The sequence below is a fragment of the Thioclava sp. ES.031 genome (genome assembly GCF_002563775.1).
Classification (GTDB): Bacteria; Pseudomonadota; Alphaproteobacteria; order Rhodobacterales; family Rhodobacteraceae; genus Thioclava.
This window is the reverse complement of sequence record NZ_PDJO01000001.1, coordinates 1,839,611-1,952,808: the sequence shown is the minus strand read 5'-3', so window position 1 is coordinate 1,952,808 and position 113,198 is coordinate 1,839,611. Positions and strand designations below refer to the sequence as shown.

Here is a 113,198-nt window from a genome sequence, read left to right as displayed (position 1 = left end):
TGTTCGGTCAGGAAATTCTCGGCCTTGCGCTTGCGCCGCGGCTTCGAGACGAGCCGCTCGCCCAGCACGTCCTGCTCGGAAATCACGGTCATCTCGCCACCGTCACGCGGCGCTTCGAACCCCTCGTCGAGCGGCCAGACCGTGAGGTTCACCCCCGGCCCGATCTCGCGCGCAGAGCCGATCAGCTTGGCGCCGATCAGCCCTTCGTCTTCCATCAATCCGCGCAGACGTTCGCGCGCGCCCTCGGACCAGCTCGCGATCACCACGGGCCCATCGGCCAGACGCGCTTGAACATGATCCTTCAAGGCGCTGAACAGGCTGACGTTTTCGACCTTACGCTCGGGCGCGAAATTGCGCCCCACGCGCCCGCCCGCATTGAGGATGCCGGGTCCGGGCGGTGCCGGGATCACCTGCAGGCGCAGCACACGAAGCGGCTTCAAGACCGCCTCCCAACCCTCTGGGTTCAAATACAAAAGCTGCGGCGGCGCGGGTTTATAGACAGAGTCCAGCCGGTCGCGCCGGGTCATCGCCTCGCGCCGCGTGTCGTATCGATCCGCGATCCCTTCCCAGCGGCTTTCCTGCTGCGCGGCGATCTGGTCGTCGAGCATTACCGACGCGCCGGGCAGATAGTCGAAGATGGTCTCGAGCTTTTCATGGAAGAAGCCCAACCAATGCTCCATCCCCGCCTGTTTGCGCCCTGCCGAAACCGCCTCGTAAAGCGGGTCTTCCGCGCCGCCCGAGCCGAACTCGATCCGGTAATTCTGCCGGAAGCGCGTAATCGCGGCCTCGTCGAGAATGACCTCGGAGACCGGCGCCAGCTCCACGCCTTTCAGCTTCTCGGTCGTGCGCTGGCTCACCGGATCGAAGCGGCGCGCGTCGTCCAGCACATCGCCGAACAGATCGAGCCGCACCGGACCGCCCTCGCCGGGCGGAAAGATGTCGATGATGCCGCCGCGGATCGCGTAATCGCCGGGCTCGGAGACGGTCGAGGCCTGCGAGAAGCCCATCCGCACGAGGAATTCGCGCAACGCCTGCTCGTTGATCCGCTTGCCGACCTGCGCGGTGAAGCTCGCACCCGCCAGCACCTCGCGCGCGGGCACGCGTTGCATGGCAGCCGAGAGCGTCGTCAGCAGAACGAACGGCCCGGGCATGCCCGAAGCCAATGCGGCCAGCGTCGCCATCCGCGTGGCCGAGATATCTGCATTGGGCGAGACCCGGTCATAGGGCAGACAATCCCAGGCTGGGAAGTCGAGCACCGTCGCCTCGGGCGCGAAGAACGCAAGCGCCCCGCGCATGGCCGCCAGACGGCGATCGTCGCGCGCGACATGGATGACCGATTTGCCCTTGGCAAGTTCTTTGGCCAGCAAGGCGGCGTCGAACCCTTCCGGGGCGCCCGAGAGAAGAAAATGCTCCATAGCCAAGCGAGGTATCCGGCCTGTCTCCGGTGTCAAGTTGCTTCGCGCGTCAAACCAGCATCGAAGCGAGAAGGTTCTGATACATTCCCCAAAGCGCGCTCACGATGATCGCGACCACGCCGATCGCCTGAACGTTCACCCGGTGACGCGAGAGCGCCTTGATCGCGAGCGCGGGATCATGCGCGAGCGAAGGCTGCGCGTCGAGTTTGTGCGCGAGGCGCAGGCTCAGCCCGAACACCCCCATCATCGGCACCAGCAGCAGCGCGAATGCCTGAGCCGTCTCCGAGCCATAGATGAAACCGGTGATCAGCAGGAAGCTCAGCATGAACGGGATGGTGATCGACATCGAGACCCCCGCATCGCGCCGGATCCGGTTCAGCCTGCGCGCGCTCAGCGCCGTCATCGCCGCGAGATCTTCGGCCGCCTCGCCGCCCTTTCGGCGCGCGCGGATCACCATGTCCCACGGCACGCCCAGCACCCAATGCGAGGCCGAGGACCAGACCGCGGCCAGCGCGATCCAATACCACAAGTTGGAAAAGCTGCGCAGGTCGATCAGCCGCGCGATCGTGTCGAAAACTTCCAAGCCCCTCGCCCTCGTTCTTCCGGGTCGTCGTGTCGCGGCCCCTCTCGTCGAGACATAGACCAGCCTCGGCCCGAGCGGAACCCCGCGCGGATCGGCCGCGCTTGCCTGTGGCAGCGATCCGTGGCACCCCTTTGGCCGAGCCAGAGGAGCCTGCCGATGAACCCGATCCTTCCGCCCTTCCCGCATACCCGTCTGCGCCGGATGCGCCGCACTGCAGCGCTTCGCGATCTCGCGCAGGAACACCGGTTGAGCGTGAAGGACATGATCTGGCCGATCTTCATTACCGACGTGCCGGGCGCGGATGTCGAGGTGCCCTCGATGCCGGGCGTCGTGCGTCGCACGCTCGAGGGGGCGGTGCGCGCCGCCGAAGAGGCCGCAAAGCTCGGCATCCCGGCGATCTGCCTCTTTCCCTATACCGATCCGGCGGTGAAGACCGAGGCCTGCGAAGAGGCCTGGAACCCCGAGAACATCACCAACCGGGTGATCCGCGCGATCAAGGCGGAGGTGCCCGAGATCGCGATCATGACCGATATCGCGCTCGATCCCTACAACGCCAACGGCCATGACGGGCTGGTGCGAGACGGGGTTATCCTCAACGATGAAACCGTTGAATGTCTTGTCAAAATGGGGATCGCGCAGGCCGAGGCCGGGGCGGATATCCTCGGGCCCTCGGACATGATGGACGGGCGGATCACGGCGCTGCGCTCGGCGCTCGAAGCTGCGGGCCATGCCGATGTGACGATCCTCAGCTATGCCGCGAAATATGCTTCCGGCTTCTACGGGCCGTTCCGCGATGCGGTGGGTGCGACCGGCGCGCTCAAGGGCGACAAGAAGACCTACCAGATGAACCCCGGAAATTCCGACGAGGCGATCCGGCTGGTCGCGCGCGATCTGTCGGAGGGTGCGGATATGGTCATGGTCAAGCCGGGGATGCCCTATCTCGACATCTGCCACCGCGTGAAAGAGCAGTTCGGCGTGCCGACCTATGCCTATCAGGTGTCGGGCGAATACGCGATGCTGATGGCGGCGGTGCAGAACGGCTGGCTCGACCACGAGAAGGTCATGCTCGAAAGCCTGATGAGCTTCCGCCGCGCGGGCTGCGATGGCGTGCTCACCTATTTCGCGCCGGAGGCTGCGAAGCTGCTCGGTAACGGCTGAGCAGGGTCTTGCCACTTCGCTGTGAATGGACTCAAGAAGAAGTGACAAAACGGGTTCCCTCCTCTATTAATTGTGCCATGCGGTCGTAATAAGACCAGTCAGCCCGGCGTGAGATCGGGCATATCGAGCGGAGCGACAGACATGACGAAACTTTCCAGACGGACCCTTCTGGCGATGGGCGGTGCGGGGCTTGGCCTTGCAGCCTGCGGCAACGGCGTGGGCAGTGCAGGCAGCGCCAAGCTGGACGCGCGGGTCGATGCGACCCGGAACTACCTTCTGACGAAATATCCCGGCACCCGCGATCTCGAGAGTAAATCGGTGGGCGTGCTTTGGATGCCTTTGATGACCGAAGCGGGCTTCGGCATCGGCGGCGCGTTCGGGCGCGGTGCGCTGCGGATCAACAACGTGACCGTGGATTACTACTCGGCAGCGGCGGCAAGCTTCGGCCTGCAGATCGGGGCGCAGCAATATGCCCATGCCCTGTTCTTCATGACGCCCGAGGCGCTGGCCGGCTTCCGCCGCGGCGATGGCTGGCAGCTGGGCGCGGATGCGCGCTATGCGGTGCCGGATCAGGGCGGCGCGATTTCGGCCTCCACCCTGACCTCGACCGCGCCGATCATCGCGCTGGTCTTCGGTCAGGCCGGTCTGATGGCGGGCGCGACGCTCGCGGGCACGAAATACACCCGGATCATTCCGTAAGATCAGCCGCTTCGGCGGCTCTCTTTGCCCAAGACATAAAGAAAGCCCCGCAGATCGCTGATCTTGCGGGGCTTTTCTTGGTCTTTCCCGGTGAAGATCACCCGCCGAGGATGATCCGCACGTAATTCCGGGTCTCGCGATAGGGCGGAATGCCGTTATGTTTCGCGACGGCCTCCGGCCCCGCATTGTAAGCCGCGAGCGCCAGTCGCCAGCTTCCGAACCGGTCATACATCATCTTCAGGTAGCGCGCGCCGCCTTCGAGGTTCTGCGCCGGATCGCGGGGGTTCACACCCAGTTTGCGCGCGGTGGCGGGCATCAGCTGCGCCAGCCCCATCGCGCCCTTATGCGAGCGCGCCTGCGGGTTCCAGCCGCTTTCCTGCTGCACGAGGCGCAGGAACAGATCGGCCGGGATGCCGTGGCGCGAGGCCACCGATTTCGCGGTGTTCATATATTGGCCGCGATACTTGCCGTTGTAGCGCGGCACGCTCTCGGCACTGGCGGTCTGGGTCAGCTTGCCTTTCGGCGTCAATCGCGAGGAATGCTCGTATTGCTGGGCCGCGCGGGTATCGAGGATGTTGATCTGGTTTCGGAACAGCATCGCGCGGGACTTCGAAGAACTCCCCTGAAGCCGCAGCCCCTCTGCCTGGGCACTCATCGGGCCCGCCATCACCGTCGCCGCGGCAATCGCCACGAATCCGAGACTTCCGATCGTTCTACGCATCGGCCCCCACCACTCACTGTCCACGTATTCTGGGGCAAACTATAGAGAAATCAGCCAAAAGTTAAAGCAAAACGCCAATCGCCTCGGCAACCTCCCGCCGATAAGCTGCCGTAGCGTCAGATTGCGCGCACCTGTTGCTTTTTCGCATCGGCCCTGATGGGGCCGTGAAACAGCTCCTCCACGAAGATCGAAACGAGCTGAGAGCGGCCCGACACGCCCGCCTTGCGATAGACGGAATTGAGATGGGATTTCACCGTGGCCTCGCTCGATCCGCGGAAAGAGGCGGTCTCCGAAACCGAGAAACCCTTGATGGTGAACCCTGCGACATCGGCCTCCGCGGGGGTCAGCCCCCATTGGTCGAACTGCGCGCCCATCATCTCGGCCATCGCACCTTGCGCGGCGCCGATCGTGCGGTCCGCGCGGGCCTGTCGCCGCAGCAGCGCCCAAAGCACCGCCGCCTCCACGACGATCCCCGCGATCAGGCCGAGATTGGCGAAAAGCTCCATGTTGAGATGCAGGGAGAAACGCCCGGCCTCGCGGAAGTCGTCGAACACGTCGGCCACGAAGAGCGATGTGCAGGCGGCTTGGAATATGATGAGGGCGACCAATGCGCCCTCTTTCGTCCAGATTGAGACTCGCTCTCGCGAAACCGCCATCGGCGCTTACCCTCTGTTGCCGCGGAACACCTTCTTACCGGTGATCATCGCGCGCGCAAGGTTCACGCGCAACCGGCGGCTCTCAAAGACGACGGCAGCAATATGGGCGGCGATCGAGACTTCGGCCCAGTTGACGGCGAGTTCATGCAGTGACTCGGGCCATTTCACGCCCCAATAGGCGTCAGTGGTCATCAACCAGCCCGTTCCCGCGATGACGAGAAGCGTGATCAAAAGGTTGTAAATCATCAGCGCGCCGAGCGGCGAATGGCCCAGATGCGCGTGCCGCCGGCCCGTGGCCATATCGCGCAGCTGAGTCAGCGCCCCGGTGGGCGATGGCGGGAAGTCCTTGAAGCGCGCGTGGCGGGTGCCGAACAGCCCCCAGAGGATACGCGCCGTCACGAGGCCCGCGACCGTGTAGCCGATCCAGTGGTGCAGATCGTGCTTCGGCGAGGTGAAGAACGCATTGGCGGTGAAGAGGCCCGCGATGGACCAGTGGAACACCCGGACAAACGGGTCCCATACGCTATGCGCACCGACGGGCGGCGGTTCTGCGTGAGACGTCTCCTGCGACGGAAGATCGGTAAAGCTCGCGTCTTCGATGGCCATGATCGGGCCCTCCTGCTGCTTCTGGAAAGACTGGCGTGAGGAAGACGGGCCGGATCGTGCCGGCCCGCCCCTTGAGGATCGGATCAGTTGCTGTCCGAGCGCTTCACCTGCTGAAGCTTGGAGTTGAAGAAGAGCTGAGCGCGCTTGCCGTCCTTCATCGCGTAGACTTCGATATAGCCGTCTTCCATTTCCATCCGGCGCACGTCGTAGCCCTGATTTTTCAGCTCGGCTGCGAGCTTCTGCTCTTTCGCCGGGGCCACGGCGCCTTCGCCACCTTCTGCGAGTGCGGGGAGAGTGGAGGCAGCGGCAATCGTGGCGCTCGCGGCGATCAGCATCAGGTATTTCATGGGGTATCTCCTCATGGGATGTGGGGTTGCTCGACCGGATCGGGTGGGGTTCGTCCCCGTGTGCCGTCCGGCTCGTCCAGACCTGTGGCAAACCCACGGCGCCATCTATCGGCACAAGGTTGGAAATCTGGGGCCGAAATCGCTCTCAAACCAAAGATGCACGCGGGATTTCGCCGCTTTCCGTCACGGTTGAGCGAACCTTCGCCCCTAGGCTCTCGCGGGGCTCTGCTCTATACCCTTTGGGACCAATTCTAGAATCGCAGGCGGAGGCAATATGGCAGGCAGCGTCAACAAGGTCATTCTGATCGGCAATCTGGGCCGAGACCCGGAGGTGCGGACCTTCTCGAACGGCGGCAAGGTGTGCAACCTGCGCATCGCCACCTCCGAGACGTGGCGCGACCGTAATACCGGCGAGCGCAAGGAGCGCACCGAATGGCATTCGGTCGCGATCTTCTCGGAGCCGCTGGCGAAAGTGGCGGAGCAATATCTGCGCAAAGGCTCGAAGGTCTATATCGAGGGCCAGCTCGAAACCCGCAAATGGCAGGACCAGAACGGTCAGGACCGTTATTCGACCGAGGTCGTGCTGCGCCCCTATCGCAGCGAACTGACCATGCTCGACGGGCCTGGCGGCTCGGGCGGCGGTCAAGGCGGCGGTGGCGGTGGCTACGGCGGTCCGTCCTCGGGTGGCGGCGGCTACGATGATGGCGGCGGCTATGGCGGCCCGTCCTCGGGCGGCTCCGGTGGCGGTGGCGGCGGTGGCCGCTCGGATTTCGACGACGAGATCCCGTTCTGAGTTTCAGACAAGAAAGGCCCCCGGTTCGGGGGCCTTTGCTTTTGAAGCTATCGGGGGAAGTGGCGCGCTCGCGCCCTGCCCTTTACTTCGCGGCCGTCTCGCCGTTCAGGAGCGGTCGCAGATCCGAGGCGATCACGCGCTCGGTCAGCGGGCCGGCAAAGCGGTAGAGCACTTTCCCCGTGCCATCGATCACGAAGGTCTCGGGCACGCCGTAGACGCCCCAGTTCAGCGCCATCTTGCCGTTCGGATCGGCGCCGAGCTCGGCGAACGGGTTGCCCATCTCCCTCAGGAAGCCCTGCGCCTTGGCGGGCTTGTCCTTGTAGTTGACCCCGTAGATCGGAATCCCCTCATCGGCGAGCGCTTCGAGATTGGGATGCTCGACCCGGCACGGCGCGCACCACGAGGCCCAGAAGTTCACCAGCTTGACCTTGCCGTCCTTGAGATCGGCATCGGTGAAGGGTTCGAAATCGCCCAGCGGTTCAAGCTGCACCGGCGGCGCGGGTTTGCCCGCGAAAGCCGTCGGCAGCTGGGTCGGGTCTTCGCGTGTCATCCCCCAGATGAACACGCCCGCAAGCCCCGCGAAGATCAGCGGCGGCAGCAGCATCAGCGGCTTAACCATGTGCGCCCCCTTTCCGGCGAGCCTCGGCCTCGGCCAATTGACGTTTCACCTTCGCGCCGCGCATCAGCGAGACGACGACGATCAACACCAGAAGCACGACCGTCGAGGCCCAGGCGATATTGACGGTTTCGGTATAGGATTTAGTGGACGGATCCACGAGGACGACGCCGCCCTCGGTGACGGTGCCGCTTTGCTCGGTCGTATCACTCATGCCATGCGCTCACGTTGCTGGATGGCGCCCAGACGGCGCGCGCGGACCTCGGTGCGGGTGCGGATCAGCACCAGCGCGAGGAAGAAGAAGACGAACCCGGCCAAGCACAGAAGCAGCGGGAACCAGTAGACATCGGCGATGTGCTGCTCGGAATCCATCGAGAGCGTCGCCCCCTGATGCAGCCCCTGGTTCCAGAAATTCGCCGCATAGCGCGAGAGCACCGCGAACACCCCGCCGACAAGGCTGAGCACGCCGGTCAGATCGGCGGCCGTATCGGGGTTCTCGACCGCAGCCCAAAGCGCGATATAGCCGAGGTAGAACAGGAACAGGATCAGGAACGAGGTCAGTCGCGGATCCCATTCCCACCATGTGCCCCACATCGGCTGGCCCCAGACCGCGCCGGTGATCAGCGCGATCAGCGTCATCACCGCGCCGATGGGCGCCGCAGCCTTCGCGGCCAGCGCCGAGACATGGTGGCGACGGATCAACCAGATCAGCGAGGTCACGACCATCATCACCCAGATGTTGATCGCCATCATCGCGGCGGGGACATGGACATAGATCACCTTCACCGAGCCGCCGAAATTCTCGGCGGCCGGGACGAAGAAATAGCCCCAGACCAGCCCGACGATCAGCGTGATCGCGGCAATTCCCACCGTCCAGGGCAGGATCTTGTCCGTGGTCTTCATGAATTTGACGGGGTTGGCGTATTCCCAGATCGACATCTTGTTGTTCTGCTCACCTTCTGGCCAGGTTGGCTCTGTGTATCACGGCTCTTCCTATCACGGCGCGCGCGCGGGGTGCGCTAGCGCAGATTGACGCGGATCGCGGCGGCCGAGGCGAAGGGCACCAGCGCGACCGTCGCGGCCGTGATCCCGGCCAGCATCAGAAGCGGTGTCTCAGTGTTCATCCCCTCGGCGCCACGGCGCACGAGCTCCGCACCGAAGATGAGGGTCGGCACATAGAATGGCAAGACCAGCAGCGACAACAAAAGTCCGCCGCGCTTCAGCCCGACCGTCAGCGCGGCCCCGAACGTGCCCAGAACTGACAGCGCAGGCGTGCCCAGAAGAAGCGAGATCACCATCCAAAAATGCGCGCCCTGCGGCAGATGCAGCAAGATCCCGAACACGGGCGCTGCGACGACCAGCGGCAGCCCGGTCGTGATCCAATGCGCGAGCGCCTTGATCGAGACGACCCCTTCGAGCGGCACCGGCGCGGTGACCAGCAGATCGAGCGAGCCATCCTCGTAATCGAGCGCGAAAATCCGGTCGAGCGAGAGCAGGCAGGCCAGAAGCGCGCCCACCCACAGGATACCCGGAGCGATCCGCGCGAGGATCTTCCCCTCGGGGCCCACCCCGAACGGGACCAGCGTCACCACGATCAGGAAGAAGGCCAGCCCGAGGCCGAAGCCGCCGCCCGCACGCACCGCAAGGCGCAGGTCTCTGAGCAGAAGCGCGATCATGCCCAGCCTCCTGCGCCAACCAAGGGGGCGCTGCCCCCTTCGCGGCTGCGCCGCTCATCCCCCGGGATATTTCGGCCAAGCCGAAACAGCGCGCAGCTGCCTTCGCCTTGGTTCAAATATCCCCGCCGGAGGCTCCCGACCGCGCCGATAGCGCGCCGCGCGATCATAGGAAAGCCTCGTCGAAAGCGCCCTGCATCCCGCCCTCTTCCGGCGTCTTCGCCTTGAAGGGCGTCAGGTCGAGTACGGAGGCCTCGTTCAGCCCGAGATCGATATGGGTCGCGATCAGCGCGGCCCCGCCGCTTGCCAGATGGCCGCGCACGGCGTCGGCGAAAAGCCCGACGGACGCGGTGTCGAGCGACACGGTCGGCTCGTCCAGCACCCAGATCGGGCGACCGGTGACCAGAAGCCGCGCAAGACCAAGGCGGCGCTTCTGCCCGGCAGACAGGCTATGGGCGGGCCGCGTCTCGAGGCTTTGCAGGTTCATCCGCTCCAGCGCCGGTTCGATATCGCTTGTCGCATAGATCGACGCCCAGAAGCCGAGATTCTCGCGTACGGTCAGCGTCGATTTCAGCCCGTCGGAATGGGCGGCATAGGCCATGCTTTCCGGCGGCATCGAGACCGTCCCGGCCAGCGCCGGTTGCAGCCCGGCCAAGGTGCGCAGAAGCGTCGTCTTGCCGACCCCGTTGGGGCCGCGCAGCACAAGCGCATGGCCTGCGTCGAGCGAAAAGCTCAGGTCTTCCAGAACCGGGAGACCACCGCGCGACACCGCGAGCCCTTCGACCGACAGCATGCTCATTCAGGCGTCTCGGGCGTGGCAGGGTTTTCCGGCATCGCGATCAGCGCACAGCCGACCCGGCGGCCTTCGGACAGCAGCACGTTATAGGTGCGGGCCGCCGAGGGCGTGGCCATGCCCTCGCACATCAGCCCCTCGGCCTCCAGCTCGGCCACGAGGTCCTTCGGTAGATGGGCGATCTCTTCGCCGGTGCCGATGAACAGCACGTCGAGCTTGCCTGCGAGTGCGAGCAGCGGCGCGCGGTCGTCCAGACCGCCCCAGCTGCCCATCTCCTCGCCCGCGACCCAGACCGAGCCGCGCGTGACCTCTCCGGACACGCGGAAAAAGCCCGGCCCGTAGCCGTCGATCGGCAGCGAGGCCCCGAAATTGGCTTCAGTCAGTAGCGACATCCGTTTTGTCGAAGAACTTCTCCGAGGGGTCCTTCTTCTCCTTGTTGCGGTCGAGCCCGATGAACAGGACGATGTTCTTTGCGACATAGACCGAGGAATAGGTGCCCACGATCACGCCCCAGGTCATCGCGAAGACGAAGTTGCGGATCACGTCGCCGCCGAGAACCAATAGCGAGATCAGCGCAAGCAGCGTGGTGCCCGAGGTCATCACGGTGCGCGACAGCGTTTCGTTGACCGAGAGGTTCATCACCTCGCGCAGCGGCATCTTCTTGTATTTCACGAGGTTCTCGCGAAGACGGTCGAAGACGACGACGGTATCGTTGATCGAATAGCCGAGGATCGTCAGCAGCGCCGCGATGATCGACAGGTCGAACTTGATCTGGAACAGCGCGAAGATGCCCACGGTGACGGTCACGTCATGGATCAGCGCGGCGACCGCGCCCACCGAGAACTGCCACTCAAAACGCAGCCAGATATAGATCAGGATCGCGGCAACGGCGGCCAGAACGGACCAGATCGCGGTCCAGATCAGCTCGCCCGAGACCTTGGGCCCGATCGACTCGGTCGCGACGATCTTGATGTCCTTGTTCACCGATTTGAGCGATTCCAGCACCTTGGCCTGTGTGTCGGGGCTGATCGCCTCCTGACCGTCCTGCGCCTGGATGCGGATCGTGACGACCTTCTGATCGGCGCGGAAGTTCGGGTCATAGACCTGCGTGATCAGCACGTCGCCCAGATCGAGCGGCGCGATCGCCTGCCGGTAGGCGCCGATATCGACCGGTTCGGTCTGGTCGGCCTCGGTGCGGATCGTGGTGCCGCCGCGGAAGTCGATGCCGAGGTTCAGCCCCATCGTCAGCACGAGCACCAGCGAGGCCAGCACCATGACGACCGAGAAGCCGAAGGTCAGCTTCTGATGACGGAAAAAGTCGAAGGTGGTCTTCTCGGGGACCAGTTTCAGACGGAATGCCATGTCTTGATCTCCCTTACAGTACGAGTTCGCGGGGACGACGGCGCGCGAACCAGATGCTCACGAACAGCCGCGTCACCCAGATCGCGGTGAAGACCGAGGTGATGATCCCGATCAGGAAGGTGACGGCGAACCCGCGCACCGGGCCTGCGCCCAGCACGAAGAGGATCACCGCCGTGAGGAAGGTGGTCACGTTGGCGTCGACGATGGCGGACATCGCGCGCTCATAGCCAAGCTCGATCGCGCGGGCGGCTTTCGCCTTCTGCTGATTGCGCAGCTCTTCGCGGATACGCTCGAACACGAGCACGTTGGCGTCGACCGCCGTGCCCATCGTCAGCACGATCCCTGCGATACCGGGCAGCGTCAGCGTGCCGCCGATCACCGAGAGGATCGCGAAGATCAGCGCGATGTTGATCGCGAGCGCCAGCGAGGCGAAGACGCCGAAGGTGCCGTAGGACGCGATCATGAAGACCACCACGAGCACCGCGCCCACGGCTGCGGCCATCTTGCCGGCGGCGATCGAATCCGCGCCCAGCTCCGGGCCGATGGTCCGCTCTTCGAGGAAGGTCATCGAAGCGGGCAGCGCACCGGCGCGCAGCAGCAGCGCCAGATCGGTCGCCTCTTTCACCGTGAACCGGCCGGTGATGATGCCCGAGCCACCCGCGATATGCGATTGGATCGTGGGCGCCGAGATCACCTTGTTGTCGAGCACGATGGCGAAGGGCTTGCCGATATTGTTCTGCGTGTAATCGCCGAAAGTGCGGGCCGCGCTCGCGTTGAAGCGGAAGGCCACCGCCGGATAGCCGTTCTGATCGGTATCGGGGCGCGCATCCGTCAGGTCTTCGCCGGTCACGACCGGAAGGCTGTCGAGGATGTAGTAGAGCCCCTTCTGATCGGCCGAGGGCAGGATTTCCTGATCCGAGCCCACCGCCTCGTTCGGGTTCGAGCTGGTGCCGATCACCGAGTTGAAGGTCAGCTTCGCCGTGGTGCCGATGAGCTGCTTGATCTCCTGTGCGGAGCTTGCGCCCGGCACCTGGATCAGGATGCGGTCGGCGCCTTCGCGCACGATCGTGGGTTCACGGGTACCCGCGGCGTCGATCCGGCGGCGCACGATCTCCAGCGATTGCTGCATCGTGCGGTCGTCGGTCGCGGCCTTCTCGGCATCCGAGAGCTGGATGATCAGCTGTTTGCCCTCGGTGGTGATCGCGAGCGTTTTCTGCCCCACACCGGTCAGCGACGAGACCGGGTTGTTCAGCGTCTCGGCGATCTTCTGGGCTTCCGCGATCTGGTCGGCATTGCCGATCTGGATGCGCAGGACGCCCGGATCGGCGTTCAGGCGACGGATCGACCCGAGCGTGCCGCGTTCGGCGGCGAGCGCCTTGCGGAACTCGGGCCAGAGCGCATCGACGCGCGCCTTGTAGACCTCACCGACATTGACCTCGGCCAGAAGCTGCGCGCCACCGCGCAGATCGAGGCCGAGATTGACGATGTCGGAGGGCAGCCAATCGGGCCAGCCAGCCTGCGCGGCCTGCTGCTCGGGCGTCAGAGACTCGCCCTTCGCGGCGGCGGCAACGGCATCGTTATGCCCCTCCACCCGGTTGTAAAAGATGTTCGGCGCGGCAAAGACGACCCCGATCAAAACGATGATCAGGATCAGCACGCGCTTCCACAGCGAGATGTGCAACATGGGGGACGGGCCTTTTATGGCTTATTCAGAGGTCTTGGCGGGTTCGGTGCGCGAAACAACCTGCACGATGGTCGATTTCACCACGCGGACTTTTACGCCCTGCGCGATCTCGACCTCGACCTCGCCGTCTTCCTTGATATGGGTGACTTTGCCGAGAATGCCGCCCTGGGTCACGACCTGATCACCACGGCGCAGCGCCTCGAGCATCGCCTTGTGCTCCTTGGCTTTTTTCTGCTGCGGACGGATCAGCAGGAAATACATGATCACGAAGATCAGGATCAGGGGAAGGAACTGGCCAAACGCGGCGGCGGGGTTACTGGCGCCACCGGCGGCCTGCGCGAAAGCGGGGGTCACGAACATGATCTATGGTCCTTTGTCATGGGCCTTGGGGGCAGCAAGCCCCGGTTGTCGGCGCGCACCCTAGCCGTGGCCCTGAGGCTTGGCAAGGCGAAGCCGCCCCTGTGAAGGCGACCTCACGTCGCGGTGACGCGGCGAAGGGAAACGAGGCGCGCGCGCCCTATTGCCGGAGGGCTGTGATCGGCAAGGAAAAAAGGGGCTCTGCCCCCGCTCCTGCGGAGCGTCCCCGGGATATTTCGATCGAGAAGAAGGGAGGCGTCTCAGCCCAAGGGCAAGGCGCGCTCGGCCAGCCGGGCGAGGTAGGAGGCCCCCACGGGCGCGGCCTCGTCGTTGAAATCGAAGCGCGGATGGTGGAGCCCCGCGCCCTCGCCCGTGCCCATGAAGAGATAGGCGCCGGGCCGGGTCGTCAGCATATAGGCGAAATCCTCGGCCCCCATTTCGCGCGGAGCATCGGTCAGGACCCGCTCGGGGCCCGCGATTTCGCTTGCGACTTCGGCGGCGAAGCCTGTCTCGTCGGGGTCGTTCACGGTGGGCGGGTAGCCGCGTTCGTATTCGATCTCAACGCAGACGCCATGCGCCGCCGCGATGCCTTCGCAGATTTCGCGCAGCCGTTTTTCCGCCAGATCACGGACCTCCGGCTCGAAGCAGCGAATCGTCGCGGTGAGAAAGCCGCTTTCGGGGATGATGTTGAGCGCGGTGCCCGCATGGATCTGCGTGACCGAGACGACGAGCGCATCGCCCGCGCCGACATTGCGCGACACCACCGTCTGCAGCGAGGTCACCATGGCCGAGAGCGCCGGGATCGGATCGATGCAGCCCTGCGGGGTCGCCGCATGGCCGCCGCGCCCCGTCACCGTCACGTGCGCCTCGTCTACCGAGGCGAGATAGGGGCCGGGCGTGGTGTAGAAATGCCCGAAGGGCAGCCCCGGCGCGTTGTGGATCGCGAAGACGCGCGAGATGCCGAAGCGCTCCATCACGCCCGCATCGACCATCACCTCGGCGCCGCCGCCGTCTTCCTCGGCCGGCTGGAAGATCAGCGCCACGGTGCCTGCGAATTTTCGGGTCTCGGCGAGATAGGCCGCAGCCCCCAGAAGCATCGCCGTATGCCCGTCATGGCCGCAGGCATGCATCTTGCCGGGCGTCTCGGAGGCGTATTCCGCATGGGTTTCTTCCGTGATCGGCAGCGCATCCATGTCTGCGCGCAGGCCGATGGTCGGCCCTTCGCCCTGCCCTTTGATCAGCGCCACGATCCCGGTCTGAGCGATCCCTTCATGGATCTCATCCACCCCGATTTCGCGCAGCTTCGCGGCGACAAAACCCGAGGTCTGGTGCAGATCGAAACGCAGCTCGGGATGGCGATGCAGCCAGTGCCGCCATTCGGTCATTTGCGGGCCGAGATCGGCGATACGGTTGAGAACGGGCATAGTGGACTTCCCCTTGCGGGCTGGTTAGGCCAGAGGCATTCGCATGGCAGGAGGCAAGCTGCAATGGCCAAACCCGACGACGCACTCATCTTCGACGATACGGGCGATGCGGCCCATCAGTTCACTCGGCTGACCGCGATCATGGAATGCCTGCGTGACCCGGAGAACGGTTGCCCGTGGGATATGGAGCAGGATTTCGCCTCCATCGCGCCCTACACGATCGAGGAGGCCCATGAGGTGGCCGATGCGATCGCGCGGCAGGCCTGGTCGGAATTGCCGGGCGAGCTGGGCGATCTGGCGCTGCAGGTGGTCTATCACGCGCAGATGGCGTCCGAGGACGGGCGGTTCGATATCTCCGACGTGCTGCGTGCGATCAACGCGAAGATGGTCGCGCGTCATCCTCATGTCTTCGGCGACGAGAGCCGCGAGAAATCCGCCGACCAGCAGACCGCAGATTGGGAAGCGATCAAGGCAGCCGAGCGCAAAGCTGCGGGTAAATCTGAGCGGGTCGGCGTGCTCGATGGGGTGGCCTTGGGCCTGCCCGCGCTGACCCGTGCGATCAAGCTGCAGAACCGTGCGGCGCGGGTGGGCTTCGACTGGCCCTCGACCGACGAGGTGCTCGACAAGATCGTCGAGGAGGCCCGCGAGTTGGAAGAGGCGCGCGACGAATTGGGCCCGGAGGAGCTGGCTGAGGAATATGGCGACCTGCTGTTCGTGATGGTCAATCTGGGTCGGCATCTGGGGTTGGACCCGGAGGCGTCGCTGCGCGCGGCCAATCTGAAATTTACCAACCGGTTCAAGCATATCGAGCGCGAACTTGAAGCGCGCGGCAAGGCGCCCACGGACAGCGATCTGGCCGAGATGGATGCGCTTTGGAACGAGGCGAAGGCGCGCAAGATCAAATGATGGAGGGGGCGCTGCCCCCCGCGCTAGCGCGCCCCCCCGGATATTTTCGCCAAGAGGAAGTTCAGAGAAACGCTTTGCGCAGCATGTTGAGTGCGACCAGCATCAGGAAGCCCGCGAAGACGCGCTTGAGCTTCTTGGGGTCGAGCTTATGGGCCAATGCCGCGCCAAGGGGGGCGGTGATCGTGGTCATCGCGATGACGATCAGGAAGGCGGGGATGTTGACCGCGCCGATCGAGTAAGGTGGCGCGTCGGCCACCGGCGTCAGCAGGAAGCCGATCGCCGAGGGCAGCGCGATGGTCACGCCGAAGCCTGCCGAGGTCGCGACCGCGCGGTGGATCGGGATACCGTGGAGCGTCTGCATCGGCGTGCCAATCGAGCCGCCACCGATCCCCAGCAGCACCGAGAGGAACCCCATCAGCGGGCCGAACCAGGCGCGGAAGATCCCGCCCGGCAGCCCGTCCGAGATCCGCCAGCTCGATTTGCCGAACATCATGTAGCAGGCGATCAGCAGCACCATCACCGCGAAGATGATCTGCATGGTCGAGGAGCGCAGCTGATGCACCACCAGCACCCCGATGATCGCGCCGATGGCGATGGGGGCGATCCATTGCTTGAGGATGTCCCAATCCACAGCGCCCTTGCGGTTATGGGCCATGACCGAGCGGATCGACGTGACGATGATCGTAGCCAGCGAGGTCGCGACGCAGACCTGCATCAGATCGTTTGATCCGTAACCCAAACCGCTGAAAAGATAGAAGAAGGCGGGCACGAGGACGATCCCGCCGCCGACCCCCAGAAGCCCCGCCAGAACGCCTGCGAACGCCCCCACTGCCATCAGGATCAAGACGAGCGGCGCGAGCGTGGCGAAATCGGGCATGTCGGGAAATCTCCTTGGGTTCCGCTCAGTTAACCCGTTCACGTACGGCTGACAACGCACTCTCGAAAAGTTCAACCCCGGCGCCATCGCGGGTCGCGCCTTCCGACAGGATCTGCCGGAAGCGGCGCGCGCCGGGCTTGCCGTGGAACAGGCCGAGCATGTGGCGGGTGATCTGGTGCAGCCTGCCGCCGCGTTCGATATGGCGCGCGATATAGGGGATCATCGCCTGCGCCACGTCGAAGGGATCGCGCGCCGCGCCCTGCCCCCAGATGCGCAGATCGGCGGCGCCAAGCACCTCCATCGGCTGGTGATAGGCGGCGCGGCCCACCATGACGCCGTCGAGCCCTTGGGCGAGTTCGACCTCAGCCGCGGCGAGATCTTTAATACCGCCATTGATCGACAGATGCAGCTGCGGATAGGCCGCCTTCATCGCGTGGACGAGCGGGTAATCGAGCGGCGGGATTTCGCGGTTATCCTTGGGCGAGAGGCCCTGGAGCCAAGCCTTGCGGGCGTGGATCGTGATGCGGGTCACGCCGGCTGCGGCCACTTTCTCGATGAACTCGGGCAGCACCTCCTGCGGGTCCTGATCGTCCACCCCGATGCGGCATTTCACCGTGATTTCTACGGGTTGTGCGGCGATCATCGCGGCGCAGCAATCGGCTACCAGATCGGGGGTTTTCATCAAAACCGCGCCGAACGCCCCGGATTGCACGCGATCGGACGGGCAGCCGCAGTTGAGGTTGATCTCGTCATAACTGAGATCCGCGCCGACCTTCGCCGCCTCGGCCAGTTCCTTCGCGTCCGAACCGCCGAGCTGCAGCGCCACCGGATGTTCGGCAGCGTCAAACCCGAGAAGCCGCTCGCGATCGCCGTGAATCACCGCAGGCGCGGTCACCATCTCGGTGTAAAGCAGCGCGTTGCGGCTGATCTGACGGTGGAAGTAGCGGCAATGGCGGTCGGTCCAGTCCATCATCGGCGCGACCGAGAGCTTCGCTGCGCGGATCAGGGCGTCATCTGTCGTCATCGCATCTCTCATCGGGTCTGTCTCGGGCCGTCTCGATAGCGTCTGTGCCGCCCCCAAGGCGCTGAAATTCCGGAAACTGGGGGAAGTGGCGCACCCAGAAGGATTCGAACCTTCGGCCTCTGCCTTCGGAGGGCAGCGCTCTATCCAGCTGAGCTATGGGTGCCTGAAGCGGCGTATAAAGAAGGAGCGCGCGGCTCGCAACTGGGAAATCGGCTTACCGGGCGGCGAGCGCATCGTCGAGCACGCTTGCCAGCACATCGCGCGGCACATCCGAGGTCACGAAAGCCTCCCCGATGCCGCGCGCGAGGATGAAGCGCAGCTTGCCGTCGAGCACTTTCTTGTCCTGCGCCATCAGGTCGATCAGCGCGTCGCGGCCCGGCAGATCGCCCTCGATATCGGCCAGATCGGTCTTCATCCCCATGTCGCGCAGATGCGCGCGCACGCGGCTCGGGGCTTCTTGCGAGCACAGGCCGAGGCGCTGGCTAAGCTCGAACGCCATTGCGCAGCCGATCGCCACGCCCTCGCCATGCAGGAGCCGATCGGAATAGCCGGTCGCTGCCTCCAGCGCGTGGCAGAAGGTGTGACCGAGATTGAGAAGCGCGCGGTCGCCCTCCTCCGTCTCGTCGCGCGCCACGATCTCGGCCTTCATCTCGACTGAGCGTTTCACCGCATGCAGGCGCTTTTCCATATCGCCCGCGGCCATCGCAGGCGCGTTGGCCTCAAGCCAGTCGAAGAAATTCGCATCGCCCAGAAGCCCGTATTTTACCACCTCGCCATAGCCCGCGAGGAAGTCGCGCGGCTCGAGCGTGCCGAGTACGTCGAGATCGGCCAGCACCAGCGCGGGCTGATGGAAGGCGCCGATCAGGTTCTTGCCCTGCGGCGCGTTGATCCCGGTTTTGCCGCCCACGGAGCTGTCGACCTGCGCAAGAAGCGAGGTCGGGATCTGCACGAAGCGCACCCCCCGGCGCAGCACGGCGGCCGCAAACCCCACCAGATCGCCGATCACACCGCCGCCCAAAGCGATGACGATATCCTTGCGCTCGACCTTCTGCTCCAGCAGCCATTCGACGGTGCGGGTGAATTGCGGCCAGCTTTTCGTGCCCTCGCCCTGCGGCAGGGTCAGCGAGACCATCTCGATATCGCCAAGGCCACGGCGCAGGGTCGCGAGATGCAGATCGGCCACCGTTTGATCGGCGACGACAGCCACGCGCGGACGACGCAGCAAGGGCGCGATCTCGGCGCCGGCATTTTCCAAAAGCCCGGTGCCGATGCGCACCTCGTAGGAACGCTCGCCAAGCTCGACCGGCACGATCTCACGCATCTTTCACCTCTTCGATCAATCCATCCACCTCGCGCAGATGGCTCACCACCTTGCGCGCCATGCCCTGCACCGAGAGGCCCGGCTCGGCCTCGACCGCGATCTGAGCCTTTTGATAATGCGGAAGGCGCGCGGCCAGCAGGTCGCTCAGCGTCCGTTTCGGATCGGCCGTGCGCAGCAAGGGCCGCGTGTTCTTGTGGCGCACCCGGTTCCACAGGATCTCCAGATCCGCCTTCAACCAGACCGAGACGCCAAGCCGGTTGATCAACTCGCGGTTCTTCTCGGACAGGAAGGCCCCGCCACCGGTGGAGATCACGCCGGGCGGTCCTATCAACAGCCGCTCCAGCACTTCCGATTCGCGGGCGCGGAAGAACGGCTCGCCATCGCGAGCGAAAATCTCGGCCACGGTCATCTGGGCGGCGCGTTCGATTTCGTGGTCGCTGTCGAGGAACGGCGAATCGAGCATCTTGGACAGGGCGGTGCCAACGGCGGTCTTTCCCGACCCCATCATGCCGACGAGCACGACGGAGCGCGTCAGATGCCCCAGTTTCTCGGTTTCGCCTTCCACTGCGCGCCCCCTGCCTCGCGTCGCCTGCGGTATTCCTGCCCTGTCAATCCCGGCGGGACGGACAAGGCTTACCATCGGCGGAGCCTTGCACAATCGTGACGCAGGACCCCTTGAATGGCGTGAACTTCCCTGAAATGCCATATATGATCAACGCGAAACCGCAACCAAGAACGGCCCGCCCACCGAGAGACATGATATGGGACGGGCCGCGACAGACGGCAGAAAAGAGAGATTATGGGGCGCATCTTCAAGCTTATCGTCATCCTTCTGGTGCTTGGCGCGATCGGCGTGATCGGCTTTGCTTACTTGGGCGACATGAGCCCCGACAGTCAGGAACAGCGTATCGAAGTCACGCTGCCCGACGGCTCGGGCATGGCAGGCACGAGTAATACCGATGCAGATACCGAGACGGGCACCGACAGCGAGACTGCGAGTGGCAACTGATCGCCGTGCGGCGACCCTTGGCCTGATCTGGCTGAGCGGTTTCGCGCTTGGCGGTCTGGTGGCGGGACCCGCCGCCGCGCAATCGAATGCCGCGGTGGAGGCAACCCCTACCGCCGGGAGCCCGATGTCGGCGATCGACTGGCTGTCGCATTCCTTGAAGTCGGCACCGCGCGATGGCCCGGCGGGCTCGACCGCGCCGGTCAGCGGAGCGGGCGGGATCGAAGATATCGCGGTGCTTTCGCTCGACGCGCCCTCCGCCGATACGTTGGGGCTGTTGACGCCGGATCGCACCGGGTTGCCGCGCGATCTCTGGGGAAAAACGCCTGAGCCGGAGCTTGCGCAGGCCTTGCGGGCGATGCCGCTCGATCAGTTGCCCGCGCTGCGGGGGCTGAGCCTGACGCTACTGCTGGCCGAGCTGAACCCGCCGCAGATCGAGACGCCGTCGCAGCGCAACCAGCTGTTCCTCGCCCGGATCGACCGGCTTCTGGACATGGGCGCGCTGGAACAGGCCAATGCGCTTTTGGGACAGGCTGGCACGGCGAGCCCCGAGATTTTCCGCCGCAGTTTCGACGTAGCGCTGCTGCTGGGGCAGGAAAACCGTGCCTGCAAGATCATCGAGCGCACGCCCGGAATCGCGCCGTCTTATGCCGCGCGGGTGTTCTGCCTTGCGCGCAACGGGCAGTGGGATACGGCGGAGTTGACCTATGGCACGGGGGCCGCGCTGGGGCAGATCCCGCAGGAGGACCGCTCCCTGCTGGAGCAATTCCTCGACCCGGCCCTGGCCGAAGAGGCCGGTGATACGCCGCCCCCCGATCCGGTGACGCCGCTCGCGTTCAAGATGATGGAGGCGATCGGGCAACCGCTGCCCACGGCGACGCTGCCTCTGGCCTTCGCGCAGGCCGATCTGACCGAGAATAACGGCTGGAAATCGCAATTGGAGGCCGCCGAGCGGCTGGCCCGCGCGGGTGTCCTCGATCCGAACCGGCTGCTGGGGCTCTATACCGAGCGCAAAGCCGCGGCTTCGGGGGCGCTCTGGGATCGCGTATCGGCCGTGAGCGCGCTCGATCAGGCGCTTGAGGCGAGCGATACCGACAAGGTCGCGACTGCCCTGCCCGCCGCCTATGACGTGATGGCCCCGGAAGATCTCGCGCCGGTTCTGGGCGCGCTGTTCGGCGACCAGCTCGCGGGCATGGATATGCAGGGTCGCGCGGGCCGCCTCGCCTATGAGCTGAGCCTGCTGACCCCGAATTACGAAGAAAACGCCCGCAAAGGCACGCAGAGTTCGGCGCAGGCCGCGCTGCTCAAGGGGCTGGCCGCGGGCGATACCAGCGCAACCCCCGCAACGGGTGCGCGCGATCAGGCGCTGAAGGCGGTCTTCGATGCACCGCCCGGTGCCGCGCCCGACCGCTACAAGGGATTGCTGCCCGGCCAGCTGGGCCTCGCGCTGATCGAGGCAATCGGGGATGTCGGCGACGGGGCGAAAGGCGATTATCCGCGCCTGCAGGACGGGTTGAGCCTGCTGCGACTGGCCGGATTGGAAACCGTTGCGCGGCGCGCCGCGATCGAGCTGATCGTGCTGGGAGATCGCGGATGACCGGACCCGGTTCAGACGCGCCGCCCGATCCGCAATGGCTGCCGAGTTTTCTGGATGCCCAGTCCGCCGAAGCCGGTGCCGCACGCAACACGATCCTGAGTTACGGGCGTGATCTCAGTGACTTCGCAGGCTTTCTTCAGGCAAAGGGCCTGAGCTACGCGACACTGACCCGCGCCGATATCGAGACCTATCTGATCCGCTGCGAGGCGGAGGGGCTGGCGAAATCGACCCGCGCGCGCAGGCTCTCGGCCATCCGGCAACTTTTTCGCTTCGCCTATGAGGAAGGCTGGCGCGCCGACAATCCGGCGATCCGCATCGCAGGTCCCGGGCGCGCGCAACGCCTGCCGAAGACGCTGAGCCTCGAGGAGGTCGAGGCGTTGCTGGAGGCCGCCCGCGATCAGGGCCGCTCGCAAAAGGACCAGATCCGCAATCGCTGCCTGATGGAGCTGCTTTACGCGACGGGGATGCGGGTCTCCGAACTGGTCTCCCTGCCCGTCTCATCTGCGCGCGGCGATCCGCGGATGCTGCTGGTGCGCGGCAAGGGCGACAAGGAGCGGATGGTGCCGCTCTCGCCACCGGCGCGCGAGGCGCTGGCCGACTGGCTGAGCGCGCGCGACGAGGCCGAGGAACAGGCCCGGATCGAGCATCGCGCGCCGCCCTCGCGTTTCCTCTTTCCCTCGGGCGGCAAGGAAGGTCACCTGACCCGTCAGGGCTTTCACAAGCTGCTCAAAGACATCGCGGTGAAGGCCGGGGTCAGCCCCGCCAGGGTCACGCCCCACGTCTTGCGCCACGCCTTCGCCACGCATCTTCTGCAAGGTGGCGCGGATCTGCGCGCGATCCAGATGCTGCTGGGGCACGCGGACCTGTCGACCACGGAAATCTACACCCATGTTCTCGACGAACGGCTCAAGGAGCTGGTGCTGACGCATCACCCGTTGGCGAAACCGCGCGGCAAAAGTGACGGCACCGCTTGAATGCGCCCTGCCCGCGCCCCATAACCTGACACCATGGAAAACACTCTCGATTTTGCCTTCTGGATCACCGCCGGTTCGATCATTCTGCTGCTGGCGCTCTCGGCCTTTTTCTCGGGCTCGGAAACCGCGCTGACGGCGGCCAGCCGTGCGAAGCTGCGCGCGCAGGCCGATAAGGGCGAAAGCGGCGCGAAGACCGCGCTGGAGGTCACCGAGGATAGCGAGCGCCTGATCGGCGCGATCCTTCTGGGCAACAACGTCGTCAACATCCTCTCGGCCTCGCTGGCGACCGCGCTTCTGACGCGGGTCTTCGGGCAATCGGGCGTGGCGCTGGCGACGCTGGTGATGACGCTTCTGGTGCTGATCTTCGCCGAGGTGCTGCCCAAGACCTATGCGATCACCCTGCCCGAGAAAGTCGCCTCGAAGGTCGCGGGGCCGATCCGTGTCGTGACGCTCATTCTCGCACCGATCGTCGCCATCGTGCGGATGATCGTGCGCGGCATCCTCTATGCCTTCGGGATGCGGACCGACAAGGACACCCATATGTTCTCGATTCACGAGGAAATCGCGGGTGCGCTGGCGCTGGGGCAATCCGAGGGCACGGTCGACAAGGAAGACCGTGACCGGCTGCTGGGCGCGCTCGATCTGGGCAATCGCACGGTCGAAGAGATCATGCTCCACCGGAGCCAGATCGAGATGATCGATATCGAGGAAGACCCCGACACGATCCTCACGGCGGTGCTCTCCTCGCCCCACACCCGCCTGCCGCTCTATCGCGGCGAGCGCGAGAACGTGGTGGGCGTGATCCATTCGAAAGACTTGCTGCGCGCAGTGGAAAAGGTCGTGCGTGGCGGCGACGGGACGCTGGAAAGCGTGGCCGATCTCGACATCGCCAAGGTGATGATGAAGCCCTATTTCGTCCCCGAGACGACGCCGCTCGACGAGCAGATGCAGGAGTTCCTGAAGCGTCGCACCCATTTCGCACTGGTGGTGGATGAATATGGCGACCTGCGCGGTCTGCTGACGCTGGAAGACATCCTCGAAGAAATCGTGGGCGAGATTACCGACGAGTTCGACCCCAAGGCCGAGAAGCGTCTGAAGCCCACCGAGAGCGGCGATTACATCGTCGACGGCGCGATGACGATCCGTGACCTGAACCGCGAGACCGACTGGACGCTGCCCGATGAAGAGGCCAACACCGTCGCCGGTCTGGTGATCCACGAGGCGCAGACGATCCCGACGGAAGGCCAGGTCTTTTCCTTCCACGGCTTCCGCTTCGAGGTCGCCGGCCGCAAGGACAACCGGATCACGCGGCTGAAGATCCGGCCGCTGATCCCGGGCGGCTATCCGGAGAGCTGAGAGGCGATGTCAGAGGGGGCGCTGCCCCCCCCCCGCGGCTGCGTGCCCCCCCCGGGATATTTCTGCCAAGAGGAAGGGATCAGTCGCAGGCGCAACCGGGCCCGCGATGACAGGTCTTCGAGCGGCTGATGCAGCTATCGCCGCAGGCTTTACCCTTGGAACAGTGTTTGCAGCAAGCGGCGAAGAGCGCGGGTTTCGGATCGGCGAGAGAGAACAGGGTCGCCTTGGCCTGATCTGCCTGGACCCGCTGGGTCGGTTCGTCGGATTGGGCGGGTTGCGCGAAGGAAAGCGACGCGACCACGGCGGCGGCAAAAATGCGTTTCAAATGGGCTCTCCGTGAAAATTTTCGCGTTAACTAAGGTTAATTTCGCGCGACGATGCCTTTGAGGCAAGCTTCGTCTTACCTGCCCTCTTGCCAAGCGCGAAAACGCGCCCTAATGCCAACGGCATGACAGACCATCAGCGCCTCCTCATCATCGACTTCGGCTCTCAAGTCACGCAGCTGATTGCGCGGCGACTTCGCGAGCTTAACGTCTATTGCGAAATCCATCCCTATCAGAACGTCACCGACTCCTTCCTGAAAGAGTTCGCCCCGAAAGCGATCATCTTCTCGGGCGGGCCGGATTCGGTCACGCGCGAGGGTTCTCCCCGGCCGCCGAAATCGGCCTATGAGCTGGGTGTGCCGATCCTCGGCATCTGCTACGGCCAGCAGGTGATGATGCAGGATCTGGGCGGTCTGGTGGAGGCCAAGCACGGCTCCGCCGAATTCGGGCGCGCCTATGTGACTCCGACCGAGACGCGGATCGATCTGCTCAATGGCTGGTTCATGGATGGCGCGGGCCGCGAGCAAGTCTGGATGAGCCATGGCGACCATGTCAGCCGCATCGCGCCGGGCTTCGAGGTGTATGGCACCTCGCCGGGCGCGCCTTACGCGATCACCGCCGATCTGAGCCGTCGTTTCTACGCGGTGCAGTTCCATCCGGAGGTGCATCACACCCCCAACGGCAAGACGCTTTATGAGAACTTCGTGCGCGACGCGGGCTTTACCGGCGACTGGACGATGGATGCCTATCGCGACGAGGCGATCCGCCAGATCCGCGAGCAGGTGGGCGATCAACACGTCATCTGCGGTCTGTCCGGCGGCGTCGACAGCTCGGTCACCGCGATCCTGCTGCACGAGGCGATCGGCGATCAGCTGACCTGTGTCTTCGTGGATCACGGGTTGCTGCGGCAGAACGAGGCCGAAGAAGTGGTCACGATGTTCCGCGATCACTACAACATCAAACTGATCCATGCCGATGAGAGCGAACTGTTCCTGGGCGAGTTGGAAGGCGTCACCGACCCTGAGGTCAAGCGCAAGACGATCGGGCGTCTCTTCATCGACGTGTTCCAGAAATATGCGGGCGAGATCGAGGATGCGAGCTTCCTCGCGCAGGGCACGCTCTATCCCGATGTCATCGAATCGGTGAGCTTCTCGGGCGGCCCCTCGGTCACGATCAAGTCGCACCACAATGTGGGCGGTCTGCCCGAGAAGATGGGCCTCAAGCTGGTCGAGCCGCTGCGCGAGCTGTTCAAGGACGAGGTCCGCGCGCTCGGTCACGAGCTGGGTCTGCCGGCATCGTTCATCGGCCGCCACCCCTTCCCCGGCCCCGGCCTCGCGATCCGCTGCCCCGGCGAGATCACTCGCGACAAGCTGGAGATCCTGCGTAAGGCCGACGCGGTCTATATCGACCAGATCCGCAAGCATGGGCTTTATGACGAGATCTGGCAGGCCTTTGTCGCGATCCTGCCGGTGCGCACCGTCGGTGTGATGGGCGACGGGCGGACCTATGACTACGCCTGCGCCCTGCGCGCGGTGACGAGCGTCGATGGCATGACCGCCGATTACTACCCGTTCAGCCACGAGTTCCTCGGCGAGACCGCGACGCGGATCATCAACGAGGTGAAGGGCATCAACCGGGTGACCTACGACATCACCTCGAAGCCCCCCGGCACGATCGAGTGGGAGTGAGCAATGGCGGCCCCGGTCGGGGCCGCAGCTTCTTTCCATTGGAAGGAAGTAGTCTGCGTACGCCTCGTGATAGTCTGTCGATGAATAGGGCGTCGAATTATGAAAAAGCTCTTTAAGAAATACAAAATTGTAAAACGTTCGAAGTATGACGCTCTGAAACGGCTCTCGAGCGACGCGCAAGATTTCGAGTTTCTCAAAGCGATGCCCCGGGATAAGGCCTCCCAGATCCTGACCCACTTGGAGGCATCCAAGGCCCAGCTAAGGCAGGACCTGCTGGCGCTCACCTATTCAGATTTCAGAGAGAACGGATTTTTCGTTGAGTTCGGCGCCACCGATGGAGTGGGCCTTTCGAATACCCACCTCCTCGAAAAGCAATTCGGATGGACGGGTATCTTGGCGGAACCTGCAAGAACTTGGCACAATGCGCTCAAGGGTAATCGATCCGCAGTCATCGACACGCGATGCGTCTGGAAATCGAGCGGTCAACACCTGGAGTTCGACGAGGTCGCCAATTCGGAATTATCTACTATCTCCGAATTTGCAGCCTCGGACTTTCACAAGAAACGAAGAACAGACAAGAAAACCTATACTGTTGAGACAGTATCGCTTTTCGATCTGCTTCGACAGCATCAGGCTCCGCGCCAAATCGATTACTTGTCGATAGATACCGAGGGAAGCGAATATTCCATATTGGAAGCCTTCGACTTCGCCTCCTACGATATCCGCTTGATTACCTGCGAACATAACTTTTCGGATCAGCGCTCGAAAATCTTCGAGCTGCTTACGCGAAACGGGTATGATCGGATTCACACGGAAATCTCGAGATTCGACGATTGGTATTTGAAGCGCGGGAGTTGACTGACATGCCTCTCACCCTGACCGGGCGCCTGATCTGCGCCGATGCCGCCGAGGTCGGAATTGTCCGCGTTCACCTGCCCGAGCATATTGCGCTGACGCATGCCGAGCCGGGTTGCGAGATGTTCGAAGTCAGGCAAGGCGCCGATCCGCTGGTCTTCACTGTCACGGAACGCTTCACCGACCGGGCCGCGTTCGAGGCGCATCAGGCGCGGACGAAGGCCTCGGAATGGGGCCGCGCGACCCAGGGGATCGCGCGGGAGTATCAGATCGAGGAAGACTGAGCCGTCACAGGAAGGCGTCGGGTACTTCGGCCTTCTTGCGCGCGACATAAGCCGCCAGCGCCTCGGCGACGCTCGGGTCCATCGCGGGCTGCTGATACTCGCTGAGCATCTTCTCGACCCGCTTCGTCGCCAGCGCCATCGTGTCGGGCGCGCCCTGCTCTTCCCAGGTCTCGAAAGGCCGGTAATCGAGCAGTTTCGTGCGCCAGAACGCATCCTTGAAATTGGCCTGCGTATGGGCGCAGCCGAGATAGTGACCGCCGGGGCCGACCTCGCGGATCGCGCCCATGGCCTGCGCGTCCTCCGAGATGTCGACGCCCTGCGCCAGACGATGCAGAACGCCCAGCTGGTCGGCATCCATCACGAATTTCTCGTAGGACGAGACCAGACCGCCCTCCAGCCAGCCACAGGAGTGGAGCATGAAGTTCACGCCAGCATAGAGCCCGTTATTGAGCGTGTTGGCGCTCTCGTAAGCCGCCTGCGCGTCGGGCAGTTTCGAGCCGGTGAAGCCGCCCGCGGAACGATAGGGCAGCCCCAGACGCCGAGCGAGTTGCCCCGCGCCGAGCGTGATCAAAGAGGCTTCCGGCGTGCCGAAGGTCGGTGCGCCCGAATTCATGTCGATCGAGGTCACGAACGCCCCGAAGATCACCGGCGCGCCGGGGCGGATCAGCTGGGAATAGGCCACGCCCGCCAGCACTTCGGCCAGCACTTGCGTCAGCGTGCCCGCGACCGAGACCGGCGCCATCGCGCCGCCCACGATGAAGGGCGAGATGATGCAGGCCTGATTGGCGCGGGCGTAGATCTCCAGCGCGCCCATCATGGTGCCGTCGAAGGTCAGCGGCGAGTTGATGTTGATGAGCGAGGTCATCACCGCATTATTGTCGACGAACTCCTCTCCGAAGAGGATCTTCGACATCTCGACGCTGTCCTCGGCGCGCGAGGGTTCGGTGACCGAGCCCATATAGGGCTTGTCCGACAGCGTCATATGCGCGTGGAGCATGTCGAGGTGGCGCTTGTTCACCGCCACGTCGGTCGGCTCGCAGACGGTGCCGCCGGAATGGTGGAGCCATTTCGACATGTAGCCGAGCTTCACGAAATTGCGGAAATCCTCGATCGTCGCGTAGCGGCGGCCGCCCTGCGCATCGCGCACGAAGGGCGGGCCGTAGACCGGGGCCAGCACGAGATTGCGCCCGCCGATCTCTACATTGCGCTCGGGGTTGCGGGCGTGCTGGGTGAATTGCGACGGCGCGGTCGCGCAGAGCTTGCGGGCAAGGCCGCGCGGAATGCGCACGCGCTCGCCTTCGATCGAGGCCCCGGCCTCGCGCCAGCGTTCCAGCGCTTCGGGGTTCTCGACGAAGTTGACGCCGATCTCTTCGAGCACGGTTTCCGCGTTATGCTCGATGATCTCGAGGGCTTCCTCGTTCAGGATTTCCATGTCGGGAATGTTGCGCGTGATGAAGCGCGAGAACTCCACCTTCACGGCCGTGCGTTCGGCCCGACGGGCTGCCCCGCCACCACCGCGCGCGCGACGTCCCACACGTTCACCCAATTCCGATTCGGCCATGATTGCCTCCGCCCGTTATGCTCCCCTCACCCTAGCGGGCGGTCAGAGACACGATGGCCTGTTTGCGTCCGTCAGCGGTAAAGAAGCGACTGACCATCGGCGAAGATATGCACCTTGGACGGGTCCGCCCCCAGAGAAATCTCGCTATAGCGGCGGTCGTGATGGATGCCGGGAAGCTTCGCGATGATCGGGTCGTGATCGCCCTCGGCCTCGAAATAGAGCAGCGTCACCTCGCCCAGAGCTTCGACGATATCAACACGACCGGTGTAGATCGCCGCATCTTCGGTGGGCACGAAATCCTCGGGGCGCACCCCGATTTTCACACGGCGCGACAGGTCCTCGGGACGCGTCGGGATGGTGGAGCGTGCGATGCCGCCGCCATCGAGTTTCACCGTGGTCATCTCGCCCGTCTCGGTGACCTCGCCCGACAGCAGGTTCATCGCGGGAGAGCCGATGAACTGCGCGACGAATTCGTTGCGCGGCTGCTCATAGAGTTCCAGCGGCGTGCCGACCTGCGCGATCCCCTTGTTCGCCAGCACCACAATCCGGGTCGCGAGCGTCATCGCCTCGACCTGATCGTGGGTGACGTAGATCATCGTGCGATCGGGCATCGCCTCTTTGAGCTGGGCGATCTCGATCCGGGTGGCAACGCGCAGCGCCGCATCGAGGTTCGAGAGCGGTTCGTCGAAGAGATAGACCTTCGGGTCGCGCACGATGGCGCGCCCGATGGCGACCCGCTGCCGCTGACCACCCGAGAGCGCTTTGGGCAGACGGTCGAGATAGTCGGTCAGTTGCAGCATATCCGCCGCCTTATCGACGGCGGCATCGATCTCGTCCTTGCTCATCTTCGCGATCTTCAGGGCAAAGGCCATGTTGTCGCGCACGGTCATGTGCGGATAGAGCGCGTAGGACTGGAAGACCATCGCGATGCCGCGGTTCGACGGCGGCACATCGTTCATCCGCACCCCGTCGATCTCGAGCGTGCCGCCCGTGATCCTCTCGAGCCCCGCGATCATCCGCAGTAGGGTCGATTTCCCGCAGCCCGAGGGGCCCACGAAGACGATCAACTCACCCGCTTTGATGTCGAGGTTGATGTTCTCGAGAACCGACACCTCGCCATAGCTTTTCGCGACGTTTTCCAGTTTGAGTTCGGCCATAGTCTCCCCCTCAGGCCTCGTGTTCGTCGAGGCGCAGAATGCTCGGCTGCCATGGGCCGAGATGCAAAGTGTGATCGGGCATCGGTCGGATCGAGCCCAGCTCGCCCCCGACCGTCACCCAGTTGCCCGGCGGAACGGTGGCGTTCACCGGATGATCGGACAGGTTGAAATAGCACAGGATCGTCTCCTCCTCGTTCCTGCGCGTGAAGACCAGCAGGTCACCGGAGCAATACATATCCTCCATCGCACCGGTCCGAAGCACGTCGTGATTGCGACGGAAGCCGATGGCGCGGCGGTAATGGTGCAGCAGCGAGGCCGGATCGTGCTCGGCCACATCGGTCGCGATGTTCTGGTGCGTGGTGGGCACCGGCAGCCACGGGCGCGCCTGCGAGAAGCCCGCATAGGCGGCGTCGCGTTCCCAGACCATCGGCGTGCGACAGCCATCGCGGCCCTTGAATTCGGGCCAGAATTCCTTGCCGTAAGGGTCTTGCAGGTCTTCGTAGGACAGCTCGGCCTCGTGCAGGCCCAGCTCCTCGCCCTGATAGAGGCAGAGCGAGCCGCGCAGGCACATCATCAGCGAAGTATAGAGGCGCGCCGAGGCCGGCGTCAGCTGCCAGCGCGAGATATGGCGCTCCACATCGTGGTTCGAATAAGCCCAGCAGACCCAACCGTCCTTGGCGACCGTATCGACCTTGTCGAAGACGGATTTGAAATAGCTCGCCTTGAGCGGTTCATGCCCGGAGAGCAGCTCGAAGGCGTAGGACATCTGCATCTTGTCCGCGCCGGAGGTGTATTCGCCCAGAATCTCGAGCCCGCGCTGGCTGTCGCCCACTTCGCCCACGGCCGCCGCGTTGTAATTGTTCATCAGCGTCCGGAGCTTGCGCAGGAAGCGCAGGTTCTCGGGGTTGTTCTTGTCGTAGATGTGGCGCTGGTGATTGTAGGGGTTCACCTTGGGCGCGGTCTGGTCGTTACGCTCTTCCGGCGGCAGCGGCGGGTTATCGCGCAGCTCGTCGTCATGCATGTAGAAGTTGATGGTGTCGAGGCGGAACCCATCGACGCCACGCTCCAGCCAGAACTGCGCGACATTGAGCAATTCCTGCGTCACTTCCGGGTTGTGGAAGTTCAGATCGGGCTGCTCCACGAGGAAGTTGTGCATGTAATACTGCTCGCGCCGGCTGTCCCAATGCCAGCCCGGGCCGCCGAAGATCGACAGCCAGTTATTGGGCGGCGTGCCGTCGGGCTTGGGATCGGCCCAGACATACCAGTCGGCTTTCGGGTTGTCCCGGCTCGACCGGCTTTCCTGGAACCAGGGGTGCTGATCGGAGGTATGGCTCAGCACCAGATCGATCATCACCTTGAGACCCAGCGCATGCGCCGTCGCGATCACCTGGTCGAAATCGGCAAGATTGCCGAACATCGGATCGACGTCGCAGTAATCGCTGACGTCATAGCCGAAATCCTTCATCGGCGAGGTGAAGAAGGGCGAGATCCAGACCGCATCCGCCCCGAGGCTCGCGACATGCGGCAGGCGGCGGACGATCCCGAGAAGATCGCCGATGCCATCGCCATTGCTGTCTTGAAAGCTGCGCGGATAGATCTGGTAGATCACGGCCCCGCGCCACCAGTCTTCTTTCTTAGTAAGGGTTTTCATCAACCACCTTTAACCGAACCCGCCAGCAGACCGCGGACGAGATATTTCTGCATAGCGAAGAACACCAGAAGCGGCACGGCGATGGAGATGAAGGCGGCGGACGCCAGAATGCCCCAGTCGCCGCCGCGCGACCCCAGAAGGTCGTCGGCGATCTTCACAGTCATCACCTTCGAGGCGTCGTTCGCCGGAAGGAAGACCTTCGCGACAAGTAGGTCATTCCAGACCCAGAGGAATTGGAAGATTGCAAAAGAAGCAAGCGCCGGGAATGACAAAGGCAGCACGATTTTCATGAAGATCTGGAAATCGGTCGCCCCGTCGACCTTCGCGCTCTCGATGATATCGCGCGGAAGACCGACCATGTAGTTGCGCAACAGGTAGATCGCGAGCGGCAAGCCGAACCCGGTATGGGCCAGCCATATCCCGAGGAAGCTCTGCCCGATGCCGATCTCCTGATGGAGCCGCAAAAGCGGCACCAGCGCGAGCTGCAGCGGCACGACCAGAAGGCCTACGACCGCCGCGATCAACAGGCCCCGGCCCGGAAACTCCATCCAGGCCAGCGCATAGGCCGCGAAGGCCGCGATCAGGATCGGGATGATCGTGGCCGGGATCGTCACCGTCAGCGTATTGATGAAGGCCTGCCCCATCCCGTCGGAGAACAGCACGTTGCGGTAATTGGCCAGCGTGAAGGCGGGCGGCATGTCGGCCACGAAATAGACCCGCGGGCCCGAGCCCTCGAAGCTCGTCTTCGACGTCGCCTTGTAGGTGCCGTCCTTGGCGACGCTCAGCGTGCCGCCATCGCCGGTATCGACCGTCTCGCCGGCCTTGTAGGCGCCCGGCTTGATGCCCGAGGTGCCAAAGGCGGTGATCGTCGTACCCGCTTTAAGGTCATTCGCGTTCTGCCCGTTATTGAGAAGATCGCCCTCGAGCACATAGAGCCCGTCGACCTGTTTCTCGCCATCGGCGGGGATGCGGTCGCGGAAGGCTTTTTCCACCGAGAAGGCCGCGTCCCACCAGCCCGACTGGCTGATCTGGTCGGTCGTGCGGAAGGAGCTGACCAAGAGCCCCACCGTCGGCACCAACCAAAGCACCACCATGAAGACAACCGAAAGTTGCACCGCCCATGTCAGGCGCGATTTCTGTCCTGCGATAGCGGCCATCAGCGCGTCTCCCTACGGGCTTGAATGATGTTCCAGATCATCACCGGCAGCACGATGATCATGATGACGAAGGCCACCGCCGTCGCGCGCCCGTCATCGCGGAACATGTATTGCATCATGTAGCTGGGCAGGATCTGCGTGCCGAAATTCCCGCCCGTCGTTGCGTAGACGATGTCGAAGACCTTCAGCACGAGGATCGTGATCGTGGTCCAGACCACGACGATCGTCGGCATGATCTGCGGCACCTTGATCTTGAAGAACAGCTGGAACGGGTTGGCGCCGTCGAGCACCGCGGCCTCGATCGTCTCCTCGGGGATGCCGCGCAGCGCGGCCGAGAGGATCACCATCGCGAAGCCGGTCTGGATCCAGATCAGGATCACCATCAGGAAGAAATTGTTCCAGAACGGCACCTGCAGCGGATCGAGCGGCTGCATGTGGAAGGCCACTCGGATCGCGTTGATCATCCCGATATCGGGGTTCACGGCGTAGACGAATTTCCAGATCAGCGAGGCGCCCACGAAGGAGATCGCCATCGGCATAAAGATCAGCGATTTCGCGATGTTACCCCATTTGATGCGGTCGGTGAGCTGCGCTGCCAGCAGACCGAGGAAGGTCGCGAGCGCGGGCACCACCAGCACCCAGAGGAAGTTGTTGAACACGGCCTGACGGAAGCTCGGATCCATCGCGAGCCGTTCGTAATTGCCAAGGCCCACGAAAGTACCGCCGTCGCGGTTGAACAGCGAGCGCCAGAACGAGCCGACCACCGGATAGGCCAGATATAGACCGAGCGCGAAGATCGCCGGGAACAGGAACAGCCACGGGCGGACCATGTTCGCGCGGTTGATATTGCGCCCCGGGTCTTTGCCGCTCGGCGGGAAGATAACTTTGTCGAGGACGATATTCGCGGCGTAGAAATAGGCGACACAGCCGCCCACCCCAAGCGCGATCGTAATCAGACCCTGCAAGATCGGTGACATCTGGCCCCTCCCCGAACCGGCGTGAAAAGATGCGAACGCCCCCGGAGAACGGCTCCGGGGGCGCAGGCGTTACTTACTTCTGGATGCTGTCCCAGCGCTTCTGGACCGCGTCTGCGGCCTCTTGCGCGGTCTCGTCACCGGTGGTGTAGGCGACCATCGCCTTCCAGAACGCGTCGGTGCCGATCTCGCCCGGCATCTGGTCCGACCCGTCGAAGCGGAAGGTCGTCGCGTCCAGCAGGATCGAGTTCATGTGACGCTGCACGTCATTGGCGAAGGCCGCCGGATTGACGTTCTTGTTCGGCGTCAGGAAGCCCGATTGCGCCATCCAGATTTCCGAGGCGATCGGCGTCTCGAGGAACTTCACGAAGGCTTCAGCGGCCTTGGAGTCCTTGGTGATGCCGAACATCGTGCCCGCACCGAGGACCGGCTTGCCGAGATCCTTGCTTGCATAGGACGGGAAGTAGAAGAAGTTCACGTCCTGACCCACCTTGGTCCCGTCGGGGAAGAAGGTCGGGATGAAGCTCGCCTGCTTGTGCATGTAGCATTTCGGCGGGAAGTCGAAGAGACCTTTCGGGCTGTCGCGGAAGTCGGTGGTGGCCACCGCCTGCTCGCCGCCTTCGGCGAAGCCGGGGGTCTTGGCGAACCAACCGTAATCCTCGATCGCCTGAACGACCTTGGGATCGTTGAACTTCAGCTTGTTGGTGACCCAGTCGTCATAGGTCTCGGGCGACTGCGTGCGCAGCATGAAATCCTCGACCCAGTCGGTCGCGGGCCAGCCGGTCGCAGCCCCGGAGCCCAGACCGATGCACCACGGGGTGCCGCCATCGGCCTTGATCTGCTCGGTCAGCGCCTTGAGGTCCTCCATCGTCTCGGGAACCTTGTAGCCCGCTTCCTTGAAGTTCTCCGGCACATACCAGACGAGCGATTTCACATCCGCCTTGAAGGGGAACGTGTAGGTGTGCATCTCGCCGTCCTTGCCCTTGTAGGTGGACAGGTCTTCCCAGGACTTCCCGGCGGCGTAGTTGTTCTTGATCCAGTCACCCGTGCCATCGGGCATCGCCGTCAGGTAGCCCTGCTTGGCCATGTCGGAGGCAAGGCCCGGCTGCGGGAAGACCGCGATGTTCGGCGGCGTGCCGGCCTTGGCGGCGATCACGATATCCTGCTCGAAGCTTTCCGAACCGGAGTAGTTCACCTTGGCGCCGGTCGCGGCCTCGAAATAGGCCAGAACGCTCTCGAAAAGCGCCTTGTCGTTGCCCGTCCACGGGCCGGTGATCGTGAGCGTTTCGCCGCTCAGATCGGTGTCGTTCTTAAATTGGTCATAGCTCGCCCAGTCAAACTTGTCGGCATCGCTGCCCGGCGCGAACTTGAGATCCTGCGCGTGAGCGAGCCCCGCCGACAGCGCGAGCGCCGCGATCCCAAGCATCAGATGTTTGGTCATGAAATCCTCCCGGTGTGTCGCGCTTTTTGGCCCATGGCGACTCGCCAGCCCAAAGCGCTTTGGACAGCACCGACCGTTTCAGAGCCTCGCAAAGAAGTCAATTGTGCCTGCTCACGCCAAAATCAAATCCGCTTTATATCCTCATGACTTACGCAGAAAGCTACGCCGCAGCGCAGCATCGCCCCCGCCGCACCCGCATCATTGACGCCGATAGACGCGCACCCTAGTCTCGCGATAATCCAAAGCGGTTTGGCTCATGAATCTCAAGACATTGGCACTCGAATTGGGGCTGTCGCCCACCACCGTGAGTCGCGCGCTCAACGGCTACCCGGAAGTCTCCGAGGCCACGCGGCGTCGGGTGTGCGAAGCGGCCGAGGCTGCCAATTATCGTCCCAACACACAGGCCAAACGATTGGCGACGGGCCGCGCGATGGCAATCGGCCACATCATCCCGATCTCGGACCGCCACGAGATCGTGAATCCGGTTTTCGCGGATTTCATCGCGGGCGCCGGTGAAGTCTATGCGCGTGCGGGCTACGATATGGTCATGACCATCGTGCCCGACGATTCCGAGGCCCGCGCCTATGCCGAGCTGCGCTCGAAAGGGAATGTGGATGGCGTGCTGATTCACGCGCCCAAGGTCGAGGATCACCGGATCGCCATGCTCGACGCGCTGGGGCTGCCCTATGTGCTGCACGGGCGGGTCAGCGGAACGAACTCCCCCTTCAGCTGGGTCGATGTGAACAACAAGCGAGCCTTCGAGCGGGCCACGAATTTCTTGCTCGATCTGGGGCATCGCCGGATCGCGCTGATCAACGGCATCGGAGAAATGGATTTCGCCCGCAGGCGCCGGCGCGGCTATGAGGCTGCGCTCAAGGCGCGTGATCTACCGATCGACCCGGCCCTGATCGTCGAGGGCGAGATGACCGAGGCACAGGGCCATGATGCGGCGCGTGAGATGCTGCAATGGCCCAACCCGCCGACGGCCTTCCTGACCGCCTCGCTGCTCTCTGCGATGGGTGCGCGGCGCGGCATCGAAGAGGCAGGTCTGGTGATGGGACGCGACGTCTCGATCGTGACCCATGACGACGAGCTGGGATACTTGAAAAACGGCACGGCGGAAGAACCGATCTTCACCGCGACGCGCTCCTCGGTACGCGAGGCGGGACGACGCTGCGCGGCGCTTCTGATCGAGCAGATCGAGAGCGGCGACCGCAGCCCGCGCCACGAATTGATGGAGGCGGTTCTGGTCGTCGGCCAGTCCACCGGTCCGGTCCCCACCCAAGGAGGCGCGCTGCGCCCGAGTTGAAACCAATTTTATATACAGGATGAAGATGCTCCCGAAACGCGTTGATTTTCCTGCCGATTTCCAGTTCGGCGTTGCCACCTCCTCCTATCAGATCGAGGGCCATTCCTTCGGCGGTGCGGGCCCGACCCATTGGGACACTTTCGCCGCCACGCCGGGCAATGTCGTGCGCGCCGAGAACGGTGCGGTCGCCTGCGACCACTATCACCGCTGGGAGGAAGACCTCGACCTGATCGCCAATGCAGGGTTCGACATCTACCGCTTCTCGACCTCCTGGGCGCGGGTGATGCCGGAGGGGCGCGGCCCGGTGAACCGTGAGGGTCTGGATTTCTACGACCGGCTGGTCGACGGAATGCTGGAGCGTGGGCTGAAACCGGCGCTCACGCTCTATCACTGGGAATTGCCCGCCGCGCTGGCCGACAAGGGCGGCTGGCGCAACCGCGACATCGCTTCCTGGTTCGCCGATTTCACGCAGGTGATCGCGGATCGGCTCGGCGACCGTATCTGGTCCGCGGCCCCAATCAACGAGCCGTGGTGCGTCGGTTGGCTAAGCCATTTCCTCGGCCATCACGCGCCGGGCCTGCGCGATATCCGCGCCACGGCCCATGCGATGCATCACGTGCTGCTCGCCCACGGCAAGTCGATCCGAGTGATGCGCGCGCACGGGATGAAGAACCTCGGCGCGGTGTGCAATCTCGAATACCCGATCCCCGCCGACGAGACGCCCGAAGCGGCGGCGGCGGCCGATCTCTATGACGCCTATTACAACCGCTTCTTCGTCGAGGGCATCTTCAAGGGGCGCTACCCGGAGGAGGTGATGGAGGCCTTCGCGCCGCACATGCCGCATAACTGGGAAGACGATTTCGCGCTGATCGGCGAGAAGCTCGACTGGCTCGGGCTCAATTACTACACCTGCAAGCGCATCGCGCCCACCGAGGGGCCTTGGCCCGCGCATCACGAGGTCGATGGCCCGCTGCCCAAGACCGCGATGGGCTGGGAGATCTATCCCGAGGGGCTTTATCAGTTCCTGACACGGCTCAAGCGCGACTATACCGGAGATCTGCCGCTCTACGTGACCGAAAACGGCATGGCCGCGCCCGATGTGGTCGAAGACGGCAAGGTCGAGGATCCGCATCGCATCGCCTATTACCGAGACCACCTTGCCGCCGTGCAGCGCGCGATTGCCGAGGGCGTGCCGGTGAAGGGCTATATCGGCTGGTCGCTGATGGACAATTACGAATGGGCCCTGGGATACGAGAAGCGCTTCGGGCTCGTCCATGTGGACTTCGACAGCTTGCAGCGCACCCCGAAAGCGTCCTATCTGGCATGGAAAGACGCATTGGGGAGCCGCGGATGAGCGAACAGATCACCCTGCTGGCCGATATCGGCGGCACCAACACACGCGTGGCGATGGCCCGTGACGGCAAGCTGATCCACTCGACGATCCGCCGCTTCTCGAACAAGGGGCGGGGCGCGCTTGAGGACATCCTCGAGGAGTATATCCGCGACGAGGATTGCGGCGAGATCGCGGGCGCCTGCGTGGCCGCCGCCGGTCCGGTGCGCGATGACGTGGCAGAAATGACCAATCTCGCCTGGGTGATCCGCGCCGATAATATCGCGCGGCTGACCGGGACGGATCATGTCTTCGTGCTCAACGATCTGCAGGCGCAGGGCCATGCGCTGGGAAGCCTTGCCGACGATGCCGTGCACTCGATCCTGCCCGGCCTGCCCGCGAAGGAGGGCTCTGCGCGGCTGGTGGTTGGGATCGGCACCGGGTTCAACGCAGCCCCCGTGCATGAGGGCCCCGGCGGGCGCGTCGTGCCGCCCTCCGAGGCCGGGCACACCACCTTGCCGATCGAGACCGAGGAGGATTTCGCGCTCAAGACCTATCTCGATGCGAAACACGATTTCGCCAGTGTCGAGCATGTCGTGTCGGGGCGCGGTCTGGAACGGCTCTACGCCTATCTCAGGGGCGAGGACGACGCGACCACCTCGGGCCAGGAGATCCTCGAAGCGATCACCCGTGGCGAAGAGACGGCCGTCGCGGCCGGACAGCTTTTCGTGCAGATGCTGGGCCGGGTCGTGGGCGATCTGGCGCTGACCCACCTGCCCTTCGGCGGCATCTACCTGATCGGTGGGGCGGCGCGTGGCGTGGTCCCGTGGCTCGACGAGTTCGGTTTCGCCGAGGCTATGCAGGCCAAGGGGCGCTTCTCGGAATTCCTGCGCGCGTTCCCGGTCAGCGTGGTCGAGGACGACTACGCAGCGCTTCAGGGCTGCGCCTCCTATCTTTCTTCGCGCATGATGCGATAGGCGCGTTTCCGTCAAGGCTATTTTAACGGCTTGGGCTTAGACCTCTTTCACGGATGTGTTTGAAAGAGGTTGCCGATGCGTACGCTCTGCCTTCGTGACTTTGTGGTGGCGCCATGACCGCGCTTGCCCTGCCCGACCGGATCGACCTTGCGACCGTGCGCCCCTTGCAAGCGTCGCTGCAATGCGTGGCGACGGAAGATGTCGCCCTCGATGCCTCCAGCGTGACCCATTTCGGCGCGCTGGGGCTGCAACTGCTGCTCTCGGCGGCGAAGACTGCCCGCATCGCAGGTCACCGCCTCGAGATCGCGTCGAGTTCGGAGGCGTTCGACAGCGCCCTGACCCGGTTCGGTCTCTCGCATGAGGATCTCCAGCACCTCCCGGATGCGGAGGCCCCATGTCACTGAAAGTTCTCGCGGTCGATGACAGTCGCACCATTCGCGACATGCTCAAGCTCACCCTCGAACATGCCGGGATGGAGCTGTACCTCGCCGAAGACGGCGTGCACGGGCTGGAGGTGCTCGACGGGCTGGAGCCTGACGCGATCATCTCCGACATCAACATGCCGCGCCTCGACGGGTTCGGCTTCATCGAGGCCGTGCGCGGGCAGGACCGCCACCGCGCGACCCCGATCCTCGTCCTCACCACCGAATCCGCGGCCGAGCTGAAAGCCCGCGCCCGCGCCGCCGGGGCGACCGGCTGGATCGTGAAGCCCTTCGACCCGACCAAACTGGTCAAGGCGCTTAACATGGTTGCCGGATAAGGAGCGCGACATGTCCGACCCGATGGCAGAAATCAAAGCATCCTTCTTCATCGAATGTGAAGAGCTGCTCGAAAGCCTGCAAGACGCGCTCTCCGACCTCGACGAGGGCGCGGAAGATGGCGAGACGATCAATGTCGTCTTTCGGGCGGTTCATTCGATCAAGGGCGGCGCAGGCGCCTTCGGCCTCGATGCGCTGGTCGCTTTTGCGCATCGGTTCGAAACCGTGCTGGACGAGCTACGCGCCGGCAGGCTCGATCTGACGCCTGAGGCGGTCAAGCTCTTCTTCCAGGCGGCTGACCTGCTTGCAGACGAAATCCGTGCCGCGCGCGAAGGGGCTCCCGAACCCGAGACCGCCGAGGAGTGCCTTCAGGCGCTTGAGGCGCTTTTGGGGGACCGGGGGGCTGCACATGCGGCTGATGCGGAAGACGAGGTGGAGACGGCAGATTTCCAGCCGATGGGCCTCGCGCTCGACCTCGACTTCGATTTCACGCCAGAAGACGCGTCCCCGACCGGCTTCACCCTGCAGTTCCGCCCGGACGGCGCGCTCTATACTTCGGGCAACGAGCCGCTGCAGCTTCTCCGCGCCCTCGCCGAGATCGCGGAGATCTCGATCGCGACCGACGCATCGACGGTCCCGCCACTCGATACGCTCGACCCGGAGGAGAACCATCTGAGCTGGACCGTCCAGATCACGGGGGATGTGACAGAAGAAGAAATCCGGGAAGTGTTCGAATTCGTCGAAGACGTCTGCCAGATCGACATTTCGGCGATCCCCGCTTCATCTGAAACGCCCCTCCCGGAGCTGCCCGAATTAGAAAGCGAACCGTCCGGCGACACTGACGAAGATGAAAAATTTGAGCCCGCGGCGGCAGTGGATGGCCCCGGTTCCATCAATCCCGCGCCGCCTCCAACCGATGATATAGCGAAGATCGCAACCGAAGCTCCCGCGCGCACGCCTGACCCGGCCCCGACCGAGCAACAAGCCGAGACCGCGAAGCCCTCCGCCGCTCAGCCTGCGGCATCCAACACCGCCCCCGCTGCAGAGCCCGGCGCCACCGTGCGCGTCGATATCGAGCGCATCGACCGCTTGGTGAACCTCGTAGGCGAATTGGTAATCAACCAAGCCATGCTTGCCCAATCTGTGGCCGAAGCCGGTCTGCCGCCCAACTCCGCCGTGAACACCGGGCTCGAAGCCTTCATGATGCTGACCCGTGACATTCAGGACAGCGTGATGATGATCCGTGCTCAGCCGGTCAAACCGCTGTTCCAGCGGATGGCCCGGATCGTGCGCGAAGCCTCTTCGGCGATCGGCAAGGACGTCCGGCTCAAAACCGAAGGTGAGACCACCGAGGTCGACAAGACCGTCATCGAGCGCCTCGCCGATCCGCTCACCCATATGATCCGCAACGCCGTCGATCATGGCCTCGAATCCCCCGAGATGCGCGAAGGCGCTGGCAAACCGCGCGAAGGAATCGTCACCCTCTCCGCCCACCATCGCTCCGGTCGCGTCGTGATCGAAGTCAGCGATGACGGTGGTGGCATCGACCGCAAGAAGGTCTTCGAGAAAGCCATCGAAAAAGGCCTTATCGCCCCGGATGCCCAGCTTTCCGACAGCGAAATCGACAACCTTCTCTTCCTGCCCGGTTTCTCTACCGCTGACCAGGTCTCCGCGCTCTCGGGCCGCGGCGTCGGCATGGATGTCGTGAAAAGCTCGATCCAATCTCTAGGTGGCCGGATTTCGATCACCTCTGACCCCGGCAAGGGCAGCTGCTTCTCGATTTCCCTGCCACTGACTCTTGCCGTTCTAGACGGAATGGTCGTCAATGTCGCAGGCGAAACCCTCGTGGTCCCGCTCTCCTCGATCCTCGAAACCGCGACACTCACGAGCGAAGACATCCGCGCACTCGGTCCATCGACGAATGTCATCCATCTGCGGGGCGCCTTCGTCCCTCTTTTCGACCTCGGTGCCGAACTCGGATATCGCGGACCGAAGCGATCCTACAGCGGCGACGTCGTTCTGCTCACCGCTCAGGAAGATGGTGCCCGCTCTGCTCTCGTGGTCGATTCAATTCTCGAGCAGCGCCAGGTCGTCATCAAGGGATTGCAGCAATGACCTGCCCCCCGCGGGATCCCTCAACGTAGTGTAGAGTCTGCGCCAACTCTGAAGGAGCAGACGAATGAGAAAAAGCCGTTTCACCGAGGCGCAGATTATCGGGATGATCAAGGAGCAGGAGGCAGGCATGCCGACAGCTGATGTGTGCCGCAGGCATGGCCTCAGCCCGGCGACCTTTTACAAGTTCAAGGCCAAGTATGGTGGCATGGAGGTCTCCGAGGCGGCCAGGCTGAAGGCGCTCGAAGACGAAAACGCCAAGCTCAAACGTCTGTTGGCCGACACCATGCTCGACAACGTGGTTCTGAAGGATCTGCTGGGAAAGAACTGACGACATTGACCAGGCGGCGAGAGGCGGCGCTCAGGGCGATGCGGGATCATGCCATCTCGCAGCGTCGGGCCTGCCAGCTTGTCGGTGTCGACCCCAAGACGGTCCGGCGCACACGCCCGCCGGACTGCCCCGAGATCCGCGAGGAGATGAAGGAGATCGCCGGGAAGCGGCGCCGGTTTGGCTATCGCCGGATCGGCATCCTGCTGGAGCGCAAGGACATGACCATGAACCACAAGAAGCTGTATCGGCTCTATCGGGAGGAAGGGTTATCGGTGAAGCGACGGCGTGGACGCAAGCGGGCTCGCGGGTCACGCACACCGATGCCTGCGGCGGCGCATCCCAATGCGCGCTGGTCGCTCGACTTCCTGGCGGACAGCTTCGGCGCCTCGCGCAAGTTCCGTATTTTGGCCGTGATCGACGATTGTTGCAGAGAGAACCTGTGCCTGGTCGCCGATACCAGCATATCGGGCACGCGTGTTGCCCGTGAACTGGATGCGCTGGTGCGGATCTACGGAAAGCCTGCTTGCATTGTCAGCGACAACGGGACGGAGTTCACCAGTCGGGCCATCCTGAGATGGGCCGACCAGAACGCCATTCCCTGGCACTACATCGACCCCGGCAAGCCGCAGCAGAACGCGTTCATCGAGTCCTTCAACGGAAGCCTGCGCGACGAATTATTAAACGAGGAGATCTTCGACACCCTGGACGATGCCCGGCGCAGTTTGGCGCTCTGGCGCTACGACTACAACGCCGTCAGACCGCACTCGTCTCTGGGAAACCAGACGCCGCTCGAAGCGCGCCGGGCGCTTGAGCAATTTGAGGGCTCCGCGCCCGGCGCGCTTGCCCACAGCAACCGACCCGACTACCAATCGCAAACCTGCAGACTCTCGTTATGAACGAGGGACCCAAGGGGGGCAGGTCAGTCTGCTCCTTCAGAGTTGGCGCAGACTCTACACTACGTTGAGGGATCCCGCGGGGGGCAGGTCAGCAATCCTATGGCCATATTCCCGGCGTCGCTGCCGCGACGATTCTCGGCGACGGTCAAATTGCACTCATTCTCGACCCCGCCGATCTCGTTCAAACCGCCTCGGGCAACACCCGCGCCATAGATATTTCACTCGCAGGATAAGCCATGACCGAAGACACCACACCCCAAAACGATGCCGCTGAACTCGAGCTTCTCTCCTTCCGCCTCGGCGAAGAAGAATACAGCGTCGACATCATGTCCGTGCGCGAAATTCGCGGCTGGACCCGCGCGACGCCACTGCCTCACGCACCCTCCTTCGTCCGCGGCGTAATTAACCTGCGCGGCACTGTCCTGCCCGTTGTCGACCTCTCGGTCCGGCTCGGGATGGAACCCGTCGCGGGAGATGCCCGGAACGTCATTATTGTCGTCCAAGTTGGAGGCCAGACCGCGGGGCTTCTCGTCGATGCCGTCTCCGACATCCTCGCCCTGCCCCGCTCAGAGATGCAATCTCCGCCCGATCTCAATGCCGACGTCTCGCAACGCTATATCTCTGCGCTTACGATCGTCGAAGGCCGGATGATCCGCATACTCGACCTCACGTCCGTATTGCCGCAAGAGGCAATCGAGGCCGCATGAGCGCCCCCCCGTCCACCCTTGGGCAGGTCACGCCGACCGATGCCGAGTTCAGTGCGATCGCACAGCTCTTGTACGAGACGACAGGAATCGTGCTCGCACCCGGCAAAACCTCAATGGTGCAAAGCCGCCTCGCAAAGCGACTCCGGGCCTTGGGGCTCGCGCAGTACAAGGACTATATCACGCTCGTGAATTCCGATGCAGGTCGCGATGAACGCCGTAAGATGATATCCGCGCTCACCACAAACGTGACCCATTTTTTTCGTGAGAAACATCACTTCGAAACCCTGCGCAGAAACGTTCTTCCTTCCCTTCTGGAGGCTGCTCGGCGCGGCAGTCGCGTTCGACTTTGGTCTGCGGGATCATCGAATGGTCAAGAAGCCTATTCGATCGCCATGACGATTGCCGAAAGCGCACCTGATTTCGCCAATCTGGATCTGCGCATTCTCGCTTCCGACATCGATCCTCTCATGATCGCCGTCGGTGCGAAGGGATGCTATCCCGCAGCCGCACTCGAATCGGTGCCGGATATTCTGCGACAGAGATATTTCGAGCTGCAGGGTGAACACTATCAGGTCGCCTCGGGACTCCGCGATCTCGTCCAATTTCGTGAACTCAATCTCCATGATCCCTGGCCGATGCGCGGAAAATTCGACGTTATCTTCTGCCGAAATGTCGTCATCTATTTTGCTCCTGAGGCACAGGCCCGGCTATGGGAGCGGTTCGAGGAGCAGCTCACGCCAGGTGGTTTCCTGTTTGTCGGTCATTCTGAACGCGTAACCGACGGAAAACACACGAAGCTCCGCACCGCCGGCGTCACGACTTATCAATTGAACTCAATCTAACCGGACAGGATTTCACTTCATGGCATTGAGAGACCAATTGCGTATCCTCGTGGTCGACGACATGTCGACGAGCCGGGGGCTTATTATGCAAGCGCTCGACGCGATGGGCATCCGGCAAGTCGGATATGCGACTGACGGCCAGAGCGCGCTTCAAAGCCTAGAGGCCAAGCCAGTCCACCTTGTCATCTCTGACTACAACATGCCGGGAATGGACGGATTACAATTCCTTCAAGCCATGAGCTACTCCCCGTCTCTTGGACAGGATCTGGCGTAATTTAAGCTACTCTTTGCACCTGCTGATCGGGTTGGTTGATATCATGTCTCTGCCAATAGACCAGCGCCGGTGGCTTGCCGCCGAGGGCTGAGTGAGGGCGCTGGTGGTTGTAGAAGGTCATCCATTTCCGGATCGCCGCCTTTGTCTCCGATCCTGTCTCCCAGGCATGCAGGTAGACGCATTCGTATTTCAGGGTTCGCCACAGCCGCTCGATGAAGATGTTGTCGAGGAATCGGCCTTTCCCATCCATCGAGATGCGCACGCCCGACCGGCGGAGCCGATCCGTCCAAGCGAAGGACGTGAACTGAGAACCCTGATCCGTATTCATTATCTCGGGCGGGCCGAACTTGTGGATGGCTTCGTTCAGCGCCTCGACACAGAAGTCGGCCTCCAGGGTGTTCGAGATCCGCCAAGACAGAACCTTGCGGGTGTGCCAGTCCATGATCGCCACGAGGTAGAGGAACCCGCGCCGCATGGGCAGGTAGGTGATATCCGAGCACCAGACCTGGTTCGGGCGATCCACCCGCAGACCTCGCAGCAGGTAGGGATAGGTCTTGTGCCCCTTCGCCGGCCTGCTTGTGTTGGGTTTCTGGTAAATCGGCATGAGCCCCATCAGGCGCATCAGTCGCCGTATCCGCTTCTCGTTCACCAGGTGGCCGTCGTTACGCAGGTGCCAGGTCATCTGGCGGACACCGAAGAACGGGGTCTCCAGGAACTGCTCGTCGATCTGCCGCATCAGGCCGAGGTTCTGTTCGGTTTCGCCCTTCGGCTCGTAGTAATAGGATGAGCGTGCGATCGACAGCAGCTTGCACTGCTGCCCAATCGACAGATCCGAATGGTTCGGCTCGATCATGCCACGCCTCACTTCCCGCCCCAAGGCTTCAGCTTTCGTTCCAAAAAAGAGTTGGCCACCGCCAGCTCCCCGATCTTGGCGTGGAGCTCCTTCACCTGCTCCTCGTCGATCTCGGGCTTCCTTCGGCCCCCGCGCTCGAACACGCCCGACGCGCCTTCGAGCAAGGCCCGCTTCCATTGATGGATCATCGTTGGATGCACCCCGAACCGGCTCGCCAGCTCGGCCGCTGTCTCTTCACCCTTCAGGGCTTCCAGCGCGACCTTTGCCTTGAACTCGGGCGCGTGCTGCTTGCGTTTCGACATCTCTGATCTCCTTCTCGTCGAAGATCAGCAGACTGCAAATCGTAGCTTATGTCAGTGTCCGAATTTCAGGGGGTAGCTCACCATGCGGAAAAATGCCCGCACCAAGGGCTTGGGCTTTATCTTGATCACCGGGCGCGCCGATCGTGAAATCGTCGACACTGGCAGGCGGCTCGGAATGAATAACTTCATCAAGAAACCGTTTACCCCGCCCGAACTAAAAGCCTGTATCGAAGCCGTTGTGGGACGTCTGTAATGCACCAACAACGACGCCGACTTCCGATTGCAGACCTCACTGCGCGCGTCGGGCGTGAGTTGGAAGCGCTCGCGCGTTTGTCTGTTGCGCTCCAACGCGCACTTTCGGCGAGCGGTATGGACGGAGATCTCTCTCCGCAGATCATTCAAGATATCCAAAGCATCGACCGCATCACCCAATCTCTAGAAGACCTTGGCGCTTTCGTTGGTATGTTGTCCACGAAGATACCAACCCACTTGGACTGTGAAGCTGATGGAATTTTTGCGGCAGTCCGACTTCAAGACATCGCTGTCTCGCTCGACCCGCGCCACCCGACGGAAATTCAGGCACGCGCCTCTGATGGTGATGTGAGCTGGTTTTGACGCGTCGACGTTGATTGCGTGCCAAGATTGACAAATCTCTTCATCAAGAGCCAATCCGGTCGTACTCCATCAGCAAAGTCGTTCGATGCCTAGCACCGCCGGCATCAGAACAGCTCGATATCACGAGCGGGCACGGGAGCAATGTCGCGCTCAAAGACTTCTGCATCCCCAAGCAATTTCTGGCGCGCTCGCCCACTATCAGGCCAAAACTCGACACGACGCGCTTGGGAGCCCCCCAAGCTTTGACTGACACAGGGAATCCGTTCTTTCGCAAGAAACTCGATCGAAAACTCACTGTTCTTCAAACCAATATCCGACAGACCGTTGACCATGCGCGCGCCACCAAAGAGCTTCGCGCGAAGTTCACTGCGCTGCGCGCCATGTTTGATCAGTTCGTTGATCAGCAATTCCATCGCATTCACAGTAAGCGGTGTCTGAGCGGCACGTTGTCTGCGCCGGCGCGGACTGCGAGGTGATACCCATCTCAAGATGGGAGTGCGTTTCGCAATGGATGCTCAGACTGCGTTTCTCAGATCGCTGGGAGTTGAGATCTTCGAGAGCGGGCACCGCCGGTGGCCGGAGAAGGTGAAGGCACAGGCTGTCGCGGAGACACTTGAGCCGGGCGCGACGGTCAACGCCGTGGCGGCGCGTTACGGGATGAAGCCGAACCAGTTGTCGGCGTGGCGATGCCTGGCCAAAGAGGGCAAGCTGGTCCTGCCCGCCGCCGAGATGTCGGATGAGCCGACGGCCTTCGCGCCGGTTGTCCTGTGCGAGCCGAAGCCCCCGCAGGCGCCGCAGCCCTCGGGGCGGTCGGACGACAGTCTGCGTCTCGTCTTCGGTGACGTGACGATCGCGCTTGCCGCCGACACCCCGGCAGTGCGGATTGCCGAGATCGTCCATGCGCTCGGGTCGTCCTCGTGATGATGCCGTCCCACACCGTCCGTATCCTCGTGGCGACCCAGCCGGTCGACTTCAGGAAAGGCCACGACGGTCTCGCCGCGCAGGTCGCATCGGTCCTGAAGGAGGATCCGTTCACTGGCACCGTGTTTTTGTTCCGGGCGAAGCGTGCAGACAGGCTGAAGATACTCTTCTGGGACGGCACCGGGCTGGTGATGGCCTACAAGCGGCTTGAGGAGAGTTCCTTCACTTGGCCGGCGGTTCGGGACGGCGTGATGACTTTGAACCGGGCGCAGTTCGAGGCCCTGTTCGCCGGGCTCGACTGGCGCAAGGTGAAGGCGCTGGAGATCCGCCGCCCGGCTGCGGCAGAGTGAATCAGGCACGAGAAAAGGCGGGCCTTCGAGGCGGCTTCGGGGTAGCCTCCGGCCATGCCATCCACCGCGATCATTGACCTGTCCGCAATCCCCGAGGCGCAGCGCGAAGCTGTCGCCGCGCTGCTGCGCGAGCATGAGGAGCTCAAAGGTGAGAGGGTCAGCCTCAAGGAGATCATCAAGCGCCTCGAGCATCTGGTCGCCGAACTCAACCAGGCAGTCCACGGCAAACGGTCCGAGAAGCTCAGCGAAGATGACCGGCAGCTGGCGTTCGAGGATCTCGAGATTGCGGTCGCCGAAGCCGAGGAGAAGCGGGAGACGCAAGCGCCGTCCGAGAGCCGACCCCGGCGTGCAGCCCGGCGCAATCGAGGCAACCTGCCCAAGGACCTGCCGCGCATCGAGCGCGTGATCGAGCCGGACAGTTTGCAATGTCCTTGTGGCTGCGGGGAGATGCACAAGATCGGCGAGGACCGCACAGAGCGGCTGGACATCGTGCCCGCCCAGCTGCGCGTGCTCGTCACGGTTCGCCCCAAATACGCCTGCCGCGCCTGCACCGATGGCGTGACCCAGGCGAGCGCCCCGGCGCATCTCATCGACGGCGGCCTGCCGACCGAGGGCGCCATCGCGCATGTCCTGATCAGCAAATATGCGGACCACTTGCCCTTGTATCGGCAGAGCCGGATCCTTGCCCGATCGGGCATCGAGATCCACCGCAGCACGCTGGCCGACTGGGTCGGCACCGCCGCCTTCCATCTCGGTCCCGTCGTCGACCGGCTGGCCGAGCATCTGAAGACGTCGACCAAGCTCTTCATGGATGAGACCACCGCCCCTGTGCTGGATCCGGGGCGCGGCCGGACCAAGACGGGATATCTCTGGGCGCTCGCCCGTGACGACCGGTCATGGGGCGGAGATGATCCACCGGGCGTGGTCTTCTTCTACGCGCCCGGCCGCGCCGGGGAGAACGCGGAGAAGATTTTGCACGGCTTCGACGGCATCCTGCAGCTCGATGGCTACCAGGGTTACAACCGTTTGACGCGTCCCGCCCGCAAGGGTGGCGACCCGATCCGCGTGGCGCATTGCTGGGCCCACGCCCGGCGCAAGCTGAAGGAGGTCTTCGACCGCGACGGCTCCGAGATCGCCGCCGAGGGGCTGCGCCGCATCGCCGAGTTCTACAAGATCGAGGCCGACATCCGCGGCACGGCGCCGGGACAGCGGCTCTCGGCCCGGCAGGCGCGCACCGCGCCCCTCGTGGTCGAGTTCGGTGAATGGCTACAACAGCAACGTCTGCGTATCTCCGCCAAGTCGCGCCTGGGCGAGAAGCTCGCTTACATCCACCGTCACTGGGACGGGCTCCAGACCTTCCTGCACGATGGGCGGGTGGAGATCGACTCCAACAGCGTGGAGAACCTGATCCGGCCCATCGCTCTGAACAGGAAGAACGCATTGTTCGCCGGACATGACGAAGGCGGGCGCGCTTGGGGACGCATCGCGTCGCTCATCGAGACCGCAAAGATCAACGGCGTCGAGCCCTTCGCCTATCTCAAGGCCCTCCTCGAGGCCATCGCCGCCGGCCATCCGCAAGGCCGCATCGACGAACTTCTCCCGTGGAACTTCAGTCCGTCAAGCTGAACCTGGGGTGGGATGCAGCCGCCGCTTACCATTCACACCGAAACTTGCCGCTTGAAACGTGGAACCGGTCGTGTCCGGCAAAAGAAAGTGGTTCATTCCTCCGAGCCGAGCGTTCTCATCAAAGAGACAGCAAGCCACACAAGAGCCGAGAATGGTGGTGATTGATTGTGCGCCAGATCCCGCGACAAGAAACTCGCCTTGTGAGATATGGATCGGCCTACCTGTCGCCGCCGCGTTCATACCTCACCTACCTTGTTCGCCGTCGTGGGACTCTGCGCACATCGTCTCAGAATTTCAGGCGCTATATTCCCCAACGGCATGGCATAGGCTGCCGCACCCAATTCAAGCGCGGCACGGGGCATCCCGAAAACAATCGACGTTGCTTCATCTTGAGCAAAACAATGTGCGCCCGCCTTGCGAAGTTTCAACATTCCCTCTGCTCCGTCGCGCCCCATACCTGTTAGCAAAACAACAATGGCGTTCGCAGCCATCTCGACGGCGGACTCGAACAAGACATCCACTGACGGCCGATGTCCGTTCCGCTTCTCGGCTTCGATCAATGCAAGATACGGCGTTTTGGCGTTTTGAATTGTGAGATGCGTCGCGCCGCCAGGAGCAAGATAGACATGGCCTTGCGCGAGCGGCGTACCGGTCTTTCCAAGGCTTACGCTCGGCGCAATCTTGCGGTCGAGCCGTTCCGCGAAGCTCGCAAGGAAACTCTCTGGCATATGTTGTGCAATGAGCGTGGGCGGGCAATTGTCGGGAAAGCCCTTCAAGACCGTTTCCAGAGCGTCAACACCACCAGTCGAGGACCCGATGAGCACGAATTGACCGCCCCAATGGAAATTTTGTGCTGGTATGATCGAAGCTCGATCTCGCGCTTTCTGGGGCAATCGAGCACTTGCGGCCGTGAGTAGAATATCTGGCAGCGACTCGAAGCTTTTTTCGAGTTGGCCAAATCGCGGTTTTCCAACGCAGTCGATCGCGCCGAGGGCAAGCGCTTCGATTGCGGAGCGGGATCCCTTATGCGTTTCGGTCGACACCATAACGACGGGGATCGGCCTCAGCCGCATGAGACGTTCGAGGAAATCGAGCCCGTTCATGCGCGGCATCTCGACATCAAGCGTAATTACATCCGGCAAAAGCGATTTGATTTTTTCACGCGCTTCGAACGCGTCAGCCGCTTCTCCGATCACGGCCAAACGCGGTTCCGTTGTGATGCGTGCCCGAATGAGTTGACGCATCGTCGCGGAATCATCGACGATCAGAACGCGCTTGGGGGGAGGAACTTCATTCGGCATCGCGTTTCCTTCGTGCGACCTCAAAACTCTTCCCAATCTTCGGCGCGATATGTGGTGCTGCGCGATGCGGATTCCCCGACCACGCGGGGAAGATTTTCGACGGACTCTTCTTGCGGCCAAGGCTCTTCTTGGCCTGGCGGTAACGTGGAGTGTGCGTACGCGGGAGACACGATCACTTCGGTGCCGACTTTGAACTGAGCAGTAATGTCACGCAGGGAGGTCGCATTCGTAGTCAAAGCGTGACTGGCCGCGGTGGTTTCTTCGAACATCGCGGCGTTTTGTTGCGTGACTTGGTCAAGCTGATTGACTGCGGTGTTGATCTCCTTGAGACCTTGGGCCTGTTCGCGCGCACCTCCTGCAATTTCGGAGACACGCCCGGAAATATCGACAACTGCGCCGAGAATGCCTTCGAGCGCGCGGCCGGTCTCGCCAACGAGCCCCACTCCGCGCGTGACCTGTTCGCTTGATGCGGTGATCAGAGTGTCGATCTCGCGAGCGGCTTCGGATGAGCGCTGTGCAAGGGCGCGTACTTACGACGCCACGACGGCGAAGCCACGCCCGGCCTCGCCTGCACGCGCGGCTTCGACGCCGGCGTTGAGCGCGAGCAGGTTCGTCTGGAAGGCAATCTCATCGATCACGCCGATAATCTTCGAAATCTGTTGCGAGCTGGTTTCGATTTCGCTCATCGCCTGAATGGCTTGCTTGACCACTTCGCCGGAGGTTTCGGCGCTTGTGCGGGCTTCGGAGACCACCCTATCCGCTTCGGCCACGCCCTGCGCCGAGGTTGTGACGGAAGACGAGAGTTCGTCGAGGGCAGCAGCGGTCTCTTCGAGCGTGGCGGCCTGCTGTTCGGTTCTACGGCTGAGGTCATCCGAGGCAGATGCAATTTCGCGGGCCTCCGTATCGATCGCGGTGGCATTTTCGATCACGGATTCGATTGCTGCGGCGAGATTTTTTGCCGCCGCATTGAAGTCGTTTCGGAGTGCTTCGTATTCTCCGGAAAACTCCATATCGAGCGTCAGGCTCAGATCGCCGCGCGAGAGCGCCGCGAGGCCGACCTGAAGCGCCTCGACCACCGATTTCTGCGCCTCGAGCATCGCGAGGTTTCGGTTTTGCGCTGTAGCGAGCGCAGCTTCTGCGGCAGTCACGTCATTTGCCATAAGCACGATCTTCATCGGGCGGCCCGCCTTGTCCGAGATCGGATTGAGCGCACCATCAAGCAAATAGGTATTGCCCTGCGGGTCGCTCATCGAAAATCGCGCGGTCACAGGCTCACCCGCGGCAATCGCGGGCCAAGGATCACCGCCATCTACCGGCTTGAGCCATTCCTTAAGCGATTGTCCTGTCAGGCTTTGAGCCTGTGGACCGAGGAGCGCTTGGAAATTTGCGTTCATTCGGCTCACGACGCCCGCGGGGTTAGCTTCGCAAACGAGCTGGCCGCGATCAATTGCGGCAATGAGCGCATCTTTCATTCGACGCTCTGTCACGTCACGCCATTCGACCACAAAACCGGCCTGATTGCCCTCCGCATCGACGAAATCGGTGATGTCGACCCCAAAACGGCCGTCACCCACTTTGATGTCGACTTGGAGTGGCAAGTTGCTGCGATCGTCGAGCAACCCACGGGCATGGCTTTGTTTCGCGTGAAAATCGTCCATCGAACGGGCCACAAGGTCTTCGGGATCGAGGTCGGGGCTGACGCTACGAAACTCGCCGAGCCGCGATGCGACAAGATCAACGAGCGCGCGATTGACATGCGTGATGCGGAAGTTTTGGTCGACGATCATGAGAGCGGCCGATGCGTTGGCATAAGCGGCCCCTTGTTGCGTGGCTTCACGCTGACCCCCCTCGGCGCGTTCGAGATCGTCGCGCAGATGGCTCAGAGCGGAGGCGATCGCCCCGACCTCGTCGCCGCGGCGGGCCTGTACGATATCACTGGTGTAGTTGCCTCCGCTGATCTCGCGGATAGTTTTTTCCAATAGTTTGAGAGGGTTGGAGACGGACCTCGCCATCCAGGCAGAAAGCGCCGCAAGCAGAAGAACGAGCCAGGACGCGTTGAAAAGCATCGCACGGGCAAGCGACGTGGCAGGACCGAACAGCTCGGCACGGTCCTGCTCGACGACCGCCCAATAGGGCTGATCGAAAAGAGTGACCTTCTGGGTTCTCTCAATCGCCGGATGCCCCTGCAAAGACAGCACCTCTTCCTGCGCCTGTTCCACAGCACTCACGGTAGCCGCTGGCAAAACCTCCCCCGGCTTCAGATCGCTGTCCGGAAAGCGCAGATCGCTCATCAACCGTCCTTTCGCGTCGATCAGGAAACCTTCGCCGGTCTCGCCGATGCCGTGCGGGTTGGCCATGATCGCCCCAAGCTCGGTCATTGGCTTTCGCAAGACCACAGCACCGAGTTTCAGACCATTTCCGCTTCGCACGGGGCGTGCGGCGAAGAGCCGGCCCTTGCCATTCTCGAAATGCGGGGGCGAAACGGCGACGGTATCGGCCGCCACCATTCCCGCCGGCGCGCTCAACCAATCCAGCGCAGCGGTCGCGGCCTCGATCAGCCCCGCCGGTTCATCCGCAAGCGCGTGACCAATCGCGCTGTGATCACGCGCGGCATAAACAATGCGACCGTCGCGATCGATCAGATAGAGATCGTTCAGGCCATTCTCGGCCAAAATCTGATCAATGGCGGAGCCATAGCGGTCCAGTAGCAGGTGGTAGTCCCGGAGCGGGCCGCTCATCTCTCCCTTGGACGCCCCGGCCTCTGCGGCCCCGGTCCGCAGACTTTCGATCGCGGGAGGATCGAGCCGATTGAGGCTTTTGGTGAAATCATAAAGCGCCCGGGCCGTGTCGGGATTGGCGGCGATCGTGCGGGTATTGGAGGCAAGTGTCTGCGCCCAGTTCTCCGCGATGGCGACGCGTGCGGCCAGCGTTCGTGTGAGCCGCTGCGTCCCTTCGCTTTCCAGCAATCCGTGGGCGGTGCGATAGGCCGAAATCCCCATGATCGTCAGGGCGACCATCGCGATCGCCACCAGCATCAGTGGTAGTTTCAAGCCTAGTTTGAGATTGTCGAAAAAGCGCATCAACGTCCTCCGGCGAACTGCGACAACGACCCGACCTATCGGGGCAATCGCGATCACCATCAGGCGAAGAGTTGAAGATTCCTCTAATTTCCGAAAATTTCCCGCACGCTGCGCCCTAGGGGGCTCAGACGCCAAGCAGCGCGGCGCGCAAAAGTCCCGATCTGCGGCGGAATTCCGACAGCGCCAGCGCACCCGGCGCAAGCGGGTCTTCTATTTCGCGCGCGCGCGCGAGGAGCGCACGGGCCTGCCATCCCGGAAGAAGTGCAGCCTTGGCCGGTCCCAGACGCAGCTTGCGGGCGGGCTCGAGCCGCGCTTCGCCTTCCACCGCGAGCTGATGCAGCGTTGCAATGTCCGGCGTGGCAAGGGGGGGACGGCCCCGCGCGACGAGATCGGGCCATGCCTGCAGGAGCGCCGCAAGGCCGGCGCCGGCACCGAAACTGCGCACGGTGATTTCCGTGTCTTCGGGCGCGCCGAGCGTCTCGGCAGCGGCCCAGTAAAGCGCGCCGGAGGTCTGATCGAGATAGGCCCAAAGGCTTGAAATATCGTCGAAAGGTTCGGGCCAGCAATCGGCACGACGGGCCTCAGCCGCGGCGATCAAATGGCGCGCAGGCTGTGCCACCGAGACAAGCGCCGGGCCGATCTCGTGCGGCGGTTCGCGGCCCTCTGACAGAGCCTCCAGCGCATCGACCCACCATTGCAGGCGCATCTCGGCGACCATCGGCTCCGACGAGGCCCAGGGCGTACGCGCGATCTCGAGATTGGCGGCGTAGAGCGGCCAGAGGCGGTCGCGCAGATCTGCGGGCGCGGCCATCGTGGCGGCGAACCGGTCGGGATCGCCCTGACGCACGGCCTCGGCTGCCGCTTGAAGGGACGCGGCCAGATCGCTCATGCCGGTTTCGCCCCGTCGCGCATCAGCTTCCAGATCATCGCGTCCAGCAGCGCCTCGAAACTCGCATCGACTATGTTCGGCGACACGCCCACGGTCGACCAGCGCTGGCCCGCCCCGTCTTCGCTGTCGATGATGACGCGGGTGACGGCCTCGGTGCCGCCTTGGGTGATCCGCACGCGGAAATCGACCAGTTTCATGTCGTCGATCAGGCTTTGATAGGGGCCGAGATCCTTCGACAGCGCTTTCGAGAGCGCGTTCACCGGGCCGCGGTCATGACCCTGCTCATCCATGCTTTCCGAGACAGAAAGCATCTTCTTCTCGCCGACTTTCACCACCACGACCGCCTCGGAAATCGAGACCATCTTGTCGTAGCGGTTCTTGCGGCGCTCCACCGTGACCTTGTAGCGCTTCACCTCGAAGAACTTCGGCAATTGCCCCAATTCGGCCCGCGCGAGCAGCTCGAAACTCGCCTGCGCGCCGTCATAGGCATAGCCCTGATCCTCGCGCTCCTTGATCAGATCGAGGATGCGGGCGAGGCGCGGATCGTCTTTCGCGACCTCGATCCCCATGCCCTTGAGCCGCGCGCGCAGGTTCGACTGGCCCGCCTGATTGGACATCGGGATGAGGCGCGCATTTCCGACCAGTTCGGGGTCGATATGCTCGTAAGTGTCTGGATTCTTGAGGATCGCCGAGGCATGCAGCCCCGCCTTATGGGTGAAGGCGGAGGCGCCGACATAGGGCGCGGAGCGCAGCGGCACCCGGTTCAGGATATCGTCGAGCTTGCGCGAGAGCTTGGTGATGTCGCGCAGGCTTTCGGGCGCGATCCCGGTGTCGAGCGTCGAGGCGTAGGGTTCTTTCAGCAGAAGCGTCGGGATCAGCGTGATCAGGTTCGCGTTGCCGCAGCGCTCGCCGAGACCGTTGAGCGTGCCCTGAATCTGGCGCGCACCGGCCTCAACCGCCGCGAGGCTGCCCGCCACGGCGTTGCCGGTATCGTCATGGCAATGGATACCGAGACGGTCGCCGGGAATGCCCGCCGCGATCACCGCTCTAACGATCTTGCCGATCTCGCCCGGCAGCGTGCCGCCATTGGTGTCGCACAGCACGATCCAGCGCGCGCCCGCCTCATAGGCCGCGCGGCAACACTCCAGCGCATAGTCGGGGTTTGCCTTGTAGCCGTCGAAGAAATGCTCGGCGTCGAACAGCGCCTCGCGGCCTTGCGCCACCATATGCGCGACCGAGGCGCGGATATTTTCGAGGTTCTCCTCCAGCGTGATCCCGAGCGCGGTGGTGACGTGGTAGTCATGCGTCTTGCCGACGAGGCAGACCGCGGGGGTATTCGCGTTCATCACGCCCGCCAGCACGTCGTCATTCGCGGCCGAGCGCCCTGCCCGCTTGGTCATCCCGAACGCGGTGAAGGTCGCTCGCGTCTCGGGCCGCGCCTCGAAGAAATCGCTGTCGGTCGGGTTCGCCCCGGGCCAGCCGCCTTCGATATAGTCGATGCCGATTGCGTCGAGCGCCTTGGCGATCTCGATCTTCTCAGGCACCGAGAACTGGACGCCCGCCGATTGCTGCCCATCGCGGAGCGTTGTGTCGTAGAGATAGAGGCGGGATTTGGTCATTGATTGCCTCCGTCGAGGTTACGTTCCGCCCGGCGACACGCCGGGCCGCGCCCGACCCGCCCCCCCTCGGGTCCGGAGCGCCCCTTATCGCTGTAGCCGGGCGCCATCACAGGCCCTCCAGCTTGGCGGGGTCGAAATCGGGTCCAGGCAGCAGTTCGACGCCATCCTTGGACATGCGCACTTCGACGCCTGCGGCGACGAGCGCCTGTTTCATTGCATCGACCGGCGCGAAATCTTTGGTTTCCATTGCCTCTTTACGCATTTCGGAAAAGCGATTGCACAGTTCGGTCATTCGATTTGGGTTCTCCGATGCCTCGTCTCCTCGAGTGGACATCCGAAAACCTGAAGAAAATTCGTTGGAGGAAGCTGCGAATTGGAACTGCGAGAATTTCTGAACCAAGGCTTGGTCGTCAAATCCCAAGAGTAGAAGCGCCCCAACGAGCTTGAACTCATCTCGTTCTTTCAAATATTTGCGCACAAGGGAGAGCGCCAAAGACGTATTCAGGTCATTTGCAAGCGCGTCAATGAACTCTTGAGGCGGCTTCGCATTTCGAATTTCACCCCAACGCTTCGTAAGAGGTTCCTCTGCCAAGAACTCTGCAATGCGCCGTAAAGTCCTCTCAGCCTGCCGCGCCTTCTCCGCCGTCCAGTCCATCGGCTTCGTGTAATGCGTCTGCAGGAACACGAACCGGATCACCTCGCCGGGAATACCCTTCTCGCCGTCATGGCCATCCAACAGATCGCGCACGGTGAAGAAATTGCCCAAGCTCTTGGACATCTTCTTGCCCTCGACCTGCAGCATCTCGTTATGCAGCCAGTAGTTCGCGAAGGAGCCCTCGGGATGGGCGCAGCAGCTCTGCGCGATCTCGTTCTCGTGGTGCGGGAATTGCAGGTCGATGCCGCCGCCATGGATGTCGAAGGACGCGCCGAGCAGCTCGTAGCTCATGGCCGAGCACTCGATGTGCCAGCCCGGACGGCCCCGGCCCCACGGGCTCTCCCAGCCCGGCAGCCCCTCGTCGGAAGGCTTCCAGAGCACGAAATCCATCGGGTCTTCCTTGAAGGGCGCGACCTCGACACGGGCGCCCGCGATCATATCGTCCACCGTGCGCCCCGACAGCGCGCCATAATCCTTGTAGCTGCGCACCCGGAACAGCACGTGGCCCTCGGCGGCATAGGCGTGACCGTCGGCGATCAGCGTCTCGATCATCGCGATCATCGCGCCGATATAATCCGTCGCGCGTGGCTCCTGATCCGGGCGCAAGGCACCGAGCGCATCCATGTCGGCGTGATACCAGCCGATGGTCTCCTCGGTCCGCGCGCGGATCAGCTCTTCCAGAGACCCTTCGGCCCCGGCTTCCTTGCGCGCCAGCGCGGTCGCGTTGATCTTGTCATCCACATCCGTGAAATTGCGCACATAGGTGACGTGCTCCGGCCCGTAAACTTGGCGTAGCAGCCGGTAGAGCACGTCGAACACCACCACCGGGCGGGCGTTGCCGAGATGCGCGCGGTCGTAAACGGTCGGGCCGCAGAGATACATCCGCACGTTGTCGGCATCGATCGGACGGAAATCCTCGACTTTCCGGGTCAGGGAATTGCGCAAACGGATCTGGGTCATATGTCCTCGCAAAGGGTCGGCGGCACCTGCCGGCGGGCTTACAAGGTCATGAGAAATTTGGAAAGAGAAGACCGGCCCGCGTGACGTATGTCAGCGGATAATGCAGCAGATGATGATGGTCTTCGTGGTCATGGCGGCAGCATAGGACGCAGTGCGCCCGAAGGTCCAGAGCAAAAACGAACGGGTGCGGCATCATAGAAAAAGGCGGCCGCAGCCGCCTTCTAAATGGTTTTCGATCAGTGTGTTACAGGCCGATCTTCATTTGATTTCGACGTCGTCCATCGCTTCGACGATCATCAGGTCCCGCTCGGATGCGCCTTTGGCATGGGCGAGTGCCGCCTGATAGTCGTCGGAGTAGTAACAGGTCTCGGCCGCTTCCAGCGACGGGAACCATGCGACGACATTGCGCGCGCGGTCATTGCCTTCGAGCTGCACATAGCGCGCGCCCCGGGCGAGGAAACGCCCGCCATGTTTCGCGATCGCGGGGCCCGCGCCCTCGGCGTATTTGCCATAGGCCTCGTCGTCGAGCACCTTCACATGGGCGATCCAGAATGCGCCTGCCATTACAATCCCTCCAGAACAGTTTTCACGGCCGCGATGGCCTCATCGGCTTTCGACGGATCGGCCCCGCCGGCTTGCGCCATATCGGGACGACCGCCGCCGCCTTTGCCGCCAAGCGCCTGCGCCGCGGCTTTCACCAGATCGACCGCGCTGACGCGCTCGGTCAGGTCCTTGGTCACGCCAGCCGCCACGGCCGCCTTGCCGCCCGCATCGGCCACCACGAGGATCACGCCGGAGCCGACATTCTCCTTCAGCTCATCCACGATGCCGGGAAGGTCCTTGCCGGTCACGCCGGCCACAACTTGAGGAACGAACTTCAAGCCGTTGATTTCGCTGATGTCCGGGCCGCCGGAGGCGCCGCCACCCATCGCAAGCTCGCGACGCAGCTGCGCGATCTCGTTGGCCTGCGCCTTACGCTCGTCGAGGATCGCCTGCAGACGAGCCAGCACATCTTGCTCGGAGGTCTTGATCAGCCCTTCGATCTCGCCCAGCAGCTTGTCGCGGCGACGCAACTCGGCCATCGCGATGTCGCCGGTCAGCGCCTCGATCCGACGCACGCCCGACGAGGACGCGCTTTCGCCGGTCAGCACGAAGGTGCCGATATCGCCGGTCCGCTTCACATGGGTGCCGCCGCAAAGCTCGAGCGAATAGACATTTCCGTTCGTGCCTTTACCGGAATTGGCCAGCTCGCCCATCGAGACGACACGGACCTCATCGCCGTATTTCTCACCGAACAGCGCCTGCGCACCCAGATCGCGCGCATCGTCCGGCGTCATGATCCGGGTGTCGACCTGCGTGTTTTGGCGAATGAATTCATTCACTTCGCGTTCGATCGTCGCGACTTCCTCGGCCGAGAGCGCCTTGTTATGCGAGAAGTCGAAGCGCAGACGGTCCTCGGCATTGAGCGAGCCACGTTGCGCCACGTGATCGCCCAGCGTGCGGCGCAGCGCCTCGTGCAGCAGGTGCGTGGCCGAGTGGTTCGCGCGGATCGCGCTGCGGCGGGCGTGATCGACTTCCAGCTTCGCGCCCTGCCCCTTGGCGATCTCGCCCTCGGTGACGCGCGCGAAATGGATAAAGACGCCTGCGACTTTCTTGGTGTCGGTAACTTCGGCTTTACCCGTCTCGGTCACAATCCAACCGCGGTCGCCGACCTGACCGCCGCTTTCGGCGTAGAACGGGGTCTGGTTGACCACGATCTGCACCTCGCCGGAGGCTTTGTCGATCTCGGCGCCCTCGGTCACGAGCGCGGTGATCTGACCTTCCGCGCTCTCGGTGTCGTAGCCGAGGAATTCGGTCGCGCCGAGCTTCTCGGACAGATCGAACCAGATCGCGGCATTGGCCGCCTCGCCAGTCCCGGACCAGCTGGCGCGCGCCTTGGCCTTCTGCTCTTCCATCGCGGCGTCGAACCCTTCGGTGTCGACCTCGCGCTCGCGTTCGCGCAGCGCATCCTGCGTCAGATCGAGCGGGAACCCGAACGTGTCATAAAGCTTGAAAGCGGTCTCGCCCGGCAGCTTCTCACCTTCGGGCAGGTCCACAAGCGCCTCGTCGAGCAGCTTGAGCCCACGATCGAGCGTGGTCTTGAAGCGGGTTTCCTCGCCCAGAAGCGTCTCTTCGATCAGCGCCTGCGCGCGGCCAAGCTCGGGGTAAGCCGCGCCCATCTCGCGGATCAGCGACGGCACGAGGCTGTGCATCACCGGGTCTTTCGCGCCCAGCAGGTGCGCGTGACGCATCGCCCGGCGCATGATCCGGCGCAGCACGTAGCCGCGCCCGTCGGCCGAGGGCATCACGCCATCTGCGATCAGGAACGAGGTCGAACGCAGGTGATCCGCGATCACGCGGTGATGCACGTTGCCCGGGCCGTCCGGCGCGCCATCGGTCGCGTTGGCCGAGGCCTCGATCAGGTGGCGCATCAGGTCGGTGTCGTAATTGTCGTGCTTGCCCTGCAGCAGCGCGCCGATCCGCTCGAGCCCCATGCCGGTGTCGATCGACTGCATGTCCAGCGCGCGCATCGAGCCGTCCTCGAACTGCTCGTTCTGCATGAAAACGAGGTTCCAGATCTCGATGAACCGGTCGCCATCTTCCTCGGGCGAACCGGGCGGGCCGCCCCAGATGTGATCGCCGTGATCGAAGAAAATCTCGGTGCAGGGGCCGCAGGGACCGGTCGGGCCCATCTGCCAGAAGTTGTCCGAGGTAGGAATGCGGATGATCCGCTCGTCGGGCAGGCCTGCAACCTTCTTCCAGATATTCGCCGCCTCGTCATCGGTGTGGTAGACCGTGACCAGCAGCTTGTCCTTCGGAATGTCGAAATCCTTGGTCAGCAGCTCCCAGGCGAACGGGATCGCGTCTTCCTTGAAATAATCCCCGAAGGAGAAATTCCCCAGCATCTCGAAGAAGGTATGGTGGCGCGCGGTGTAGCCGACATTGTCGAGGTCGTTGTGCTTACCGCCGGCGCGCACGCATTTCTGCGCGGTCGTTGCGCGGTTGTACTCGCGCTTTTCCACCCCGGTGAAGCAGTTCTTGAACTGCACCATGCCGGAATTGGTGAACATCAGCGTCGGGTCGTTGCGCGGAACGAGGGGCGAGCTGTCAACGACCCGGTGGTCGTTACGCTCGAAGTAATTAAGGAAAGTGGAGCGGATTTCGTTAAGGCTGGGCATATCGTCCTGTCTCGCCTGATCGGGCATGTTCGGTCCCGTTTAACGCCGCCCCTTCCCCCTGTCCAGCAATCGCAAAAAGGCCGGGAGACGACGCTCCCGGCCTTTGCATGGATTTGCGGTGACGATCAGTCTTCGGTCAGCGCGTCATCTTCGGACATTTTGTCGAATTCGAGCCCGTGGCTGGCGCGAATCTTGTCCTCGATCTCATAGGCGACATCGGGATGTTCGCGCAGGAAAGTCTTCGCGTTTTCACGGCCTTGGCCGATCCGCTCGTCCCCGTAGGAATACCAGGCGCCAGCCTTGTCGACGACCCCGGCCTTGACGCCCAGATCGACCAGCTCGCCCATCTTCGAGATGCCCTCGCCATACATGATGTCGAACTCGACCTGCTTGAACGGCGGGGCCACCTTGTTCTTCACCACTTTCACGCGGGTCTGGTTGCCAACCACCTCATCGCGATCCTTGATCGAGCCGATGCGGCGGATGTCGAGACGCACGGAGGCGTAGAATTTCAGCGCGTTACCGCCCGACGTCGTCTCCGGCGAGCCGAACATCACGCCGATCTTCATCCGGATCTGGTTAATGAAGATCACCATGCAGTTCGAACGCCCGATCGAGGCGGTCAGCTTGCGCATCGCCTGGCTCATCAGACGGGCCTGCGCACCCACGGTGTGATCGCCCATATCGCCTTCGATTTCGGCCTTCGGCGTCAGCGCCGCGACCGAGTCGACCACGACGAGGCTGACCGCGCCGGAACGCACCAGCGTGTCGACGATTTCCAGCGCCTGCTCGCCTGCGTCGGGTTGCGAGATCAGCAACTCGTCGAGATCGACGCCGAGCTTGCGCGCATATTGCGGATCGAGCGCGTGCTCAGCGTCGACGAATGCGCAGACGCCGCCCTTCTTCTGCTCTTCCGCGATCGCGTGCAGCGTCAGCGTCGTCTTGCCCGAGCTTTCCGGCCCGTAGATCTCGACGATCCGGCCTTTCGGCAGCCCGCCGATGCCGAGCGCGATATCGAGTCCCAGCGAGCCGGTCGAGGTCGCCTCGATTTCGCGCGCGGGCGTATCGCCGCCGAGCTTCATGATCGAGCCTTTACCGAATTGCCGCTCGATCTGCGCCAGCGCCGAGTCGAGCGCCTTTTGCTTGTCTGCCTTGGGAGATTTATCCATGTCGAAAAGCTTCGCTACTGCCATTTGTCCGCTACCTTATTTCACAGCGACGGCTGGTCGGCAATGCGACGCCCTCGCGCGGATGTTCACCTCATGTTCTGCTCGCACTATGCGCACAGACCGTGAACATTTCAACAAAATTTTCAATTCCCAACTGAACCCCATTTACCGTTAAGAAACGGTTTACCCGCGTGGGTCGAAAGATTATCACCGGCGACGTTAGGAGTTAGACCCGCCAAGATGCTGATTTTCTGGAAACAAAAGCTCGTTTTTCTCGCCACGCCCAAGGCGGGGTCCTCTGCGGTAGAGACCGCGCTGGAACCTTTGGCCGATGTGGCGCTGACCCGACCGGCCGTTCTCAAACACGCCTCGGCCCGCGATTTTCGGGATCATCTCCAGCCCTTGCTTGCCGCAAAGACCGATGCCAGATTCACCACGGTCGCCCTGATGCGCGAGCCGCTCGACTGGTTGCGCTCGCTCTATCGCTTTCGGCTGCGCGATATGATCGAGGAAAGCGGCATTGCGGCCGGTTATTCCTTCAACCAATTCGCGCGCGATTACATCGACGATCCGCGCGCAGGGTTCAGTGACGTGCCCAGTCAGGCCGCATTTCTGTGTGATGACGCGGGCACGCCGCTGGTCGACCGGATTTTCCCCTATGAGCGGATCGAGGATTTCGTGCATTTCCTCGAAGACCAGCTCGGATTCGCGATCACCCTGCCCCGGGTGAACGTGCCCCCTGCGGTCGAGACCGGGCTCGCCCCCGAGACCGAGGCTGCGCTGCGGGTCGCGATGCAGGACGATCTGGAACTTTATGACCGGGTCACCCGCGCTTTAGCGTGAGAGCAGTTCCTGCACCGTCGCGGTCAACTCGCTCAGCGAGAAAGGTTTCGGCAGGAAGACCGAATCCGGCACCGGCGAGGTTCCGTTCTGGAATACTTCTTCTGCATAGCCCGACATGAAGACCGTGCGCGTGCCCGGCCGCGCCTCGAGCGCGCGGCTGACCCAGCTTGGCCCGTCGAGCCCGGGCATGATCACGTCGGTGACGAAGATATCGACCTGCAAATCAGCATTTTCGAGCAGTTCCAGCGCCTCTTCCGCGCTCTCGGCCTCCAGCACGGTGTAGCCGCACAGTTTGAGCGCGCGCGCGGCGAAAGCGCGCACTGGGGGCTCGTCCTCAACCAGAAGCACGGTCGCCTCGCCGGCAATCACCGGGGTCGCCTTTGTCACGAGCGGCGCGGCTTCCGCTTTGGGCACGACCGAAGGCGTCGTGGGGACATGCGGGGTAGTTTGCGCCTCCGCCGTTGCGCCTTCGGCACTCGACACGTCCGCCTCTTCGACGGCGTCATAGGCGGGCAAAAGGATCGTGAAACTCGTTCCGGTCCCGATGACGGAATCGCAAAAGATATAGCCACCGGTTTGCTTCACGATGCCATAGGCCGTCGAAAGGCCCAGCCCCGTGCCCTCGCCCGTGCGTTTGGTGGTGAAGAAGGGCTCGAAAATCTTGCTTAATTTATCGGCCGCGATACCGGTGCCGGTATCGGTGACCTTGACCGCGACATAGTCGCCCTTGGGCACTGCCACGCGGTCGCGCGTGCGGTTTTCGGCAAGGTGCACCGCGTCGGTCTCGATCCGTATCTCGCCCCCGCCGGGCATCGCGTCGCGCGCGTTCACCACGAGGTTCATGATGACCTGTTCGAGTTGCCGCTTGTCCGCGCGCACCCGTCCGGGATCGCTTTCATGCTTGACGCTCAGGACGACCTTTTCGCCAACCAGCCGGTTGAGCAGATGCGTCAGATCCGACAGCGTGTCGTGCAGATCGAGAATCTCCGGCTTCAGCGTCTGCTTGCGCGAGAAGGCGAGCAACTGACCGACCAGCGCAGCGGCGCGATTGGCATTCTGGCTGATCTGGTCGAGATCCGCATAGTCGCCATCGCCCTTGTCGTGGCGCAGCATCAGCAGGTCGCAATGGCCCGAGATCGCGGTGAGCAGATTGTTGAAATCATGCGCGACACCGCCGGCCAGTTGGCCGATTGCCTGCATCTTCTGACTTTGCACGAACTGCGCCTCGAGCGTCTTGAGCTGCGTCGCGTCGGACAGGACGGCGAGCAGCCCCGCGCGCCCGTTTTCCACGATCCGCGACAGGGTGACCTGAAGAAAGACTTCCTTGTCGCCGCGCCGGGCGCGCAGCACTTCGGGACGGCCATCGGCACGGCCTGCGAGGGCGTCGTTCACCCAGTCCGAGACCGGACGCCCGAGCCCTTCGAGGAGGTCGGAGAGGCGGGTCTGCGGCTCGATCCCGCCCAGGAGGCCACGCGCTGCACGATTGGCTGCGCGCACGCGGCCATGGGCTGACAGCCGCAGCAGAGCGACGGGCAGCGCCTCGAAATTCGCGCCTTCCTCGGCGGAGCGCGGCCCTCCGATCGGCAGCAGATAAACCTCGGATCGCCCGCCTACCCCTTCAAGCTGGGCCACGACCGCGGTGACGGGGCCATCCTCGCCCTTGATCTCGTGTTCTTCGCCCGAGCGCAGCGGTAGATCGGTGAAGATGCGGTCGAGGGAACGCACCCGCTCCCCAACGAGCCGCCGCAGTGCCTCGTTCATGAAAAGGATGGTGCCGCCGTTGGAGACGGTGAGCATCGGCAAGCTGATCGTTTCCGCGCCGCGCCCGCCAATCGCCCGTTCGGCCATATCTTCGAGCCGCCAGAGAAAATCGCCCGAGCCGATACGATGGACCGAGAGCCGCAGGTGGCCGCGCCGGGTCACGAGATCCTCGCGCGCGGCCCCCGTCGCCTCTGCCTTGCTTTGCAGGCGGCGCAACACCGCGCCCGGATCGGCGAAAAGCTCCGCCAAAGTTCGCGCCAGCCCCTGCCCGCCGCGCGAGCCGAAACGATCCAGCGCGGCGCGATTTTGATAGCCGATTTCGCCTTCGGGATCCGTAGTGAAGCTGGGGGCTGCGTCATGGGCGATGAAATTCGCGAGCGTTTCCTGCTGTCTTGCGCGCCGCCTTCGGTCCTGCGCCAAAGCCAGACGCAGCCAGACCGCCGTGATCACGAGCGTCCCCGCGACGGAGAACATCGCCCAGGTCACCACCTCATCGGGCATCACGAAAGCAATCGCCGCCGCAATTCCCGCTGCAAGCAGCAAATAGACCGCACCCGGCGCCAGCGCCGCCATCGTCTTCGAGAGTGGCTGCAGCATCAATTCGTTCCGCCCCACGCTCGCCTCCCTGCCTGACACGTCGGCCCCATAGCGCGGTAAAATAATTAAAACCCAATTAACGCGACTAGACTTTCAACTGTCGATTGAGTCAATCACGCGACAGTCGGAATAGGGCACGCAAGGGCGGAAAAATCAGAGCTGGAGATGGGCCACGAAGAACCCGTCGCCACCCGAGAGCGGCGTGAACTGGCGCCGTGACAGCACCTCGCAGCCGTGGCGCGTGGCGAAGTCGGCGATCTGCCCGCCATTTTCGACCGAAAGAAGCGAACAGGTCATGTAGACAAGGCGCCCCCCGGGGGCGACAAGGTCGCGCGCGGCATCGAGAATTGCGCTCTGCAGGGCGACGAGTTCCGCCAGTCGCGCAGCGCTCAGGCGCCATTTCGCATCCGGCGTCCGGCGCCATGTACCGGAGCCCGAACAGGGCGCGTCGACCAGCACGAGGTCATAGCCCGTCCCCGGATCGCCCGGCGCGCGCAGGGTCACTTTTGCCCCGGCCCGCTTCGCGCGGATGGGCAGATCGCGCGTCCGCCCCGCATCGATGTCATGCGCGGCGATCTTGGCCTCGGGACAGGCCGCGGCCAGCGCAAGCGCCTTGCCCCCGCCGCCCGCGCAATAGTCGAGCACCCTCTGACCGGCATGAAGCGGCACCGACGCGATGGCCGCTTGCGACGCCGCATCCTGCAACTCCACCAGACCGTTCGTGTAAGCCTCAGCCTGTTGAATGCGCCGCGCGCCCTCGCCAAGCTCCAGCGCGGTCTCTGCGAGCGGATGCGGGGTGGCCTCGATCCCGTCCTTCGCCAACGCTGCGATCGCCGCATCGCGTCCGGTCTTCGCGAGATTGACGCGCAGAAAGACCGGCGCGCGCGCACGCATCGCCTCGGAAATGGCGCTGAAATCCGCGCCGAGATCAGTGGCGAGCTGGTCGCGCAGCCAGTCGGGCCAATCCAGCTGCGCGATATCCCCGGGCAAGGCTGGGGGCAGTGCGGCGCGCTCATCCTCGGAGAGGGCGTCCGGCGCAAAGCCCTCGCCGGTGAAGATGGTCTGCGGGTCGACGCCTTGCAGCCGCAGCAGCCCGGCGATCAGCGCACGCCCCTGCGCCCCGCCCCCGGCAAGCGCGGCGCTGGCCTTGCAGCGCAACACATCGAAGACATGATCGCGGATCGCCGCACGATCCTTGGAGCCTGCAAAACGGTGGCCGCGGGCCCAGTTGGTCAATGCCCGCTCGGCCACCTCGCCCGTCTGGATGCGGTCGAGAATATCGATGGCGGCGGCATAGCGCGCGGCGGGCGTCATGGGCGGGCTCCGAGGTAAGCTGCGATCTGAAGCGCGTTGTAGGGGGCCACGAAGGCCGGCGCAACGCCGCGCTCGAGAGTCCGCATTCTGGATGCCCCCACGTATAAATGTGCCGTTTCCTGTCGTTTTCTCTCGCGAATTCGCAATTTCGACACATTTACGCGGCGGTAATTTCGCTTTTCTCCGCTGGAGATAGTTAATCAACCGTTTTCAACCATGGGGCGTCCCTTCTTGAAACGATTTACGAGTTTCTTCTCCGCCGAAGACGGCGCCACTTCGATCGAGGCATTGCTTTGGCTGCCTTTGTTTATCGGAATGCTGGCCGCGACCGTCGACGTCTCCCTCATCTTCAACGCCCATTCGCGCATCCTTGGCATCGTGCAAGATGTCGATCGCGCCTATTCCGTCGGGCGGATCGAGAATGACGACGACACGATGGCGCGTCTGCGAGCGCTGCTGCCCTATGACGCAAATACCTACACGGTCGACACGCAGGTGACTGACGGGATCATCGAGACCCAAGTGATCATCCCGATGTCCGAGCTTGTCGCGACCGGTCTTTTCACCAGAGTTCTGAATATGGACCTCACGGTCCGCGACTACCGTTATATGGAGTCCTGACATGCGCCGCGTAACAATTTCCGATTTTACCACTGAAGAAGACGGCATGATCACCCAGCTTTCGCTATTCTGGACGATCCTGTTCCTCGGTGTGGGCAGCCTCGCGCTCGACGTCTCGAATGGCTATCGCGAGCGGGCTCAGATGCAGGACGCGGCCGATGCGGCGGCGCTCGGCGCGATGTATCTCTCTTCGGACCCGCTGATCACCAAAGACGAGGCGAAGTCTCGCGCCGCCCAACTGGCGCATTCCAACCTCGGCTCGGATGACGCGACCTCGGTCATCACCAGCAATGACGTGACCTTCGGCTATTACGACACGACCAACAATCGCTTCCGCACCGAGTTCAGCACCGATCTCGACCTGAACCCGGCGGTCCGCGTCATGGCGCATCGCAACACCGATCGCGCGAACGCGACACCGACCTTCTTCGGCAGGGTGATCGGGCAGAACGGTTGGCAGATCAACACCGGCGCCGTGGCGGAGGCCTATCAGCCCGCCTGCCTCACCGAAGGTCTGGCCGCGAAAGGCGTGATCGACCTGCAATCGGGCAACAGCTTCGCGTCCGGCTTCTGCCTCTATGCGGCGCAATATGTGTCGCTGAACCAGAACAACCTCTTCGAGAGCGGCTCGATCGTGTCGATGCCCGACACCAGCAAGCTCGACATTCCCGCCTCGGGCTTCAAGCAGAATGACGGGCTGCAAGAGGCGCTGCGCACCTCTTTCTACAAGCTGCGCGTGCTCGACCGGATTCCGAAAATCATCGACTCCATGCGGGACGGCACCGGCTACCTGCCGGCCTATATCACGAACAGGACTCCGACCGTCCTCAACGGGACGAAGCTTGAAACCACCGATTTCACCCCCGGCAATCTCTATGTGCTCGACTGCAATTCGAGCGTGACGATCTCGGTGCCGAACAAGGTCGACGACACTGTGACGACCGATCCGAGCGTGCTCTCGGAAGTCGCGGTGATCGCGAGTTGCCCGGTGAAATTCGGCAATGGCGTCGCGCTCGAAAACGCGATCTTCGCGAACACTTCGACCGACGATCGCAGCTTCTCGGCTCCGCAGGGGCTGCGGATCGGGCGTAACGACAATTGCGCCCCCGATGGCGGCGCGAAGCTGATCACGATGGGCGGTGTCTCCTCGGCGGCGAAAATCTCCTTCTACGGCGGTCAGATCCTCGCAATGAAGGATGTGAGCTTCTCGGCGCAGGCCGACGGGATCGAAGGCGTCGCGATCGTCTCCGGTGGCAAGATCGACGGCACCTCGAACTCGCGCTTCGGCCATTGCGACACCGGAATGGAAGGCAATATCGAGATGAGCTACTTCCGGCTGCGGATGTAACCGTCTTGCAGCGAGCCCCCAGTCGCGCAAAGCGCGATTGAAACGGTGCGCACAAGATGGGATAGGAGAGGCTAGGTTATCGCCGCTCCTGTCTCATCCGCTCCGAGGTCGCCATGCAAGATCGCGCCGCTTCCGCGCAACCGCACCCCCTGCCGCGCGTCGTCGCAATCGGTTTCAACAAATGCGGCACGCGCTCGCTGGCCGAGCTGTTTCGCGCCGCGGGTCACCCCACCGTTCACCACAAGATCCGCGAAGGCCGACCCGTGCCGCGCCGCATCGGCCGGGTGATGCGCGAAAACCTCGCCGCCGGGCGCAAGGTCTTTGCCAGCGCCGAGGATTTCACCTTCTATTGCGACCTGATCTACAGCGACGGCACGGCAACCTGGGAAGGTGCCACGGCCTTCCGCGAGATCCTGCGCGACTATCCCGACACGATCCTGCTTTTGAACTTCCGCGACCGCGAAGGCTGGATCGCGTCGCGCCTCAAACATGGCCATGGCGAGTTTGCCAAGCGCGAACTCGCGGCACGGGGGCTGACCGATCTCGAGGAGCTTAAAGGTCAATGGCGCGCGGAATGGGATGCGCATCTGGCCGATGTGCGCGCCTATATGGCCGACAAGCCGGATCAATACGTGGAGTTCGATCTGGATCACGACAACGCCGACGACCTCGCAGCCCGCCTGCCCGCCTATGGGCTCGATGCGGCGGATCTGCAGGATATCGGACGCACGCGCGGCAAGAAGATGCATCCGCTCAAGCGCTTGGCGAAAAAGCTCAACGCCCATCTGCGGCCGCGCTTCTTCCGATAAAGGACCCGCCATGATCCTCAGCCACGCGCATCGCTTCATCTTCCTGCACAACCGCAAGACAGCGGGCAGCTCGATCTCGGTCGCGCTCGCGCGCTATCTCGGGCCCGACGATCTGCAACTGAGCGCCATCGTCGAGACCCTGCGCGAGGGCATCCCGCTGAGCGCACGCGTCTTGCGCGAAGCGAACCGTCAGATGAACGGCACGCTGCCGCTGTTTCGAATGTTGGGCACACAGCAATACGGCCGTGCGGTCACCCGCGCCATCGACCACGCCTACCGCCCCAGACTGGGTCGCAAGCCACCGCACAGCCCCGCCGCGAGACTCGCGCAGGTCTTCCCGGAAGAATGGCGCGATCACACGAAGTTCTGCGTCGTGCGAAACCCTTGGGACAAAACCGTCTCGGACTATTTCTGGCGCATCAAGGGCAAGAAAAATCCACCCACTTTCGCGGCTTATGTGAACGCCCTCGCGGCCGGAGACGATCTCGGCGGCATCGTGCCACTGGAGTTCCACGACAATTGGCCGCTCTACACGATCGACGGCCAGATCGTTGCCGATCATGTCATCCGCTATGAGGCCCTGACCGAGAGCCTGCACGAGACGCTCTCGGCCATCGGCATCGACTGGGATGGCTGGCTGCCCCATGCCAAGGGCAACACGCGCAAGAAAGGCCCCCGCAAAGGCGATTATCGCAGCCAATATGATGATGAGAGCGCCGAGATCGTGGCCCGCCTCTACGCACCCGAAATCGCCGCACACGGCTACAACTTCTGAGCCTCCCCCCATTGCCCTTTTCCATGCCGAAAGGGTAAGGAGGCCACAAAAGGGAGACGGGGACCGTGATGAAGAAGCAGATCATCTGTATCCGATGGGGCGAGAAATACGGCGTCGACTACGTCAACCGTCTCTATGCGATGGTCGCGCGCCATGTGACGCCGCCCTTCGATTTCTACTGCTTCACCGACACGTTCGAAGGGCTCGATCCTGGTATCACCGCGATGCCCCTGCCCGAACTTGATTGCGACATGCCCAATGTGCGTCAGGGCATCTGGGGCAAGTCGCGGCTGTGGCGCTCGGATCTGGGTGGGCTATCGGGGCCGGTGCTGTTTCTCGACCTCGACGTGGTCGTGACCGGCAATCTCGATGCGATGTTCGAGTACGGCGACCCCGACGACGTGATCCTGACCCGCAACCCGAACACCCCGTTCGAGCGGCTGGGCCAGACCTCGCTCTACCGTTTCCCGATCGGCAAGCTTGCACCGCTGCGCGAGGAATTCCTCGCCGATCCGCAGGGCACGGCGGAGAAATACGTCTTCGAGCAGCGTTTCGTGACGCGGCGCACGCCGGGCGGCGTGAAATTCTGGCCGAAAGGCTGGGTCGCGACCTTCAAGTGGCATTGCATCCGGCTATTCCCGATCAATTTCTTCGCGCCGCCGAAACTGCCGAAAGATGCGAAAGTCGTGATCTTCCCCGGCGGGTTGAACCCGATCGACGCGATCGAGGGGCGCTGGAACAGCCGCTCGACCCATATGGCGCCGATGGAGCATGTGAAGGCGGGCCTGCGCGGCGAGCGGGACGGATCGATGCTCCGCCACCTGCGCCACTTCCTCTGGCCCACGAAATGGGTCGAGGAGAACTGGCGCAAGGATTCTTAACCGGTGATCCCGAGGCGCGCGGCCAGATCGCGGGCGCGCGTATCCTCGACCGTATCCGCCTCTACGCTGTTCACCGTGCGCATCACCTTGCGCCGATAGGCCTCGCGCTTGGCCACAAGGTTCGGCCCGCGCGCGATCTTGGCCTCCAGATCGGCTTTCGAGCGCGTGTAATAGTGGTTCAGCTGCACGGCGGCTGTGGAATAGAACTCAGGTTTGTCGCGCGCGCTCATGTCGGATTTCACCCCGGCGTCGTTCCACGTCGTCTGCCCGTCCTCGGTCTCCATCGAGTGGACGCGCAGCGCCGTCAGGCGGCACGGATCGACGAGCATCTTGAACGCCCGCAGCCCCGGCGCATCCCCCATCGGATCGCGCGCACGGGTGGTGAAATTGGCGAGCATCCCGCCCTCGGGCGTTGTCTCATGGCCGGAGAAGCCGAACATGTGCCACGGCAATGAGACATTCGGGACATCGCCCAGAGGCGCAAGTGCGGCGTTCAGATCATCACCCGCCGTGGGGATCAGAAACTCGTCCACGTCGATGAAGGCCATCCAGCGCACGTCACTCCCGAAATTTCCTGCCGCATGGGCATAGGCGAGCACCTGATTGTGGATCTCGCGCCCCAGCCGGATGTCGCTGAGCCGCTGTGCCCAGGGGATGATCGTCAGCGCCGCGGGTGGTAGCGCGCCTTGCAGCACCGCGCGGGTCTCATCCGTGCTCGCATCGTCGTAGATCACGAAATGCCGCACGCCTGCCGCATGGTGGAACCGCACCCATTCGCCGATGAACCGCGCCTCGTTGCGCACGATCGCGGCGATGGCGATGCCGTGACGGTCCGGACGCGGCTCGGGCGTGGTGATCCCGAGCTTCGAGATTTTCGCCCGGCCCAGAAGTTTTCGCAGCATTCGCGCCTCCCGTCCGAGTCACGAACGGGACGCCCCCGCTCAGTCGTCGGATTTGTAGCTGTAGCGGTAGTTATAATGATATTGGTAATGGCCGCCATAGCGCTCGGTCGCCTCGGCCTTGAAGCCGTTGAGGACCGCACCGGTAATCGACGTGCCCGCCGCCTCGAAGCTCGCCTGCACCGCGCGCACCGCGCCCTGCATGGTCTCGAGATGGCGCGCGATCGCGATGCTTGCGCCCACGGAGCGTCCGATCACCACCGGATCGGTCACGGCCAGCGCGGGCGGCGCATCGATGATGATCAGGTCGAATTCGCCGTCGAGCTGTTTCAGCATGGTGCCGAATTCGGCCCGCATCAGCAGCTCGGACGGGTTCGGCGGGTAGCGGCCCGAAGTGATGACCTTCAGCCCCTCGACCGGCCCGTCGCGCATTACCTCCGCCAGGGATTTCTCATGGCCGAGATAGTCGGACAGGCCTTCCACCGTTTTCGGCAGATGCAGGAAGCGCGCGAGGTAGCCTTTGCGCATATCCGCATCGATCACGCAGACCTTCTGCCCCGCCTGCGCCGCGACCACGGCGAGGTTGATCGACATGAAGGTCTTGCCGACGCCCGGCGCGGCAGAGGTGATCTGGATCGAGTTGGTCTGCGCATCCAGCAGCCCGAAATGCAGCGAGGTGCGCAAGGAGCGCAGCGCCTCGGTCGCGACCGAGTCGGGATGTTCGAGCGCGAAGATCGGCAGGTCGCCCTTGCGGTTGCGCAGATCGGCGGCTTCCTGAGCGAAGGGCACGGTTGCGAAGACCGGAAGGCCGAGCGCCTCGATCTCTTCGGCACCCTTGATCCCCCGGCGCAGCGCGCGACGGATCAGCACGATGGCCGCCCCGATGATCAGGCCGAGGATGGCTGCAAGGGCCACAATCCGCGATTTGCGCGGCGCGACCGGGATCGTGCTCGCATAGGCTTTGTCGATCACGCGCACCGAACCCACCGTCGAGGCGCGCACGACCTTCAGTTCCTGCGAGCGGTTCAGCAGCTGCGTATAGACCTGCTGCGCCACTTCGAGATTGCGCTGCAGGTTGAAGATGTCCTTCTGCGTCTCCGGCAGACCTTGGGTCGCCTTCTTCGCCTGCTCCAGCTGCGCCTGCAGCTCTTTGCGGTTCTGCAGCAGCGCCTGATAGGCCGGGTGATTGACCGTGTACTGGTTCTTCAGCTCCGCCTCTTTCAGATCGAGCGCGGAGAGTTCGCCTTCGATCTTGGTGACGCGCTCCAGCAGGGCCTGGGTCTCGTATTTCACGTCGACCGACTTTTGCTTCTGACGATAGGCATTCAGCGCCTGCTCCGCGTCGGACACGTTCTGGCGAGCGTCCGGAAGCTGCTTTTCGATGAAGTCGAGGCTGTTCTCGGCGGAGGCCGAATTGCGTTCGATATTCTGCTCCACGAAGGAAGCCGCAATCGCGTCGAGGATCGCCTCGGCCCGTTGGCGGTCGGAGTCCTGATACGAGGTCTGAAGGATGTTCGAGCCGCGCGGGCTTTCGGAGACCGAGAAATTCGCCTTCATCGTCTTGATCGCGGCGTTGAGAGACTGCCGCCCGACGAAGAATTCCCGTCCGGCCGGCGCATCCATCGACGCCACGGCCAAGGTGAAATCGCCATCACGCGCCGTGATCTCATGGCCCACCGTGCCCGCGAGATCGGTCCCGTCCGGCAGCGTGACTTCATAGCTATCCGCACCGGTGACGCGCAGGTCGATCATCTCGCCCAGCCATTGCTCCGGCACCTTCATGCGCCCGATCTGAAGGCTCTCATTGCCCCATTGATACTGATCGAGCAGTCCCGGGTCCGGCAGATGCAGATTGGTCGGCAGCATACCGATCACCGGCAAGCGCTGCGGGATCACGAAGTTCTGCAGATTGAGCTTGTTGGCCGCCTCCCCCAGAACGAGCCGCGAGGACATGATCGCGATCTGGGTTTCCGCCTCCGATTTGCCGCCACCGTCGCTGCCGAGAATGTCCTGCATCGAGGTCGGCAGCGCCGCCAGCGCGTTTTGCGATTGCTCGAGCTGCAAAAGCCCGGTGGCCTGATAGATCACCGGTTTGCGGAGCGCGATGAAGGCACCGAGGATCACGGCGACGACGAAGGCCAGCGCGATCCATTTCCAGCCCGCCAGAAGCGCGCCGGCCAGCGCCATCAGGTCGATCTCGTCATCCTCGACCTCCGGCTGCGCGGCGTGTCTCTGCGTAATCTCGGAAATTTGCTTCATCTGTCCCGCTCAAACTCTCAAATTCTTATTCATACCCGTGCGCATGCAGCCGTCACACGGATCAACCTTTCGGCGCGAGACGTGAGACCCAGGCCTCGCTCGCGGCGGAAATTTCGGTGAAGGCCTTGCGATGGGCGTCGATCGGTTCCCGGTAGGGGTCGGCGATCCCTTTGCCCCCCATCCACTGATCGAACAGCATCACCCGCCCGCCCAGTTGCGGCGCCCGGCGCGAAATCTCGCGCTTGTGGCCTGCCTCCATCACGAGGATCAACTCGTGCTCGGCACCGATCTCGGCGGTGAACTGGCGCGCAACGTGACCGTCGAGGCTCAGCCCGTGTTCCGTACAGACCTCGGTCATGGTCTTGTCCGCACTCGCGCCGACCACCGCGCCGATGCCCGCCGAACTGACCTTGCAGTCCGGCAGCGCCGCGGCCAGAAGCCGTTCGCCCACCGGGGAGCGACAGATATTGCCGACACAGACGACGAGGATGGATCCGACTTTCGCCATGGATCAGTTCGCGAGCGCGGAGGCCGCGCGCGCCGTGCTCAGCGTCGGAAGGATGTTGGAGACCACGCGGTTCCATTTCGCGACCGGTGCGGTCGTGACATAGACGACGTCCTGCGGATGCAGGAAGAATTTCGTGCCGACCACATAGGCCGCCGCGCTCGAGGTATCGAGCTGGAACACGACCACCCCGCTCGGCGTGTCGCGGAACACGAAGACACCGCGCGCATCGGCCTGATTGGTCTTCAAGCCACCGACGGAGGTGACGGCTTCGGTGAGGCTCACGTCATCCTTGGTCAGGTCGATCGGACCGGGGGTCACGAGCTGACCCAGCAGATAGGCTTCGAGCTTCGTCGCGCGCTGCACCGAGACGACATCGCCATTGCGCAGCACGGGGTTGTTCGAGGCGATGCCCTGATTGAGGAAAGCCTGCAGATCGACCGCGTAGCTGCGACCGCCACGGCGAACGAGCACCTGGCGCGCATCGGCCGTCTCATTCAGACCGCCCGCCTCGTTGATCGCATCGAGCAGCGTGAGCGACTTGGAGGTCAGCGGGATCCGCGCAGGCTTGCCCACCTCGCCGGTGACGGAGACGGTCTGCGAATTGTAGCCCACGACGCGCACCGACACCTGCGGCGAAGGAATGAATTCCTTCAGCTGGCGCGAGAGATCGGCGCGCACCTGCTCCGGCGTGCGGCCCGCGGCGCGCACATTGCCGACATAGGGATAATAGAAGGTGCCGTCCGAATTGACGCGCAAACCGCCCTCGGCCGGCGTCCGGGTCGACCCCGCAGGCGAGGTCAGCTCGGGATGCTCGTAGACCACGATATCGAGCAGGTCGCCCGGCCCAATCCGGTAGTTCCAGTAGCCGTTCGACGGCAGCGTGGTCCGCCCGCCGCTCAGATCGGACGGCGCGCCGAAGGTGGCGACGTTGGCGAGGCTGAGCCGCACGATCGCGACATCGCCCGCCGCCGGATCCTCTACGGAACTGACATTGCGGGTGTTGACCGGGAAGTTCGTGGTCGAGGTGTCGCAGGAGGCCAAAAAGAGCAACGCGCAGAGCGCCGCAAAAATCCTCGTCATTGCCCCCATCGTGCCCTCCTGAGCCTCATAATCTGCGTATCAGACCCGCGCCTCCGCCAAGGCAGCGGGGACAGGTTTCATCTAGCGCCTCTGAATAGAGAAGCTGTCGCTGTTTTCAACCATCCATTCATACTTCGACACGAATCGTTCTCCAAGTCACTCAACCTAATGGCGAGCATCTTGAGTGGCGCAAATGCATGCATTCCGCCTCATCCCGCAACAAACGAACGCGACGCCGGGTCAACTCAAAGTCTCAAAAATCCGTGAGCGAGTTTTTTTGCCAGCATTCTCCTAAAGCGTGTCAAAGGACGTTGACCCCCGGGAATTAACTTCTGTAAGTCATTAAGCAGAGTATCCGTACGATTATCATTATTTTTTACTATGTCGTGTTAGCAGAAAATTAATGTCTGCCGCCACGATACTAAATTTTTTGCCTGGGGGCAGAGTATGGTTGGCCTTGAATACGTTGTGACGGCTTTCGTGGCGTCGCTATTAATGGCGGTTCTGATTGTTGCAACAAAAAGTTTTCATGGCAAACTTACGCTCGACGGCGATCACGGTATCCAGAAAATCCACGCGGCCCCGACGCCACGTATCGGTGGCTTCGCGCTCCTCGCAGGCGCGTTGGCTGCGGGTCTGACGCTCGATGCGCAGACGCAGGCGCTGTGGTGGACGATCTGCCTCTGCGCGATTCCGGCATTCGGCTCCGGCGCGATCGAAGACATCACCAAGAAAGTGTCCGCCAAATGGCGCCTGATCGCCACCGTGTGCGCAGGGCTGATCTTCTGCCTCGTGTCCGGCTATCATATTCATCGCTCGGATATTCCCGGCCTCGACTACCTGCTGCTGCACTACCCGGCGTTCGGCATCGCGCTCAGCGCCATCGCGATCGGCGGGATCGCAAATTCGCTCAACATCATCGACGGCGTGAACGGCCTCGCCTCGGGCACCGCGATCATCGTCTTCTCCGCCTTCGCAGTGATCGCCGGGCAGACCAATGACGGACCGGTTCTGGCGATTTGCCTTCTGATGATCGGCGCGATCGCGGGGTTCTTCGTGATGAATTTCCCTTCCGGGAAGCTGTTTTACGGCGATGCCGGGGCCTATGCGACGGGGTTCGTGCTCGCGGTGATCGGCATTGTCCTTCCCGCCCGCAACCATGAGATTTCACCGCTGATAGCCGTGCTCGCACTCTCCTATCCGTGGATCGAAACCGTCGTTTCGATCCGGCGTCGAATGAAGCGGGACGGCACGCACCCTGGGGCTGCGGACCGCCTGCATCTGCACAGCCTCGTCTATCGCAGCCGCGCGAAGAGAATCGCCGAAACGATCGGGCGCCCGGAGATGCGCAATCCAATCACCTCGGTCGTCCTCTGGTCGCTGAGCTTGATCGCGTGTTCCATCACCGTGCTCAGCGCGACCGTGCCAGCGGCGCTTGGCGCGGGCGTTGGCCTGGTCTTCGTCTGCTATGTGCTGATTTATCGCCGCGTCGCGCTTGGCAGCAAGCTGCGCCGCGCATTTGCGACAGCGCGCCGCGAACGGGTCGACATCTGACGCAAAGCGCGCGCGGCGTTTCTGCACGGGTCTCGAACGGTGGAGCCGGACGCAAATGGGCGCGTTAAGTCTTACCTATCCCGCGCGGATCGGCGCCCGTCACCACCTCGCCGGAGCCGAAACCGGCCCGAGCGATCTCTAAATTATGCCTCTTCGCGGCACGGCGCTTCATCCTGCATCGGCGAGACGCTCTCGCACAGCATCATCCAGGCCAAAGCCGCGAGGGGGAAAATCACGAGTCCCGTCAGCATCGCTTCCTACCCCAATACTGAAACATCCTTCACATAAGTGTCATATCACATCTCGCGCGCATCGGCACGAAATTAAATTGCGTGAGGCGCTATCTATTTGGACAGTTTTCCAGCGCACGCTTGTACTTAGGCGGAATCAAAAAGGCCTCGCGAAACGCGAGGCCTCTCGAAAATCGCGGATCGAACCGATCAGTTCGTGCCGTTGGTCCCGTTGGTACCATTGGTACCGCCGCCGCTGCCCATCGCAGCCGCCCCGAGGCCGACACCGATGATCACCCCCGCGACCGGGGTAGCGCCGCCAAGGGTGCTCTTCGTCGCCTTCGTCGACTTCGTCGACTTCGGCGTGCAGGTCACGGCGACGTTCCCGTCGGCGTTGTAAACAGCGTCAGAAACGGCCGTTTCACAAACGTTATTGGCTTTTGCCCAAGCGACGAGCGCGTCATGGCTAAGATTGGCCGGCGCGCGCAGGTCCTGCGCCGCGCCCGGAAGGGCACCGGCAAGAGTGGCTGCCACTACAACGGCACCCGTAAAGAACTTCGTCATCGAAACCTCCGATCAGGTTGGGATAGGTAAGACACGGTAATCTTACATTAATCTTTTGGTGAACCATAGGGTTAATTGGTCCCTGAGGTACACCCGATTTAGTTGAGCACACCGATTGCGATCTGCCCCACAGTGGGGGAAACCCACTGCCGCCCGGCTTGGATCAGTCCCGATTTATCGGTCCAATATATATTGGTGACGGCCATCGCCGGATTGCGACACTGTTCTTCGTGGCGCAACAATTTTAACCCCACGAGCGTTTCGTTTCCGACCGTGCTCATGTCGCACCCGAGGAGCACATAGTCCGAATGATTATCCGCCGTAAGGAAGCGGTAGGTCCGGCGATAAGGGCCGATTTTCGTGCCGCGAAGAGCGGCGAGCGTCGGCTCGGAATCCGCAGCCATCAGATCATCGCCCAGGCCCCGGGTCGCGACCACCACGCCACGATCGACCGAGACGGTGATGTGATCGTCGGTCCGCCAAGTCTCGACCGTGCCGTTACGCCCCGCCAGAGACAGGACCGCATTCGCATCGCGCGACGGGATAACCACCTCGAGCCCGCGCGCAGGAGCGGTCTGCGTCACCACTTTCACGCTGACGCCCTCGCCCTTCGCCGGCGCGGTTGGCACGGTCGCGCCCTGCCCCGCGGAGCGGCTGCCCGACAGCGTCACGGTATGGCTCAGATTTTCGAGCTGCGCACAGCCCCCAAGCGCCAGCAGCGCCGCACCGAAAACGAGTGATCTCATCGCCAGAACCGCTCCCAATTGCCGTCGAAGGAGGCGGGCTGATCCTCGCGCACCATCCCGTAAAGCCGGTTCGACACCCCCAGCCGCGCCCCGCCATCGCGCACGATCGGCTGGATCACCGTCGAATAGCGCTGCTTCGTCGTTTGACCCGTCGCCCAGTGCAGCGGGATCGTGATCATGAAGCCCTTGTCAAAGGAGCCCTCGCCGAAATCTGCCGAGGACACATCGGTCTTCGTCGCATAGACGCCGACCTTCCAGCCATTGTTGAAAACGCGCGAGAAGCTCAGCGTCGCCCCCCAGTCGCCCGCCAGATACCGGCCCACATCGAGCTGCGTATAGAACTGGTCGGTGAACTGATAATAGGCCGACAGATGGCCCGTCGTGACCTCGTAATCGCGCAGATCGAAGCGCTGGTCATAGCCGCGCTGGCGCACCCGGTTCAGCTCGGCCCCGAGCGCGAGGCGGCTGTGCTCCGGCGCCCAGAGCAGCTCGGTCGAGACGCCCGCGAACATCGGTTCCAGGTAACCGGCGGTCACACGCCCGAAGAGATCGCGACCGGGACGGAAGAAATAGGCCCCCGTCAGTTCGGGAACCGTTGGCCCGGATCCTTTGTAATAGAGCCACGCATCCGAGCGCACATGCGGCAGCACCGAGTCCGAGGGCCGGTTCGCCTGATTGAGATTGCCGATCACCTTCTGGTTCACGCGCCCGGACAGCAGCAAGCCCGGCGCGATCTCGTATTGCGCATTGACGCTCACACCCAGATCGGCGCGCAACGGATCGTCGGGATCGAACAGGCCCGGGCGCAGATACGGCCCGACATTCCACGAAAACCGCGGATAGGCGCCCGGTGCAACCGGAAGCTGTACGGGCGCGCCATCGATCTGGGCATGCGCGCGCATCAATTCGCCGCCCACAGGGTGGAATTCGTAGGCCTCGAGGTCATCGCGGCGGATCGTCGTGGTCGAGACTGGCTGCGAATTTTCCGACAGGGTGATCGCGAAGCGGTCGACGCTCGCCGGGGCCTGCGCACTCAGCACCCGCGCGGCGCGCCCGATCGCCTCGGGCGGCGCGTTGTAGCGATCGTTGCGGATCTGGATCGCGAGGGTGGAGCCGCTGAGCTTCGCGCCTTCCAGCACGAGGCCTTGCTGCGCCAAGCCCGGGCGGAGCTTTGCTGCGAGATAAGCGGGATCGTTCGTCCAGCTTTGCGCCGCCTCGACGCCCGCGCGCGGCACGACCGGCGGCGGCGCGTCGTTGAGCCCGCTCGGATGCGCGTTGTGTTTGGGGTTCAGCGCATAGCTCAGCTGCACGCTCAGATCGGTGCCGTAGAGATAGCCCGCCGTAATCGAGGCGTTGTCGCTGAGCTTGTATTGCGCCGCAATGTTGATCGGGGATTTGCGATCGAAGGTCGGACCATCCTCGCGCGTATAGGCGTCGGAGGAATATTCCGCCATCAGGCGCAACCGGTCCGTAGCCTGCCACTCGACGCCCGCAAACAGCGCGGCATCCCCTGTAAACCATTGCTGTGGCTGGAAAGTGCCGCCCTGCGCGCCAGTGCGTTCGCCGCGTGTCTTGAAGTGATCGCCCAGCACGCCCAGCGGATTGTCGAAGCCGTTATTCGACCCAAGCCGCCCCCAGCCGATCCCTGCCGTCGCGCGCAGTTTCGGCGAGATCGACTTGGTCGCGACGACATATTCCCCGGAATAAACTCCGGTGCCGGTCATGTCGTTGATGCCGAAGGCCATCGCGGGCCGGATCCGACCTTCGTCGAGGAAACGATATTGGATCGAGAAGCTGCGATCGTAGAGCGTATCGCCGCCCATGTAGTTCTTGATCGTCGAATACCGGAAGCCTGCCGACAGGCGCGGCGTGATCTGGAACGCGGCCGAGACGCGGGTTTGTCCTGCGAAGGTGAAGACGTTGAAGCCCAGCTCCGCATCCTCGCGGCTACCGGCGACAGGCATGTCGATCAGGCCGGGGATGCCATAGCTGTTATAGCCCCACGCGCGGTCAGCCGATTGCGCGCAGACGGGGCCAAACCCGACCCCTGCGAGCGCGCTGCTCGCCATCGCGAGGAAGAGGAAACGGGAGCGGTAGGGGCGCACCAACATGTGTGTAGAAATCCGGCTCGGTCACAATCAGTTGGAGACCTAGCAGAGAGTCGCACTCCTCCGAAACGCGAATTCATGCTTTCGTAAGGAGATGTCGCAGATTTGCACAGTTGGGCGGCGACGCATCGCCGAGCGGTCCGCTATTCGCCGGCCAAGCGCATGTAGACGTCTTCGTATCGGATGATGTCATCCTCGCCCAGATAGGCGCCGGTCTGCACCTCGATCAGCACCATCGGCAGCTTGCCGGGGTTCTCGAGCCGATGCGTCTCGCCGATCGGAATGTAGACGGATTCGTTTTCCGTCACGAGGCGGGTCTCGTTTCCCAGCGTCACCAGCGCGGTGCCTTGCACGACGATCCAATGCTCCGCCCGGTGGTGATGGCTTTGCAGGCTCAGCGCCGCGCCCGGCTTTACCGTGATCCGTTTGACCTGAAATCGGTCGCCGGTCACGAGGCTCTCGAACCAACCCCAGGGTCTGTGATCGCGTGGCAAATCCGTGGCTTGCGCGGCGTTTCGCGCCTTGAGCGCACTCACCGCCGCCTTCACGTCCTGCGCCCGCGAGCGATGCGCGACAAGCACCGCATCGGGCATCGCCACCGCGATCACGTCCTCGACCCCGATCCCGACCATCTCGATGCGCGGATCTTCGGAACGCAGCAGGCTGTCGCGGCAGTCGATGGCCGTCGCGGGTCCAGAGAGCGTCACCCCATCGGGGCGCGAGGAGGCATGAGCGCGGCGCACCGCTTCCCAATCGCCAAGATCGGACCAGCCCGCCTGCACCGGCATGACCGAGACGGTCTCTGCCCGCTCCATGATCGCGTAATCGATGGAGATGTCGGGGGCGTCGCTCCATGCCTCCGGATCGAGGCGCAGAAATCCCAGATCGGCGCGCGCCGCGGCAAAGGCTTTTTCAACCGGAGCGAGAACCGTTGGCGCATGGGTTCGGGCTGCCGCGAGGATTGCGCCCGCCGAAAACAGGAACACCCCGGCATTCCATAGGTAATCTCCGCTCTCATACATCGCGCAGGCCTGCGCGATGTCGGGTTTCTCGATGAACCGGACCAAAGGCACGACGCCCTGCGCATCTGCTTCCCGACCGGGTTCTAGATAGCCATACCCCGTTTCCGCGCGGTCGGGCGTGATGCCGAAAGTCACCAGCCGCCCTGCCCGCGCCGCTGGCTCCGCCGCCGCGATCGCGTGCCGAAACCCGTCTGGATCGGCGATGACATGATCCGACGGAGCAACCAGCATCAGCGCCTGCTCCCCGGCCTTTTGCGCGACCCAAAGCGCGGCCGAGAGTATGGCCGGCGCGGTATTGCGCCCCTCCGGCTCGAGCATCACCGCGCCCGGGTCGATCCCGGTATCGGCAAGCTGCTCCGTCGCAATAAAGCGAAAATCGGACTGTGTCAGGACCACGGGGGCCGCGAACCCCTCGCCTGACAGCCGTTCGGCCGTGGCCTGAAACAGCGTCTTTGGGCCAGTCAGTTCTGCGAATTGCTTCGGGTAGCTACGCCGGGACAGTGGCTAGAGCCGCGTGCCCGATCCGCCCGCGAGAAGAACCGGAGTGATCATGTGCATCCTCCCCAAATCAGCGGCAGATTTTCTGCCCTCCGCGAGCCTGGCACAGGCATCCCTAACGCGAGGTTAACTTCGGCTCGAACAACCTAAGCGCGCACGTTTTCGCGCAGGTTCGCCTTGTTTGATTGACTTTTCGCGCCCGATCCCTCAGCCAATACGGGCGCAATCCGATTGAACAGAAAGCCCTTTCATGACCGATCAAAGCCCGGCCCGCGCGTGGCATGTGGCCCAGTTCAAGCCCAACAGCGCCGCGATCGCCCGGCGTAATCTGGAGCGGCAGCGGTTCGAGATATTCCTGCCGATGGTCGAGACGACGCGTCGCCAGTCGGGCAAATTCGTGACCCGCAGCGCACCTCTGTTTCCGGGCTATCTCTTCGTGCGCGAACAAGAGAAATCGGCGCGTCTGGGTGCGGTGAACGGCACGCAGGGGATCACGCGGCTCGTGGCGCTCGCGGGCCGCCCGACGCCGGTCCCCAATGCGATGATCGAGGCGCTGCGCGCGCGCTGCGATACGCAAGATCAGCTGCAGCCGCTGCCGGATTACGCACCCGGCGACGAGGTCACGCTGGCGACCGGTCCCTTCGCGGATTTCGTGGCGACGGTCGAAAGGGTCGATGCCGAGAAACGGGTCTGGCTGCTGCTGGACTTCATGGGCCGCGAGACCCGGATCAAGGCGACATCCGACGCTTTGATCTGAGGCCCGCAAGCCAGCGCGACAGCTTAGCCTTTGTGCTGCTCATAGGCGGCCAAGGCGCGCGCGCGTCCCTCTTTCAAATCGATCAGCCGTTCGGGGTAATCCTGATCCGGCGACAGATGCCAACTCTCTGGGATCGCTTCGAAATAATCCGTCGCCGTCTCGGGCGGGTTGGCCTGACCCTCGGCGATGAAATCCTTCCGGTAACGCCCGTCCTTGTCGAATTTCTCGAGCTGCGTCTCGGGGTTGAACACGCGGAAATAGGGCGTCGCATCCGGCCCCGGCCCGGCCACCCATTGCCAGCCCATCGCGTTGCTCGCCGGGTCCCAATCGATCAGGCAATCCTGAAACCAGCGCAGCCCCACCCGCCAATCGGTCATCAGGTGCTTGCTGAGATAGGAAGCCACGATCATGCGCGCGCGGTTATGCATCGTGCCGGTGACATACATCTCGCGCATCGCGGCATCAACGAAGGGCTCGCCGGTCATGCCGCGCCTCCATGCCTCGGCGTCGTTATTGTCGCGCCGCCAGTCGAAACCGTTCCACTCCTCGCGCCAGTTACGCTCGGCCATATCGGGCCAGTGGAAGAACAGGTGCCACGCGAATTCGCGCCAGACGAGCTCTTTCAGGAAGGTCTCGGTGCCTTGATTGCCCTCCGCCATCTCGCGATAGCCGGCGTGCCAGATCGTGCGCGGAGAAATCTCGCCATAGGTCAGGTTCTCAGACAGGCCCGAGGTGCCGCCCGAGGCGGGAACATCGCGCTGCGTCTTGTAGTCGGAGAGGCGATCGCGCAGGAAATTCGACAGCCGCGACTGGGCGGCGCGCTCGCCGACATTGACGTGTTTCGCCACGATTGCCGCACCGCGCCGCATCGCCGCGCCCATCTTCCAGTCGTCCAGCTTTTCACTGTCAGGCCAAGCGTTTGGAGCACGAAGTTCAGACACCGTCTTAACTTCCGGCGGGATGTTCGTGCCCTTCACCGCGTTCCAATAGGGCGTGTAGACCTTGTAGGGCCCGCCCGTTTTCGTCTCCACGGTCCACGGCTCAAACAAGAGATGCCCGGTGAAGCTCTTTGCCTCGATTCCATCCTCGGAGAGCGTGGATTTCACCTCCGTATCGGTCTCCCGGCCCGGCTTGTCGTAGCGGCGCGACCAGTAAACCGCGCCCGCCCCCGTCTCCTCGATCAAGCCGCGCAGGACCTTCAGCGGCGCGCCTTTGCGCAGGATCAGCTGCGAGCCTTTCTCCGCGAGGCTCTCCGCGAAGGCCTCCACGGCAAGGCCGAGCCGCCATTTCGCCGCCGCCCCTAAGGCTTCGACCTGGTCGTCATGGATGAAGACCGGGATCACCGGGGCACCGGTCTTCGCGGCCGCCGCCATCGCCTCGTGATCGTGGAATCGGAAGTCGCGCCGCAGCCATAACAGGACGGGGGTGTCACTCATGCTCGTCTCCTTTGCCTCCCTCTCCCTACGCGCAGCGCCCGATCCGGTTCAGTCGCGCCTAAATTTTCCGCATCTGCCCCGCCTGACCATAGCGTCGCACCTTCAAACCCGGCACGTCTGCCTATCTGCCGTGCAAATGCCTCTTGCGAGGGCGAAAAAGCCGCTCTAGCGTTTTCACAAAACGAACACAAAACAGGGAAAATACAATGAAGACTTCTGCTCTCCTTCTGGCGGGGATCGCCGTGGCTGCACTGAGCGCCCCGGCCCGCGCCGCCGATCCGGACCTGACGATCTTCGATTGGGCCGGTTTCGAGATTCCGGGGCTTTTCCAGCCCTATATCGACAAATACGGCGACAGCCCTACCTACGCTTTCTTCGGCGATGACGACGAGGCCTATCAGAAACTCGCCTCGGGCTTCAAAGCAGACGCGGCGCATCCCTGTTCGCAGATGATCTCGAAATACAAGGATGCCGGGCTGATCGAACCCTGGGACGTCTCGAAGATCCCGGAATTCAAGAATATCGACCCCAAGTATCTGAATTCGAAAATCTTCGTCGATGACGACAAGAACGTCTGGTATCTGCCGACCGACTGGGGCGCGACCGCGATCGCCTATAACCCCGACAAGGTCCCGGCCGAAGATGTGGCGAGCCTCAATGTCTTCATCAATCCGAAATATGCGGGCCGCACCTCGCTGCCCGACAGCTCGGACGATGTCTGGGCGCTGGCCTATCTCGCGACCGGCGTGACCGACTGGACCAATGTCACCGACGAGCAGTTCCAGGCCGCCGCCGACTGGCTGCGCGAGGCTAACAAAAACGTCCAAAGTTACTGGACCGACCCCTCGCAGCAGGCCCAGCTGATGGCCTCGGGCGAGGTACTGGTCGCGTGGTCGTGGAATGACGGCGTCGCCTATCTGCAGGACGACAACTACCCGGTCGCCTTCCAGCGCGAGGCGAAAGAGGGCTCGTCGACCTGGTTCTGCGGTTTCGTGAACCTCAAGGACGGCCCCGGCTCGGAAGAAAAGCTCTATGATTTCATGAACGCTTGGCTGCGCCCCGATGCGGGTCCGGTTCTGGTCGACGAGATCGGCTACGGTCACACCAACACCGAAGCGATGAAGCTGGTGCCGGAAGACCAGCTCGAGACCGCGGGCCTGACCCCGATCAGCGCGCCGGTCCTCGCGCAGACGCCGAACTCGCCGGAGCTGCGCGAAAAGCAGCTCGCCGAGTTCGAGAAAATCAAGGCTGGCTTCTGATCCCTGCGCCGAATACATCACAGCGAAGGGCCGCGTCTGACGCGGCCCTTTTTAATTGCCCCCCTCGCCCTAGCTGCGTGCAACCGACCATTTGAGACAAGTTATGATCCTTAACGCAGCCATTATCTTTCTCGCCCTGATCGTCCTTGCCGCGATGTTCCTGCCCCAGCTGCGCGACCGCCCGAAATGGCGCGCGATGGTGACGCCGCTGGCGTCGATCATCGGCTCGGGGTTTCTGGTGCTGGGACCGATCCTCGAGGTGCGCTACGGCAGTTTCGCCCCGCTCGCGATGGCGGCTTTGTGTGGTCTGGGGTGGTTTTTCGGCGCGGCGGTGCGCGCCAATATCCGCGCCGAGGACGTGCCCGACACGCCCGTCATCAAGCGCATCGAAGAGGTTGCGCAGCTGGCGCTCGCCTTCGCCTATGTCATCTCGGTCGCCTATTATCTGAACCTGTTCGGGGCTTTCGCCGTTTCGCTCACGCCGTGGAACACGGATTTCGCCGCCCGCGCGGTGACGACGACCGTGCTCGCCGTGGTCGCGATCGCCGGGTTCTCTGGCGGGTTCAAACGGCTCGAACAGATGGAATATGCCTCGGTCGCGCTTAAACTCGCGATCATCGCCGGGTTGATCCTCGGGCTCGCGGTCTATTTCGGAAAGGTCGCCGTCGCCGGCGATCTGGTGATCGATGCGCCGACGCTGGGGCCCTGGGACTCGCTGCGGCTGCTCTTCGGCCTGATCGTGACCGTGCAGGGGTTCGAGACCGCGCGCTATCTGGGCAAGAGCTATGACGCCGACACCCGGGTCGCCGCGATGAAATGGGCGCAGATGCTCGCGACCGCGATCTACATGGTCTATATCGCGCTGCTGGCTTACATCTTCACGCCCAACGCCCATAACCTGACCGAGACCGCGATCATCGACATGATGCGCGTCGTCGCTCCGATCCTGCCCGCGATGCTGGTGGCTGCGGCGCTGGCGGCGCAATTCTCGGCCGCCGTGGCCGATACCGGGGGCGCGGGCGGACTGATCGCGGAGTTCTCGCGCGGGAAAATCCCGCAAAAAGCGGCCTATCCGGTGTTGATCGGCGCAGGGATCGCGCTGACCTGGACGACCGATCTGTTCCAGATCATCTCCTACGCGTCGCGCGCCTTCGCGGGCTATTACACGCTGCAGGCGGTGCTCGCCGCGCTGCAGACCGAGGGCACGAAGCGCTACGCGTTCTGGGCGCTCGCCGCTTTGGGGGTGGCGATCACGCTTCTCGGCATTCCGGCGGAAGGCGACTGATACGCAGGGACGCCGCTCCTTAACTTTCGGAAAGCGCCTGCGCATGCAGCCGTGCATCGAGCGCGTAGTAATCGCCGATAAAGCCGCGAATATCGTCGGCCAGGAACGCCTCGTAGGGTGGCGTGCGCGCGCCCATCCACTCTCCCGGAAGAGCATCGGAGAGATCATGGATCGCCCCCCCGCGCGCCTTTTGCGCGGCATTGGTCAGCCCCAACCGGATGTCGCGAAGCTCTTCGGGCAGGCGACCCCGCAGGAAGCTCTCGAAACTCTCGATCTTCTCCAGCGCGAACAGCCGGTCCCAGCGGCGATTTTGCAAATAGCTCCACTGTGCGGCCCAATGGCTGTCCTGCACCTCGCGCGCGGTGGCGTTGATGTAGAAACAGAGCTGACGAAAACTCAATCCGCGTTCGATCATCTCGCGGTCCGGATCGCCCCCGCCCGCGAAGAACGCGTAGACCGGGCGCGTATGATGCAGCACCGAGTCCTGCATTCGGTTGCGCCCGAACTTGTCGCAATAACAGCTCACCAACCGGTCGACGGGATCGCGCAGCAGCGCGACCGAGACCCAGTCCGGCGCGTGATCGACGCGGTCGCGCGCGGCGAAAGCCCAATGGCGCGCCTGCATCCGGCTTTGCCCGGAATCGAGCCAGTAATGCGACATGCCGGGTTCGGGCCGCCCGTCGCCGACCAGTCGGAGCGCCCAATCCTTGACCGAGGTATTGGCGACCTTTGCAATCGGGCAAAACACAGCCTTCGCGGGCGCAATATATAGCATCGCGCCATCATATTGGCTGCGATCGTGATCGCGCAGCAGCCGCGCCTTGCGGCGATATTCCTCCGATCCCCGCAACTCTCGTTCGACATCGGCGACGCTCGCGCGCCGCTCCTTCAACGCGTTCTGCGCCGCTTCTTTCGCGGGCCGCCCGAGATAGGCCTGAAACAAGGTGTCGATCGCGGCGGGCGTGGCCTGCATCTGCGCGGCGAGATCGGGATCGGCAAAGGCGACGGTGTGCGGAGGTAAATCTTTCATGCGGCGAGACTTTCGTAACGGGAGATCAACGGCGCGAGCTGCGCGGGCCAGCCATATTGCGCCACTTCTTCCGGGCGGCGCTGCGAACCTATCGCGCCGGTCATGGCATCGCGCAGCAGGCGGCGGAACTGCTCCGGGTCGTCTGCGACATGCACGCCACTGAGGCGTTCCGCCTCTTCGAACCCGCGCATTGCGGGGCGCATCGCGACCACCGGTTTGCACGACAAAAGCGCCTCGGCGGTTTTGAGATTGGTGCCGCCGCCCTCGGTGATCGGCAGGCAGATGGCGCGGGCGTGATGCAGAAGGCCGCTCAAGGTTTCTTCCGCCACCACGCCAAGCGGCGCGACGAATTCCGCGTTCATCTGCGCATACCGGCGGAAGCGGTCGTCGGCGGTGATCAGATGGGTCATTCCGCCCGCCACGGCGAGGCGGCTGCGCGGTGGCAGGAAACCGGGAATTTCACCGAAAGACGCCCAATAGCCACGCGCGTTCGGCGGATGGGCGGAGCCCGCGACAAGCGCGTAGGGTCCATCGAGTGGCGCGGACGGGACCGTTTCGGGATCGGGCGCCCAGCAACCGTTTGGCGCCACGACCACCTCTGTCGCGCCCGGCAGACCGGCAAAATGGCGGGCATCGGCCTCACAGACCGCGACGGTGAGATCGGCCCTCGCGACGAGCGCGGCCTCGAGCGCCTCAGCCTCCGCCCGCCAATGCGGATCGATCAACGCGGCCTCGACGTTGTGCGCGGAATAGACCAGCCGGGCGCGGCGCAGGACCGGATCGCGGTCCAACGCCTCGGCAAAAAGCGGATAGAGCCAGGGATGTTCGAACTGCACCGCATCGGGGGAAAAATCGCGCAGCTCCCTGATCAGGCCTTCGATCAGCGGATGATCTTTGAGCGTGTCGGAGAAATGGAGATCCTCGCGGCGCTGCGGATCGTGAAGACGCGGCAGCAGCGCCTCCGGCACTGCCGTGCGGCGCTCATCAGGCGAGCCGTCGGGATAGCCGCGGGTCGAGTAGATCGGGACGTAGCGGAAGATGTGGCCCGCCGCGCGCGCCTGCCGGGCGATGGCCGCGACCCGGCGTTGGCCGCCATGCAGCGGGCGGTGGATCGGGTAATGACCCAAAGCTGCGATCTTCATGCGGCATCCTCGCGATAGGGGATCGGCTGGCGCTTCTGGTGCGGCCATGTAGGGTCGCGCGTGGAGGTGTCATCGCCGGCCGCGTCGAACCCGGCGGTGAGCGCCGCTCGGAAATCGGCCCATCTTTGCGGCGTGAACCGCTCCGCTCGCGCACAGGCCGCGCGATAGGCCGCCGCGTCTTCCATCAGCGCCTCAGCCCGGGCAAGCCAGCGCTCGCCCTCAAAAAAACCCGATCGCCTCCGCGCAGCCCTCCGCCGCTTCGATCAAGGCGGGCGCGTCAGATGTCAGACAGGGTTTGCCATGCAGAAGCGACTCGACGACCGGGAGCCCCCAACCCTCGTAATGGGACGGGTAGATCGTGTAGCGGCAATGCGCATAGAGCGCCTGCAGCTCGGCGTCGTCGACATCATCGAGGATGCGGATCGCGCCATGCGGCAGGCCGGGATCCGCGCGCACCATGTCAAGCAGCGGGCCGATCGACCAGCCGGGCTGCCCGACCCAGACCAGCGGCATGATATGGTCGCGGCGCGCAGCCAGTTCGCGCCAGAGCCGATAAGCGAAATCATGGTTCTTGCGTGGCTCCTGCGTGCCGACCATCAAAACGTAGCCCCCAGGCTCCAGATCACGATGTGCGAAGAGCCCCGCGAGATCGCTGGCGGGCGCGGTCTCGCGCAGCGCGTCCGCGCCAAGCGTCACGACGCGCACTTTCTCCGGTGGCAACTCGGGATAGCCGCAGCGGGCGGCATGGGCGAGCAGATCCCGCCGCGTCACCTCTGAATTCGTCCAGACCCGATCTACCCCCCAAAGCATCCAATGCAGCGCGGGCGGAAAGGTCTTGCGCGTCGTGGGTTCGGCGACATGCCCCCAAAGGATCGGGATAAGGTCATGAATGTAATAGCTCAGCCGCCACCCATGAGCCGCCCGCATCTCATAGGCGGCCCGGTAGCGCGCATCGCCCCAGAACCCGCCGGCAGAGACATACTCGCCCACCTCTTCCGGTGCGATCCGATTTCGCTCCGCGCAGATCTGGTCGTGGACCGTATGCACCAGCCCGTAATGCGCCCGGTGATTGAGCGCATCGAGCGCCCGGATGCGTGGCGCAATCCCCGGGGCGACCCGTTCCAGAGCCACGAGCCCACGGCGCATCAGGGCAAATTCCTCACCGCTCAGCCGCAGCAATTCCTCCGCCACGGTACTCTCGCGGCGCACACGGGTTTCGGCCTCGTCGTATCGCCCGCCCTGCCCGACAGCCCGCATCCGACGCCGGGCGCGCCAGAAAAACCGGCCGATCCGCGCCCAGGAGCGCCAGCGCCGCGGCGCGGTGAGCGCGCGTGAAGGGACCTCCGGCTGACAGCCGTTCCGAAAGATGACCTCCTCGAAGATCGCCTGCGGGATGCGGTAAAACCCGCCGCGCGCCGCGTCATAGATCACCGGCACCGCGCGCGCCCCGAACCGGGCCGCAAACGCCCGCCAGACCTCATGCTCCACCCGCAAGATACCCATCGGCCGCCAATGGCGGAACTGATAGCTGGTGCTGAGATCGATCAGGATCGACTTGTCGCGCATCGCGCCCCTCCGTGGCCAGTTCTTGACCCGACTCGAGCTATAGCGCACGGCAAGTTCACGTCCGGTTAATGCGCATCCATCCCATCCGACGCCTTGAAGCGCCCCGATCTTCCCCCTATATTCCAAGACGTTCCCGGCAACGGGGACTATGGGCATAAACGCGCATGTAATAAGCGGATCGGACCCGGGGGCGGTACCCGGCGGCTCCACCAATCAACCCTCGTTGGGGGAGAATGGGGCCGAAATAGGATCGACGAACGTGTAAAGATGTTTGCTTTGTCCCGGTGAGCTACCACCGTTATCGGTGCGATTTGTACAGTTGCCAACGACAACCGTGCTCCGGTCGCTCTGGCTGCGTAAGCAGCTCGGGTAACCGAAACTTAACTCCTTGCGCTTAGCCGCGTAAGGCGGGGCCCGCAGGAGCCTTGCAACAGAATCCTGCACTTTCCCCCCTCTTTTTTGCGATGCGACCGGCGTTAACCGGTTTGAAATCCGTGCCTGCCATGGTGCCCCCAGGACCGACGGGAAACGGAGGAGCGCGATGTCCCGGCTTGCGAGGATCGAAACGTGGCTCCATGCCGTATGGGGCGAGGGGCGGCTGGACGAGGTCGACGGGCTGTTCGACGCCGAGGCGCAGACCAATGGGCTGATGCCGGGGCTCGAATTGCGACCGCAGGAGTTTCGCGATCTGGTGCCGGCGTTGCGGGCGCATCTGCAGGATATCAAGATCACCGTGCTGCGCCATGTCGAGACGGAGGACTGGCTTTGGACACTTCTCAAAATCGCTGGAAAATCGGCACACTCGGCGCGCGCGGTGGAATTCACCGGGCAACTGACGATGCGGTTTCGCGGCGACAGGATCGTGGAGGCGTATAATAATTACGATGTGATCGCGCTCTTCGAGGCGTTGGAGATGATGCCGCGCGACACCGTCGCGCTGTGCCTGTCGGGCGAAGTGCTGGGATAAGCGCCGCCCCCGTGAGGTTCTCCCCAAGGTTGCGCGGGATCCGAGGCCGCTGCACCCGGTACATGCCCTCGACGTCAGCCTTCGCGCGGCTCTGCCCGCCTTGCGGCCCGCTACGAATCCCCTATGCTTAGCCCGAGAAGAAAGGGACCCGGCCATGACGCAATCCATTGATTACGGCAACCTGATGCATCACGCGATGCGCGGGCTGATCCAGACAGTGCTGAGCGACATCGCAGCCAATGGTCTGCCCGGCGAGCACCACTTCTTCATCACCTTCGACACCCGTCATCCCGATGCCGAGCTGGCCGATTGGCTGCGCGAGCGCTACCCCGAGGAAATGACCATCGTCATCCAGAACTGGTATGACAATTTCGAAGTGGGCGAGGACGGGTTCTCGATCACGCTGAATTTCGGCAATTCGCCCGAGCCGCTCTACGTGCCGCTCGACGCGATTACCACTTTCGTCGATCCTTCCGTCGAATTCGGCCTGCGTTTCGAGACGCAGGAATATGACGAAGACGACGAAATCGAAGAGGATGAGGTGGCCGAGGAGGAAGAGGCCGCCCCCGCCGAGCGTGGCGAGGCCGAGGTCGTCAGCCTCGATCAATTCCGCAAGTAACCCGGTGGCTTCGGAGCCTCTGGACCGCGACACGCTCCTCTCGCTCTATCACGGCTATCTTGACTGCTTGAACGCTCAAGACTGGGCGCGTCTTTGTGAGTTCGTGCATCCGGAGGTCACGCATAACGCGCGCCCGCTCGGCCTCGCAGGGTATCAAGCGATGCTCGAGGACGACCATCGTGCGATCCCCGACCTGCACTTCCGCGCAGAAACGCTCGTGGCCGATCCGCCGGTGATCGCCGCCCGGCTGCATTTCGACTGCACGCCCGCGGGAACACTCTTCGACCTGCCGGTGAACGGCCGCCGCGTGACCTTCGACGAACATGTCTTCTATCGCATCACCGATGGCCGCATCCGCGAGGTGCATTCCCTGATCGACCGAGATGCGATCGCCGCACAGATCTGAGAGCCACCCCAAGTATACCTCCGTATACCGTTGCAAAATCCCTCCGCGCGCCCTATCAGTGCGAGCGAAAGATTGCGCGCAATCATGGAGGCCCAGATGACCGCGACCCGCACCGAGACCGACAGCTTCGGCCCGCTTGAAGTTCCCGCCGACAAATATTGGGGCGCGCAGACGCAGCGCTCGATCATGAACTTCCCGATCGGCTGGGAGCGCCAGCCCGTCCCGATCATCCGCGCCCTCGGCGTGATCAAGAAAGCCTGCGCGATGGCCAACAAGGCGCAGGGCAAGATGGACGCGAAGATCGCCGATGCGATCATCGAGGCCGCGGGCGAAGTGATCGAAGGCAAGTTCGACGACAACTTCCCGCTGGTGGTCTGGCAGACCGGCTCGGGCACGCAGTCGAACATGAACGCGAACGAGGTGATCTCGAACCGCGCGATCGAAATCCTCGGCGGCGAGATGGGCTCGAAAGACCCGGTCCACCCGAACGATCACTGCAATATGGGGCAGTCCTCGAACGACACGTTCCCGACCGCGATGCATGTCGGGATCGCGATGCAGACGCGCGACGTGCTGTTGCCCGGTCTGCGCAAGCTGCACGCGGCGCTGGAAGCCAAGTCCGAGGATTTCAAGGACATCATCAAGATCGGCCGCACGCACACGCAGGACGCGACGCCGCTGACCCTTGGTCAGGAATTCTCCGGCTACGCCCATCAGGTGCAAAAGGGGATCGAGCGCGTCGAAGCCTCGCTCGGCGACATCTACGAACTGGCCCAGGGCGGCACCGCCGTCGGCACCGGTCTGAACACGCAAGTGGGCTGGGCCGAGACGGTCGCGGCGAACATGGCCGAGATCACCGACCTGCCCTTCGTCACCGCGCCGAACAAGTTCGAAGCGCTGGCCGCGCATGACGCGATGGTGATGTTCTCGGGCGCGCTGAAGACCGTGGCCGCCTCGCTCTTCAAGATCGCCAATGACATCCGCCTGCTGGGCTCGGGCCCGCGCTGCGGTCTGGGCGAGCTGATCCTGCCGGAAAACGAGCCGGGCTCCTCGATCATGCCGGGCAAGGTGAACCCGACGCAGGCCGAAGCGCTGACCATGGTCTGCGCGCATGTCATGGGCAATGACGCTGCCGTCGGTTTCGCCGGCTCGCAGGGTCATTTCGAGCTCAACGTCTACAACCCGATGATGAGCTACAACGTGCTGCAATCGATGCAGCTTCTGGGCGACAGCGCCTCGGCCTTTACCGACAACATGGTCGCGGGCATCGAGGCCAACGAACCGCGCATCGAGAAGCTGCTGCACGAGTCGCTGATGCTGGTCACCGCGCTCGCGCCGACCATCGGCTACGACAACGCGACCAAGGTCGCGAAGACCGCGCATAAGAACGGCACCACGCTGAAGGAAGAAGCGATCAAGCTTGGCTTCGTCGACGAGGAAACCTTCGACAAGGTCGTGCGTCCCGAGCAGATGATCGGCCCGAAAGCCTGATCCAGCTCCCATGAATGACGAAGGGCGGCCCCGGTGGCCGCCCTTTTGCGTTTTGGGGGCTCTACCCCCTTCGTCTTGCTCAAATATCCCGGGGTGAATGCCGCAGGCAGAGGGGCAGCGCCCCTGCCCGGCCCGCAGCTCTCAGGCCAGATGAAGATGCACGCGGCGGTTCATCTTGCCCTTCTTCTCGATCTTGCCGATCCTGAGGCCACCGATCTCGCCGGTCGAGGCGACATGCGTGCCGCCGCAGGGCTGCAGGTCGATCCGGTCCGCCTCGTCGCCGATCGCGACCAGCCGCACCCAGCCCTGACCTTTGGGCGGCGCGACCGAGAGAGTCTTGACCAGATCGGGCTGCGCGTCGAGTTCGGCATCGGTAATCCAATGCTCGACCACCTTGAGGTCCTGCGCGATCCAGTCGTTCAGCTGCCGCTCGATTGCCTCCAGATCCTCGGGCCGCTCGGGCATATCGAAATCGAGCCGTCCCTTTTCTGAGCCGATCTGCCCACCCGTCACCGGCAGCGGGATCGCGACCGACAGCAGGTGCAGCGCGGTATGGACGCGCATGTGACGGTGACGCCGCTCCCAGTCGAGATGCTGCTGGACCTGTGCGCCGACGGGCGGCAGCGGCTGCGGCTCCGCGGGCACGAGGATCACCGCGCCGGGCGCACCGGGTTCGGCCTTCACCGCCGTTGCGATCTCGATCTCGCCGCCATCCCAGACCAGTTTGCCACTGTCGCCGGGCTGACCACCGCCGGTCGGGTAGAAGATCGAATCCGCGCAATAGACACCGCCCTCATCGGTCAGCCCGGTCACCCGGACCTCGAGATCGCGCGCATAGGGGTGAATGCGGTAGCTTTGCTGCTGCGGCTGTTTAGCGGTCTCCGGCATCGGCCTCTCCGTCTGAAGTGTCGTGGCGCTGCTCTTCCATCCCCTCGGGCCCTTCACCGGGCTGGGGCTTGCCGTAATCGGCGCGGGTGACGGGGCGCTTGGCGTCGCTGTCGTCTTCGCTTTCGTCCTCGGAGGTCTCCGCCTCGGCTGCGTCCTCTCTGGCCTCGTCCTCCTTGGGGCGCAGAACCTCGGGGTTGCGCAGCCAGACGTCGCGCTGTGCGAAGGGAATCTCGATCCCGGCCTCGGCGAAGCGTTGATTGATCTCGTGGTTCATCTCGCTCTGGACGCGGAGGATGAAGTTCACGTCCGAAAGGATCACGCGGACCTCGAAATCGAGGCTGTCCGCGCCGAAGCCTTTGAACATCACCACCGGCTCGGGATTCATCATCACCAGCGACTGGTTCGCGGCGACCTCGTGCAGGATCTTCTCGACCTTGCGGGTGTCGGTGCCATAGGCCACGCCCACCGGCACGATCAGGCGGCCCGTGACATTGCCGCGCGTCCAATTCGTCACCTGCCCCGAAATCAGGTCCGCATTGGGCACGATGACTTCGGTGCGGTCGAAGGTCTCGATCCGGGTGGAGCGCACGGAGATCGCCTTCACGATCCCCATCTGGCCGTTGACTTCGATCCAGTCGCCTTCGGAGATCGGGCGCTCGATCAGCAGGATGATGCCCGAGACGAAGTTCTGCACGATGGTCTGCAGACCGAAACCGACACCGACCGAGAGCGCACCGGCGACAATGGCGAGCGAGCTCAGATCGATCCCTGCCGAGGAGATCGCGATGATCGCGGCGAGGAAGATCCCGAGATAGCCCAGCCCCGAGACGATGGCATTCTGCCCGCCCTTGTCGATCTTGGTCTTCGGCAACAGCGAGGTCTTCAGCGCGCCTTGCAGGAGCCGCGTCACCATCAGGCCGATCACGAAGACGATCGCGAAGGTCAAGAAGATGCCGGGCGAAATCGTGACCCCGCTGATCGAGACGCCATTCTGGAACCGCGTCCACATCTCGGCCAGATCCGCCGGGCGCGCGCCCCAGATCAGCGCCGCGGGCGGCATGGCGAGCAGGCCCAGCAGGAAGCCGATCAGCGCCGGGATCAGGGAGTCGCGGCCGTCATCCTCGCGCCGGGCGACCAGAACATAGACATCGGTGAAAAACTGATGGAGCACCAGAACCAGCGCGATGAGCCCAAGCGTCGCGATAGTCGGAAAGATCAGCGCGTTGGCGGCGTTGATATAGCCGATCCCGCCCAGAACCGGCGCGATCACCGCGACGCCGATCAGCGCATTGCCGAGCGCGCCCACGAGCCGGTCGCGAAACGCGCCTTCCTCGCTCCCGTTGGTCTCGTTGCGCAGGTGACGGCGCAGCAATTGGCCGAAGCGGAACAGCGCGATCGCGGCGAGAACCTGCAGCGGGAAGACCAGAACGCCGAAACCGGCATCGAGCGTGTGCCCCGCCGCGTCGATCTCCTTGGCGGTTTTCGCGCTGGCCTCGAACACGTCCTGCCCGCGAGCCACAAGCCAGTCGCCGAACGGGCCCTGGATCGCTGCGAACACCGCCAGCGAGATCGTCAGCACCCGTCCTTCGCGGCGCCGCTCGCTTTGCAGTGTGAAGGGGGCGGCCTGCCGGTCATTGCGCGGGAAGATGCGGCCCGAGAGCCAGAAGGCCGCGAACGCCGCGCTCAGCACCACGCCTATGGCGATGAGCAATTCTATCCAGCGCGAGCCGAACAGCTCCGTCTGCACCAGCGCGGCCTCGAGCAGCGCAATCCCGGCAATCGGCAGCAAAAGCTGGCCGAGCGAGACGATGAAATCGATCACCCGCTGCGCGTTGCGCGCAAGCCGCGCTTCCATCGCATCGGCCAGCCGGTCGATCCAGACCCGCCCGCGCAGCACCAGCAGAAGCGCCACCAGCAGCAAGCCCACGATCGCGGGGGCGTTGTTGCGCGCATTGGCGTAGGGGTCCGGCTGATCGAGCTGCTGCCCCATCTCGGAGGCAAGCTCGGAGGTCAGCCCGGTGAGCACCTTTACGCCTTCAGGCCAGTTTATCGGATTGAGCGGTGAGGGTGTCAGCCGCAACAGCTTGTCGGTCTGCCGCGCGCGCAAAAGCTGGTCGATATTGGCGACGATGGAATCCGCGCGGCTGGCGGCCTCGGTCGCGCGCAACCCCGGTGACTGCAACTGCGCCAGCTCATCGTTGAGCTTCTTGCGCCGGTCGGCAATCGCCTGATCCTCGCTCTCGCCCTCCTTAGGCGGGGGCCCGAGCGCTTCGATCTGCGCTTTGACGGTCGAAATCTGGCTGGCGTTGATATCCTCGGCCGCCTTGAACTTCTCGCGCCAGTTGACGACCTCCTGCCGGATCTTGTCGAAGGCCGGGCGTTGGGCCTGATCGGCCTGCACCATCTTTTCGGCTTCGCTCGCGGTCTTTTCCCAGGCCTTGTAATCGGGCACTTCGGGGCTTTGCGCGAAACCAATCCCGGGGAGCGCCAGCGCGACGGCCAGCAAGAGCAGACGCGCCAGACGCAGGATCATCCCTCAAAGACCTCCGGCATCTCACGCGGAGCCCGGTCGAGCCATTCCGGCACCGGCAAGCCCTTGCCCTTGAGGAAGTCGGGGTTGAACAGTTTCGACTGGTAGCGGTTGCCGTAATCGCACAGCACCGTCACGATCGTGTGGCCCGGGCCCAGCTCGCGCGCCATATGCATCGCGCCCGCGATATTGATCCCCGAGGAGCCGCCAAGGCAGAGGCCTTCTTCCTGCAGCAGGTCGAACACCACCGGCAGCGCCTCGCTATCGGGGATGTTGAAGCTCATATCCGGGGTGAAGCCCTCGAGATTGGCGGTGATCCGCCCCTGCCCGATGCCTTCGGTGATCGAGGAGCCCTCGGATTTGAACTCGCCCGTGGTGTAATAGCTGTGCAGCGCCGCGCCGTCGGGATCGGCGAGGCCGATCTTCACGCCCTTGGGCTGCAGCGCCATGCCGGTGCCCGCGAGCGTGCCGCCCGAGCCCACCGCGCAGATGAAACCGTCGACCTTGCCGCCGGTCTGATCCCAGATTTCGGGGCCGGTCGTCTCGATATGGGCCTGCCGGTTCGCGGTATTGTCGAACTGGTTGGCCCAGATCGCGCCATGCGGATCGGTCTTGGCCAGTTCTTTCGCGAGCCGCTCGGAATAGCGCACGTAGTTGTTGGGGTTGCGATAGGGCGCGGCCGGAACCTGCACCAGTTCGGCCCCCGCCAGCCGCAGCATGTCCTTCTTTTCCTGGCTCTGCGTCTCGGGGATCACGATCACCGCGCGGAAGCCCATCGAGGCGCCCACGAGCGCGAGACCGATGCCGGTATTGCCCGCCGTGCCTTCGACGATCGTGCCGCCGGGCGCAAGCTCACCGCGCTGAATCGCGTCACGGATGATGTAGAGCGCCGCACGGTCTTTCACTGATTGGCCGGGATTGAGGAATTCCGCCTTGCCGAGGATCGTGCAGCCGGTCTCTTCCGATGCCTTCCTGAGCTTGATGAGCGGGGTATTTCCCACCGCCGACGCCAGATCGCTGCAGATACGCATCGCGCATTCCTCCCGTATCGAGTAACCCCCAACGGGGCCGTTGAAATCAGACTTAGGACGCGGCGCGCGCCACCTCAACCCCGTGATTACGCGACGCCAGCCATCCGCTGCAGTGCGGCGCGCTGCCCGGCAAGCCAGAGCGCGAGCACGACCAGCGGCGCATTGCCCGCCTCGCCGGTCGCAACCAGCGTCATCAAGCGCTCGAAGGGCACCAGATGCGCGCGGATATCTTCGTGCTCATCGGCCTTGCCGCCAAGCTGTGCAGCCTCGTCGGGCAGATCAGCGATCCCGATATAGGAATAGACGAATTCGCTTTTCGCACCGGGCGACGGGTAGTAGCGCGGCGCCTCGATCAGGCGCGCAATCGTGATCCCGGCCTCCTCACCGGCCTCGCGCAGCGCCGCCTCCTCGGGTGTCTCGCCGGGATCGACCCGGCCCGCGATCGCCTCGATCATCCACGGGTTCGGCTCGCCCCGCGCCAGCGGTCCGGTGCGGATCTGTTCGATCAGCATCACCCGGTCGCGCACCGGATCGTAAGGCAGAACGACGCTCGCATCGCCCGAGACGAAAGCCGCCCGATCGAGCTTGGCGCTCATCCCGCCGGCGAACAGCCGATGTTCCAGCTTGTAGTCCTCGACCGCGAAAAACTTCGCGTAAGCAGTCTGTTGCGCGTCGATCTTGATGTCGCCCTCATGCAGATCCCGGCGCAAATGCTGCGCCATCGGGGTCGCGCGCGCGCGTAAAGTAGAAGCCGCGCGCACGAGGATCGCGTGATAGCGCGCATTGGCGGCGTCGGGCCCCATGGCCTGCGCCTCGGCGATGAAGAGCCGCGCGGCCTCGGTCTTCAGAGCGGCCCATTTCGGCGCCCAGTCTCCAAGGGTCCACGCGTCGCCCACATCCCAGCGACCCGCTTTCGGCAGCCACAGCTTCGCCTCGCGCGGCCCCGATCCGGTCTCGAGTTCGCGGAAATCGGCGTCGTAGCCATCCTCGTACCATGCGATGCGCTCGGCCTCGGCCTCGGTCAAATCGGCCACAACGCCGCGCGTCACTGCGCCGGGTGTCGCGATCAGGATCGGAAAGCCCAAGCCCTGCCCCTCGCGACAGGCCTCATGCGGGGCAAAGCCCTCCAGCCGCGCCGGAACGAGCTGCGGCACACGTCCGATGACCGCCTCCAACAGAGGCGGATGACACAGCGTGCCGTAAAAGAAATGTGGTTGCATGACCGTCCCCGCAGCTTGGCGCATCATGCGCCTCAACCTGCAAGGCAGGCGCGCGATGTCAAGCGGAGGGAATGGTGTGATCGGCGATCAGCGGCCGAAGCGGCGATGCGCGAACTCCGACAGGAGCCCCGCCCCCACTGCGCCCAGGCCCAGCGTCACGACCGGCATGATCCCGAGCGACGCGACCCCGATCGCCGCGCCCTGCCCGATGACGTCGGTCACGGCGGAGAGCACATCGTCATAGCGCATCCGCAGCGCCAGTTTCAGCATCTGCATCGCGCCGAGGAAGGAGAAGGTCCACAGCAAGACGTAGATCCCGCCGCGCAGCCCGTCATTGATCGCATCGACCCAGCGCCGTCCCGCCGACAGGCCCACGACGCGCCAGCCGACAAGAAGCCCGAAGGAGCCCATGATCAGCCAGAGCTCTTTCGCCCCGTCGACACCGGCCGGGATCGCAGGCGTGATCTGTTGCGCGGCGAAGACCCCGGTCGCCCCAAGCGCCAGCGCCGCGAAAAGCTTCGCGAGAGTTGGGATTTGCGCCTGAGAATTGCGCACCGCGATTCGTTGCATCATGCCGGGCCTCCATCTCGAAACCGTCGAGGGCTGAGGGTGATCCCCTCTGGTTAACGCCGGATTACGGCGAAACTATGAAAAGATGACGTTGCGTAACGTGCGACAAAACCGACCCACGCGCCCCCAATCCGCCGCGCCCGAGAGCAAGGATTGCCACCCCCGGAGAGAACTTTGCCGATCTACTACTATCCGCGTGACATCCGCAAAGCCTGATTTCCGCGAAAACAGTGGCGCGGCGAGACGTCGAAAACAGGGCCGGTTTTTCGCGCCTCACTCCCCTGCCGCCGCGCCGAAGCTGAGTTCTCGAAAATGGCCGCATTGGAGGAACTTGAGGGCTGGTGACCTGTCGCAAAGCCGCAGATCGAAGCGATGTAGCCCGTCGCAAAAACCTCGCCGGATGATGCGCCCGAACCCCCAGTCAGACACCGTCTCGGAGGGTAGCCCGTCGCGCCGCCCGATGGCCGACGTCACGCCGCGATTAACAGGTTTTCCTCAAGTAATCATTGGGTTCCATGACGCTTTTCTCAAATTAATGTGACTGGCGGACGATTGCTGATCGGGGATGCGGACGATACCGTTTGCGGCAATCGTCGAGAGGGCGCATTCGCGTGCACTGCGCAACCTGAATGTCGACGATGAGCCGCGACGCTCCCCCGGGTGGATGCACGCCCGCGCGGGGAGGTCTGACGGTCTTATCACGCGCAACGCGAATGCGATCCGAGCACGATCGTAAACAATCCAACGGATGAGAGGAAAACATATGCGGAAGACGACACTTCTCGCGGTCGCCGGTGCGACGGCTATGGTGACTGGCTTTGCGGCACAGACGGGCACCGCCCGCGCTGCCGAGCAATGCGGTGACATCTCGATCGCCCAGATGAACTGGGCTGCCGCCGAGGTCACCACCAACATCGCGAAGTTCATGCTGGATCAGGGCTATGGCTGCAACACCAGCCTCGTCAAATCCGACACGATTCCCGCGATTACCTCGATCGCCGAAAACGGCCGCCCCGACGTCGTCACCAACCTGTGGCTGAACTCGGCCGGCGATGCCTACAAGAAGCTCGAGAGCGAAGGCAAGATCAAGCGCGTCGCCAAGACGCTTCAGCCGGGTGGCGTCGAAGGCTGGTGGATCCCCACCTACCTCGCCAAAGAGCACCCCGAGCTGAAGACCATCGAGGGCGTCATGGCGCACCCCGAATGGGTCGGCGGCACGTTCAACAACTGCCCCGACGGCTGGGGCTGCCGCGTCGTGAGCGACAATCTGATCAAGGCGCTCGACCTCGAGAGCTCGGGCATCAAGGTGTTCAACCACGGCTCCGGCCAGACGCTCGCCTCGTCGATCGGTTCGGCCTTCGCCGACAAGAAGCCGTGGTTCGGCTACTACTGGGGTCCGACCGTGGTCATGGGCAACTACGACATGACCCGCGTGAAACTTGGCGATTACGACAAGGCCAAGTTCGACAATCTGCAGAACAAGGACGCGTCGAACCCGCAGGTTTCGGACTTCCCGGCCGCTCCGGTGCTGACCTCGGTGACGAGCGACTTCGCGAAGACCCACCCGGCCGAGACCGAGTTCTTCTCGAAGATGAGCTTCAAGACCGACACCATGTCGAAGCTGCTCGCCTGGCAGGACGAGAACAAAGCCTCGGGTGAAGAGACGGCTGTCTACTTCATCAAGAACTATCAGGACACCTGGAAGAACTGGCTCGATGCCGATGCCCAGAAGAAGCTTTCGAAGCTGATCGGCGGATGATCGTGACGCGCGCCTGACGCGCAACACATGGACGGGGCCGGGACAGGCCCCGTCCTTTTTCGATCAATCACGCAACAATATGGGACGGGTCTCCTTCGGCGACCCGGAAAACCAATGGCAGCTTACGAGAATTTCTTCAACGCGGTGGGGCTGAAGGACTGGTGTTCGGCCGGCGGCGACGGCGGCGGCGGCATGACGTCGATGGCCGACCTGATCGCGCAGACCGACGGCACCACGACGCAGGGCCCCAGCCTCTGGAACTGGCCCTTCCCCTCGCTCGACGCACTCAACAAGGCCTGCGGGGCGATCCCGCCCTCGCGCGACGTGACGCAAGGCCTCGAGGACGGGTTCCTCGCGATCCGCGGCGGGCTGCGCGCCGTCGTGGACCCGCTGACCCAGCCGCTGAGCTGGGCCCTGCGCGACATGCTCTGGATCATGACCAACACGCCGTGGTGGCTGATGGTGCCGATCCTGATGCTGATCACCTGGCTCGTGACGCGCTCCTGGAGACTGGTGGTCTTCGTGCTGGTCTCGATCGCCTTCCTCGCCTTCATCAATCACTATGAGGCGGCCATGCAGACGCTGGCGATCATCTTCGTCTGTGCCTTCATATGCGTCCTCTTCGGGGTGCCCATAGGCATTGCGATGTCGCGGAGCGACCGGCTCCAGCGCACCGTGATCCCGATCCTCGACATGCTGCAGACGCTGCCGCCCTTTGTTTACCTGATCCCGCTGATCTTCCTGTTCTCGGTCACCGAGCCGAAGCTCTACGGCATCGCGATCATCCTCTATGCGATCGTACCCGTGGTGCGCCTGACCGATCTCGGCATCCGTCTGGTCGATCCCGACGTGATCGAGGCGGCCGACGCCTTCGGCATGACCAAGCGCCAGAAGCTGTTCGGGGTGCAGATCCCGCTCGCGCTGCCCAACATCATGGCTGGCGTGAACCAGACGATCATGATGAGCCTCGCCATGGTGGTGATCGCTTCGCTCGTCTCGGCTCCGGGTCTGGGCGTGCTCGTGCTGCGCGGCATCCGGTCGCTCGAACTGGGCACGGGTCTCGTGGCTGGCTTCGGGATCGTGATCATCGCGATCCTGCTCGACCGTGTGACGAAAGCGTCGCTTGCACGCATCGACACCAGCAAGAGCCGGAAGTGAGGAGACAGGCATGACGAAAGATATCAAGGTCTCGATCCGACACCTCTACAAGATCTTCGGGTCGGATCCGCAAGCGGCGCTCGAAGACGTCAAAGCGGGCATGGGCAAGCCGGAGCTGCTCGAGAAGCGCAATCACGTGCTCGGGCTCAACGACATCAACGTGGACATGAACGAGGGTGAGATCACCGTCATCATGGGGCTTTCGGGCTCGGGTAAATCCACGCTGATCCGGCACCTCAACCGGCTCATCGAGCCGACCGCGGGGGAGGTTCTCGTCAATGGCGAGAACATCCTCGACTATAACGAGGCGCAGCTGCGCACGTTGCGGCGCGAGCGGATGTCGATGGTGTTCCAGAAATTCGCCCTTCTGCCCCACCGCACGGTGGCGGAGAACACGGCGATGGCGCTGGCCACCCGCGGCTTCCCGGCCTCCGACTATGTCGCGGAGGCCGAGAAATGGCTCGACCGCGTCGGGCTCGGGGGCTACGGGGATCACCACCCGCACCAGCTCTCGGGCGGGATGCAGCAGCGTGTGGGCATCGCCCGGGCGCTGGCGTCGAACTCGGACATCATGCTGATGGACGAAGCTTTCTCGGCGCTCGATCCGCTGATCCGAACCGACATGCAGGACCTGCTGCTCGAGCTTCAGGCCGAGCTGCACAAGACCATCATCTTCATCACCCACGATCTGGACGAAGCGCTCAAGCTCGCCGATCACCTGGTGATCCTGAACGATGGTCGGGTGGTCCAGCAGGGCGAGCCGCAGGAGATCCTGCTCAACCCGGCGGATCCCTACATCGAGGACTTCGTGGCCGACATCAACCGCGCCCGCGTGTTGCGCGTGCGCTCGGTGATGGAGCGCGGCGCGCCGGAAGGCGAAATGTCGGGCGATATCGACGGCAACGACAACCTCGAAAGCGTCATCGCCAAGGCCGAAGGGGCGCTCGACCGCCGCTACCGCGTGGTGATGGGGGGCGAGCCGGTCGGCAGCCTCACCATGCCCTCGATCATGCGCGCGCTGGTGCCCGCGCAATCCTCGGGCGAGACCGCCAAGAGGTAAGAAGAAAGGGATCCGCCCCTGCATTGGGGCGGGTCCGACCCGCCGCGCGACAGGCGCGGACTTTTCCCGAATATCAGCTTGGGTTGCCTTGGAAGCAGGGCGCGCACCGGTCCGTGGGATGGCGCATCATGAGCTGTGAGCGGTAGCGCTTTATGGCCGCCAAACCCCTCTCCCGAATGAACGTCTTGCGCGGTTGGCCAATGCGCCAGCCCGCCGGGACGGGCCGGCGCGCGCCCTGCGGCTTCGCCGCGTACCGGGCGCCGCTGCAGAGGCCAGACCGGAATAGCTGTACCCCGGGCCAGCCCTTAGCTCCGCACGACGTAGACCGAGCACTCCGCATGGGTCACCACATGAGACGCTGTGGTGCCCAGAAGGTAATCCTGCACCTTCGGGTTGGCCGCTTCCATCACGATCAGGTCCACCTTGCGCTCATCCGCCAGCTTGACGATCTGGCGATGCACCGCGCCCTTGCGCACGACCATCTCGACCTCGGTCACCCCGCTGGCGGGATTGTCGTTGAGGAATTTGCGCAGCTGCTGGCCCCAATAGGTATCCGAGTTGTAAATGTTGAGGTTACGCTCGATCTCGGGCGCGATCGTCGCCACGATCAGCTTCGCACGGCGCCGCCGCGCCATCTCGACGGCTTCCATATAGGCATGATGCTCGACCTGAGCGTGGCGCAGGTTGATCGGGCAGAGGATGAGCTTTGTCTGGCGTGCCATGATGGCCTCCGGGGAAAATTCGAGGCGGAGAATGAACCGCGTGGCGTCCGGGCGCAAACCCGGATTGAAGGTGCCCCGCCCCTACGACGATTTTTCGCCCTCCAATCGAGCACATACGTCGCTCCAATGCCTCGATGCGACATCGATGCGATGGTCGCCCGAGAAGGTCTTCGTCGCAACACCCGGCCCCTTTTGCCAATCGTCCGCCGCGCCGATGTCTGGTCTGGCGTGGTGCGGCGGGCGATTGCGGTGCTCAGCTCGCTACGTGGATGCTCTGCACCCCGTTTCTTTCGCGGATCCCGTCCCGGATCACCGCTTTGACGAGCGCGATGCACATCAGGAACATCACGAAGCTGAATGGCAATGCGCCGATCACCATGGCCGTTTTGATCGCTTCGAGCCCTCCGACAAGGAGCATGGCGCCCACGACGAAGCTGAGCGCGACGCCCCAGAAGACGATATGACCACGGCCTTTCGGGCTTTCCTCACCCGCGGCATTGATCGTGTTGACGATCAGGATCGCCGAGTCCGCGGTCGTCACGAGATAGGTCAACAGCAGGACCACGACGATCAGCGCCATCGCCCAGGCCACGCCGCCATGCAAGATCAGGTCGAGCATCACGAAAAGCTGGCTTTCCTGACCCGCGCTGGAGATCGCGTCGCCCGCGGTGCCGTTCAGCGTCATGTCGATCGCCGTGCCGCCCACCAGCGTGAACCAGACGAAGCACATCAGGGACGGCACGATGACCGCGCCCATGACGTATTCCCGAATGCTTCTGCCGCGCGAGATCCGTGCGAGGAAGACACCGACGAAGGGCGCGAAGGCGATCCACCACGCCCAGTAGAAGACCGACCAGCTGCCCTGCCACGCGGCCAACGCATCGCCAGTCTTGGTGCCGTCGGGATGCCAGACGGTGAAGAGCAAGCGCGGAAGCTGTTCCACATAGGCAAGCAAGCCGGAGAACAGCGCATGCAGACCGAAGAAGGTCGACCCGAAGAGGATGAAGAAGGCCAACAGGAAGAAGCTGAGGCCCATGTTCAGGTTCGACAGCCATTTGATGCCCTTGCCGACACCCGAGAGTGCGGAGAGCGTCGAGGCCCCGAGAATGATGACGAGCGCGACGACAATGCCGGCGGTGCTAGGGCTCCCATCCGCCTTGAGGATCCAGCTGCCAAAGCCCACGCGATCGAGACCGGCGACGAATTGCTCGACGCCGAAGCCCAGCGTCTGCGCGACCCCAAGGATCGTTGCGACCACCGCGACGACATCGACGAAATGGCCGCCGAACCCGGACAGCCGCGACCCGAAGAGCGGCGTCAGCGCGGAGCGCACGGTCAGCGGCAGGTTCCGACGATAGGAAAAATAGGCCAGACACAGACCGACGAGCGCATAACAGGCCCATGCGGAAAAGCCCCAATGCAGGAAAGACCAGACATAGGCGGCCGTCACGTTATCCGCACCCGAGCCGGTGGTCTGGCCCATGATGACATTGGGGTTGTTCGCGAAATGATACATCGGCTCGGCGGTGGCGAAGGTGAGCATCCCGATCCCGATGCCCGCCCCGAACATCATCGAGAACCACGAAAACCGCGAGAATTCCGGCTCATCGCCCGGCCGTCCGAGCTTGAGCTTGCCGGTGGATGGCATCAGCGCCAGACCGACGCATAGGATCAGGAAAGAGGCCGCGACATAGATATACCAGGTCGCGAAACTCTTCAGGATAGCCCCGTTGAGCGCATTGAGAACCGTGTCGGCGGTTTGCGGCACTGCGAGCGCCCAGACGATCAACGCGCTGACAAGAATCTTCGACGGGATCGCGACGCTTTTGGAAAAGCCCGAATAGAACCCGCTGCTCGCGGTTGGGATATGCAAATCCATCAATGGGGGTGTCTTGGCCATGTTTCCTCCGTTCTGGCACTTGAGGTTCGGGCAGCCTCCTCCGTTTGCTGAACCTGCGTTCAACATGACCAACCCGAACAATTGTGAAACTTTCCTTTGCGATCAGCTTCTTAGAGCGCAAAAAAGAGGCGCCCTTCGAGCGGACGCCTCTGAGCTGCCCTTAGCTGGGCAGGTATTCCTCACTCCAGCTTTCGCTGAGCTGACCGGATTTCAGCATCCTCTCCACGGCGGAATCCGAATAGCCCAATTCATTCAAGATCTGCCGCGTGGACGACCCGAATTTCTCCGTCGGCGCCAAGGCGAAGACCCGGCCGCGCGTGGGTCTTACCGCGTAGGGATCGAGTTGGATGACCTGATGTCCGCTCGGGTGATCGTGATAGAGCGAGAAGGAATAGCTGCCCCGGTCGGTGCCCGGCGTCCCATCGGGTTCGCGCAGGTTCTCGGCGCGAAGCGCGTCGATATTCTGGCAGATCGCGCAGCCGATATCCGCCGCGCGCAGACGCTCGATCCACTCCGTCGCCGGAAGCGACTGGAAGGCGCCCGCAAGGAACGCAGCGCGCTCTTCCTCGGGGACATCCGGGAAGTCCTCGAGCCCTTCGACATTGCGAAAACGCGGCAGGTCCGTCTCGTAGGCGCTGAGCAGGATATAGATACCCGATGCCGTGCTGTAGAACCGGCTGAGCGGATCGTAACCGTTGACCTCGGGGCCCGAGGGTTCGTCGAACAGCCCCCGCCCCCGGAAATCATAGGCGAACGGGATCTGCAGCAGCCCGCTATTCGAGCTGAGCGACGTGCGCCCCCGCCCGATCCGGCCAAACCGGTGTTTCTGGTAAAGCGCCGCGGCCACGGCCAGCGCCCCGCCAAAGCCGCACATCACGTCGATCGTACCGACATGCGCGTGCTCTTCGGGCCGGTCCATAGCCCCGCCGAAGCGCAGCATGATACCGGTGGTCGCCTGCACCAGATCGTCATAGCCGATGTAGTCGCTGCGCACCCCGCGCCGCACGCCACTGAAGCAGTCGAGCTTGCAGAAGATCGCCTCCGGGTTCAGCTTGCGCAGACTGTCGGCATCCAGCCCCATCCGCTTGATCTGGCTGTCGGGCGCGTTCCAGAAAATGACGTCGACGGATTTCACCAGATCTTCGAAAGCCTTCCGTCCATGCTCGGATTTCACATCGGCCAGGATCGACCGTTTGCCGCGCCCCTGGCTCAGGCCATAGACCACGGTGTTCCAGCTGTCATAGAGCGGATGGGCCGGATCGATCTTGATCACCTCCGCCCCGAAGCGCGCAAGATAGCTGGCCGCATGCGGCCCTGCGATCACGTTGCACATATCCAGCACGCGCACGCCCGACAGCCAGCCCTCCTGAGCGATGCCGTCCTCGGGGTCGGGAATGTCGGTGCGCAGCTTGCGCAGCACCTTCAGCGCCTCGTTGAACTCCACCCACCGGCGCGGCTCGGGGGTCAGGGCTTCCTCGCCGCTCTCCTCCATCCAGACCACCGGGCCGGGCTGGGTCATCTCGCCATATTCGGGATCCCAGACGTCGATCATCAGCCCGGAGGCCTCCGCGAATTCGTCGTTGATCCACTCCTGCAGCCAACGCTGCGGCGCGCCCGGCACCCCGGCCCGCCCGAACATGCGCTTCCACTCATGCGAGGTGCGGGTCATGAACACCTCCTTCATGCGCGCGGCGAGCTTGTCGGCCCAGAACTTCGGCATTGGATAGACGCCAAGCGAGGTATCGGTCTTCCACTCCGCCTGCGGCTTGTAGGTGTTTTCCTCTTCCTGCAGGCCTTCCGCGATCATCTCCTCGTAGATGCCCAGAACCTCGAGGCAGCGGCGCGCGTGGTTCTTGTGGCTGGGGCAGACGACGTAGAACATGCGCCCGTCCTTGCACATGTAGCTGCGGAAGAACGGGTCGAGCAGTTCCTGAAGGTCCTCGTAAGACACGTTCATCGGCAGGCCTTCGATCCGGCGCCGCTCGATCTCGTTCTCGCGCTGGGTGAGGTAGCGTTTGGGCATGTCGGAGACCTGAATGGAGTTGTAGCACAGACCCTCCATCACGGCCGCCGCGAGCGGCACCTCGATCTGATCTCCAAGCCCCGTCAACTGGCGCGACTGCAACGCGAGAACCGTCGCGGAGGCGGCGATCTGCGCCGCATAGGACGACGACAGCGGCAGCGGCGAGAAGGACGGGTTCAACCCCATCAGAACTCGGTTGAGCCCCATGTCGGTGAACACGCCCGAGCTGGCCGCCACGACGCTCTCGAAGGCGCGCTGCTCGCGGCGGAGTTCGTCATTCGAGGCAAAGCCGGGAATGGAAATCGTGATCAGTTCGGGCCGCTCTTCGCGCATCGCGGCGAAATCGATCCCGAGTTTCGCAAGCTTCCCGGGGCGGAAGTTCTCGACGATGATATCGGCCTCGTCACAAAGCGCGCGCGCCTTGGCCAGACCGTCTTCGGATTTCAGATCCAGATTCACGATCAGCTTGTTGCGCATCAGCGCGGCATTGGCCGGGCTGTCCCACATCGGGCCGTCGGGCGGGTCGATATGCACGACCGTGGCCCCCAGATCGCCCAGCAGCATCGCGACTGCGGGCCCGGCGATATACTGCCCGAAATCGATGACTTTGACACCGGTCAGGGGCAGATTGGAAAACGATTTACGCATGTTCTCTCCAGAGGGCAAAAAGACGCAAGGCAACGGCCTATCGGCCGGCAAGAACCCAGCGGGCCGCTTTTTCGGCGATCATCAAGGTCGGGGAATTGGTGTTGCCGCTGGTGATCTCGGGCATGACGCTGGCGTCGACGACGCGCAGACCGGTGACGCCTTTGACGCGCAGATGCGGGTCGAGCACGGCGGTTTCGTCATCCGCGCGCCCCATCTTCACCGTACCGACAGGGTGGAAGATCGTGTTCGCGATGTCGCCGGCCAGTTTGGCGAGTTCTTCATCGCTTTGATATTGCGGCCCGGGTTTGAATTCCTCGGGCTCGTAGGCCTTCATCGCGGGCTGCGACATGATCTCGCGCACCTGCCGCAGGCTGTCTGCGGCAACCTTCCGGTCATCCTCGGTGGCGAGGTAATTGGGCGAAATCATCGGCGCATCCCGGAAATTCGCCGACCGGATGCGCACATGGCCCCGGCTCGTCGGGTTGAGGTTGCAGACGCTGACCGTCATCGCCGGGAAGTCATGCAGATCCTCGCCGAAAGCTTCGAGGCTGAGGGGCTGCACGTGATATTCGAGATTGGCGTAGCTGCGCCCGGCATCGGACCGCGTGAAGGCGCCAAGCTGGCTGGGCGACATGCTCATCGGGCCAGAGCGTTTCAGCAGATATTCCGCGCCGATCATCGCCTTGCCCCAAAGGTTTCCGGCCAGGGTGTTGAGCGTGCGCGTGCCTTTGACCTTGTAGACGGCACGGATCTGCAGGTGGTCCTGCAGGTTCTCCCCCACAGGCGCATCCCGCAGCACCTCGATCCCATGCGATTGCAGCAGCTCCGCAGGCCCGATGCCCGACAGCTGCAGGATCTTCGGCGAATTGATCGCGCCTGCCGACAGCAGCGTTTCAGTCTTCGCGCTGACGGTCGTGCTCTGCCCGTTCCGATTGACGCGGGCACCCGTGCAGCGCGGCGTGCCGTTCGCGTCTTTCTCAAAGGTGAGCTTTTCGACCTGCGCCTCGGTCCAGACCGTCAGATTGGCGCGGGCTTTCGCAGGTCTCAGAAAGGCTTTCGAGCTATTCCACCGCCAGCCAGAGCGCTGGTTCACATCGAAATAGCCAACGCCCGCATTGTCGCCGCTGTTGAAATCGTCCGTCTTCTCGATCCCGGCCTCAACCGCCGCATCCGCGAAACTGTCCAGCACGTCCCAACGCAGGCGCTGCTTCTCGACGCGCCATTCCCCGCCATGGCCGTGCATATCGGAAAACCGGCCATTCTCTCCGGTCGCCGGATCGGCGCCGTCATCGAGCTTGCAATGATCTTCATGGGCCTTGAAGTCGCGCAGGGAGGCCTCCCAGCCCCATTCCTCCTCACCGCTCAGCCGCGCCCAGTTGTCATAGTCACGCGACTGGCCGCGCATGTAGATCATGCCGTTGATCGACGAGCACCCGCCCAGCGTCTTGCCGCGCGGATACCGCAGGATACGCCCGTTGAGCCCCTTGTCGGGCTCGGTGTTATACATCCAGTCGGTGCGCGGATTGCCGATGCAATAGAGATAGCCGACCGGGATATGGATCCACGGATAGGTATCCGCCTTCCCCGCTTCGAGCAGCAACACCCGGTTGGCCGGATCCGCGCTCAGCCGGTTGGCCAGAAGACATCCCGCAGAGCCCCCACCGATCACGATGTAGTCAAACTCCGTCTGAGTATTCGGCATGGCTATGTCCTCCTGGTCTGTCCCGCAGCACCAGAGATGACAGGACACCCGGAAAAACGCCCCGCACGCAGGGGCCTTTCGAGTGCCATACGCTCCTCCCAGCGCAGCAACTTCGCAAAGGCCTAAGAAGCTTATGTGGAATTAGCTAATGACAAATTTTTCAGCGTGATATTAGGTTTCCTAATATGGAAAGATTCTCGAACCTAAACAGTATTCTGGCCTTCGCGACGGTGGCCCGCGAGGGCAGCGTCTCTCGCGCGGCGGAGGTGCTCAACCTCACGCAGCCAGCGATCAGTCATCAGATCAAGCGACTGAGCGAAGAGACCGGCATCACGCTGTTCAAGCGCACGCCACGCGGTCTGGACCTCACTCCGGACGGAATCGCGATGCTGCCAAAGGCCGAGCAGGTGCTCAACGCAATGGCCGAGTTCCGCCGCTGCGCCAGCAAGCAGTGCGGTCAGGTGTCGGGAAAGCTGAAGATCGGCACCATCGTCGATCCGGAATTCATTCGCCTCGGTCGCCTGCTGAGCCGTCTTGGCGCAGAGCACCCCAATATCAGCACGGAACTGATACATGGCGTCAGCGGCGAGATCCTCGAGAAACTGACGCGCCAGCAGATCGATGTCGGCTTCTACCTGACCTCGCCCGACGCGGTGGACAGCATCCCCGCAGAGCGACCGCTGCATAGCAGGAAACTCGCTGACTTCGACTACCGCGTCATTGCGCCGGTCGGATGGGACGCGCGCGTCGCCGGTGCAGACTGGGCTCAGCTGGCCAGCCTGCCTTGGATCGGCACCTCCCCGACGTCGGTGCATAATCGGCTGCTGAAACGAATTTTCGACGCGCATGGCTGCGTGCAGAATTCGGTGGCGATGGTCGATCAGGAAGCCTCGATGCTCGAGATGGTCCGCTCGGGCGTCGGACTGAGCCTGTGCCGAGAGTCGGTCGCCTTGCATCAACGGCAAACTTTCGGGCTCGCCGTATGTGAGGAACTGCGCGTCCCGGCATGCCTTGTCATCCAGACGCTGGAAGACCGAAAAGATCACCCGGTAATTGCCGCCCTCTTCGAACAGCTTTCGAGCGTTTGGTGATGGCTGTGTAGAGGGCGTCGCATCCACACCGCCCTCCTTCGCTGAGACATCGCATTTCGCAAAACTGATGCAGACGCCGTAACCCCGCATCAGCTTGCTTCAGTGACTGCTGTCCTGTTCCGAGCATCTCCCTCTTCAAGGCGACAGCCGAAACCGACGCCCCGAGAGGATCTTAACCGTGCGCGATCGACCCCTTAGCCGATCCGGTAGTTCGGGCTCTCGCGGGTGATCGCGACGTCGTGGACGTGGCTCTCCTTGAGGCCCGCGCCGGTGATGCGGACGAAATTGCAGTTCGTGCGCATCTCGGCGACCGTCGCGGAGCCGGTATAGCCCATCGCCGCGCGCAGACCGCCCACGAGCTGGTGGACCACCGCGCCTGCGGGGCCCT

104 protein-coding genes, 1 tRNA gene, 1 other RNA gene and 2 pseudogenes (2 of these 108 running past the window's edge) are annotated in these 113,198 nt (G+C 63.4%); 45 read left to right on the top strand and 63 right to left on the bottom strand.

Annotated elements, in window-relative coordinates; all coding sequences use genetic code 11:
• Together mfd and AXZ77_RS09430 are read right to left on the bottom strand one after the other, a co-directional pair.
• Positions 1-1,415: the 5' end (the start) of a transcription-repair coupling factor gene (gene mfd / locus AXZ77_RS09435; RefSeq protein WP_098410952.1), read on the bottom strand. It extends 2,029 nt beyond the left edge of the window; 1,415 of the gene's 3,444 nt are visible here — the first part of the coding sequence; it begins with the start codon at positions 1,413-1,415; its stop codon lies beyond the left edge, outside the window.
• A 49-nt stretch (positions 1,416-1,464) separates the two neighbouring features.
• The gene (locus AXZ77_RS09430) at positions 1,465-1,998 is read right to left on the bottom strand and encodes a component of SufBCD complex (RefSeq protein ID WP_098410951.1); all 534 of its coding nucleotides are present in this window, start codon (positions 1,996-1,998) and stop codon (positions 1,465-1,467) included.
• A gap of 156 nt (positions 1,999-2,154) precedes the next feature.
• Between AXZ77_RS09430 and hemB the strand changes: the two genes are divergently transcribed.
• Positions 2,155-3,156 carry a porphobilinogen synthase gene (hemB, locus tag AXZ77_RS09425; RefSeq protein WP_098410950.1) on the top strand — a complete coding sequence of 334 codons (1,002 nt, stop codon included), beginning with the start codon at positions 2,155-2,157 and terminating at the stop codon, positions 3,154-3,156.
• Positions 3,157-3,297: 141 nt separating this feature from the next.
• On the top strand, positions 3,298-3,855 hold the full coding sequence (locus AXZ77_RS09420; protein WP_098410949.1) for a YSC84-related protein: 558 nt from the start codon (positions 3,298-3,300) through the stop codon (positions 3,853-3,855).
• 97 nt (positions 3,856-3,952) lie between these two features.
• Here the strand turns inward: AXZ77_RS09420 and AXZ77_RS09415 are convergent, their stop codons facing one another.
• From AXZ77_RS09415 to AXZ77_RS09400, 4 genes are all read right to left on the bottom strand, one after another.
• Complete coding sequence (locus AXZ77_RS09415; RefSeq protein WP_098410948.1) at positions 3,953-4,576, bottom strand: lytic transglycosylase domain-containing protein; 624 nt, start codon at positions 4,574-4,576, stop codon at positions 3,953-3,955.
• Between the two features lie 116 nt (positions 4,577-4,692).
• Complete coding sequence (locus tag AXZ77_RS09410; RefSeq protein WP_255266455.1) at positions 4,693-5,184, bottom strand: helix-turn-helix transcriptional regulator; 492 nt, start codon at positions 5,182-5,184, stop codon at positions 4,693-4,695.
• Positions 5,185-5,238: 54 nt separating this feature from the next.
• On the bottom strand, positions 5,239-5,838 hold the full coding sequence (locus AXZ77_RS09405) for a cytochrome b/b6 domain-containing protein (protein WP_098410946.1): 600 nt from the start codon (positions 5,836-5,838) through the stop codon (positions 5,239-5,241).
• A gap of 83 nt (positions 5,839-5,921) precedes the next feature.
• Positions 5,922-6,185: a PepSY domain-containing protein gene (locus AXZ77_RS09400; protein WP_168173824.1), complete on the bottom strand. Its 264-nt coding sequence runs from the start codon at positions 6,183-6,185 to the stop codon at positions 5,922-5,924.
• Between the two features lie 274 nt (positions 6,186-6,459).
• On the opposite strand from AXZ77_RS09400, the gene ssb reads away from it, so the two are divergent.
• Complete coding sequence (gene ssb / locus AXZ77_RS09395) at positions 6,460-6,978, top strand: single-stranded DNA-binding protein (protein ID WP_078572308.1); 519 nt, start codon at positions 6,460-6,462, stop codon at positions 6,976-6,978.
• An 82-nt stretch (positions 6,979-7,060) separates the two neighbouring features.
• On the opposite strand, the gene AXZ77_RS09390 is transcribed toward ssb, so the two are convergent.
• The 10 genes from AXZ77_RS09390 to AXZ77_RS09345 all read right to left on the bottom strand — a co-directional run bounded on the left by AXZ77_RS09390 (position 7,061) and on the right by AXZ77_RS09345 (position 14,887).
• On the bottom strand, positions 7,061-7,597 hold the full coding sequence (locus AXZ77_RS09390; RefSeq protein WP_098410944.1) for a DsbE family thiol:disulfide interchange protein: 537 nt from the start codon (positions 7,595-7,597) through the stop codon (positions 7,061-7,063).
• On the bottom strand, positions 7,590-7,808 hold the full coding sequence (gene ccmD, locus AXZ77_RS09385; protein ID WP_083079292.1) for a heme exporter protein CcmD: 219 nt from the start codon (positions 7,806-7,808) through the stop codon (positions 7,590-7,592). Before ccmD ends, AXZ77_RS09390 begins: the two co-directional genes overlap by 8 nt.
• On the bottom strand, positions 7,805-8,533 hold the full coding sequence (locus AXZ77_RS09380) for a heme ABC transporter permease (RefSeq protein ID WP_098410943.1): 729 nt from the start codon (positions 8,531-8,533) through the stop codon (positions 7,805-7,807). Before AXZ77_RS09380 ends, ccmD begins: the two co-directional genes overlap by 4 nt.
• Before the next feature lie 80 nt (positions 8,534-8,613).
• Complete coding sequence (gene ccmB / locus AXZ77_RS09375) at positions 8,614-9,270, bottom strand: heme exporter protein CcmB (protein WP_098410942.1); 657 nt, start codon at positions 9,268-9,270, stop codon at positions 8,614-8,616.
• A gap of 163 nt (positions 9,271-9,433) precedes the next feature.
• Entirely contained in the window at positions 9,434-10,066 is a 633-nt protein-coding gene (gene ccmA / locus AXZ77_RS09370) for a heme ABC exporter ATP-binding protein CcmA (RefSeq protein ID WP_098410941.1), read from the bottom strand.
• A complete protein-coding gene (locus AXZ77_RS09365) occupies positions 10,063-10,452 on the bottom strand; it encodes an Mth938-like domain-containing protein (protein ID WP_098410940.1) in 390 nt (129 codons plus the stop codon). The genes ccmA and AXZ77_RS09365 overlap by 4 nt, the downstream gene beginning before the upstream one ends.
• Positions 10,436-11,422, bottom strand: a complete 987-nt coding sequence (gene secF / locus AXZ77_RS09360; protein ID WP_098410939.1) for a protein translocase subunit SecF — start codon at positions 11,420-11,422, stop codon at positions 10,436-10,438. The genes AXZ77_RS09365 and secF overlap by 17 nt, the downstream gene beginning before the upstream one ends.
• A gap of 13 nt (positions 11,423-11,435) precedes the next feature.
• Complete coding sequence (gene secD / locus AXZ77_RS09355) at positions 11,436-13,106, bottom strand: protein translocase subunit SecD (RefSeq protein WP_098410938.1); 1,671 nt, start codon at positions 13,104-13,106, stop codon at positions 11,436-11,438.
• A gap of 21 nt (positions 13,107-13,127) precedes the next feature.
• A complete protein-coding gene (yajC, locus tag AXZ77_RS09350; protein ID WP_078520633.1) occupies positions 13,128-13,466 on the bottom strand; it encodes a preprotein translocase subunit YajC in 339 nt (112 codons plus the stop codon).
• A 257-nt stretch (positions 13,467-13,723) separates the two neighbouring features.
• Entirely contained in the window at positions 13,724-14,887 is a 1,164-nt protein-coding gene (locus AXZ77_RS09345; protein WP_098410937.1) for a M20 aminoacylase family protein, read from the bottom strand.
• Between the two features lie 63 nt (positions 14,888-14,950).
• Here AXZ77_RS09345 and mazG point away from each other — a divergent pair, with 63 nt between their 5' ends.
• Positions 14,951-15,793 carry a nucleoside triphosphate pyrophosphohydrolase gene (mazG, locus tag AXZ77_RS09340; protein ID WP_098410936.1) on the top strand — a complete coding sequence of 281 codons (843 nt, stop codon included), beginning with the start codon at positions 14,951-14,953 and terminating at the stop codon, positions 15,791-15,793.
• Positions 15,794-15,854: 61 nt separating this feature from the next.
• Here the strand turns inward: mazG and AXZ77_RS09335 are convergent, their stop codons facing one another.
• From AXZ77_RS09335 to AXZ77_RS09315, 5 genes are all read right to left on the bottom strand, one after another.
• Positions 15,855-16,670, bottom strand: a complete 816-nt coding sequence (locus AXZ77_RS09335; RefSeq protein ID WP_078550450.1) for a sulfite exporter TauE/SafE family protein — start codon at positions 16,668-16,670, stop codon at positions 15,855-15,857.
• A 25-nt stretch (positions 16,671-16,695) separates the two neighbouring features.
• Positions 16,696-17,694, bottom strand: coding sequence for a tRNA dihydrouridine(20/20a) synthase DusA (dusA, locus tag AXZ77_RS09330; RefSeq protein ID WP_098410935.1), 999 nt, complete (start codon positions 17,692-17,694; stop codon positions 16,696-16,698).
• An 86-nt stretch (positions 17,695-17,780) separates the two neighbouring features.
• Positions 17,781-17,857, bottom strand: a tRNA-Arg gene (locus AXZ77_RS09325).
• Between the two features lie 51 nt (positions 17,858-17,908).
• Complete coding sequence (gene aroB, locus AXZ77_RS09320; protein ID WP_098410934.1) at positions 17,909-19,015, bottom strand: 3-dehydroquinate synthase; 1,107 nt, start codon at positions 19,013-19,015, stop codon at positions 17,909-17,911.
• Entirely contained in the window at positions 19,008-19,580 is a 573-nt protein-coding gene (locus tag AXZ77_RS09315) for a shikimate kinase (RefSeq protein ID WP_255266454.1), read from the bottom strand. The genes aroB and AXZ77_RS09315 overlap by 8 nt, the downstream gene beginning before the upstream one ends.
• A gap of 234 nt (positions 19,581-19,814) precedes the next feature.
• Between AXZ77_RS09315 and AXZ77_RS19335 the strand changes: the two genes are divergently transcribed.
• The 4 genes from AXZ77_RS19335 to AXZ77_RS09295 are packed head-to-tail and all read left to right on the top strand — an operon-like array spanning position 19,815 to position 23,948.
• Positions 19,815-20,024 carry a hypothetical protein gene (locus tag AXZ77_RS19335; protein WP_141536248.1) on the top strand — a complete coding sequence of 70 codons (210 nt, stop codon included), beginning with the start codon at positions 19,815-19,817 and terminating at the stop codon, positions 20,022-20,024.
• On the top strand, positions 20,014-21,618 hold the full coding sequence (locus AXZ77_RS09305; RefSeq protein ID WP_098410932.1) for a hypothetical protein: 1,605 nt from the start codon (positions 20,014-20,016) through the stop codon (positions 21,616-21,618). The genes AXZ77_RS19335 and AXZ77_RS09305 overlap by 11 nt, the downstream gene beginning before the upstream one ends.
• Complete coding sequence (locus AXZ77_RS09300; protein WP_098410931.1) at positions 21,615-22,592, top strand: site-specific tyrosine recombinase XerD; 978 nt, start codon at positions 21,615-21,617, stop codon at positions 22,590-22,592. The genes AXZ77_RS09305 and AXZ77_RS09300 overlap by 4 nt, the downstream gene beginning before the upstream one ends.
• 33 nt (positions 22,593-22,625) lie before the next feature.
• Positions 22,626-23,948 (top strand): HlyC/CorC family transporter, encoded by a 1,323-nt coding sequence (locus AXZ77_RS09295; protein ID WP_098410930.1) that lies wholly within the window; start codon positions 22,626-22,628, stop codon positions 23,946-23,948.
• Positions 23,949-24,027: 79 nt separating this feature from the next.
• Here AXZ77_RS09295 and AXZ77_RS09290 read toward each other — a convergent pair whose 3' ends face one another.
• Positions 24,028-24,273: a hypothetical protein gene (locus AXZ77_RS09290; RefSeq protein ID WP_098410929.1), complete on the bottom strand. Its 246-nt coding sequence runs from the start codon at positions 24,271-24,273 to the stop codon at positions 24,028-24,030.
• 123 nt (positions 24,274-24,396) lie between these two features.
• On the opposite strand from AXZ77_RS09290, the gene guaA reads away from it, so the two are divergent.
• From guaA to AXZ77_RS09275, 3 genes are all read left to right on the top strand, one after another.
• A complete protein-coding gene (guaA, locus tag AXZ77_RS09285) occupies positions 24,397-25,959 on the top strand; it encodes a glutamine-hydrolyzing GMP synthase (protein ID WP_098410928.1) in 1,563 nt (520 codons plus the stop codon).
• Positions 25,960-26,058: 99 nt separating this feature from the next.
• Positions 26,059-26,817: an FkbM family methyltransferase gene (locus tag AXZ77_RS09280; protein WP_098410927.1), complete on the top strand. Its 759-nt coding sequence runs from the start codon at positions 26,059-26,061 to the stop codon at positions 26,815-26,817.
• Positions 26,818-26,822: 5 nt separating this feature from the next.
• Complete coding sequence (locus tag AXZ77_RS09275; protein WP_098410926.1) at positions 26,823-27,098, top strand: putative quinol monooxygenase; 276 nt, start codon at positions 26,823-26,825, stop codon at positions 27,096-27,098.
• A gap of 4 nt (positions 27,099-27,102) precedes the next feature.
• On the opposite strand, the gene AXZ77_RS09270 is transcribed toward AXZ77_RS09275, so the two are convergent.
• The 6 genes from AXZ77_RS09270 to AXZ77_RS09245 form a co-directional block, all read right to left on the bottom strand.
• Positions 27,103-28,659 carry a trimethylamine methyltransferase family protein gene (locus tag AXZ77_RS09270; protein ID WP_098410925.1) on the bottom strand — a complete coding sequence of 519 codons (1,557 nt, stop codon included), beginning with the start codon at positions 28,657-28,659 and terminating at the stop codon, positions 27,103-27,105.
• Between the two features lie 71 nt (positions 28,660-28,730).
• Positions 28,731-29,816 (bottom strand): ABC transporter ATP-binding protein, encoded by a 1,086-nt coding sequence (locus tag AXZ77_RS09265; protein WP_098410924.1) that lies wholly within the window; start codon positions 29,814-29,816, stop codon positions 28,731-28,733.
• A 10-nt stretch (positions 29,817-29,826) separates the two neighbouring features.
• Positions 29,827-31,467, bottom strand: a complete 1,641-nt coding sequence (locus tag AXZ77_RS09260; protein WP_083079255.1) for an alpha-glucosidase — start codon at positions 31,465-31,467, stop codon at positions 29,827-29,829.
• Positions 31,467-32,624 (bottom strand): carbohydrate ABC transporter permease, encoded by a 1,158-nt coding sequence (locus AXZ77_RS09255; protein WP_098410923.1) that lies wholly within the window; start codon positions 32,622-32,624, stop codon positions 31,467-31,469. The genes AXZ77_RS09260 and AXZ77_RS09255 overlap by 1 nt, the downstream gene beginning before the upstream one ends.
• Positions 32,624-33,601, bottom strand: a complete 978-nt coding sequence (locus tag AXZ77_RS09250) for a carbohydrate ABC transporter permease (RefSeq protein ID WP_078520616.1) — start codon at positions 33,599-33,601, stop codon at positions 32,624-32,626. The genes AXZ77_RS09255 and AXZ77_RS09250 overlap by 1 nt, the downstream gene beginning before the upstream one ends.
• 73 nt (positions 33,602-33,674) lie before the next feature.
• Positions 33,675-35,039, bottom strand: coding sequence for an ABC transporter substrate-binding protein (locus AXZ77_RS09245; protein ID WP_078601473.1), 1,365 nt, complete (start codon positions 35,037-35,039; stop codon positions 33,675-33,677).
• Positions 35,040-35,295: 256 nt separating this feature from the next.
• On the opposite strand from AXZ77_RS09245, the gene AXZ77_RS09240 reads away from it, so the two are divergent.
• From AXZ77_RS09240 to AXZ77_RS09195, 10 genes and pseudogenes are all read left to right on the top strand, one after another.
• On the top strand, positions 35,296-36,348 hold the full coding sequence (locus AXZ77_RS09240) for a LacI family DNA-binding transcriptional regulator (protein WP_098410922.1): 1,053 nt from the start codon (positions 35,296-35,298) through the stop codon (positions 36,346-36,348).
• Positions 36,349-36,373: 25 nt separating this feature from the next.
• Positions 36,374-37,702: a GH1 family beta-glucosidase gene (locus tag AXZ77_RS09235; protein WP_098412498.1), complete on the top strand. Its 1,329-nt coding sequence runs from the start codon at positions 36,374-36,376 to the stop codon at positions 37,700-37,702.
• Complete coding sequence (locus AXZ77_RS09230; protein ID WP_098410921.1) at positions 37,699-38,655, top strand: ROK family protein; 957 nt, start codon at positions 37,699-37,701, stop codon at positions 38,653-38,655. Before AXZ77_RS09235 ends, AXZ77_RS09230 begins: the two co-directional genes overlap by 4 nt.
• A 113-nt stretch (positions 38,656-38,768) precedes the next feature.
• The gene (locus AXZ77_RS09225) at positions 38,769-39,059 is read left to right on the top strand and encodes an STAS domain-containing protein (RefSeq protein WP_078541051.1); all 291 of its coding nucleotides are present in this window, start codon (positions 38,769-38,771) and stop codon (positions 39,057-39,059) included.
• Positions 39,050-39,415, top strand: coding sequence for a response regulator (locus AXZ77_RS09220; RefSeq protein WP_078520611.1), 366 nt, complete (start codon positions 39,050-39,052; stop codon positions 39,413-39,415). The genes AXZ77_RS09225 and AXZ77_RS09220 overlap by 10 nt, the downstream gene beginning before the upstream one ends.
• A gap of 10 nt (positions 39,416-39,425) precedes the next feature.
• Complete coding sequence (locus AXZ77_RS09215; RefSeq protein ID WP_098410920.1) at positions 39,426-41,528, top strand: chemotaxis protein CheA; 2,103 nt, start codon at positions 39,426-39,428, stop codon at positions 41,526-41,528.
• A 64-nt stretch (positions 41,529-41,592) separates the two neighbouring features.
• Positions 41,593-42,752 (top strand): IS3 family transposase gene (locus tag AXZ77_RS09210; RefSeq protein ID WP_255266453.1). Its coding sequence is split into 2 segments (ribosomal slippage): positions 41,593-41,842 and positions 41,842-42,752, totalling 1,161 coding nucleotides; the frame shifts between segments, so codons are not numbered across the junction.
• A 236-nt stretch (positions 42,753-42,988) separates the two neighbouring features.
• Positions 42,989-43,459 carry a chemotaxis protein CheW gene (locus AXZ77_RS09205; protein WP_098410919.1) on the top strand — a complete coding sequence of 157 codons (471 nt, stop codon included), beginning with the start codon at positions 42,989-42,991 and terminating at the stop codon, positions 43,457-43,459.
• Complete coding sequence (locus AXZ77_RS09200; protein ID WP_098410918.1) at positions 43,456-44,301, top strand: protein-glutamate O-methyltransferase CheR; 846 nt, start codon at positions 43,456-43,458, stop codon at positions 44,299-44,301. The genes AXZ77_RS09205 and AXZ77_RS09200 overlap by 4 nt, the downstream gene beginning before the upstream one ends.
• Before the next feature lie 19 nt (positions 44,302-44,320).
• Positions 44,321-44,539 (top strand): annotated as a pseudogene (locus AXZ77_RS09195) (response regulator transcription factor); the annotation flags it as partial.
• Between the two features lie 37 nt (positions 44,540-44,576).
• Here AXZ77_RS09195 and AXZ77_RS09190 read toward each other — a convergent pair.
• Positions 44,577-45,730, bottom strand: a protein-coding gene (locus AXZ77_RS09190) for an IS3 family transposase (protein ID WP_255266452.1) whose coding sequence is annotated in 2 segments (ribosomal slippage) — positions 44,577-45,478 and positions 45,478-45,730 — 1,155 coding nt in all. Because the reading frame shifts where the segments join, the coding sequence is not laid out codon by codon here.
• Between the two features lie 82 nt (positions 45,731-45,812).
• Here AXZ77_RS09190 and AXZ77_RS09185 point away from each other — a divergent pair.
• Positions 45,813-45,983 (top strand): hypothetical protein, encoded by a 171-nt coding sequence (locus AXZ77_RS09185; RefSeq protein ID WP_255266451.1) that lies wholly within the window; start codon positions 45,813-45,815, stop codon positions 45,981-45,983.
• Complete coding sequence (locus AXZ77_RS09180) at positions 45,983-46,345, top strand: hypothetical protein (protein ID WP_141536247.1); 363 nt, start codon at positions 45,983-45,985, stop codon at positions 46,343-46,345. Before AXZ77_RS09185 ends, AXZ77_RS09180 begins: the two co-directional genes overlap by 1 nt.
• Positions 46,346-46,449: 104 nt before the next feature.
• Here the strand turns inward: AXZ77_RS09180 and AXZ77_RS09175 are convergent, their stop codons facing one another.
• Positions 46,450-46,833 carry a chemotaxis protein CheD gene (locus AXZ77_RS09175; protein ID WP_255266450.1) on the bottom strand — a complete coding sequence of 128 codons (384 nt, stop codon included), beginning with the start codon at positions 46,831-46,833 and terminating at the stop codon, positions 46,450-46,452.
• Between the two features lies 1 nt (position 46,834).
• Here AXZ77_RS09175 and AXZ77_RS09170 point away from each other — a divergent pair, with 1 nt between their 5' ends.
• Genes AXZ77_RS09170 through AXZ77_RS09160 form a run of 3 tightly spaced genes read left to right on the top strand, consistent with a single transcriptional unit; the run spans position 46,835 to position 49,242 of the window.
• Positions 46,835-47,266 carry a transposase gene (locus AXZ77_RS09170; protein ID WP_369679773.1) on the top strand — a complete coding sequence of 144 codons (432 nt, stop codon included), beginning with the start codon at positions 46,835-46,837 and terminating at the stop codon, positions 47,264-47,266.
• Entirely contained in the window at positions 47,266-47,616 is a 351-nt protein-coding gene (gene tnpB / locus AXZ77_RS09165) for an IS66 family insertion sequence element accessory protein TnpB (protein ID WP_081874848.1), read from the top strand. The genes AXZ77_RS09170 and tnpB overlap by 1 nt, the downstream gene beginning before the upstream one ends.
• Before the next feature lie 54 nt (positions 47,617-47,670).
• A complete protein-coding gene (locus tag AXZ77_RS09160) occupies positions 47,671-49,242 on the top strand; it encodes an IS66 family transposase (protein ID WP_098410913.1) in 1,572 nt (523 codons plus the stop codon).
• A 236-nt stretch (positions 49,243-49,478) separates the two neighbouring features.
• On the opposite strand, the gene AXZ77_RS09155 is transcribed toward AXZ77_RS09160, so the two are convergent.
• The 8 genes and pseudogenes from AXZ77_RS09155 to recA form a co-directional block, all read right to left on the bottom strand.
• Entirely contained in the window at positions 49,479-50,543 is a 1,065-nt protein-coding gene (locus AXZ77_RS09155; RefSeq protein WP_098410912.1) for a chemotaxis response regulator protein-glutamate methylesterase, read from the bottom strand.
• A gap of 20 nt (positions 50,544-50,563) precedes the next feature.
• A pseudogene (locus tag AXZ77_RS19735) lies at positions 50,564-52,834 on the bottom strand (methyl-accepting chemotaxis protein).
• A gap of 913 nt (positions 52,835-53,747) precedes the next feature.
• The gene (locus tag AXZ77_RS09145) at positions 53,748-54,512 is read right to left on the bottom strand and encodes a squalene/phytoene synthase family protein (RefSeq protein ID WP_098410911.1); all 765 of its coding nucleotides are present in this window, start codon (positions 54,510-54,512) and stop codon (positions 53,748-53,750) included.
• On the bottom strand, positions 54,509-56,131 hold the full coding sequence (gene cimA / locus AXZ77_RS09140) for a citramalate synthase (RefSeq protein WP_098410910.1): 1,623 nt from the start codon (positions 56,129-56,131) through the stop codon (positions 54,509-54,511). Before cimA ends, AXZ77_RS09145 begins: the two co-directional genes overlap by 4 nt.
• Before the next feature lie 106 nt (positions 56,132-56,237).
• On the bottom strand, positions 56,238-57,746 hold the full coding sequence (cysS, locus tag AXZ77_RS09135; protein WP_098410909.1) for a cysteine--tRNA ligase: 1,509 nt from the start codon (positions 57,744-57,746) through the stop codon (positions 56,238-56,240).
• A gap of 258 nt (positions 57,747-58,004) precedes the next feature.
• Entirely contained in the window at positions 58,005-58,310 is a 306-nt protein-coding gene (locus tag AXZ77_RS09130; RefSeq protein WP_078523379.1) for a DUF1330 domain-containing protein, read from the bottom strand.
• The gene (gene alaS / locus AXZ77_RS09125; RefSeq protein ID WP_098412497.1) at positions 58,310-60,964 is read right to left on the bottom strand and encodes an alanine--tRNA ligase; all 2,655 of its coding nucleotides are present in this window, start codon (positions 60,962-60,964) and stop codon (positions 58,310-58,312) included. Before alaS ends, AXZ77_RS09130 begins: the two co-directional genes overlap by 1 nt.
• A 125-nt stretch (positions 60,965-61,089) precedes the next feature.
• Entirely contained in the window at positions 61,090-62,157 is a 1,068-nt protein-coding gene (recA, locus tag AXZ77_RS09120; protein WP_078550501.1) for a recombinase RecA, read from the bottom strand.
• A gap of 216 nt (positions 62,158-62,373) precedes the next feature.
• Between recA and AXZ77_RS09115 the strand changes: the two genes are divergently transcribed.
• Entirely contained in the window at positions 62,374-62,976 is a 603-nt protein-coding gene (locus AXZ77_RS09115) for a hypothetical protein (RefSeq protein WP_098410908.1), read from the top strand.
• On the opposite strand, the gene AXZ77_RS09110 is transcribed toward AXZ77_RS09115, so the two are convergent.
• Positions 62,968-65,334, bottom strand: coding sequence for an ATP-binding protein (locus AXZ77_RS09110; protein WP_098412496.1), 2,367 nt, complete (start codon positions 65,332-65,334; stop codon positions 62,968-62,970). The genes AXZ77_RS09115 and AXZ77_RS09110 overlap by 9 nt on opposite strands.
• Positions 65,335-65,487: 153 nt before the next feature.
• A complete protein-coding gene (locus AXZ77_RS09105) occupies positions 65,488-66,648 on the bottom strand; it encodes an RsmB/NOP family class I SAM-dependent RNA methyltransferase (RefSeq protein WP_098410907.1) in 1,161 nt (386 codons plus the stop codon).
• A 231-nt stretch (positions 66,649-66,879) separates the two neighbouring features.
• Here AXZ77_RS09105 and AXZ77_RS09100 point away from each other — a divergent pair, with 231 nt between their 5' ends.
• The 5 genes from AXZ77_RS09100 (at position 66,880) to AXZ77_RS09080 (ending at position 71,082) form a co-directional block, all read left to right on the top strand.
• Positions 66,880-67,269 carry a TadE/TadG family type IV pilus assembly protein gene (locus AXZ77_RS09100; RefSeq protein ID WP_176536004.1) on the top strand — a complete coding sequence of 130 codons (390 nt, stop codon included), beginning with the start codon at positions 66,880-66,882 and terminating at the stop codon, positions 67,267-67,269.
• Position 67,270: 1 nt separating this feature from the next.
• Positions 67,271-68,617 (top strand): pilus assembly protein TadG-related protein, encoded by a 1,347-nt coding sequence (locus AXZ77_RS09095; protein WP_098410905.1) that lies wholly within the window; start codon positions 67,271-67,273, stop codon positions 68,615-68,617.
• Positions 68,618-68,730: 113 nt separating this feature from the next.
• On the top strand, positions 68,731-69,426 hold the full coding sequence (locus AXZ77_RS09090; protein ID WP_098410904.1) for a sulfotransferase: 696 nt from the start codon (positions 68,731-68,733) through the stop codon (positions 69,424-69,426).
• A 10-nt stretch (positions 69,427-69,436) separates the two neighbouring features.
• A complete protein-coding gene (locus AXZ77_RS09085) occupies positions 69,437-70,201 on the top strand; it encodes a sulfotransferase family 2 domain-containing protein (protein WP_098410903.1) in 765 nt (254 codons plus the stop codon).
• Between the two features lie 68 nt (positions 70,202-70,269).
• Positions 70,270-71,082, top strand: a complete 813-nt coding sequence (locus tag AXZ77_RS09080; RefSeq protein WP_098410902.1) for a glycosyl transferase — start codon at positions 70,270-70,272, stop codon at positions 71,080-71,082.
• Here AXZ77_RS09080 and AXZ77_RS09075 read toward each other — a convergent pair.
• The 4 genes from AXZ77_RS09075 to AXZ77_RS09060 form a co-directional block, all read right to left on the bottom strand.
• Positions 71,079-71,984 (bottom strand): glycosyltransferase family 92 protein, encoded by a 906-nt coding sequence (locus AXZ77_RS09075; RefSeq protein WP_098410901.1) that lies wholly within the window; start codon positions 71,982-71,984, stop codon positions 71,079-71,081. The two genes, AXZ77_RS09080 and AXZ77_RS09075, sit on opposite strands and share 4 nt — an antisense overlap.
• A gap of 39 nt (positions 71,985-72,023) precedes the next feature.
• Positions 72,024-74,240, bottom strand: a complete 2,217-nt coding sequence (locus AXZ77_RS09070) for a polysaccharide biosynthesis tyrosine autokinase (protein ID WP_098410900.1) — start codon at positions 74,238-74,240, stop codon at positions 72,024-72,026.
• Positions 74,241-74,301: 61 nt separating this feature from the next.
• Positions 74,302-74,748: a low molecular weight protein-tyrosine-phosphatase gene (locus AXZ77_RS09065; RefSeq protein WP_098410899.1), complete on the bottom strand. Its 447-nt coding sequence runs from the start codon at positions 74,746-74,748 to the stop codon at positions 74,302-74,304.
• Positions 74,749-74,751: 3 nt separating this feature from the next.
• On the bottom strand, positions 74,752-75,828 hold the full coding sequence (locus AXZ77_RS09060) for a polysaccharide biosynthesis/export family protein (RefSeq protein ID WP_098412495.1): 1,077 nt from the start codon (positions 75,826-75,828) through the stop codon (positions 74,752-74,754).
• 495 nt (positions 75,829-76,323) lie between these two features.
• On the opposite strand from AXZ77_RS09060, the gene AXZ77_RS09055 reads away from it, so the two are divergent.
• On the top strand, positions 76,324-77,382 hold the full coding sequence (locus tag AXZ77_RS09055) for a glycosyltransferase (protein ID WP_255266449.1): 1,059 nt from the start codon (positions 76,324-76,326) through the stop codon (positions 77,380-77,382).
• A 440-nt stretch (positions 77,383-77,822) separates the two neighbouring features.
• On the opposite strand, the gene AXZ77_RS09050 is transcribed toward AXZ77_RS09055, so the two are convergent.
• From AXZ77_RS09050 to AXZ77_RS09035, 4 genes are all read right to left on the bottom strand, one after another.
• Entirely contained in the window at positions 77,823-78,176 is a 354-nt protein-coding gene (locus AXZ77_RS09050; protein WP_098410897.1) for a hypothetical protein, read from the bottom strand.
• Positions 78,177-78,274: 98 nt separating this feature from the next.
• Positions 78,275-78,922, bottom strand: coding sequence for a YjbF family lipoprotein (locus AXZ77_RS09045; RefSeq protein ID WP_098410896.1), 648 nt, complete (start codon positions 78,920-78,922; stop codon positions 78,275-78,277).
• Complete coding sequence (locus tag AXZ77_RS09040; protein ID WP_098410895.1) at positions 78,919-81,033, bottom strand: YjbH domain-containing protein; 2,115 nt, start codon at positions 81,031-81,033, stop codon at positions 78,919-78,921. Before AXZ77_RS09040 ends, AXZ77_RS09045 begins: the two co-directional genes overlap by 4 nt.
• Before the next feature lie 140 nt (positions 81,034-81,173).
• Positions 81,174-82,553 (bottom strand): mannose-1-phosphate guanylyltransferase/mannose-6-phosphate isomerase, encoded by a 1,380-nt coding sequence (locus AXZ77_RS09035; protein ID WP_255266560.1) that lies wholly within the window; start codon positions 82,551-82,553, stop codon positions 81,174-81,176.
• A gap of 247 nt (positions 82,554-82,800) precedes the next feature.
• On the opposite strand from AXZ77_RS09035, the gene AXZ77_RS09030 reads away from it, so the two are divergent.
• Entirely contained in the window at positions 82,801-83,307 is a 507-nt protein-coding gene (locus tag AXZ77_RS09030; RefSeq protein WP_098410894.1) for a transcription termination/antitermination protein NusG, read from the top strand.
• A 23-nt stretch (positions 83,308-83,330) separates the two neighbouring features.
• Here AXZ77_RS09030 and AXZ77_RS09025 read toward each other — a convergent pair whose 3' ends face one another.
• The gene (locus tag AXZ77_RS09025; protein ID WP_098410893.1) at positions 83,331-84,743 is read right to left on the bottom strand and encodes a deoxyribodipyrimidine photo-lyase; all 1,413 of its coding nucleotides are present in this window, start codon (positions 84,741-84,743) and stop codon (positions 83,331-83,333) included.
• A gap of 206 nt (positions 84,744-84,949) precedes the next feature.
• Between AXZ77_RS09025 and AXZ77_RS09020 the strand changes: the two genes are divergently transcribed.
• Together AXZ77_RS09020 and AXZ77_RS09015 are read left to right on the top strand one after the other, a co-directional pair.
• Entirely contained in the window at positions 84,950-86,002 is a 1,053-nt protein-coding gene (locus tag AXZ77_RS09020; RefSeq protein WP_098410892.1) for a PotD/PotF family extracellular solute-binding protein, read from the top strand.
• A gap of 103 nt (positions 86,003-86,105) precedes the next feature.
• Positions 86,106-87,287, top strand: coding sequence for a hypothetical protein (locus tag AXZ77_RS09015; protein ID WP_255266448.1), 1,182 nt, complete (start codon positions 86,106-86,108; stop codon positions 87,285-87,287).
• A 19-nt stretch (positions 87,288-87,306) separates the two neighbouring features.
• On the opposite strand, the gene AXZ77_RS09010 is transcribed toward AXZ77_RS09015, so the two are convergent.
• Genes AXZ77_RS09010 through AXZ77_RS08995 form a run of 4 tightly spaced genes read right to left on the bottom strand, consistent with a single transcriptional unit; the run spans position 87,307 to position 91,025 of the window.
• Positions 87,307-88,317 (bottom strand): sulfotransferase family 2 domain-containing protein, encoded by a 1,011-nt coding sequence (locus AXZ77_RS09010; protein WP_098410891.1) that lies wholly within the window; start codon positions 88,315-88,317, stop codon positions 87,307-87,309.
• Entirely contained in the window at positions 88,314-89,459 is a 1,146-nt protein-coding gene (locus AXZ77_RS09005; RefSeq protein WP_176536003.1) for a glycosyltransferase, read from the bottom strand. Before AXZ77_RS09005 ends, AXZ77_RS09010 begins: the two co-directional genes overlap by 4 nt.
• Positions 89,456-89,644: a hypothetical protein gene (locus tag AXZ77_RS09000; RefSeq protein ID WP_098410889.1), complete on the bottom strand. Its 189-nt coding sequence runs from the start codon at positions 89,642-89,644 to the stop codon at positions 89,456-89,458. The genes AXZ77_RS09005 and AXZ77_RS09000 overlap by 4 nt, the downstream gene beginning before the upstream one ends.
• A 34-nt stretch (positions 89,645-89,678) precedes the next feature.
• Positions 89,679-91,025, bottom strand: coding sequence for a glycosyltransferase family 1 protein (locus tag AXZ77_RS08995; RefSeq protein ID WP_098410888.1), 1,347 nt, complete (start codon positions 91,023-91,025; stop codon positions 89,679-89,681).
• Positions 91,026-91,114: 89 nt separating this feature from the next.
• Between AXZ77_RS08995 and ssrA the strand changes: the two genes are divergently transcribed.
• The 5 genes from ssrA to fumC all read left to right on the top strand — a co-directional run bounded on the left by ssrA (position 91,115) and on the right by fumC (position 94,508).
• Positions 91,115-91,470, top strand: a transfer-messenger RNA (tmRNA) gene (gene ssrA, locus AXZ77_RS08990).
• A gap of 96 nt (positions 91,471-91,566) precedes the next feature.
• A complete protein-coding gene (locus AXZ77_RS08985) occupies positions 91,567-91,992 on the top strand; it encodes a nuclear transport factor 2 family protein (protein WP_098410887.1) in 426 nt (141 codons plus the stop codon).
• Between the two features lie 154 nt (positions 91,993-92,146).
• Positions 92,147-92,611 carry an SspB family protein gene (locus AXZ77_RS08980; protein WP_078541119.1) on the top strand — a complete coding sequence of 155 codons (465 nt, stop codon included), beginning with the start codon at positions 92,147-92,149 and terminating at the stop codon, positions 92,609-92,611.
• A 4-nt stretch (positions 92,612-92,615) separates the two neighbouring features.
• Positions 92,616-93,017 carry an ester cyclase gene (locus tag AXZ77_RS08975; protein ID WP_255266447.1) on the top strand — a complete coding sequence of 134 codons (402 nt, stop codon included), beginning with the start codon at positions 92,616-92,618 and terminating at the stop codon, positions 93,015-93,017.
• A gap of 96 nt (positions 93,018-93,113) precedes the next feature.
• Entirely contained in the window at positions 93,114-94,508 is a 1,395-nt protein-coding gene (gene fumC, locus AXZ77_RS08970) for a class II fumarate hydratase (protein ID WP_098412493.1), read from the top strand.
• A 141-nt stretch (positions 94,509-94,649) separates the two neighbouring features.
• Here fumC and AXZ77_RS08965 read toward each other — a convergent pair whose 3' ends face one another.
• From AXZ77_RS08965 to AXZ77_RS08945, 5 genes are all read right to left on the bottom strand, one after another.
• Positions 94,650-95,396, bottom strand: a complete 747-nt coding sequence (locus AXZ77_RS08965) for an alanyl-tRNA editing protein (protein ID WP_098410885.1) — start codon at positions 95,394-95,396, stop codon at positions 94,650-94,652.
• A complete protein-coding gene (locus AXZ77_RS08960; RefSeq protein ID WP_098410884.1) occupies positions 95,380-97,929 on the bottom strand; it encodes a DUF3772 domain-containing protein in 2,550 nt (849 codons plus the stop codon). Before AXZ77_RS08960 ends, AXZ77_RS08965 begins: the two co-directional genes overlap by 17 nt.
• Positions 97,926-98,957, bottom strand: a complete 1,032-nt coding sequence (locus AXZ77_RS08955) for a cysteine synthase A (RefSeq protein ID WP_098410883.1) — start codon at positions 98,955-98,957, stop codon at positions 97,926-97,928. Before AXZ77_RS08955 ends, AXZ77_RS08960 begins: the two co-directional genes overlap by 4 nt.
• A gap of 86 nt (positions 98,958-99,043) precedes the next feature.
• Positions 99,044-100,177, bottom strand: coding sequence for an NUDIX domain-containing protein (locus AXZ77_RS08950; protein WP_176536002.1), 1,134 nt, complete (start codon positions 100,175-100,177; stop codon positions 99,044-99,046).
• 87 nt (positions 100,178-100,264) lie between these two features.
• Complete coding sequence (locus tag AXZ77_RS08945; RefSeq protein ID WP_098410881.1) at positions 100,265-100,750, bottom strand: TrgA family protein; 486 nt, start codon at positions 100,748-100,750, stop codon at positions 100,265-100,267.
• A 760-nt stretch (positions 100,751-101,510) separates the two neighbouring features.
• Between AXZ77_RS08945 and AXZ77_RS08940 the strand changes: the two genes are divergently transcribed.
• From AXZ77_RS08940 to AXZ77_RS08930, 3 genes are all read left to right on the top strand, one after another.
• The gene (locus AXZ77_RS08940) at positions 101,511-102,506 is read left to right on the top strand and encodes an ABC transporter substrate-binding protein (protein WP_098410880.1); all 996 of its coding nucleotides are present in this window, start codon (positions 101,511-101,513) and stop codon (positions 102,504-102,506) included.
• A 114-nt stretch (positions 102,507-102,620) separates the two neighbouring features.
• A complete protein-coding gene (locus tag AXZ77_RS08935; protein WP_078540496.1) occupies positions 102,621-103,664 on the top strand; it encodes a proline/glycine betaine ABC transporter permease in 1,044 nt (347 codons plus the stop codon).
• 10 nt (positions 103,665-103,674) lie between these two features.
• Positions 103,675-104,724: a glycine betaine/L-proline ABC transporter ATP-binding protein gene (locus tag AXZ77_RS08930; protein ID WP_098410879.1), complete on the top strand. Its 1,050-nt coding sequence runs from the start codon at positions 103,675-103,677 to the stop codon at positions 104,722-104,724.
• A 305-nt stretch (positions 104,725-105,029) separates the two neighbouring features.
• Here AXZ77_RS08930 and AXZ77_RS08925 read toward each other — a convergent pair whose 3' ends face one another.
• The 4 genes from AXZ77_RS08925 to AXZ77_RS08910 all read right to left on the bottom strand — a co-directional run bounded on the left by AXZ77_RS08925 (position 105,030) and on the right by AXZ77_RS08910 (position 111,719).
• Complete coding sequence (locus AXZ77_RS08925) at positions 105,030-105,446, bottom strand: universal stress protein (RefSeq protein ID WP_078520990.1); 417 nt, start codon at positions 105,444-105,446, stop codon at positions 105,030-105,032.
• Between the two features lie 253 nt (positions 105,447-105,699).
• Entirely contained in the window at positions 105,700-107,346 is a 1,647-nt protein-coding gene (locus AXZ77_RS08920; protein ID WP_098410878.1) for a BCCT family transporter, read from the bottom strand.
• Between the two features lie 160 nt (positions 107,347-107,506).
• Positions 107,507-110,017: a CoA transferase gene (locus AXZ77_RS08915; protein ID WP_098410877.1), complete on the bottom strand. Its 2,511-nt coding sequence runs from the start codon at positions 110,015-110,017 to the stop codon at positions 107,507-107,509.
• Positions 110,018-110,054: 37 nt separating this feature from the next.
• Complete coding sequence (locus AXZ77_RS08910; RefSeq protein WP_098410876.1) at positions 110,055-111,719, bottom strand: GMC family oxidoreductase; 1,665 nt, start codon at positions 111,717-111,719, stop codon at positions 110,055-110,057.
• A gap of 185 nt (positions 111,720-111,904) precedes the next feature.
• Between AXZ77_RS08910 and AXZ77_RS08905 the strand changes: the two genes are divergently transcribed.
• The gene (locus tag AXZ77_RS08905; RefSeq protein ID WP_098410875.1) at positions 111,905-112,810 is read left to right on the top strand and encodes a LysR family transcriptional regulator; all 906 of its coding nucleotides are present in this window, start codon (positions 111,905-111,907) and stop codon (positions 112,808-112,810) included.
• Between the two features lie 194 nt (positions 112,811-113,004).
• On the opposite strand, the gene guaB is transcribed toward AXZ77_RS08905, so the two are convergent.
• Positions 113,005-113,198: the 3' end of an IMP dehydrogenase gene (gene guaB, locus AXZ77_RS08900; protein ID WP_098410874.1), read on the bottom strand. The gene runs 1,255 nt beyond the window's last position; the window shows 194 of its 1,449 coding nt (coding positions 1,256-1,449); its start codon lies beyond the right edge, outside the window; its stop codon occupies positions 113,005-113,007.

Bases quoted from the DNA above. Each gene is read 5' to 3' on its own strand.
- hemB (WP_098410950.1), top strand. From the start codon at position 2,155: ATGAACCCGATCCTTCCGCCCTTCCCGCATACCCGTCTGCGCCGGATG.
- AXZ77_RS09420 (WP_098410949.1), top strand. From the start codon at position 3,298: ATGACGAAACTTTCCAGACGGACCCTTCTGGCGATGGGCGGTGCGGGG.
- AXZ77_RS09415 (WP_098410948.1), bottom strand. From the start codon at position 4,576: ATGCGTAGAACGATCGGAAGTCTCGGATTCGTGGCGATTGCCGCGGCG.
- AXZ77_RS09405 (WP_098410946.1), bottom strand. From the start codon at position 5,838: ATGGCCATCGAAGACGCGAGCTTTACCGATCTTCCGTCGCAGGAGACG.
- AXZ77_RS09400 (WP_168173824.1), bottom strand. From the start codon at position 6,185: ATGAAATACCTGATGCTGATCGCCGCGAGCGCCACGATTGCCGCTGCC.
- ssb (WP_078572308.1), top strand. From the start codon at position 6,460: ATGGCAGGCAGCGTCAACAAGGTCATTCTGATCGGCAATCTGGGCCGA.
- AXZ77_RS09390 (WP_098410944.1), bottom strand. From the start codon at position 7,597: ATGGTTAAGCCGCTGATGCTGCTGCCGCCGCTGATCTTCGCGGGGCTT.
- ccmD (WP_083079292.1), bottom strand. From the start codon at position 7,808: ATGAGTGATACGACCGAGCAAAGCGGCACCGTCACCGAGGGCGGCGTC.
- AXZ77_RS09380 (WP_098410943.1), bottom strand. From the start codon at position 8,533: ATGTCGATCTGGGAATACGCCAACCCCGTCAAATTCATGAAGACCACG.
- ccmB (WP_098410942.1), bottom strand. From the start codon at position 9,270: ATGATCGCGCTTCTGCTCAGAGACCTGCGCCTTGCGGTGCGTGCGGGC.
- ccmA (WP_098410941.1), bottom strand. From the start codon at position 10,066: ATGAGCATGCTGTCGGTCGAAGGGCTCGCGGTGTCGCGCGGTGGTCTC.
- AXZ77_RS09365 (WP_098410940.1), bottom strand. From the start codon at position 10,452: ATGTCGCTACTGACTGAAGCCAATTTCGGGGCCTCGCTGCCGATCGAC.
- secF (WP_098410939.1), bottom strand. From the start codon at position 11,422: ATGGCATTCCGTCTGAAACTGGTCCCCGAGAAGACCACCTTCGACTTT.
- secD (WP_098410938.1), bottom strand. From the start codon at position 13,106: ATGTTGCACATCTCGCTGTGGAAGCGCGTGCTGATCCTGATCATCGTT.
- yajC (WP_078520633.1), bottom strand. From the start codon at position 13,466: ATGTTCGTGACCCCCGCTTTCGCGCAGGCCGCCGGTGGCGCCAGTAAC.
- AXZ77_RS09345 (WP_098410937.1), bottom strand. From the start codon at position 14,887: ATGCCCGTTCTCAACCGTATCGCCGATCTCGGCCCGCAAATGACCGAA.
- mazG (WP_098410936.1), top strand. From the start codon at position 14,951: ATGGCCAAACCCGACGACGCACTCATCTTCGACGATACGGGCGATGCG.
- AXZ77_RS09335 (WP_078550450.1), bottom strand. From the start codon at position 16,670: ATGCCCGATTTCGCCACGCTCGCGCCGCTCGTCTTGATCCTGATGGCA.
- dusA (WP_098410935.1), bottom strand. From the start codon at position 17,694: ATGACGACAGATGACGCCCTGATCCGCGCAGCGAAGCTCTCGGTCGCG.
- aroB (WP_098410934.1), bottom strand. From the start codon at position 19,015: ATGCGTGAGATCGTGCCGGTCGAGCTTGGCGAGCGTTCCTACGAGGTG.
- AXZ77_RS19335 (WP_141536248.1), top strand. From the start codon at position 19,815: ATGGGGCGCATCTTCAAGCTTATCGTCATCCTTCTGGTGCTTGGCGCG.
- AXZ77_RS09300 (WP_098410931.1), top strand. From the start codon at position 21,615: ATGACCGGACCCGGTTCAGACGCGCCGCCCGATCCGCAATGGCTGCCG.
- AXZ77_RS09295 (WP_098410930.1), top strand. From the start codon at position 22,626: ATGGAAAACACTCTCGATTTTGCCTTCTGGATCACCGCCGGTTCGATC.
- guaA (WP_098410928.1), top strand. From the start codon at position 24,397: ATGACAGACCATCAGCGCCTCCTCATCATCGACTTCGGCTCTCAAGTC.
- AXZ77_RS09280 (WP_098410927.1), top strand. From the start codon at position 26,059: ATGAAAAAGCTCTTTAAGAAATACAAAATTGTAAAACGTTCGAAGTAT.
- AXZ77_RS09275 (WP_098410926.1), top strand. From the start codon at position 26,823: ATGCCTCTCACCCTGACCGGGCGCCTGATCTGCGCCGATGCCGCCGAG.
- AXZ77_RS09270 (WP_098410925.1), bottom strand. From the start codon at position 28,659: ATGGCCGAATCGGAATTGGGTGAACGTGTGGGACGTCGCGCGCGCGGT.
- AXZ77_RS09265 (WP_098410924.1), bottom strand. From the start codon at position 29,816: ATGGCCGAACTCAAACTGGAAAACGTCGCGAAAAGCTATGGCGAGGTG.
- AXZ77_RS09260 (WP_083079255.1), bottom strand. From the start codon at position 31,467: ATGAAAACCCTTACTAAGAAAGAAGACTGGTGGCGCGGGGCCGTGATC.
- AXZ77_RS09255 (WP_098410923.1), bottom strand. From the start codon at position 32,624: ATGGCCGCTATCGCAGGACAGAAATCGCGCCTGACATGGGCGGTGCAA.
- AXZ77_RS09250 (WP_078520616.1), bottom strand. From the start codon at position 33,601: ATGTCACCGATCTTGCAGGGTCTGATTACGATCGCGCTTGGGGTGGGC.
- AXZ77_RS09245 (WP_078601473.1), bottom strand. From the start codon at position 35,039: ATGACCAAACATCTGATGCTTGGGATCGCGGCGCTCGCGCTGTCGGCG.
- AXZ77_RS09240 (WP_098410922.1), top strand. From the start codon at position 35,296: ATGAATCTCAAGACATTGGCACTCGAATTGGGGCTGTCGCCCACCACC.
- AXZ77_RS09235 (WP_098412498.1), top strand. From the start codon at position 36,374: ATGCTCCCGAAACGCGTTGATTTTCCTGCCGATTTCCAGTTCGGCGTT.
- AXZ77_RS09230 (WP_098410921.1), top strand. From the start codon at position 37,699: ATGAGCGAACAGATCACCCTGCTGGCCGATATCGGCGGCACCAACACA.
- AXZ77_RS09225 (WP_078541051.1), top strand. From the start codon at position 38,769: ATGACCGCGCTTGCCCTGCCCGACCGGATCGACCTTGCGACCGTGCGC.
- AXZ77_RS09220 (WP_078520611.1), top strand. From the start codon at position 39,050: ATGTCACTGAAAGTTCTCGCGGTCGATGACAGTCGCACCATTCGCGAC.
- AXZ77_RS09215 (WP_098410920.1), top strand. From the start codon at position 39,426: ATGTCCGACCCGATGGCAGAAATCAAAGCATCCTTCTTCATCGAATGT.
- AXZ77_RS09205 (WP_098410919.1), top strand. From the start codon at position 42,989: ATGACCGAAGACACCACACCCCAAAACGATGCCGCTGAACTCGAGCTT.
- AXZ77_RS09200 (WP_098410918.1), top strand. From the start codon at position 43,456: ATGAGCGCCCCCCCGTCCACCCTTGGGCAGGTCACGCCGACCGATGCC.
- AXZ77_RS09185 (WP_255266451.1), top strand. From the start codon at position 45,813: ATGCGGAAAAATGCCCGCACCAAGGGCTTGGGCTTTATCTTGATCACC.
- AXZ77_RS09180 (WP_141536247.1), top strand. From the start codon at position 45,983: ATGCACCAACAACGACGCCGACTTCCGATTGCAGACCTCACTGCGCGC.
- AXZ77_RS09170 (WP_369679773.1), top strand. From the start codon at position 46,835: ATGGGAGTGCGTTTCGCAATGGATGCTCAGACTGCGTTTCTCAGATCG.
- tnpB (WP_081874848.1), top strand. From the start codon at position 47,266: ATGATGCCGTCCCACACCGTCCGTATCCTCGTGGCGACCCAGCCGGTC.
- AXZ77_RS09160 (WP_098410913.1), top strand. From the start codon at position 47,671: ATGCCATCCACCGCGATCATTGACCTGTCCGCAATCCCCGAGGCGCAG.
- AXZ77_RS09155 (WP_098410912.1), bottom strand. From the start codon at position 50,543: ATGCCGAATGAAGTTCCTCCCCCCAAGCGCGTTCTGATCGTCGATGAT.
- AXZ77_RS09145 (WP_098410911.1), bottom strand. From the start codon at position 54,512: ATGAGCGATCTGGCCGCGTCCCTTCAAGCGGCAGCCGAGGCCGTGCGT.
- cimA (WP_098410910.1), bottom strand. From the start codon at position 56,131: ATGACCAAATCCCGCCTCTATCTCTACGACACAACGCTCCGCGATGGG.
- cysS (WP_098410909.1), bottom strand. From the start codon at position 57,746: ATGACCCAGATCCGTTTGCGCAATTCCCTGACCCGGAAAGTCGAGGAT.
- AXZ77_RS09130 (WP_078523379.1), bottom strand. From the start codon at position 58,310: ATGGCAGGCGCATTCTGGATCGCCCATGTGAAGGTGCTCGACGACGAG.
- alaS (WP_098412497.1), bottom strand. From the start codon at position 60,964: ATGCCCAGCCTTAACGAAATCCGCTCCACTTTCCTTAATTACTTCGAG.
- recA (WP_078550501.1), bottom strand. From the start codon at position 62,157: ATGGCAGTAGCGAAGCTTTTCGACATGGATAAATCTCCCAAGGCAGAC.
- AXZ77_RS09115 (WP_098410908.1), top strand. From the start codon at position 62,374: ATGCTGATTTTCTGGAAACAAAAGCTCGTTTTTCTCGCCACGCCCAAG.
- AXZ77_RS09110 (WP_098412496.1), bottom strand. From the start codon at position 65,334: ATGCTGCAGCCACTCTCGAAGACGATGGCGGCGCTGGCGCCGGGTGCG.
- AXZ77_RS09105 (WP_098410907.1), bottom strand. From the start codon at position 66,648: ATGACGCCCGCCGCGCGCTATGCCGCCGCCATCGATATTCTCGACCGC.
- AXZ77_RS09095 (WP_098410905.1), top strand. From the start codon at position 67,271: ATGCGCCGCGTAACAATTTCCGATTTTACCACTGAAGAAGACGGCATG.
- AXZ77_RS09090 (WP_098410904.1), top strand. From the start codon at position 68,731: ATGCAAGATCGCGCCGCTTCCGCGCAACCGCACCCCCTGCCGCGCGTC.
- AXZ77_RS09085 (WP_098410903.1), top strand. From the start codon at position 69,437: ATGATCCTCAGCCACGCGCATCGCTTCATCTTCCTGCACAACCGCAAG.
- AXZ77_RS09080 (WP_098410902.1), top strand. From the start codon at position 70,270: ATGAAGAAGCAGATCATCTGTATCCGATGGGGCGAGAAATACGGCGTC.
- AXZ77_RS09075 (WP_098410901.1), bottom strand. From the start codon at position 71,984: ATGCTGCGAAAACTTCTGGGCCGGGCGAAAATCTCGAAGCTCGGGATC.
- AXZ77_RS09070 (WP_098410900.1), bottom strand. From the start codon at position 74,240: ATGAAGCAAATTTCCGAGATTACGCAGAGACACGCCGCGCAGCCGGAG.
- AXZ77_RS09065 (WP_098410899.1), bottom strand. From the start codon at position 74,748: ATGGCGAAAGTCGGATCCATCCTCGTCGTCTGTGTCGGCAATATCTGT.
- AXZ77_RS09060 (WP_098412495.1), bottom strand. From the start codon at position 75,828: ATGACGAGGATTTTTGCGGCGCTCTGCGCGTTGCTCTTTTTGGCCTCC.
- AXZ77_RS09055 (WP_255266449.1), top strand. From the start codon at position 76,324: ATGGCGGTTCTGATTGTTGCAACAAAAAGTTTTCATGGCAAACTTACG.
- AXZ77_RS09050 (WP_098410897.1), bottom strand. From the start codon at position 78,176: ATGACGAAGTTCTTTACGGGTGCCGTTGTAGTGGCAGCCACTCTTGCC.
- AXZ77_RS09045 (WP_098410896.1), bottom strand. From the start codon at position 78,922: ATGAGATCACTCGTTTTCGGTGCGGCGCTGCTGGCGCTTGGGGGCTGT.
- AXZ77_RS09040 (WP_098410895.1), bottom strand. From the start codon at position 81,033: ATGTTGGTGCGCCCCTACCGCTCCCGTTTCCTCTTCCTCGCGATGGCG.
- AXZ77_RS09030 (WP_098410894.1), top strand. From the start codon at position 82,801: ATGACCGATCAAAGCCCGGCCCGCGCGTGGCATGTGGCCCAGTTCAAG.
- AXZ77_RS09025 (WP_098410893.1), bottom strand. From the start codon at position 84,743: ATGAGTGACACCCCCGTCCTGTTATGGCTGCGGCGCGACTTCCGATTC.
- AXZ77_RS09020 (WP_098410892.1), top strand. From the start codon at position 84,950: ATGAAGACTTCTGCTCTCCTTCTGGCGGGGATCGCCGTGGCTGCACTG.
- AXZ77_RS09015 (WP_255266448.1), top strand. From the start codon at position 86,106: ATGATCCTTAACGCAGCCATTATCTTTCTCGCCCTGATCGTCCTTGCC.
- AXZ77_RS09010 (WP_098410891.1), bottom strand. From the start codon at position 88,317: ATGAAAGATTTACCTCCGCACACCGTCGCCTTTGCCGATCCCGATCTC.
- AXZ77_RS09005 (WP_176536003.1), bottom strand. From the start codon at position 89,459: ATGAAGATCGCAGCTTTGGGTCATTACCCGATCCACCGCCCGCTGCAT.
- AXZ77_RS09000 (WP_098410889.1), bottom strand. From the start codon at position 89,644: ATGGAAGACGCGGCGGCCTATCGCGCGGCCTGTGCGCGAGCGGAGCGG.
- AXZ77_RS08995 (WP_098410888.1), bottom strand. From the start codon at position 91,025: ATGCGCGACAAGTCGATCCTGATCGATCTCAGCACCAGCTATCAGTTC.
- AXZ77_RS08985 (WP_098410887.1), top strand. From the start codon at position 91,567: ATGTCCCGGCTTGCGAGGATCGAAACGTGGCTCCATGCCGTATGGGGC.
- AXZ77_RS08980 (WP_078541119.1), top strand. From the start codon at position 92,147: ATGACGCAATCCATTGATTACGGCAACCTGATGCATCACGCGATGCGC.
- fumC (WP_098412493.1), top strand. From the start codon at position 93,114: ATGACCGCGACCCGCACCGAGACCGACAGCTTCGGCCCGCTTGAAGTT.
- AXZ77_RS08965 (WP_098410885.1), bottom strand. From the start codon at position 95,396: ATGCCGGAGACCGCTAAACAGCCGCAGCAGCAAAGCTACCGCATTCAC.
- AXZ77_RS08960 (WP_098410884.1), bottom strand. From the start codon at position 97,929: ATGATCCTGCGTCTGGCGCGTCTGCTCTTGCTGGCCGTCGCGCTGGCG.
- AXZ77_RS08955 (WP_098410883.1), bottom strand. From the start codon at position 98,957: ATGCGTATCTGCAGCGATCTGGCGTCGGCGGTGGGAAATACCCCGCTC.
- AXZ77_RS08950 (WP_176536002.1), bottom strand. From the start codon at position 100,177: ATGCAACCACATTTCTTTTACGGCACGCTGTGTCATCCGCCTCTGTTG.
- AXZ77_RS08945 (WP_098410881.1), bottom strand. From the start codon at position 100,750: ATGATGCAACGAATCGCGGTGCGCAATTCTCAGGCGCAAATCCCAACT.
- AXZ77_RS08940 (WP_098410880.1), top strand. From the start codon at position 101,511: ATGCGGAAGACGACACTTCTCGCGGTCGCCGGTGCGACGGCTATGGTG.
- AXZ77_RS08935 (WP_078540496.1), top strand. From the start codon at position 102,621: ATGGCAGCTTACGAGAATTTCTTCAACGCGGTGGGGCTGAAGGACTGG.
- AXZ77_RS08930 (WP_098410879.1), top strand. From the start codon at position 103,675: ATGACGAAAGATATCAAGGTCTCGATCCGACACCTCTACAAGATCTTC.
- AXZ77_RS08925 (WP_078520990.1), bottom strand. From the start codon at position 105,446: ATGGCACGCCAGACAAAGCTCATCCTCTGCCCGATCAACCTGCGCCAC.
- AXZ77_RS08920 (WP_098410878.1), bottom strand. From the start codon at position 107,346: ATGGCCAAGACACCCCCATTGATGGATTTGCATATCCCAACCGCGAGC.
- AXZ77_RS08915 (WP_098410877.1), bottom strand. From the start codon at position 110,017: ATGCGTAAATCGTTTTCCAATCTGCCCCTGACCGGTGTCAAAGTCATC.
- AXZ77_RS08910 (WP_098410876.1), bottom strand. From the start codon at position 111,719: ATGCCGAATACTCAGACGGAGTTTGACTACATCGTGATCGGTGGGGGC.
- AXZ77_RS08905 (WP_098410875.1), top strand. From the start codon at position 111,905: ATGGAAAGATTCTCGAACCTAAACAGTATTCTGGCCTTCGCGACGGTG.